The sequence below is a fragment of the Chloroflexus islandicus genome (genome assembly GCF_001650695.1).
In the GTDB taxonomy this organism is placed as follows: Bacteria; Chloroflexota; Chloroflexia; order Chloroflexales; family Chloroflexaceae; genus Chloroflexus; species Chloroflexus islandicus.
This window is the reverse complement of sequence record NZ_LWQS01000093.1, coordinates 57,672-164,975: the sequence shown is the minus strand read 5'-3', so window position 1 is coordinate 164,975 and position 107,304 is coordinate 57,672. Positions and strand designations below refer to the sequence as shown.

Annotated in this window: 66 protein-coding genes, 1 tRNA gene and 1 riboswitch; of the genes, 32 read left to right on the top strand and 35 right to left on the bottom strand. The window is 58.1% G+C overall.

Annotated features, from left to right (window positions below; translation table 11 throughout):
- Positions 1–386 precede the first annotated feature (386 nt).
- Positions 387–908 carry a hypothetical protein gene (locus tag A6A03_RS17720; RefSeq protein ID WP_245669050.1) on the bottom strand — a complete coding sequence of 174 codons (522 nt, stop codon included), beginning with the start codon at positions 906–908 and terminating at the stop codon, positions 387–389.
- A gap of 291 nt (positions 909–1,199) precedes the next feature.
- Between A6A03_RS17720 and A6A03_RS17715 the strand changes: the two genes are divergently transcribed.
- The 4 genes from A6A03_RS17715 (at position 1,200) to A6A03_RS17700 (ending at position 7,636) form a co-directional block, all read left to right on the top strand.
- The gene (locus A6A03_RS17715; protein ID WP_245669049.1) at positions 1,200–2,147 is read left to right on the top strand and encodes a hydroxymethylglutaryl-CoA lyase; all 948 of its coding nucleotides are present in this window, start codon (positions 1,200–1,202) and stop codon (positions 2,145–2,147) included.
- Between the two features lie 509 nt (positions 2,148–2,656).
- Positions 2,657–3,457, top strand: coding sequence for an SDR family NAD(P)-dependent oxidoreductase (locus A6A03_RS17710; RefSeq protein ID WP_066790928.1), 801 nt, complete (start codon positions 2,657–2,659; stop codon positions 3,455–3,457).
- A 99-nt stretch (positions 3,458–3,556) separates the two neighbouring features.
- Positions 3,557–6,724 carry a S41 family peptidase gene (locus A6A03_RS17705; RefSeq protein ID WP_245669048.1) on the top strand — a complete coding sequence of 1,056 codons (3,168 nt, stop codon included), beginning with the start codon at positions 3,557–3,559 and terminating at the stop codon, positions 6,722–6,724.
- Between the two features lie 138 nt (positions 6,725–6,862).
- Entirely contained in the window at positions 6,863–7,636 is a 774-nt protein-coding gene (locus A6A03_RS17700; RefSeq protein ID WP_066790926.1) for a hydroxypyruvate isomerase family protein, read from the top strand.
- 466 nt (positions 7,637–8,102) lie between these two features.
- Here A6A03_RS17700 and A6A03_RS17695 read toward each other — a convergent pair whose 3' ends face one another.
- On the bottom strand, positions 8,103–8,324 hold the full coding sequence (locus A6A03_RS17695; RefSeq protein WP_245669047.1) for a GTP cyclohydrolase II: 222 nt from the start codon (positions 8,322–8,324) through the stop codon (positions 8,103–8,105).
- Here A6A03_RS17695 and A6A03_RS20075 point away from each other — a divergent pair.
- Positions 8,297–8,563 carry a transposase gene (locus A6A03_RS20075; protein WP_342673062.1) on the top strand — a complete coding sequence of 89 codons (267 nt, stop codon included), beginning with the start codon at positions 8,297–8,299 and terminating at the stop codon, positions 8,561–8,563. The genes A6A03_RS17695 and A6A03_RS20075 overlap by 28 nt on opposite strands.
- A 159-nt stretch (positions 8,564–8,722) precedes the next feature.
- Here A6A03_RS20075 and ribA read toward each other — a convergent pair whose 3' ends face one another.
- The 3 genes from ribA to A6A03_RS17680 all read right to left on the bottom strand — a co-directional run bounded on the left by ribA (position 8,723) and on the right by A6A03_RS17680 (position 11,556).
- Complete coding sequence (ribA, locus tag A6A03_RS17690; RefSeq protein ID WP_066790924.1) at positions 8,723–9,340, bottom strand: GTP cyclohydrolase II; 618 nt, start codon at positions 9,338–9,340, stop codon at positions 8,723–8,725.
- Positions 9,337–10,557 carry an MFS transporter gene (locus A6A03_RS17685; protein ID WP_156525387.1) on the bottom strand — a complete coding sequence of 407 codons (1,221 nt, stop codon included), beginning with the start codon at positions 10,555–10,557 and terminating at the stop codon, positions 9,337–9,339. The genes ribA and A6A03_RS17685 overlap by 4 nt, the downstream gene beginning before the upstream one ends.
- 132 nt (positions 10,558–10,689) lie before the next feature.
- On the bottom strand, positions 10,690–11,556 hold the full coding sequence (locus A6A03_RS17680) for a 1-acyl-sn-glycerol-3-phosphate acyltransferase (protein ID WP_066790922.1): 867 nt from the start codon (positions 11,554–11,556) through the stop codon (positions 10,690–10,692).
- Between the two features lie 129 nt (positions 11,557–11,685).
- Between A6A03_RS17680 and A6A03_RS17675 the strand changes: the two genes are divergently transcribed.
- The 3 genes from A6A03_RS17675 to A6A03_RS17665 all read left to right on the top strand — a co-directional run bounded on the left by A6A03_RS17675 (position 11,686) and on the right by A6A03_RS17665 (position 14,578).
- Positions 11,686–12,297, top strand: coding sequence for a 2Fe-2S iron-sulfur cluster-binding protein (locus A6A03_RS17675; RefSeq protein ID WP_066790921.1), 612 nt, complete (start codon positions 11,686–11,688; stop codon positions 12,295–12,297).
- Between the two features lie 374 nt (positions 12,298–12,671).
- Positions 12,672–13,406 (top strand): PIG-L deacetylase family protein, encoded by a 735-nt coding sequence (locus A6A03_RS17670; protein ID WP_066790920.1) that lies wholly within the window; start codon positions 12,672–12,674, stop codon positions 13,404–13,406.
- Positions 13,407–14,503: 1,097 nt separating this feature from the next.
- Positions 14,504–14,578 (top strand) — tRNA-Lys (locus tag A6A03_RS17665).
- 460 nt (positions 14,579–15,038) lie between these two features.
- On the opposite strand, the gene A6A03_RS20690 is transcribed toward A6A03_RS17665, so the two are convergent.
- From A6A03_RS20690 to A6A03_RS20505, 6 genes are all read right to left on the bottom strand, one after another.
- The gene (locus A6A03_RS20690) at positions 15,039–15,203 is read right to left on the bottom strand and encodes a hypothetical protein (RefSeq protein ID WP_172812335.1); all 165 of its coding nucleotides are present in this window, start codon (positions 15,201–15,203) and stop codon (positions 15,039–15,041) included.
- 226 nt (positions 15,204–15,429) lie between these two features.
- Positions 15,430–15,594 (bottom strand): hypothetical protein, encoded by a 165-nt coding sequence (locus tag A6A03_RS20520; RefSeq protein WP_156525386.1) that lies wholly within the window; start codon positions 15,592–15,594, stop codon positions 15,430–15,432.
- Between the two features lie 227 nt (positions 15,595–15,821).
- Entirely contained in the window at positions 15,822–15,986 is a 165-nt protein-coding gene (locus A6A03_RS20515; protein WP_156525385.1) for a hypothetical protein, read from the bottom strand.
- 518 nt (positions 15,987–16,504) lie between these two features.
- A complete protein-coding gene (locus A6A03_RS20510; RefSeq protein WP_156525384.1) occupies positions 16,505–16,669 on the bottom strand; it encodes a hypothetical protein in 165 nt (54 codons plus the stop codon).
- A gap of 227 nt (positions 16,670–16,896) precedes the next feature.
- Positions 16,897–17,061: a hypothetical protein gene (locus A6A03_RS20685; protein WP_172812334.1), complete on the bottom strand. Its 165-nt coding sequence runs from the start codon at positions 17,059–17,061 to the stop codon at positions 16,897–16,899.
- Between the two features lie 228 nt (positions 17,062–17,289).
- Positions 17,290–17,454: a hypothetical protein gene (locus A6A03_RS20505; RefSeq protein ID WP_156525383.1), complete on the bottom strand. Its 165-nt coding sequence runs from the start codon at positions 17,452–17,454 to the stop codon at positions 17,290–17,292.
- Positions 17,455–17,913: 459 nt separating this feature from the next.
- Here A6A03_RS20505 and A6A03_RS17660 point away from each other — a divergent pair, with 459 nt between their 5' ends.
- Entirely contained in the window at positions 17,914–18,327 is a 414-nt protein-coding gene (locus A6A03_RS17660) for a hypothetical protein (protein WP_066790919.1), read from the top strand.
- A gap of 101 nt (positions 18,328–18,428) precedes the next feature.
- On the top strand, positions 18,429–18,761 hold the full coding sequence (locus A6A03_RS17655) for a hypothetical protein (RefSeq protein WP_066790917.1): 333 nt from the start codon (positions 18,429–18,431) through the stop codon (positions 18,759–18,761).
- A gap of 476 nt (positions 18,762–19,237) precedes the next feature.
- Here A6A03_RS17655 and A6A03_RS17650 read toward each other — a convergent pair whose 3' ends face one another.
- Entirely contained in the window at positions 19,238–22,684 is a 3,447-nt protein-coding gene (locus tag A6A03_RS17650) for a P-loop NTPase family protein (protein WP_066790915.1), read from the bottom strand.
- Positions 22,685–23,135: 451 nt separating this feature from the next.
- On the opposite strand from A6A03_RS17650, the gene A6A03_RS20500 reads away from it, so the two are divergent.
- The 6 genes from A6A03_RS20500 to A6A03_RS17620 all read left to right on the top strand — a co-directional run bounded on the left by A6A03_RS20500 (position 23,136) and on the right by A6A03_RS17620 (position 39,160).
- Entirely contained in the window at positions 23,136–23,882 is a 747-nt protein-coding gene (locus A6A03_RS20500) for a hypothetical protein (RefSeq protein WP_156525382.1), read from the top strand.
- 223 nt (positions 23,883–24,105) lie between these two features.
- The gene (locus A6A03_RS17640) at positions 24,106–27,750 is read left to right on the top strand and encodes a helicase-related protein (protein WP_066790913.1); all 3,645 of its coding nucleotides are present in this window, start codon (positions 24,106–24,108) and stop codon (positions 27,748–27,750) included.
- Between the two features lie 30 nt (positions 27,751–27,780).
- Positions 27,781–28,635, top strand: a complete 855-nt coding sequence (locus A6A03_RS21120; protein WP_216636359.1) for a PD-(D/E)XK nuclease domain-containing protein — start codon at positions 27,781–27,783, stop codon at positions 28,633–28,635.
- Positions 28,636–28,674: 39 nt separating this feature from the next.
- Positions 28,675–31,956: a DUF1156 domain-containing protein gene (locus A6A03_RS20965; RefSeq protein ID WP_066790912.1), complete on the top strand. Its 3,282-nt coding sequence runs from the start codon at positions 28,675–28,677 to the stop codon at positions 31,954–31,956.
- Between the two features lie 34 nt (positions 31,957–31,990).
- Positions 31,991–35,821, top strand: a complete 3,831-nt coding sequence (locus A6A03_RS20760; RefSeq protein WP_066790911.1) for an REP-associated tyrosine transposase — start codon at positions 31,991–31,993, stop codon at positions 35,819–35,821.
- A gap of 24 nt (positions 35,822–35,845) precedes the next feature.
- On the top strand, positions 35,846–39,160 hold the full coding sequence (locus tag A6A03_RS17620) for a Swt1 family HEPN domain-containing protein (RefSeq protein WP_066790944.1): 3,315 nt from the start codon (positions 35,846–35,848) through the stop codon (positions 39,158–39,160).
- A gap of 328 nt (positions 39,161–39,488) precedes the next feature.
- On the opposite strand, the gene A6A03_RS20200 is transcribed toward A6A03_RS17620, so the two are convergent.
- The gene (locus A6A03_RS20200) at positions 39,489–43,139 is read right to left on the bottom strand and encodes an AAA family ATPase (protein ID WP_172812333.1); all 3,651 of its coding nucleotides are present in this window, start codon (positions 43,137–43,139) and stop codon (positions 39,489–39,491) included.
- Positions 43,140–43,810: 671 nt separating this feature from the next.
- On the opposite strand from A6A03_RS20200, the gene A6A03_RS17610 reads away from it, so the two are divergent.
- Together A6A03_RS17610 and A6A03_RS17605 are read left to right on the top strand one after the other, a co-directional pair.
- Positions 43,811–44,590: a discoidin domain-containing protein gene (locus tag A6A03_RS17610; RefSeq protein WP_066790907.1), complete on the top strand. Its 780-nt coding sequence runs from the start codon at positions 43,811–43,813 to the stop codon at positions 44,588–44,590.
- Complete coding sequence (locus A6A03_RS17605) at positions 44,587–45,309, top strand: M23 family metallopeptidase (RefSeq protein WP_066790905.1); 723 nt, start codon at positions 44,587–44,589, stop codon at positions 45,307–45,309. The genes A6A03_RS17610 and A6A03_RS17605 overlap by 4 nt, the downstream gene beginning before the upstream one ends.
- Before the next feature lie 162 nt (positions 45,310–45,471).
- Here the strand turns inward: A6A03_RS17605 and A6A03_RS17600 are convergent, their stop codons facing one another.
- Together A6A03_RS17600 and A6A03_RS17595 are read right to left on the bottom strand one after the other, a co-directional pair.
- Complete coding sequence (locus tag A6A03_RS17600) at positions 45,472–49,941, bottom strand: RCC1 domain-containing protein (RefSeq protein WP_082909008.1); 4,470 nt, start codon at positions 49,939–49,941, stop codon at positions 45,472–45,474.
- Between the two features lie 23 nt (positions 49,942–49,964).
- The gene (locus A6A03_RS17595) at positions 49,965–51,311 is read right to left on the bottom strand and encodes a hypothetical protein (RefSeq protein WP_066790901.1); all 1,347 of its coding nucleotides are present in this window, start codon (positions 51,309–51,311) and stop codon (positions 49,965–49,967) included.
- Positions 51,312–52,098: 787 nt separating this feature from the next.
- On the opposite strand from A6A03_RS17595, the gene A6A03_RS17590 reads away from it, so the two are divergent.
- The 5 genes from A6A03_RS17590 to A6A03_RS17570 all read left to right on the top strand — a co-directional run bounded on the left by A6A03_RS17590 (position 52,099) and on the right by A6A03_RS17570 (position 62,206).
- Positions 52,099–53,493, top strand: coding sequence for a hypothetical protein (locus A6A03_RS17590; RefSeq protein ID WP_156525381.1), 1,395 nt, complete (start codon positions 52,099–52,101; stop codon positions 53,491–53,493).
- 88 nt (positions 53,494–53,581) lie between these two features.
- Entirely contained in the window at positions 53,582–55,945 is a 2,364-nt protein-coding gene (locus A6A03_RS17585; protein ID WP_066790897.1) for an ABC transporter substrate-binding protein, read from the top strand.
- Positions 55,946–56,092: 147 nt separating this feature from the next.
- Positions 56,093–56,905, top strand: a complete 813-nt coding sequence (locus A6A03_RS17580; protein WP_066790896.1) for a hypothetical protein — start codon at positions 56,093–56,095, stop codon at positions 56,903–56,905.
- A gap of 420 nt (positions 56,906–57,325) precedes the next feature.
- Positions 57,326–58,132 (top strand): hypothetical protein, encoded by an 807-nt coding sequence (locus tag A6A03_RS17575; RefSeq protein WP_066790895.1) that lies wholly within the window; start codon positions 57,326–57,328, stop codon positions 58,130–58,132.
- A 24-nt stretch (positions 58,133–58,156) separates the two neighbouring features.
- Positions 58,157–62,206 carry an AAA family ATPase gene (locus A6A03_RS17570; protein ID WP_066790893.1) on the top strand — a complete coding sequence of 1,350 codons (4,050 nt, stop codon included), beginning with the start codon at positions 58,157–58,159 and terminating at the stop codon, positions 62,204–62,206.
- Here the strand turns inward: A6A03_RS17570 and A6A03_RS17565 are convergent.
- From A6A03_RS17565 to A6A03_RS17550, 5 genes are read right to left on the bottom strand one after another with little or no spacing between them, the layout of a single operon-like run.
- Positions 62,197–62,553 (bottom strand): hypothetical protein, encoded by a 357-nt coding sequence (locus A6A03_RS17565; RefSeq protein ID WP_066790892.1) that lies wholly within the window; start codon positions 62,551–62,553, stop codon positions 62,197–62,199. The two genes, A6A03_RS17570 and A6A03_RS17565, sit on opposite strands and share 10 nt — an antisense overlap.
- Positions 62,546–66,247 carry a hypothetical protein gene (locus tag A6A03_RS17560; protein WP_066790891.1) on the bottom strand — a complete coding sequence of 1,234 codons (3,702 nt, stop codon included), beginning with the start codon at positions 66,245–66,247 and terminating at the stop codon, positions 62,546–62,548. The genes A6A03_RS17565 and A6A03_RS17560 overlap by 8 nt, the downstream gene beginning before the upstream one ends.
- Positions 66,244–67,065: a hypothetical protein gene (locus tag A6A03_RS20495; RefSeq protein ID WP_156525380.1), complete on the bottom strand. Its 822-nt coding sequence runs from the start codon at positions 67,063–67,065 to the stop codon at positions 66,244–66,246. Before A6A03_RS20495 ends, A6A03_RS17560 begins: the two co-directional genes overlap by 4 nt.
- A complete protein-coding gene (locus A6A03_RS17555; RefSeq protein ID WP_066790890.1) occupies positions 67,062–68,081 on the bottom strand; it encodes a tRNA guanosine transglycosylase family protein in 1,020 nt (339 codons plus the stop codon). Before A6A03_RS17555 ends, A6A03_RS20495 begins: the two co-directional genes overlap by 4 nt.
- On the bottom strand, positions 68,081–68,527 hold the full coding sequence (locus A6A03_RS17550; RefSeq protein WP_066790889.1) for a GNAT family N-acetyltransferase: 447 nt from the start codon (positions 68,525–68,527) through the stop codon (positions 68,081–68,083). The genes A6A03_RS17555 and A6A03_RS17550 overlap by 1 nt, the downstream gene beginning before the upstream one ends.
- Positions 68,528–68,724: 197 nt before the next feature.
- On the opposite strand from A6A03_RS17550, the gene A6A03_RS17545 reads away from it, so the two are divergent.
- The 4 genes from A6A03_RS17545 (at position 68,725) to A6A03_RS21020 (ending at position 78,667) form a co-directional block, all read left to right on the top strand.
- Positions 68,725–70,902, top strand: coding sequence for a hypothetical protein (locus tag A6A03_RS17545; protein WP_082909007.1), 2,178 nt, complete (start codon positions 68,725–68,727; stop codon positions 70,900–70,902).
- A gap of 38 nt (positions 70,903–70,940) precedes the next feature.
- Positions 70,941–72,245, top strand: coding sequence for a hypothetical protein (locus A6A03_RS20490; protein ID WP_172812332.1), 1,305 nt, complete (start codon positions 70,941–70,943; stop codon positions 72,243–72,245).
- Positions 72,238–77,904, top strand: a complete 5,667-nt coding sequence (locus A6A03_RS17535; RefSeq protein ID WP_066790887.1) for a DEAD/DEAH box helicase — start codon at positions 72,238–72,240, stop codon at positions 77,902–77,904. The genes A6A03_RS20490 and A6A03_RS17535 overlap by 8 nt, the downstream gene beginning before the upstream one ends.
- 249 nt (positions 77,905–78,153) lie before the next feature.
- Positions 78,154–78,298: riboswitch (cobalamin riboswitch) on the top strand.
- A 243-nt stretch (positions 78,299–78,541) separates the two neighbouring features.
- Positions 78,542–78,667, top strand: coding sequence for a hypothetical protein (locus tag A6A03_RS21020; RefSeq protein ID WP_281181301.1), 126 nt, complete (start codon positions 78,542–78,544; stop codon positions 78,665–78,667).
- 345 nt (positions 78,668–79,012) lie between these two features.
- Here the strand turns inward: A6A03_RS21020 and A6A03_RS17530 are convergent, their stop codons facing one another.
- The 4 genes from A6A03_RS17530 to dps form a co-directional block, all read right to left on the bottom strand.
- On the bottom strand, positions 79,013–81,916 hold the full coding sequence (locus tag A6A03_RS17530) for a diguanylate cyclase (RefSeq protein WP_066790884.1): 2,904 nt from the start codon (positions 81,914–81,916) through the stop codon (positions 79,013–79,015).
- A gap of 557 nt (positions 81,917–82,473) precedes the next feature.
- Positions 82,474–83,016: a zinc ribbon domain-containing protein gene (locus A6A03_RS17525; RefSeq protein WP_066790883.1), complete on the bottom strand. Its 543-nt coding sequence runs from the start codon at positions 83,014–83,016 to the stop codon at positions 82,474–82,476.
- Between the two features lie 183 nt (positions 83,017–83,199).
- Complete coding sequence (locus A6A03_RS17520) at positions 83,200–84,507, bottom strand: extracellular solute-binding protein (protein ID WP_172812331.1); 1,308 nt, start codon at positions 84,505–84,507, stop codon at positions 83,200–83,202.
- Between the two features lie 4 nt (positions 84,508–84,511).
- Positions 84,512–85,003: a DNA starvation/stationary phase protection protein Dps gene (gene dps, locus A6A03_RS17515; RefSeq protein ID WP_066790881.1), complete on the bottom strand. Its 492-nt coding sequence runs from the start codon at positions 85,001–85,003 to the stop codon at positions 84,512–84,514.
- Between the two features lie 184 nt (positions 85,004–85,187).
- Between dps and A6A03_RS20485 the strand changes: the two genes are divergently transcribed.
- The 3 genes from A6A03_RS20485 (at position 85,188) to A6A03_RS17500 (ending at position 89,423) form a co-directional block, all read left to right on the top strand.
- Positions 85,188–86,552 carry a CAP domain-containing protein gene (locus tag A6A03_RS20485; protein ID WP_066790879.1) on the top strand — a complete coding sequence of 455 codons (1,365 nt, stop codon included), beginning with the start codon at positions 85,188–85,190 and terminating at the stop codon, positions 86,550–86,552.
- A gap of 274 nt (positions 86,553–86,826) precedes the next feature.
- Complete coding sequence (locus tag A6A03_RS17505) at positions 86,827–88,218, top strand: hypothetical protein (protein ID WP_066790878.1); 1,392 nt, start codon at positions 86,827–86,829, stop codon at positions 88,216–88,218.
- A gap of 236 nt (positions 88,219–88,454) precedes the next feature.
- A complete protein-coding gene (locus A6A03_RS17500) occupies positions 88,455–89,423 on the top strand; it encodes an AAA family ATPase (protein ID WP_082909006.1) in 969 nt (322 codons plus the stop codon).
- Positions 89,424–89,797: 374 nt separating this feature from the next.
- Here the strand turns inward: A6A03_RS17500 and A6A03_RS17495 are convergent, their stop codons facing one another.
- The 8 genes from A6A03_RS17495 to A6A03_RS17460 form a co-directional block, all read right to left on the bottom strand.
- Positions 89,798–90,325 carry a general stress protein gene (locus A6A03_RS17495; RefSeq protein WP_066790876.1) on the bottom strand — a complete coding sequence of 176 codons (528 nt, stop codon included), beginning with the start codon at positions 90,323–90,325 and terminating at the stop codon, positions 89,798–89,800.
- Between the two features lie 178 nt (positions 90,326–90,503).
- Positions 90,504–92,303 (bottom strand): SLC13 family permease, encoded by a 1,800-nt coding sequence (locus tag A6A03_RS17490; RefSeq protein ID WP_066790874.1) that lies wholly within the window; start codon positions 92,301–92,303, stop codon positions 90,504–90,506.
- 521 nt (positions 92,304–92,824) lie between these two features.
- Complete coding sequence (locus tag A6A03_RS17485; RefSeq protein WP_066790871.1) at positions 92,825–93,256, bottom strand: EamA family transporter; 432 nt, start codon at positions 93,254–93,256, stop codon at positions 92,825–92,827.
- Between the two features lie 65 nt (positions 93,257–93,321).
- Positions 93,322–93,849, bottom strand: a complete 528-nt coding sequence (locus A6A03_RS17480; RefSeq protein ID WP_066790870.1) for a hypothetical protein — start codon at positions 93,847–93,849, stop codon at positions 93,322–93,324.
- Positions 93,849–94,937 (bottom strand): AI-2E family transporter, encoded by a 1,089-nt coding sequence (locus A6A03_RS17475; protein WP_066790869.1) that lies wholly within the window; start codon positions 94,935–94,937, stop codon positions 93,849–93,851. Before A6A03_RS17475 ends, A6A03_RS17480 begins: the two co-directional genes overlap by 1 nt.
- Before the next feature lie 3 nt (positions 94,938–94,940).
- Positions 94,941–97,361, bottom strand: a complete 2,421-nt coding sequence (locus tag A6A03_RS17470) for a glucan 1,4-alpha-glucosidase (protein WP_066790868.1) — start codon at positions 97,359–97,361, stop codon at positions 94,941–94,943.
- The gene (locus A6A03_RS17465; protein WP_066790866.1) at positions 97,358–98,473 is read right to left on the bottom strand and encodes a glucose 1-dehydrogenase; all 1,116 of its coding nucleotides are present in this window, start codon (positions 98,471–98,473) and stop codon (positions 97,358–97,360) included. The genes A6A03_RS17470 and A6A03_RS17465 overlap by 4 nt, the downstream gene beginning before the upstream one ends.
- An 8-nt stretch (positions 98,474–98,481) precedes the next feature.
- Complete coding sequence (locus A6A03_RS17460) at positions 98,482–99,783, bottom strand: MFS transporter (protein WP_066790938.1); 1,302 nt, start codon at positions 99,781–99,783, stop codon at positions 98,482–98,484.
- A 482-nt stretch (positions 99,784–100,265) separates the two neighbouring features.
- Between A6A03_RS17460 and A6A03_RS17455 the strand changes: the two genes are divergently transcribed.
- Positions 100,266–102,110, top strand: coding sequence for an APC family permease (locus tag A6A03_RS17455; protein ID WP_066790858.1), 1,845 nt, complete (start codon positions 100,266–100,268; stop codon positions 102,108–102,110).
- Positions 102,111–102,126: 16 nt separating this feature from the next.
- On the opposite strand, the gene cls is transcribed toward A6A03_RS17455, so the two are convergent.
- Positions 102,127–103,590: a cardiolipin synthase gene (gene cls / locus A6A03_RS17450; protein ID WP_216636358.1), complete on the bottom strand. Its 1,464-nt coding sequence runs from the start codon at positions 103,588–103,590 to the stop codon at positions 102,127–102,129.
- A gap of 258 nt (positions 103,591–103,848) precedes the next feature.
- On the opposite strand from cls, the gene A6A03_RS17445 reads away from it, so the two are divergent.
- A complete protein-coding gene (locus A6A03_RS17445; protein WP_066790853.1) occupies positions 103,849–104,418 on the top strand; it encodes a PepSY domain-containing protein in 570 nt (189 codons plus the stop codon).
- 675 nt (positions 104,419–105,093) lie between these two features.
- Here the strand turns inward: A6A03_RS17445 and A6A03_RS17440 are convergent.
- Together A6A03_RS17440 and A6A03_RS17435 are read right to left on the bottom strand one after the other, a co-directional pair.
- Positions 105,094–105,606 (bottom strand): DUF1003 domain-containing protein, encoded by a 513-nt coding sequence (locus A6A03_RS17440; protein WP_066790851.1) that lies wholly within the window; start codon positions 105,604–105,606, stop codon positions 105,094–105,096.
- A 17-nt stretch (positions 105,607–105,623) separates the two neighbouring features.
- The gene (locus A6A03_RS17435) at positions 105,624–106,670 is read right to left on the bottom strand and encodes a lysylphosphatidylglycerol synthase transmembrane domain-containing protein (protein WP_076798275.1); all 1,047 of its coding nucleotides are present in this window, start codon (positions 106,668–106,670) and stop codon (positions 105,624–105,626) included.
- Positions 106,671–107,304 lie beyond the last annotated feature (634 nt).

The window sequence follows — 107,304 nt, the reverse complement described above, 5'->3', positions numbered from 1 at the left end:
AGCGCAGCACGGGCCTTTACGGCATCGTACAGCGATCGACAGTTGTACTCGATCAAACGTTCTGTCCGCTCCTCAACTCGCTGGAGGTGGGGTACCGCAGAGAGCGCAGCGGACGCCGAGGGGGAGCCGCTCGGTAAGTGGCACAGATTGCTCTCGCGGAAGGTAGTAGCGCCCCTCGCCCGCGCCAGCGGGAGAGGGGACGGGGGTGAGGGGACACCAAAACCCCATTGCGTCCTCTGCGTCCTTCGCGCCTTTGCGTTTGAAGCCTCTGCGCCTTTGCTTGCTTTGCGGCTTGCGCATAGCGCCCTCCGCTTGCAGTATGGCGGGCAAAAAATTACCCCCTCTCCTACCTGATAGGAGAGGGGGCGAGAGGGTGAGGGCAACCCTTACTTCTTATCAATCGCCCCATTGACAACGCCCATCATCACCTTGCCCAGCTCGGCCTGCGCCTCAATCACGCGCTGCATTGCCTCTTGCCAGCTCTGCATGACCTTCTGTACCTGCGTGCTGTCCCAACCCCGCATCACATTGGTCGGATCCGACTTCTTCAGCATATCGAACCAACCCTCGATAAAGCGGGCTTGGCTCTCATTGAAGTTGCGGGTCATCTCCAGCACCTGCCGGCTCCACTCGACCACCGCGGTCGGCGAGACGGGATTAATGCCGGGCATTGCCGGCATCCCCGGCACCGTCGGCATCGTCGGCATATTAACGCTGTTGGCGGCAACCGTCTCGGCCCACAGCCGGGTCAACTCGACTTGGGCCTCAAGCGCCTGCTTGACCGTGCCGCGCCAGCTATCCACCGTCTGCTGCCATGCCTCGGGGTTTTGGGGGGCTGCCATGTATTGCATCGATGCCATCCAGCTATCCCACACCTTCTGCTGCGTGCCGGTCCACATCTTGATCATGTCGTTCGCCTGCTTCGCCCAGTCCATTGGAACCTCCATTCAGCGTTGTCCGCTGTCTTCCCGTTTCTTGTGCCTCGCGTTGTGCGGGTCTGTTGTCAGCGTAGAGGAATAGGTTACACTAGAGTTACTGATGTGTTTCAGTGCAACGATTTGACAGGCGACTGAGTTACAGGGAAGCAGGGTGAACCTAGATATACGCATGCGTGGATTTGACAGAACGCGAGCGTCTATCTACCATACTGTCACATCACTCAAACCTTTGCGTCTTCCCGCCAACCGTTTGGGAGGTCGATGATGACCGTTATGGAGATTGCCGCGCTGCCGGCTGTCGTTCACATTCGCGAAGTGGGGCCGCGTGACGGGTTGCAGAATGAGCCGGTCATCCTCAGTACAGCACAGAAAGTCAAGCTGATTGATCTGCTCTCGGCGACTGGCTTGCAGGCGATTGAAGTAGGGGCGTTCGTGCGCCCGCAACAGGTGCCGCAGATGGCCGATACCGAGGCGGTGTTTGCCGGCATTACGCGGCGTCCGGGAGTAGTCTACAGCGCAATTGCGCCCAATGTGATCGGGGCGCGGCGAGCCATTGCCGCCGGCGCTGATGTGGTACAGGTCTTTCTGAGCGCCAGCGAGAGCCATAACCGCAGTAATGTCAATATGAGCATCGAACAGTCGCTAGCGCAAGTGGCCGAGATGGCTGCGCTTGTGCATGGGGCCGGCAAGCCGTTCGATGCAGTGTTGTCGGTCGCGTTCGGCTGCCCGTTCGAGGGTGACGTGCCGGTCGAGCGGGTGCTCGATCTCTGCCAACGTTTGCTGGATTTAGGCGCCGAGCAGTTGACGCTCGGCGACACGACCGGGATGGCGCACCCGTTGTTGGTGCAAGAGGTGGTGCGTGCGTTTCGGGCCCGCTTCCCGCGCCAGCCGTTGCGGTTGCACCTGCACAGCGCGCGTGGGGCCGGTTTGGCCAATCTACTGGCCGGCTTGCAGTTGGGGGTTGATCTGTTTGACTCGAGCATCGGCGGGATCGGCGGCTGCCCCTTCGCCCCCGGTGCGCCGGGTAATCTGTGTACCGAAGATGTGGTGCATCTGTTGCATGAGATGGGCATTAACACCGGTCTAAACCTGCCGGCGTTGATGGCGACGGCCCGCGAGTTAGAGCGGATGTTGGGGCACGAGGTGCCCGGCCAAACGATCAAGGCCGGCATTTGCAAACACCTCCGTGATCGCGAACCCGCCCTGTAGTAGGGGCGCACGGCAGTGCGCCCCGGCCCGGCAGTGCGCCCCGGCCCGGCAGTGCGCCCCCGGTACAGTGTTTCAAGGGCGGACAGAACGTATGAGCGTAGGTGTGGTTCATGGCGTTGCGATGCGCCGGTGTGCCCTCACCCCTAGCCTCTCTCTCACTGACGTTCAAGGGCGGATAGAACATCTGTTCTGGAACCCGGCCCTGAAGGGCCGGGCTAGGGTTACGAAGCCCGCTGCGCGGGCTGCTGGCCCTCACCCCCAGCCTCTCTTCCACGGCGCGGGAGAGGGGAGGGGCGAACCGAGTGTTGCGGCGTCGCATAGCGATCAACAGTTGTGCTTAACCAAATGTTCTGGCCGTCACTCAACTCACTGGCGCGGGAGAGGGGAGAGGCGAACCGAGTGTTGTGGCGTCGCATAGCGATCAACAGTTGCACTCAACCAAGTGTTCTGGCCGTCCCTCAAGTCCCGGCGGTTCGTGTCTGGCAGTGCGCCTAAGGAAACCACGTCTTATGGATCCACGCAATCGCGTTGTCATCATCACCGGCGCGTCGAGCGGCATTGGCGCCGCCACTGCCCGTTGTTTCGCCGCCGCTGGCGCGCGGCTCGTGTTGGCCGCCCGTTCTGCCGAGGCGTTGGCGCAGATGGCCGCCGCACTACCACAGGCGATCGCCGTGCCCGCCGATGTGGCTGATCCGGCAGCCTGCCACCGGCTGGTCGAACAGGCGGTGGCGGCGTATGGTCAGGTTGATATCTTGATCAACAACGCCGGCATTGGTCTCACCGGGCCGGTGACCAGCCTTGCCCGCGCCGATCTCGAACGGGTGTTAGCTGTCGATCTGCTCGGCCCGATCTGGCTGACCCAAGCGGTTGTGCCGGTAATGCGCGCCGCTGGTCGCGGCCAGATTATCAACGTCTCGTCGGTGCTGGCGGTGCAGCCGTTGCCGTACTTGGGCGGCTATGCCGCGGCGAAAGCGGCGCTCGAGCAGATCAGCAACGCGCTGCGCATCGAATTGCATGGCAGCGGCATTGCGGTGACGGTGGTGCGCCCCGGTACGACCCGCACCGGCTTCAATCAGCGCCGGCTGGGCAGTGGCCGCGAGCGACGGCGGATTGCACCTCCCGGTGTGCCGCCCGAAGCGGTGGCGCGCGCGATCTTGCGCGCGGCCCGTACCGAGCCGCGCCTCGCGTATGTGAGCTGGGCCGACCGGTTAGCGTTGCTGGTCGGGCGCTTGGCGCCGGGGTTGGTCGAGGCGGTGTTAGCGCGCGCGTTTGGCTGGGAAGAGCAGCAGTCACCAGCGAATAAACAATAAGCGATAAACTTCGTGCGATGTGGCGAGGGGAGCATGTCTAAGAGGGTACGGCTGGCGCAGTATGTCTGAGCCGGAATGAACGATCGCGCTGTTTAGGATATGAATGGAGTCATCACGTTGAATGCACCGCAAGCCCTCTTACGCCAGCCGGCCCTCGATCCTGATGGCCGGCAATTGGCCTTCGTAACTGCCGGCGATGTCTGGCTGGTGTCGATCGATGGCGGCACCGCCGAACGGCTCACCGCCCATCCGGCTCGCCATTATTTGCCCCGCTTCAGTCCCGACGGCCAGCGCTTGCTCTTTGCCGCCGGGCGCGACGGCACCGGCGATTTGTACATGCTTGATCTTGCCGGCGGTGCGCCGCGCCAGCTTACCTTTCAGGATGAGCCGTGCTATCCCGAAGCGTGGGCGAGCGATGGCGAGGCGGTGTTCTTTTCATGCGACATCGAGCAGATGGGCTATGCGATCTACCGGGTGAGTGTGCAGGGCGGCACGCCAGCGCCGATCTATCTCGAACCGTATGAACAGCTCGAGCAAGTGGCGGTCTCGCCCGATGGCCAGACCTTGGCGTTTACCAACCGGCGCGAGCGGTGGTGGCGGCGCGGCCCGCATCCCTTTTCGCCCAACGAAATCTGGGTCGGGCCGGCCCAACCTGATTACGGCGCGCTGCGCCAATTGGCCGGCCCGTTTGGCGAACGGTTCAAGTATGCCGGCAAGCTCGGCTGGCCCCTCTGGGATCCGGACGGTCAAGGGTTGTACGTCGTTTGTGATTGCGATGGCTACGAGAACCTCTGGTACATCCCGCTCGCCGAAGGCGCGCCGCGCCAGATCACCAGCTTTCGCGATGGCCGGTTGCTCTTCCCGACCATCGCCCGGCGCAGCGGCGTGATCGTCTGCGAGCGGGGTGATGGCCAGTTGTGGCGGATCGATCCGGCCAGCGGCGAGGCGGCTCCCATCCCGATCCGGGTGCGGGTGGATACGAAACGCACGCCGGTGCGGATCGAACGCTGGACGAGCGGGTTTAGCGAGGTGCGGCTGAGCCCTGACGGCAAGAAGCTGGCGCTGGTGGCGCGCGGCGATGTCTTTGCCGACTTTGCCGATAAAGAGACCGAACGCGATCTGCGGCAGGGGCCGGCCTTCCGTATTACCAACACCCCGGCTCGCGAATGGTCGGTGGCGTGGACGCCCGACTCGCAAAGTCTCGCTTACCTCTCAGATCGGCACGGCGAGATTGAACTCTTTGGCTACGATTTTGAAACTGGCGCCGAAATGCAATTAACCAACGATGGCCGGCCCAAGCTGTTGCCGCGGATTGCGCCGAATGGCCAAGCGGTCGCTTATATCCGTGATCGGATGGCGATCGATCTGCTAGAAGAGCTGGGCGGCCAACCGCGCGAGCTGTGCCGGGCGCGGTTCACGGTCGCCGCCGATCTGTGCTGGTCGCCCGACTCGCGCTACCTCGCCTTTATCGCGCAAGACGATCGCCTGTTTAGCAATGTCTATGTTGTGCCGGTTGCCGGCGGCGAGCCGCGCCAGATCACCTTTCTGAGCAATATTGGCGGCGGCGATTTGCGCTGGTCGCCCGACGGCAGCTTCATCATCTTCACCACCGAACAATACCGGCTCGAATCGCAGATCGCGCGCGTCGATTTGCGCCCGCCGCAGCCGGTCTTCCGCGAGGCGGCGTTTGAACGGCTGTTTGAGCGCGATAAGGAAAAGAAGGAAGAAGCATCCACTGACGGCGGCGAACCGAGCACTGATGCGGCAAGAGCAGCGAAACCGCCGGCTGAGCCGATTGTCTACGAAGGCATTGAGCGGCGGCTGCGCTTGCTGACGCCGCCGCAGATGAATGCGGTCGCCGGCCCAATCAGTCCTGATGGGAAAGACTTGCTCTTCTTGGCATCGGTGGCCGGCAAAGTAGATATTTGGACGATGCCGCTCGACGAGCCGCGCGCCGGCCAGCCGCCGCGCCAGCTTACCGCCAGCGATACGCGAAAAAGCTTTTTGCAGTTTGCGCCCGACGGGCGGAGCTTCTCCTACCTCGAAGACGGGCAAGTGGTGGTGCGGCGCTTTCCCGGCGGCAACGAGCCAAACCGGTTATCGCTGCGAGCCGAAGTCGAAGTGGATTTTCACCGCGAAAAAGAGCAAATTTTTACCGAGGCGTGGCGCGAGTTGCGCGACAGCTTCTACGATCCGACCTTCCGCGGCCAAGATTGGCAACAGGTTCGCGCCCGCTTTGCGCCGTTGATTGGCGCCGTGCAAACTACCGAAGAGCTGCATACCCTGATCAACCTGATGGTGGGTGAACTGCGCGCCTCGCACCTCGGCAGCGGCTTCTACGGCTGGGAGAGTGACGACGGCTTTATCGGCATCCTCTTTGCGGCTGAACCACTGCTGCGCGAAGGCCGGTTGGTGGTGGAACGAGTCTTGCCCGATGGCCCGGCGGCGTTAGCAACCGAGCCGCCGCGTCCCGGTGAAGAGCTGGTTGCGGTGGATGGAACGCGCGTAACTGCCACTCTCTCGCTCCACAAACTCTTGCTCCGCAGCGCCGGCAGGCGGGTGCGGCTCACGTTGCGCGCTGCCGATGCGACCGAGCGTGAGATCGTGGTGCGTCCGATCAATGCCAACGCTTACCGGCGGCTGCGGTACCGCGATTGGGTGGTGACCAACGAGCAATATGTCCACACGATCAGCCGCGGACGGTTGGGCTATGTGCATATTGAAGAGATGAGCTATGATGCGTACCAGCAATTTCTGGTTGATCTTGACGCCGAAACCCACAGTAAAGCAGGCGTGATCATCGATGTGCGGTACAATAGCGGCGGGTATACCGCGACCTTCGTGCTCGATGTCTTGATGCGGCGATCGGCGTTGCGCAGCGGGTTCCGTGATCTGGGAGCAACCGATGCCAGCCATCTCGCCGGTAATCGGGTGCTCGACCGGCCTACTGTTTTGGTGACGAATGAGCGGTCGGCCAGCAACACCGAGATGCTGAGTGAAAGCTACCGGCGGTTGCGCTTGGGGAAAGTAGTCGGACGACCGACAGCCGGTGCGGTGATCTGGACATACAGCATTCAATTGCTCGATGGGGCATGGCTGAGTTTGCCGCGGTTGTATGTGGTCACGCCGGAAGGCGAAGATCTCGAAGGCAGCGGGCGACCGGTGGATCTGGAAATTGCCCGTCCGTTGGGCGAATGGGCCAGCGGGCGCGACCGGCAGCTCGATGCTGCGGTAGCAACGCTGCTGAAGGCTGTGCGGCGCAAGTAGCCGCCAAGATTGCCGATCAACGGTATAATGGGACGTACAGTAGAGCAAACTCGCAGATCGGCAAGGTGATACCCTTTGCCGAATGATCCGGCGGCGCCGGCGCCAGACCGGTGGTGGCGCAGAAAAGTGAGGTTGAAGATGTCGACCCTCGCACCCCTCCGCTTTTCAGTCTGTCTCGATATGATCTTCACCGATCGCCCGTTTGAACAGCGGCTCGAACATATTGCCGATCTCGGTTTTCGCGCCTATGAATTCTGGACGCGGCGGGGCAAGGATATGAATATCACCATCGCCTTGCAGACGGCGCTGCGGTTGCACTGTGTGGCGATTGCTGGCAACTCGGAAGCGTCGCCGAACGATCCCGACCAACGGGCGCAATTCCGTGACGAGATTAGCCGGAGCGCGGCGCTGGCGGTTGATCTGGCCTGCGACAATTTGATCGTGCATGGTGGGACGGCCCGCGCTGATCTTGATCGCGCGACCCAGCGCGCCCATTTGCTTGAAGCGTTGCGCGAAGCAGCCGAGACGGCGGCTGATGCCGGTCTCAATTTGCTGCTTGAGCCACGCAACCCGATCGATCACCCCGGCAGTTTTCTCTGGTCGTCTGATGAAGGGTTTGCCATTGTGCGCGAGTTGGGCTTGCCCCACGTGAAGTTGCTCTTTGATTGTTATCACCAACAAATTAGTGAAGGCAACCTGACGCAACGGATTCTCGCAAACCTCGACCAGATCGGGCACATTCACGTAGCTGATGTGCCCGGCCGCCACGAACCCGGCACCGGCGAAATTAACTACGAGCATATCTTCGGCATCTTGCGTGAACATAACTATCAGGGTTACGTCGGGCTTGAATACACGCCCCGAATCGACGCGGCGGCCAGTCTGCGCGCGGTACGGATGATGGGGCAGTAACGCATCTACTCTCGTGCTTGCCAAAACGATGCGCACCGCTCACAGCGGTGCGCATTCTCTTTGCTGAAAAGCTGGCTGGCCGGTATGGCTGGTGTGCCATTGTCAGATTCAAGTTGTTAGGTTAGGCTAAAGGAAACTTAACCCTAGGTTGGTTGCTGTGTTATCCCTCAACGCTTAGCTCTCCGCTCCCCTCTCCCGCGCTAGTGGGAGTTGAGGGGCGGACGGAAATTTGGTCGAGTACAACCGTTGATCGCTGTACGATGCCTCAACGCTTGGCGCTGCGCTCCCCTCTCCCGCGCCAGTGGGAGAGGGGCTGGGGGTGAGGGCAAGCAGCCCGCGCAGCGGGCTTTGTAACCCTAGCCCGGCCCTTTAGGGCCGGGTTCTGGACAAAGGTTCTGTTCACTCTTGAACGCCTTGGCCGAAGAGGGGGCACGCTTATGTATCACGTACTGGCGATACGTCACTCTTACAACATCCGCCCATCCAACAAATGACCCATCCGCAATTGCTTGGCCAGCAGATACGGTGCGCTGTACGCATTGGCCGGCGCTTGCAGGGGCACGCGCTCGCGCACGATAATGCCATACTGTTCGAGGCTCGCAATCTTGGCCGGGTTGTTGGTCAGCAATCGCACCGATTCGATGCCGAGATCGCGCAAGATTGCGGCAGCGATACCGTAATCGCGCATATCATCGGGCAAGCCCAAGGCATGCGGCTGGAGGTCGTCAAACTGTGGAAGCCAAACGCGGCTTCGTGCTGCTACCGTGCCACTGGGTCGTTGAGCGGGGCTTCGCTTGGATGGCACGCTTTCGCCGGCTGGCACGCGATGATGAGCGGTTGCCGGAGACTTTGGCGGGATTGCATATTCTGGCCTTTGCGATGCTCATGCTGAAGCGGTTCATTACCGTTATGCTCGAAAGCGCATAACAGGCTCTAGGGGTGAGGGCAAGCAGCCCGCGCAGCGGGCTTTGTAACCCTAGCCCGGCCCTTTAGGGCCGGGTTCTGGACAAAGGTTCTGTTCACTCTTGAACGCCTTGGCCGAAGAGGGGGCACGCTTGTATATCACATACTGGCTATACGTCACTCTTACAACATCCGCCCATCCAACAAATGACCCATCCGCAACTGCTTCGTTAGCAAATATGGTGCGCTGTACGCATTAGCCGGCGCTTGCAGAGGCACGCGCTCGCGCACGATAATGCCATACTGTTCGAGGCTTGCAATCTTGGCGGGGTTGTTGGTCAGCAATCGCACCGATTCGATGCCGAGATCGCGCAAGATTGCGGCAGCGATACCGTAATCGCGCATATCGTCGGGCAAGCCCAAGGCGCGGTTGGCGTCAACCGTATCAAGGCCCTGTTGCTGGAGCGCATAGGCGCGGATTTTGTTGACCAACCCAATGCCGCGTCCCTCTTGGCGCAGGTAGAGCAACACCCCGCGCCCGGCTTGTTGGATCGCACTGAGCGCTGCGGCGAGTTGCTCACCGCAATCGCACCGGTGCGAACCAAAGATATCGCCGGTCAAGCATTCGGAATGGAGCCGCGCCAGCACCGGCTCCGGCCCCGCCAGCGCGCCGCACGTGAGCGCCACCTGCTCTTTCTGCTCGGCGTCGAGGTAGACCACAATCTGAAACTGGCCAAACTTGGTCGGTAAATCAGCCATCGCTGCGCGGGTGATAGCCGCAGAAGAGGGAAGAATCGTCATACCTGAGCCTCAGGGTCTTCAGAAGGGCGAAAAGAACGGGAAGCGCCGGCCAAGATTGGCCGGGTTAAGGCCAGAGTCGTGATGGCCCAAGCGCCGGCAAGGAGCGCGCCACTCACGAGATACGGCGCATCAGGGCCAAACGAATCGAAGATGAGGCCAAAACTGATGGGGCCGATCAACAGTGCGAAACTAATCAGGGCCTGCATCCCGCCGAGCACTGCCCCTTGCCGGCCAGCGCCAGCGCGCAGCGAGACGAGGCTAGTGATCGCCGGCACTGCCAACCCCATCCCGATCGCGAGCATTGCCGCCGGTGCGAACAGCAGCCAACCAGACTGTGCCACTAATCCGACGAGCGCAAAGGCGGCAGCCATCAGCCCTAATCCGCCGCTGGCCAAGCGCGCTTCGCCGAGCTGTGGTTGGAGGCGGCCTAGCAACACCCCTTGGGTGAATGCCGCGCACAGACCGACGAAGACAAACAGCACGGCATTTTGTTCAGGCCCCCAGCCAAATCGGGTTAGCGTGAACAGGGCAATATTGCTTTGCAACCCGGCAAAGGCGACATTGAGCAACGCCACCGCGATCAGCAATGGGCGAACTGCCGGCATGTGCAATGCGCTCAGGGCCGGTGCGAGCAGATTGTGCGGTCGCAGCGGTTGCGGACGGCGGCGCTCAACCGGTAACGACTCAGGCAAGGCAATGGTGGCGTAGAGCGCATTGAGCAGCGCAATGGCAGCGGCCAGCAACGGCGGAATAGCCAGCCCATACTGGCTCAGGGCGCCACCGATTGCTGCCCCGCCGATCAAGCCAAGTCCAAACGCCGCCCCAAGCAAGCCCAACCCGCGCGCGCGCTCGGCTGGCGTTGTCACGTCAGCAATGTAGGCCTGCGCCACCGGCATACTCGACCCCGCCGCACCGCCGAGGGCGATGGCCGCGGCCAAGAACCACAAGGAATCAGCCAACGCCAAGCCCAGATAAGCCAACGCCGAACCGAACAGACAGAGTAGAAGCACGGGCCGGCGCCCGATCCGGTCAGAGACAGCGCCCAACATTGGCGCAAGCAGCAACTGCATCGCCGCGTAGAGTGAGCCGAGCATGCCAACAACCAGCGCATCATCAGACCAAGCGCGCGCCATAAAGGGCAACAACGGCATGATGAGGCCATAGCCCAGCATATCAACCAGCACTGAACCGGCGACGATGATACGATGGCGATTCACGAGAGAGTCTCCTTGGCTTGCGTACCCCGATGTTATTGCGTAGGAGCCTCGCGCCCGAAGCATTTTCCAGCGCAAACGGAAGCGGTAGCTGAAAGCGTATCGACCAAGCGGGTGATTGCCATTCTGGCCAGTTCACCCGGCGCGCTGCATCAATTGGCGTGCCATCGCCAACACTGCCGGGCGCAGATGGTTATCGGCTACCAGTGGCGGGCCAAACTGCACCCGCACCGGTTGGGTGGCAAGATGCGGCCACAACACTTGCACAATCGCGGCCAGCCACTGCCGTTCAGCCGGATCGCGGCGCAGGCGGGTCAGCGGATGGCGCAACGCCGCCTGTGCTTGCACATCGCTGACAATGGCCGTCACCACCGGCACACCGGCGGCCAGCCGGCCAAACAGATCGAGACTGGCCGACCACTCGGCCAAGCCAGTGATCGCTGCCGGGTCACGCGCCGGATCGGGTTCAATCCGTCCGGCGGGAAAGGTCAACACTGCGCCGCCCTGTTGCAGATGGCGCACCGCGCTGCGCAAGGCTGCCATCCGGCTGAGCGGCGTCGTACCAACCGGAATGATTGCTGCGGCGGTATGTGGCAGGGCCCGGATCAAGGGGCGCGCGATCGCGATAATCTTCAGATCGGTGCGACCAATTGCCGCAATCAGCGCTGCCGCGTCGAGCAAGCCGGGATGGTTGGCCACAACCAATAATGGCCCGCGGCGCGGCGGCGAAGGGCCATCGATCCGCATACCGGGCGCAAAGCGTGTGCAGATCCACTGCGCGCCTGCCGGCAACCCAACTCTGCCAACCAACTCATCGAACGTCCGCAACTGGCGGGCAAAGCGTTGGGCCGGCGGACGGGCCAGCACCGTCGCGATCCCGCGCAGCCATGGCGGGCGGGTAATGCCAAACCCGCGCAGCATATCGGCAGTATTGAGCCAGATTAGGTCAGCGAGCGGATCGGTAGATACGGGTACAAGTGTCTGATAATAAACCGGTAACACAGCCTACATACTCGAGATCTTCAAGGTTTGGTTGTCATGTATCAACGTTGTATTGGTATCATACCACTATTTACCCCAGAATCGCGGTACAATGAACACACAGACCCTTGCCAGCGAAGGAGTATGGCTATGACCACGGTCACGATTAATGATGTCGAGATGGAAGCTCGGCCCGGTGAACGGATTCTCGATATTGCCCGCCGCAATGGCGCTCATATTGGTTTTGTCTGTGACGGGACTGGCTTCTGCCAGACGTGCAAAGTCAGAGTGCTGGCCGGCAGTGAGTCGCTCAGCCCGCCGACTGAGCTCGAAAAGAACTGGATTCCTGAGCAGCGGTTGGCAGAGGGATGGCGGTTAGGTTGTCAAACGGCAATCCGCGGGAGAGGGCCGGTTGAAGTATTAACCGCTGCCGAAGAGTTGCGCCGGCAAACCTTTGCCGTGATCAACCCGCCACCCGGCACGAATGTGGTGTCAAATGCCGGTGTGCTCCTTGCCAACGTCAACCAGCAAAACATTGATCAAGTCATTGGCTACCCATTTAACATGCTGAACGCAGTAGCCAAGATCGGGCTCGGCCGGCTCTTGAACCCATGGCAATCGATGGAGCGGTTCAACCAGTGGCTGACCGATTTTGGCAAGGTGGTTGAGAAGACGCTCAATTCACCGGCGCCGGCCCCGAAGAGCGCCTCGCTTGAGAGTGTGCGTGCCGCGGCAGCCGAGGTGCGGCGGGCAAGTGAATAATCGCGCGGCGCAAAGCGCGCCAAGGCGCAGAGATGCTTAACGCAAAGGCGCAAAGCGCGCCAAGGCGCAGAGATTCTAAACGCAAAGGCGCAAAGGACGCAGAGGACGCAACGGGTTGGGAATGGGCAGGAGAGCGAGCGTCCTTCCTTATCCCACCTCCCCTCTCCCGATCTCCCGCCCTAGCGAAGAGGGGCGTGGCTGCAAGCCACTCTTGCACTGCCTTGGCCGGTATCCAGCGGCTCCCCCTCGCTCGCCGTCAGGCGGGAGAGGGGGTGTCACTTGCGAAAGCCATGCGAGGGGTGACTTCGCAAGCAACCTCAATCGAAAGTCATGGTATGCTACCTACCAGCACACCAACTGTTCAAGGAGCAACCATGCACAACGCACCATCTGAACCTCGTACCGTCTTAGTCGTGGTCGCCCACCCCGACGACGCTGAATTTGGCTGTGGCGGCACCCTTGCAGCGTGGGCCGCCGAAGGCTGGGAAATCACTCTGGTCATCTGCACCGACGGCAGCGCCGGTGGCCCTGATGACGCCACCGATGTCGGCCCCGAAGCGCGCCGCCGGATCAGCGAGATCCGCAAAGCCGAGCAGCGCGCCGCCGCGGAGATCCTCGGCCTGAAGGAGGTAGTCTTTCTCGATTACCCCGACGGTATGCTGCAACCAAGCATCGAACTGCGGCGCGATATTGTGCGCCAGATCCGCCGCATCCGCGCCCAGCGCGTCGTCTGCCAATCGCCCGATCGGGTATGGACACCGCAGTACTCGATTCCTCGCTTCCACCCCGACCATCTCGCGGCGGCGAACGCGACTGTTGCCGCGGTCTACCCGGCAGCGCAAAATGGCTGGGACTTCCCCGAACTGCTAGCCGAGGGCTATCCGCCGAGCAAAGTGCGTGAACTCTACATCACTGGCGCGCCGGTGTTGAACTATGCGGTAGACATCAGCGCCACGATCGAGCAAAAGCTGGCGGCGCTGCGTTGCCACGTCTCGCAACTCGGAACTGACCAGACCGAATTAGCGCAGCGGGTGCGGCAATGGGCCGCCGAGCGCGGGCAAGAGTTCGGCTTGGCGCTGGCCGAGGCATTCCACCGGGTGGAGAATTAGGGTTGCGGGCCGGCGGCCCGCGTTCCTAGAATCGTTTGGAGTGCGGCAGGGCAACTGCCGCATGCTCCGCTGTTCGTCCGTGTCCTTGCGAGCCGCCGAAGGCGGCGAAGCAATCTCCCGCTCCCCTCTTGTCATTGCGAGTCGCGTGGTGAGGGCGCCCCCACCCCAACCCCTCCCCCGCTGGGGGAGGGGCGTCTGACTCCTCCCCCCAGCGGGGGGAGGCTGGGAGGGGCGACGTCAGTTCCCGTATCCCTCTTGTCATTGCGAGCCGCCGAAGGCGGCGAAGCAATCTCCCACGAGCACGGAGCGAGTCCACTCAGGCAGGTATTCCGCTGAAGCGGGGGATTGCTTCGGGCGCTGCGCGCCCTCGCCATGACAAGAGGGCACGGCTTGCCGTGGGGCTACAAGCTCCCGCTCCCCGATTGTCCTTGTGCGCCGCGTGGTGAGGGCGCCCCCACCCCAACCCCTCCCCCGCTGGGGGAGGGGCGTCCGACTCCTCCCCCCAGCGGGGGGAGGCTGGAAGGGGCGACGTCAGTTCCCGCATCCCGCTTGTCATTGCGAGCCGCCGCAGGCGGCGAAGCAATCTCCCCCAAGAGCGGGAGGCATCCACTCAGGCATGGGTTCCGCTGAAGCGGGGGATTGCTTCGGGCGCTGCGCGCCCTCGCAATGACAAGAGGGCACGGCTTGCCGTGGCGCTACAAGCTCCCGCCCCCGGTTGCCCTTGTGCGCCGCGTGGTGAGGGCGCCCCCACCCCAACCCCTCCCCCGCTGGGGGAGGGGCGTCCGACTCCTCCCCCCAGCGGGGGGAGGCTGGAAGGGGGGCTGCGAGGAGCTTGCTTCGGGCGCTGTGCGCCCTCGCAATGACAAGAGGAGGGCGCCCCTCGCAATCACGACCGGGCACGGTGAACCCTCGCGATGACAACAACGACGCTGCTTCTTCGTGGAGTGCAGCAGTTTCATTGCCGCACTGTATAACCGGCCAACTCCATAAGCACTCTGCCGATATCACAAGTGCCTCTTCATGGCCTTTGTGCGGCATACGTAGACTGAGGCTACTCAGTTGACGGCGGCGTCAGACTCGGCTATACTAGCAACGGCGGGCCGGTAGCTCAGCGGTAGAGCACCTGACTTTTAATCAGAGGGTCGTGGGTTCGATCCCCACCCGGCTCACCACGCACGTAGCTTCGTGTCACAATGACACGAGGCTTTTTTGATTCACTTCGCGCGCTGGATCGCGTCTGCAGAGCGGGCGGTGCAGAGGTGACCCTCATCCCTACCCCTTCTCCCGCTCGGCGGGAGAAGGGCACTACTGCATTGGCGGATGGAGACGGTTCGTGCCTTAAGGGCGCGCCTTCGCGCCGCATCGAGCCTGTGAAGCGGTCGTTGCCATATATCACGCGCTCTTGACCTTAATCGGGCGCCGGATCGCCTTGGGATACCAAAAGGGCGCGGGCGGTGGATTGGACTGTTCGCGCTCTGGCTTTAATTGGCAAAATGATTCGCGGTGTTTGCGGGGATTTTTGGCAATCCTCATCCCAAGCCCTTCTCCCGCTACGCGGGAGAAGGGCACTGCTGCGTTAGCGGATGGAGACGGTTTGTACGCTCAGGGCGCACGCTCGTGCCGCATCATGGATCACGCACTCTTGACCTTAATCGGGCGCCGGACGGCCTTGGGATGCCAAAAGGGCGCGGGCGGTGGATTAGCCTGTTCGCGCTCTGGCTTTGGGTCTGGTGGGTTGGGCGGTGCCGGCGGAACGGCAGGCGGGGCAACGCGCACGAGGCGAGGTAGCAGCGGCATCACGTGGCTCCTTGCTAGGCAAGATGAAAGAGTCTTCATATAGGAAACCGCACGAGATTGGAAAAAGATTCGCGGTTGTTGCGGGGATTTTGGGAGACCCTCATCCCTCTCCCTTCTCCCGCACAGCGAGAGAAGGGCACTGCTGGATTGGCGGATGGAGACGGTTCGTGCGTTCAGGGCGCGCACGCGCGCCGCATCGAGCCTGTGAAGCGGTCGTTGCCATATATCACGCACTCTTAACCTTAATCGGGCGCCGGATCGCCTTAGGATGCCAAAACGGCGCGGGTGGCGGGTCGGATTGCTCACGCTCCGGCTTTTGGTCAGGCGGGTGGGGTGGCGCCGGCGGGACGGCGGGTGGGGCGACGCGCACGAGGCGAGGTAGCAGCGGCATCACGTGGCTCCTTGCTCGTCAAGATGAAAGAGTCTTCATATAGGAAACCGCGCGAAATCGGAAAAAGATTCGCGGTTGTTGCGGGGATTTTTGGATACCCTCATCCCTTGCCCTTCTCCCGAACAGAGTGAGAAGGGCACTGCTGCGTTAGCGGATGGGAAAGACCCGTGCAATGAGGGCGTAATTTCTGGCCGGATCGCGCCTGCGGCGCAGGCGTTGCCCTTGTCTCACGCGCTCTTGACCTTAATCGGACGCCGGATCGCCTTGGGATGCCAGAAGGGCGCGGGCGGCGGGTCGGATTGCTCACGCTCCGGCTTTTGGTCAGGCGGGTGGGGTGGCGCCGGCGGGACGGCGGGCGGGGCGACGTGAAAGAGGCGAGGTAGCAGCGGCATCACAGGGCTCCTTGCTCGTCAAGATGAAAGAGTCTTCATATAGGAAACCGCACGAGATTGGAAAAAGATTCGCGGTTGTTGCGGAGATTTTTGGATACCCTCATCCCTCTCCCTTCTGCCGCCAAGCGGGAGCAGGGCACTGCTGGATTGGCGGATGGAGACGGTTCGTGCGTTAAGGGCGCGCCTTCGTGCCGGATCGCGCTTGTGGAGCAGACATTGCAAAGGTATCCCTCTCTCTTCTCCCACCCGTTGAAGGACGAACAGAACATCTGAACAAGCACAACTGTTGATCGCTGTGTGATGCCTTAACGCTCGGCGATACGCTCCCCTCTCCCGCGCTAGTGGGAGAGGGGCAGGGGGTGAGGGTATACCAGTGCATTGCAAAGCCATCAATCACATCTGCGCTCATGGGTTCTGCCCACCCTTGAAATCCCGTGCAGCAGGAGAAGGGCACTGCTGCACGCTAAGGGTGCGCGATCTAGCACGAGTGTGCCTGCGGCGCAGACGTTGCCCTTGTCTCACGCGCTCTTGACCTTAATCGGACGCCGGATCGCCTTGGGATGCCAAAACGGCGCGGGCGGCGGGTCGGATTGTTTGCGCTCCGGCTTTTGGTCAGGTGGGTTGGGTAGCGCAGGTGGGACGGCGGGCGGGGCGACGCGCACGAGGCGAGGTAGCAGCGGCATCACAGGGATCCTTGCTCGTCAAGATGAAAGAGTCTTCATATAGGAAACCGCGCGAAATCGGAAAAAGATTCGCGGTTGTTGCGGGGATTTTGGGAGACCCTCATCCCTCTCCCTTCTCCCGCTGTGCGGGAGAAGGGCACTACTGCGTTAGCGGATAGGAAAGACCCGTGCAATGAGGGCGTAATCTCTGGCCGGATCGCGCCTGCGGCGCAGGCGTTGCCCTTGTCTCACGCACTCTTGACCTTAATCGGGCGCCGGATCGCCTTGGGATACCAGAAGGGCGCGGGCGGCGGGTCGAATTGCTCACGCTCCGGCTTTTGGTCAGGTGGGTTGGGTGGCGCCGGCGGAACGGCGGGCGGGGCGACGTTGAGCAAGCGGGTTAGCAGTGACATAGCGTCTATCCTATCGGCTGTGAGATGAAAAAGTATTCATGTAAGAAATCGCGCAAAATAGGCAAAAGGATGCGCGGTTGTTGCGGGGATTTTGGGATACTCTCATCCCTCTCCCTTCTCCCGCTACGCGGGAGAAGGGAGATGCTGGATTGGCGGATGGAGACGGTTTGTGCGCTCAGGGCGCGCACGCGCGCCGCATCGATCCTGTGAAGCGGTCGTTGCCATATATCACGCGCTCTTGACCTTAATCGGGCGCCGGATCGCCTTGGGATACCAGAAGGGCGCAGGCGGTGGGGTGGATTGCTCGCGCTCCGGCTTTTGGTCGGGTGGGTTGGTCGGTGCCGGCGGAACGGCAGGCGGGGCAACGCGCACGAGGCGAGGTAGCAGCGACATCACGTGGCTCCTTGCTAGGCAAGATGAAAGAGTCTTCATATAGGAAACCGCACGAGATTGGAAAAAGATGCGCGGTTTTTGCGGGGATTTTGGGCAACTCCTATCTTCTCCAGATCAAGCTGGCTGAGCGGGTTTCACAAAGGCGCGTCTACCTCTCAGAGGGCAGATAGGCCGTTTTTGCGGGAATGGTGAGATAGAGGGTTGTTCAGATAAGTTATGGGACAACCGCGCAGCCTGATTGGCAGACGTTGATGGAATGGTGCGACAGAGGGTTGGTCAGATACGTTGTGGGGGAGCCGTCTTGTGTGATGAGGGAGGAGTCCACCCAACCAACCCCTTGACACGAACTCGCTCACCTGCTACACTACTGCATAATTGAACATTTGTTCGCTGTTTTGCTGTCCACGTGATCATTATCACGCTCTATCTCCCTTCAATGCAGAAAAGACACTTGCACCGATGGCTTCCCCCGAAATCTTGCGCACCATCGAAGAACTGGCCGATGCACGCGATGCGCGTGCGGCATTAGCTGCGGCGTACGATGCGAAGAAGGCGGACATCATGCGCCAAGTCGCGGACGAATTGGCGGCGCTTGATGCCGAGTACACGCCGTTGCTGGCAGCCTCAGACGCGCAGATCAAGACCTTGGAACAGGACATCCGTGCCGCAGTCCTTCAGCATGGTGCATCGGTACGCGGCAGTCGCATGCAAGCGGTCTATATCAGAGGGCGCACCACGTGGGATACGAAGGGCCTGCTGCGCTATGCGGCACACCACCCCGATGTCTTGGTCTACCGCAAGGAGCCGGCGCCAACGGTGCAATTGCGGATGATAAAAGAGGAGCCGGCGCCAGCGGAGTTGGTGGTATCGTAGGCCGCTAGTGCGCCTGCTGGCCGGCTGCGGCGAGGGTTGTGTGAGACCTCCGCCTGCGCAATGTTACACCAAGCCGTGATCTGCACCGAAGTCTCGCCGGCATGTACCGGATTGCCTGCCAATGGCGTGACCCTGCCCTCCTCCGGGCGGTTTTGTTGGTGCAGGAAACATGGCACGGGCAGCGCGGCCAATGGCAAGATCCGCTGCAACCACCACCGGCCCGGCCCGTCCGGCAATGGTTGCAGTGGATCGGCAGGGCCGTGCTGGCGGCGCTGGCACTGATCGTCGCTGCTCTCACCGGCAGCGTACAGGAGGCGATAGGTCAGTGGCTGGCGGGGTGGCTAGATCAGCCGGCGCTGCTGGTGCTGCTGGCGGCGCTGGCGCTGCTCGGTGGCGGCATTGCTTGGCTCCAACAGCGACGGCGTGAACGATGAAGCATTCGTGTCTTTTTTTGATTTGTCTTGAGCGTGACGTCGATCAAATACGACGTGAATGCTGCCAGCTCTTTTGCCGGCAACTAGAATCGCCTTCAGTGTTCACTGCTAGAACAAGGAACATCCATGTTGGCAAGCAGCTTATGCCGGTCATCTGACGATGATCACGAGTGAGCAGGCGTGGCTTGAGACGCTAACCAAACCGTTGCGCGATTATGCCCCAAAGTTAGCGGGGTTATTTCGCGCCTTTCTCATGATCGAGAACATTATTGCCTGTTACCCTTTCCGTATCGGAACAAGCAGACCGGCTTCGCGCCCTAGGTTTGAAAACGCCTGATGCACTGCACGCAGCGACAGCGCTGGCGTATCAATGCACATTGTTACCAATGATCCCATCTTCCGCCGTGTTCCCCACCTCCCGGTTGTCGGGCTGGCCGATGTGTTACAGAGCATGGATGAATACCTCCCCCTTCCCGCTACCCCCAACATTGCCCCGTCGCAATGATCGCCTGTGCCAGCGCCGCCACTGCCGGTTGGCGGTGGTGTTCGCCGAGCGCCGCGATCCACGGCGCCAGCGCCGCCAGATCGTTGAGCAGGGGCGGACGGCCATGGCGGGCAAGGCGGCGCAGCGTTTGGGCGAAGAGAGCGGTGTTGTGGCGGTGCGTTGCGGCGAGCTGCGGGGCAAGGGCGGTGAGCGTTTCAGTGCGAGCGCGGTGCTCGGTATGGGTAGTGGCGGCATCGAGAGCGCCGGCCAACGCCTCCGCGCGATTAGCAGGTGGAAGGTGGGCAACGAGGTTTGTGAGGACGTTAGCGCGTTGTTCGGCTTCAATGATAGCGTGAGCAGCGACGAGCGCTTCTGCTAGCGCTTCTTCCCGTTCAGTGGGTGGGAGATGGGGCGCGAGTTCGATGAGCAGGTCGGCACGCATCTTAGCATCGGGCATAGCAAGGACGGTGGCAAGAATCTCGGCCAGTAGTGTCATTTGGTCATTGGGTCGCAGGTAGCGGGCGCAGGTGATGAGCACACTGGAACGGATATACTCATTGGTAATGGTGTTGGTAATCGCAAGAGCTTCGTCTAGCCGATCGGGTAACAAATAGAGAGCAATGTTGGAAAGGGCCCTGTCACGGTTCGGAACGATGTGGATAGCCTTGGCAGCAGCAAGCGCTTCAGCCAGTAACTTCATTGGTTCCGCCGGCGGGAGGGGTGGCATAGGAGTGGCGATCATCTCCCGGCGGGACTGCTCAGCGGTGATGGCGTGGGCGATCTCAAGGGCTTCGATCAGCCGATCGGGTGCGATGCTCGGGCAGAAAGTAGTGAGAACCCAAGTACGAGACTGTTCGTCGTTAAAATCGAGAGCAGCGATGATGGCTTCGGCTAGCAGGTTAGGGGAGAGGCGGGGGGCAAGGGCTGTGAGCGTCATAAAGCGGTATTGCTTTGAATCAATAGAGGTGGCAACAGCGAGGGCCTTAGCCAATAGCCGGTCTGGCAGGTGGGGGGCAAGGCGGGTGAGCACCTGAGCGCGCCACAATTCGTTATCGATGAAGCGGGTAGCAGTGAGTGCCTCGGTAAGCACCGCATCTTGCTCAGTGATTGGGAGGAAGGGGGCGAGGACGGCAAGCGTTGCAGCGCGATTTCCGGTAGAAGAGCGGACGGTGAGGAGGGCTTTGGCGATCAAGTCGGGTGAGAGGCGGTGGACGATTTGGGCGAGCGCATAAGATCGTAAGCCGTCATCATCAATGGCAAGAGCGGTAGTAAGAGCCGTGTCTAGCGCTTGTGCTTGAGCGTCAGCTAGGAGGTGAGGGGCGAGGCTAACGAGCGCACGGATACGGAACGAATGACGGGTGATAGCGCGGGTGATGGCGAGGGACTCAGCTCGGATTGCTTCTTGTTCAGCGGGCGGCAGGTATGGAATGAGGGCGGTAAGCGCGTGAGTACGCGCGTCCTGATCACTGATCGCAGTGGCGGCAGCGAGCGCCTCAGCCAGCAGATGCGGGGGAAGCGGATCGAGGTTGGTGAGCGACTGAGCATGGTCATCTGTCGTAGCAGCGGTGCGATTGGCGGCGGGGTTTGCGCGGTAGGCTTGGTTATATTTGCGAACCGCATCATTTGCTTTCTTGGCGGCGCGAATGGCGGCGAGCGCCTCAGCCAGTGCCTCTTCTCGATCCGTGGGCGATAGGTGGGGGGCGAGGGCGGTGAGCGCTGCGGCGCGCCACCCATCCTTACCAATAGCCCGCGCCACTTCTAAAGCCTGTTCCCACGGCAGATTGACGCCGTGGTCGAGCAATGCCTTCAGACACGCCGCTTGTAGCGCTGCATCCGGCATCTGCGCAATCACCTCTAGCGCTGCCGCTGCGCTCCACGCACCCTCAGGCGTGCCCACCTTCACGAGTTGTACCAGTAGCTCTGGCTGCAAATGATGCTTCCGGCTACGCAAGCTAGCCTCGATCAACGCGCAGCGCAGCATGATTCCGAGATCACCCTGCTCTTCAGCGTAGCGCCAAAGCACATCAAGGTCACTCAGGTAGCCGGCAGCACTGCCTTCAACCGCGAAGCGCGCCGTTTGCCAAGGCTGGATAAAGCGGTCTCCACCCGTTGAGGGCATCATCTCGGTCAAAACGTGCCGTAGTTGTGACCATTGTCCGGCGGCAGCGAGGTGCTTCACCCAGTATTGGCGGAGGTAATCGGGCAGCGGTTGGTTGCGAGTAGCGTACCACGACTCACCGTCCTTGATCACCTGTTGCTGGAGCTGTTTGTGATCGTTGGGCGAGGAGATCTGTTCAAGCAAGACTTCACGCAGGCGCTGGTGACAGAAGGCGTAGGTATGGTCACCGGCAGTGATCACGAAGCGGGCGACGGGATCATTATTCACCGCATCAGCAATAGCGTTCTGCGTGCTGAAAAACGCTGGCGCCAGCGCTTGCACATCGCTAGCGCTTAATGGCCCGTAGGCCGCCGCACACAGCCTCAATAGCGCTTCAATGGCCTCTCCTTTACGCGCACGCAGCGTTTCAAGCCAGTCCTTGAGGAACGCTTCAAGACCGCGTGGTCGCTGACTCAATGACTCTGGCTCTATCTGGCCGCTGATAAGTGCCTTGATCAGCAGGTTAGCGGTCAACGGATCCCCGGCACTCACCCGGTAAAACTGTTCGACAAACGCTGGGTTGTTTGCATACGCGACGATCGGTGAGCCACTCTGGCGCAACAGCGCAGCGATCGCGGGCTGTTTCAGCGGATGCAGATCGAAAAACTTCACGTTCACGGCATCCCAACCTACATGGCGCCGCCAGTCATTACGGTCAGCGTTTGCTTGCTGCCGGGCCGACAGAACGATCTTGAGGCCGGACTGCGGTATGACTGCGCAGAGCGGGCCAACCGCCCAGCCGGTTGCTTCGTCAATGCCATCGAGCACGACGAGCGCTTTGGTTCTAGCAGGCAGCGGGTAGCTCAGGTAAACGGTAATGATATCCCGTAGAATATCTGGGGACTGATCATACGTGAGCAAGCAATCCAGATCGTCGTGCAGGCTAGCGAGACCATACGCCAACAGGCTTAATGCTGTCTGCTCGCCGGCGGTTTGGTGACGAATGCTGATCGGCACGAAGACAATGCGCCACCGCGGCTGTTTCCGTTGCACGCGGGCAAGCCAGTGAACGAGCAACGTCGTTTTACCGATGCCGGCCGGAGCGACAAGGAGGCCGAACGGGTGATTCGGGCTGGCGAGAAAAGCGTCAAGCGCGGCCAGTTCCGCATCGCGCCCGCCGAACATAGCGCTATGGTGCGCGATCAGCGGTCGTACCAGCGCGCTAAGCGAGGGCGGTAGCGGACGTAAAATCTGCCGGTATGTCGTGACAATCGCTTGAGCGGCGGCGCCAAGGGCGCTGCCACCGCCACTTAGATTTTGGGTATGATCGGGTTGCATCATACGGTGTTACCTTTCATTGTGTATTTGGTGTTCACCACCTATACCCATACCCGCTGCGCCGTTGTGAATGTCTCATAGACTCGAGGCTGCCTAGCCAGCGCTCTCAGATAAGTTCGTTGGCTGGGATGCCCTACTGCACCTCGTAGGATATTCTTTGCCGTAGCGATGATCGTTGCTTGTTCCGCATTCGGATCAGCCGGGTGAGCGTGGATAACGGCAACCTCATGCGCGCCAGCAACAGTGCGGTGTAGGTGCAACCGGGGTGCGTGCTGGGAAGTCGCCGATGCCGATGATGAAAGCGTGGCTGCGAGGGAAGATGCTTTGCCGTGCGATGATGCAGCTATTATACCTGTTGGCGAGCGAGGTTGGAAGGGGCTAGAAACACACCCGAAAGCTTCGTCGAGAATGCAATCACTATTCATTGACGAAGTGCTTAGGATGTTACCGTTCGATGAAACCAGTTCGCCAGTGCTGCGTACATGATCACGATGTTCTATCTTCACTTGCACTCTTGCCGGAGAACAACATGCGTTTCTACACCACTTCGCACGGCGCTCGCTGCAATTCACGCATATGGCCAACCCTTTGCCGATACTGTGGTCAACGAGTATTTTATTTCACCTGTGATTGCGGTTGCAAAGTCTTCTTTGATGAGCTAGGGGCGCCGTGGCCGAAACATCAATGCCGTGGTTATCTTAATTCCTTAATCGAAACCTATGGGCGTGAGGTCATTGAGCGCGGGATGGCAGTGATGATGATGACGCCGGGCATTGAGTCATCTTATGCGAGCAAGGTGCAAAAAGCCTATGAGCAGGAAGTGCGGCAACCGGCTCCCAAAAAGAATATTATCCGGCGCGATCCTGTACACGGCGCTCGTGAGGACGTGGTTGGGATTGTGCGCGAGTTGATTGATGATGTCAATGTTTTTAAGCGCATAGGTGCGAGTGATAATCTGTTTAGTCGCGCAATGCTCAGATCGCTTGCCAAAGCGCAATGTGTCCAGATAACGATTCATACTGGCGCTTTAGCCAGCGCTGATAATTACAGGTTCACTTTTCTGGTGGACAAGCAGTTGCTGATGCAGCAATCCATCGTGAAGGGCGCGCTGATTCGTTGCCAACTGCACAGTTTGGTTGTACCGGGATGGAATCCGATCTGGATTTGTGATCGAGTGCGTAGTCCGTTTGAGGAGGATTAAAGGCTGGTTGATAGAATACGAAAGTGATTCATCCAGTCTAGTGATGAATACACATGCACGTAAGGCATGGATTGGATCACTTTCCAATGCCAGCATTTATCTGCCAATATTCTTCACGCTCTTGACTTCAGATTAGGTGACGATATCATTATCACATATCACAACCCGCAGAATCGCAGCGTTAGCCCATCATGCTGGCGCCTGAGCAGAAATGTCACTAGTTATGGCTCGGCTCGAAGAGTTAATTCGTGGTGTTGCCGTGAAAGGCATCCTCCCTGATGAGGAGGTGACGGTGGTTGATGTGGTCTGGTACGGCACCGAGGCAATTGAATTGACCTACAAAGATGCTGCTGGTCGTCTGGGCCACGAACTGCTCTATCGCGATCGCGAACCGGCGCTGGAGATTGCGGCAGCGGGCCGTCATTGGAGCTTTGATGGCGATGGCGCGCGGTTTCGTCTTGTGGCTGAGGCCTACCGAATTAGGTTGGCCTATCTGTTTGATCCAGTGCTGGCCGTGCATAGTTCGCTTGTTGATCCGCTGCCGCATCAGATCACGGCGGTATATGGCGAGATGCTCACTCGACAGCCGTTGCGTTTCTTGTTGGCCGATGATCCCGGCGCCGGCAAAACGATTATGGCCGGTTTGCTGATTAAAGAACTGATTGTGCGTGGCGATGTGCAACGTTGCCTCATCGTGGCCCCCGGCAGTTTGGTCGAGCAGTGGCAAGATGAGTTAGATCGGCGGTTTCATCTTCCGTTTGATATTCTGACCCATGATCAGCTCGAAGCAGCGCGCACCGGCAATTGGTTTCACGAACATCCGTTAGCAATCGCGCGTCTTGATAAGCTTTCGCGCAGCGATGATGTGCAGGCTAAGCTTAGGCAAACTGATTGGGATTTGGTCATTATCGACGAGGCGCATAAACTGTCAGCAACGTTTTCAGGTGGTGAAATTAGCTACACCAGACGTTACCATCTTGGCCAGTTGCTCGGCAACATTACCCGGCATCTGCTCTTACTTACCGCGACACCCCATAATGGGAAGGAAGAGGATTTTCAGCTCTTTATGGCATTACTTGATCCCGATCGGTTTGAAGGACGTTTCCGCAGCGGCGTTCACCGGACTGATGTGTCTGACTTGATGCGGCGTCTTACCAAAGAGCAATTGGTGACGTTTGATGGACGTCCGTTGTTTCCCGAACGGCGCGCTTATACCGTAACTTACACGCTCTCAGAACTGGAAGCGGATTTGTATGATGCAGTCACGGCCTATGTGCGCGAAGAGTTTGATCGAGCCGAGGCGCTTGGCAATAATGGCCGGAAGGGAACAGTTGGCTTTGCGTTGACAACGTTGCAGCGCCGGCTTGCTTCGTCGCCTGAAGCCATTTACCAATCGTTGCGCCGGCGCCGTGAACGGTTGCAGGCGCGGTTACAGGAAGTGCGGCAGCAGGCCGTATTGGTCGGAGGAAGTGCGCTGTTGCCGGAAATCGAACTGGATCTTGATGATTTGGCTGATCTTGATGATGCTCCTGATCTAGAGATTGAGGAGACTGAAGATCGGGTGGTCGATCAGGCAACTGCCGCACGCACTATTGCTGAGTTAGAAGCTGAAATCTCGATTCTTGTTCAGCTTGAGGAGTTAGCGTCGCGTGTGCGCCGGAGCGGAAAAGATCGCAAGTGGGAAGAGTTATCGCAATTGCTCCAGCACGAAGAGGCGATGTTTGATGCGCATGGTCACCGGCGTAAATTGGTCATCTTTACCGAGCATCGCGATACGCTTCGGTATCTGGTTGATCGCATCAGTTCGCTGCTGGGCCGCACCGAAGCGGTCGTGATGATTCACGGCGGTATGGGTCGTGATGAGCGTCGCAAGATGCAAGAACGCTTTACGCAGGATCCGGAAGTGCAGGTGTTGGTAGCGACTGATGCTGCCGGTGAGGGAATCAACTTACAACGCGCTCACCTGATGGTCAACTATGATTTACCGTGGAACCCAAACCGGCTTGAGCAGCGATTTGGCCGGATTCATCGCATTGGTCAAACGGAGGTATGCCATCTATGGAATCTGGTTGCGGATGAGACGCGCGAGGGTGAAGTTTACTATCGCTTGTTGCGCAAACTTGACGAGGAACGCCGCGCGTTGAGCGGGCGGGTGTTTGATGTGCTTGGGAAGTTGAAGTTTGCTGATCGTTCGCTCCGCGATTTGCTGATCGAAGCGATCCGGTATGGTGATCGGCCAGATACACGCGCACGGTTGTCACAAGTGATCGATACGGCGCTCGATCGCCAGCGTCTTATCGAGTTGCTGGAAGAGCGCGCACTTGCTCGTGATACGATGGATGCCAGTCAGGTGCGGCGCATTCGCGAAGACATGGAACGAGCTGAAGCGCGTCGCGTGCAGCCGCATTTTATTGCCGCTTTCTTTCGCGAAGCGTTCAAGCATCTCGGCGGCAGTATCTACGAGCGTGAAATGCAGCGCTACGAAATCACCTATGTCCCACCAATCATACGTAACCGGGATCGGATCCTTGGTGCGCGTGCAGGCATCCTCTCGCGTTATGAGCGTATTACCTTCGCGAAAGACCGCATTAACGCAACCGGCAAACCGCCGGCAACCTTTATCTGTCCGGGTCATCCGCTCCTTGACGCGACGATCGATGTGATCTTAGAACGTGAGCGCCATCTGTTGAAGCGTGGCGCTGTACTGGTTGCGCCTGACGATCCTAGTGAAACGCCACGTGTCCTGTTCTTTATCGAGCATGCCATCCAAGATGCGCACACCGATCGCAATGGTAATCGCCGGATTGTATCGCGCCAATTACAGTTTGTCGAAATCGACGCGACCGGGCAGGCGCGCATCGCTGGCTATGCACCATATTTGGATTACCGTCCGTTGCGAGCGGAGGATTGGGGTTCTGCGCAACCTGAGGAGATTAACAAAGGTGAGCGCGATGAGGGTGTGTCGTCAACTCCTGCCCTCTCGCCGCTTATCTCAGCAGTGCTCTCCTCGATCTCTGCATTTCCTCTTGCCGCTGAAGAACATGCCATTCGCTATGCTATCAAAGAGTTGGTGCCGCGCCATTTGGACGAAGTTTCCCAGCGTAAAGCAGAATTAGTCGACAAGACGATGCAAGCGGTTCAAGAGCGATTGACCAAAGAGATTATCTATTGGGATCAGCGCGCAGTTGAGCTTCAACTACAGGAAGAGGCAGGAAAAAAACCACGGCTCAATTCAGCCCGTGCTCGCCAGCGTCGAGATGAGCTTGAGGCTCGGTTGCGCCGGCGTATGGAAGAACTAGCCCAAGAGCGCCGTGTTGCGCCGTTACCGCCGGTGATTATCGGTGGGGCGCTGATCATTCCCGGTGGCTTGCTTGCCCGTCTCAACGGTGTGCGAAGCGCCGATCCAACCCTGTTTGCCCGCGAAACCCGGCGGGTTGAATTGGCAGCGATGGCAGCGGTGATGGCGGTTGAGCAACGGCTCGGTTTTATACCCCACGATGTCAGCGCCGAGAAGCGTGGCTATGACATCGAATCGCGCATTCCCGGCGCCGGCCAGTTGCGGTTCATTGAAGTCAAAGGCCGGGTGCAGGGCGCTACCACTGTCACAGTGACGAAGAACGAAATCTTGACGGCATTGAATAAGCCTGATGACTATATCCTCGCCTTAGTCGAAGTGCCATCGGCGGGTTTTGCTGAAGGCGACGCTTTTGCCACCGGTGTGGCTGAGGCGCGCAACGACTATGTGACTGGCGCAGGATGTATGGTACGCTATGTATACCGGCCGTTTACCCGTGAGCCTGATTTTGGCGTAACCAGCGTCAATTACGATTGGAGCGACTTGTGGGCGCGGGGAGAGGTGATGATCTAAATAATACTCTATACCAACAAGAAGTGTTATATGCCGTTCAAGCCAACCAAACCCGATCAGGAACAGCGTCCCGCTTTACGTTTGCCGCGCGAGGAGGCGGTTAAGAAATTAACAGCGCATATTGCCAAAGGGCGTGAACTTTTGAAGGAACCTATTCAGACCAAAGATCAATTACAAGATGTTCGCGCAGCGTTTACAAACTGGCGAGATTATGGTAAAGAATTGCTTCGAGATCTATTTAGCACGAGTGAACTGGCTGATGAGTTTTCGCGTGTTGGCCTTGTCATGTTCAGCGTTCCGAGTCCGCTCTATGAAGATATTGAGGCATTTAGGGATACGGTGAAAGAACATATAAATCGCCTCACGTCGATCGTGGAACGGATTGAACTCTACCCGTTAGAAACGCCTCATTCTGCTACCCTCACGGCTATTGCAACGATTGAGCGGGTCATACGCCGCTTTCCGGCAGTAGCGCGCCAGCTTCGCCAGCGACATGGCCATCGACCGGCATTCGATGTACATGATGAATATGATGTTCAGGATCTGCTTCATGCCCTCTTACGATTGTTTTTCGATGATATCCGACCGGAAGAATGGACGCCAAGCTATGCTGGCGGCAGCGCGCGTATGGATTTTTTACTCAAGGCTGAGCATATTGTGATTGAGGTGAAGAAGACGCACCCAGGTTTGCGTGATCGCGAGATCGGCAATCAGCTTTTTGAGGATATTGCACGTTACCACAAGCATCCTGATTGCAAGACTCTGATCTGTTTCGTCTATGATCCGGATGGTTGGATTGCTAATCCCGATGGTTTAGAACGAGATCTGAGCCAAGAGATGCATGGTGTTGCGGTCAACGTTATCATTGCTCCTAAAGGCCATTAATTGCAGACGCCGTCTTGAAATCTTAGGTGAAACCATACCATGCCCACGCGCAAACTCATCGAAGTTGCCCTGCCGCTCGATGCTATCAACAAAGAAGCGGCTCGCGAGAAGTCGATCCGGCACGGTCATCCTAGTACGCTGCATCTTTGGTGGGCGCGACGACCGCTTGCTGCTTGCCGCGCAGTCCTCTTCGCCTCATTGATCGATGATCCGAGCAGCCATCCCGATCAGTTTCCAACCGAAGAGGATCAGCAGCGTGAGCGTGAGCGGTTATTTGGCATTATCGAACGGTTGGTCAAGTGGGAGAATGCCCATAATGAGGAAATCCTACGCGAAGCACACAACGAGATCCTTAAGCATACCAACGGCTATCCACCACCGGTTTATGACCCATTTGCCGGAGGTGGTTCGATCCCGCTTGAGGCGCAGCGGTTAGGTTTGGAAGCGCATGCCTCTGATCTTAACCCGGTAGCGGTACTGATTAATAAGGCGCTGATCGAATTGCCGCCAAAGTTTGCCAATCTACCGCCGGTAAGCAGTGAACATCAGACATCCCTCGCAGAGTCACTCTCCTCCTTGTTTTCTTTGCCATCTTACCGCGGTGCTGCTGGCTTAGCGGCTGATGTGCGCTACTACGGCAAATGGATGCGTGATGAAGCTGAACGACGGATCGGCTATCTCTACCCCAAAGTCAAGCTGCCTAAAGACTATGGTGGCGGTGAGGCAACAGTGATTGCGTGGTTGTGGGCGCGTACCGTGAAGTGCCCCAATCCGGCCTGTGGGGCGCAGATGCCGCTAGTGCGCTCGTTTGAGTTATCGAAGAAAAAGGGAAAAGAGCATTGGGTTGAACCGGTAATTGAATTTGTGAACACTAGCGGGCCAGCGGCCCGCGCCCCGGAGGGGGAATGGAGCGCGGGCGGCTCGCCCGCGGGGGATGAACGGAGCGCGGGGATGGGCGGGCCAGCGGCCCGCGCCCCGGAGGGGGAATGGAGCGCGGGCGGCTCGCCCGCGGGGGACGAATGGAGCGCGGGGATGGGCGGGCCAGCGGCCCGTGCCCCGGAGGGGGAATGGAGCGCGGGCGGCTCGCCCGCAGGGGACGAATGGAGCGCGGGCGGCTCGCCCGCAGGGGACAAATGGAGCGCGGGGATGGGCGGGCCAGCGGCCCGCGCCCCGGAGGGGGAATGGAGCGCGGGCGGCTCGCCCGCAGGGGACGAATGGAGCGCGGGCGGCTCGCCCGCAGGGGACAAATGGAGCGCGGGGATGGGCGGGCCAGCGGCCCGCGCCCCGGAGGGGGAATGGAGCGCGGGCGGCTCGCCCGCGGGATCAACAACCCGCGCCTCAGTGCGAGTTCGTTTCACCGTGCGCAGCGGCTCAGGCAAGCCGCCGGCCGGAACCGTTGGCCGGCGTGGCGCGCGATGTTTGTGCTGCGATACTGCGGTGCCGCTAGAGTATATTCGCGCCGAAGGCCGGGCCGGACGCATGGGCGCTCAGATGATGGCGATTGTGGCCGAAGGGCGGGGCGGACGGATCTATCTGCCGCCGGTTGCCGAGCATGAACAGGCTGCCTTGCGCGCGCACCCGGCATGGGCGCCGGAAACCGATTTGCCTGAGCAGGCACTTGGCTTCCGAGTACAAAATTATGGCTTTACCAAACATCGCGATCTCTTCACCCCCCGCCAACTCGTGGCATTGACCACCTTCAGCGATCTGATCGGCGAGGCGCGGGTAATGGTGCAGCGCGACGCTGCCCGCGCTGGGTTTATCCCTGATCCGGCAGCGTATGCCGATGCGGTGGCGACGTATTTGGCGTTTTCTGTTAGCAAAGCGGCTGATCTCGCCTCCAGTCAGTGCCATTGGCAACCCAATCCACAGCACTTAAAAATCGCCCCTACTTTTGCTCGTCACGCGCTATCTATGAATTGGGATTATGCTGAAGGTAATCCTTTTAGTGATTCTTCTGGCAATTTTTGGCGGCAAATTGAGTTAATATGTGAAGTGTTAGATGAGCTTTATATGGGACCATTGGGTCTTGTCAAACAGCAAGATGCCACTCAATTTGAGATGGTTTCTACGGCAAAAATGGTTATCTCCACCGACCCGCCCTATTACGACAATGTCCCCTACGCCGATTTGAGTGACTTCTTCTACGTTTGGCTACGCCATTCGTTGAAAGACGTGTATCCCGAACTATTTGGCACGTTGCTGGCGCCCAAAGCCGAGGAGCTGGTGGCCGAACCGTTCCGCCACGGCGGGCGCGAAGCGGCGCAACGCTTTTTCGAGGAGGGGCTGCGCAAAGTGTTTGACCGGATTCGGTCTCTTCACCATCCCGATTACCCCCTTACTGTCTACTATGCCTTCAAGCAGGCTGAGGTTGAAACGGTTGGGGAAGGCAACGGCGCGCTGGCCGATGATGACGACGAGGCGCCGTCTGCGTCTGTAATCGCCTCGACCGGGTGGGAAACGATGTTGCAAGGGTTGATTCAAGTTGGTTTTACGATTGTAGGAACATGGCCGATTCGCACGGAGCGACCCGGACGGTTACGCGAGACCGGTTCTAATGCGCTCGCATCCTCGATTGTCCTCGTTTGTCGTCCGCGGCCGGCGGCGGCGCGGGTCGCTACCCGGCGCGAGTTTCTTAGCGCGTTGCGAGCGGAGCTACCGGAGGCGCTGCGTCGCTTGCAGCAGGGCAATATTGCCCCGGTCGATCTGGCGCAGGCGGCGATTGGTCCCGGAATGGCAGTCTTCTCGCGGTACAGCAAGGTGATTGAGGCAGATGGTTCGCCGATGCGCGTGCGCACGGCGTTGCAGATTATTAACCAAGAACTTGATGCAGTGCTGGCTGCTCAAGAGGGCGAGTTCGATAGCGCTACCCGGTGGGCAATAGCATGGTTTGAGCAGTACGGTCTCAATGAGGGGCCGTATGGTCTTGCCGAGACGCTCTCGAAGGCGAAGAATACTTCGGTTGAGGGTATGGGTGAAGCTGGGATCATTGTTGCGCGTAGCGGTAAAGTGCGGTTGCTGCGCCGTGACGAATTGCCTGCCGATTGGGAATCGCGTCGTGGGCAACGCATGACCATTTGGGAGATTACCCAGTATTTGGTCTACGCGTTAGAGCAGCGGGGCGAGAATGGGGCAGCCGCGTTGCTGGCGCAGCTTGGCGGTGAAGGAGAGATTGCCCGTGATCTGGCGTACCGGCTGTATATGACGTGCGAGCGGAAAGGGTGGGCGCAAGAGGCGCAGGCGTATAACAGTCTGGTGGTTGCGTGGCCAGAGATCCGGCGTTTAGCGGCCGGCTCGATGCAGAATGCGATGAAGCTGTAAGTAGTAATGAAGTGGCCAGCGAGGATTGGTAGGAATGGCGAAGAAGCTGATCGAAGTATCAATACCGTTAGAGGCGATTAACCGGGCGGCAGCGCGTGAGCGATCGGTGCGGCAAGGCCATCCGAGCAAATTGCATCTCTGGTGGTCACGTAAGCCATTAGCTGTATGCCGTGCGGTGCTTTTTGCGTCGTTGATCGATGACCCTGATCAGCCGGGTGTGGCGCCGGATTTGCTGGCCGAAATTGACCAATTGCCCAATCCGCCGACTGTCCAAGATGATTGGCATCGTCTGACTATTGGCGAACAGCGCCGTCAAAAGTTATTTGCCTTCATTGAACGTCTCATCGCTTGGGAAAGCAGTAATGACGAGGCTGTTCTCAACATTGCCCGACGCTTCATTCACGTTGCCACTGGCGGTAACCCGCCACCAGTGTATGATCCGTTTACTGGCGGCGGCTCGATCCCGCTCGAAGCCCAGCGATTGGGGTTGGATTCCGTCGCTTCCGATCTTAACCCGGTGGCGGTGTTGATGAGCAAGGCGTTGATTGAACTGCCGGCGCCGTTTCTTGGGATGCCGCCGGTTAATCCCGCTAGCCGTTCAGCATTGTCTGCGCCGCGCGCGCCGGAAGAGGCAGGAGCGCCATCCCCGAGTATACACAAAGGCTGGTATTCACGCGGCTACTTGCCTCACTTTGATCATCCCGGACTTGTCCAAATGATTACGTACCGTCTTGCCGACTCTGTCCCTGTGGCCCAGTGGGCGGAATGGCAGTCTATGCATCCGCATATCAGTGATGAAGACCGCCGCAATATGGTAGAAGCGTATCTCGATGCCGGGTATGGTTCGTGCAGCTTACGGGATGAACGTGTTGCGCGGCTGGTCGAAGAGAACCTCATGCATTTTGATGGCCAGCGTTATCGCTTATTGGCTTGGGTTATTATGCCGAACCACGTTCATGTCCTGATCGAAACATTTCCCGGTTATCCACTTGATAGAATTGTTCATTCTTGGAAATCATATACCGCGAAGGAAGCTAATAAGATTTTAGGTCGAACTGGGGAGTTTTGGCAGGCTGATTATCTTGATCGTTATATTCGTGATGAGCAACATTTACATAGTGCAATCCACTATATTCATGAGAATCCGGTAAAGGCGGGTTTGGTTGTGCGTTCTGAGGAATGGAAGTTTAGTAGTGCGAATTGTATAGTTCACTACGCGGGCGAGCCGCCCGCGCTCCATCCCCCGGCTGGGGCGCGGGCCGCTGGCCCGCCCATCGCCGCGCTCCATTCGGCTCCGGCGGGCGAGCCGCCCGCGCTCCATCCCCCCGTTGGGGCGCGGGCCGCTGGTCCGCCCATCCCCGCGCTCCATTCGGCTCCGACGGGCGAGCCGCCCGCGCTCCGTTCGGCTCCGGCGGGCGAGCCGCCCGCGCTCCATCCCCCCGCTGGGGCGCGGGCCGCCGGCCCGCCCATCCCCGCGCTCCATTCGGCTCCGACGGGCGAGTCGCCCGCGCTCCGTTCGGCTCCGGCGGGCGAGCCGCCCTCGCTCCATTCGGCTTCGGCGGGCGAGCCGCCCGCGCTCTATGCTCCCACTGGGGTGCGGGCCGCTGATCCGCAACGTGAAAGGGTTGCGGGTCTCGTGGCTGATATACAGTACTATGGCCAATGGATACAGGATGAAGCCAAACGTCGTATTGGTTATGCATATCCCAATGCGGTAGTCTTTCTCGATCATACTGACGGCGCCATACTATCGGCAAGGGAGGCTGCTGCTCGCTACCCTCATCTCAATCTGACCGAGCATGGTGCAATTTCTCCCATTCTATCCTCGCTTTCTTTGCCTATTGCCGTGTGGCTTTGGACGCGAACGGTTCGTTGCCCGAACCCCTCGTGTGGCGCGCAGATGCCATTAGTCAATTCGTTTGTATTGTCAACAAGAAAAGGGCGTGCCGCTTGGGCGGAACCGGTTATTGACCGAAATGCGAAGACGGTGCAATTCATGGTTCGCCATACACCGCCACCGCCATTAGAAGGGACTGTTGGCCGGAATGGTGCGCGTTGTTTGGTTTGCAATCATGCAGCCTCGCTTCAGTATGTGCGTGATGAAGGACAGGCTGGTCGTCTCGGCGAGCAGTTAATGGCCATAGTGGCTCTTTACAATGAGGAGCGGGTCTTTTTATCACCTGATCCGCAAACTGTTGTTACTAATCTTCAGCCGAGTTGGCGACCTGATATTGAGATGGTTCGTAATCCTCGGCACATGACGCCGCCATTGTACGGGATGAGGACGTTTGATCGACTCTTCTCGCCACGCCAATTGCTGGCAATGACAACGTTCAGCGATCTGATCCGTGAAGTGCGTGGTCAAATTCTAGCTGATGCGACACTCAGTGGCGATCGCGATAGCGAAGCTTACATGCGAACTGTAACAACCTACTTGGCATTCGCACTTGATAAAGTCGTAAATCTCTGGTCGGCGCTTACTAGTTGGAAGAGTGATGATGGCGTTGTGCGCGGTACATTTGCTCGTCAAGCGTTGGCGATGGCGTGGGTTTATGCGGAAGTGAATCCGTTTGCGCATATCAGCGAACGTTTTACGCAAGCTGTTACAAGCATTTGTGAGGTGCTTGAACATCTGGCGTTATATAAGATGGGTACAGTGGTTCAGCGTGATGCGACGGAATTATCTGAGACATCAGCATACTTGTTCGCTACCGATCCACCCTACTACGATAATATTCCTTATGCCGATTTATCTGATTACTTCTACGTCTGGCTGAGATCGACCATAGGCGATCTCTACCCTGACATGATGGGTACGTTGTTGGCCCCGAAAGCGGCTGAATTAGTTGCCGATCCAATCCGGTATGGCAGTGTTGAGCGAGCTCGTGCAAATTTTGAAGCGGGTATGCGCAAAGCCTTCACTGCTATGCGGCATATTCAGCACAAAGCCTATCCTCTGACCATCTTCTATGCGTATAAGCAGGCCGAACAGCGATCAGAGGCAATAGCCGTCACTGGTTGGGAGACAATGCTTGCTAGCTTAATCGGTGCTAACCTCATGATTACTGGTACGTGGCCGGTGCGTACAGAACGCGCTGGCCGGCTCCGCGAAACGGGGAGTAATGCGCTGGCTTCTTCAATTGTGCTTACCTGTCGTCCGCGTCCCGACGACTCGCCTGTTGCGACTCGTCGGGAGTTTTTGCATGCGCTCAAACGCGAATTGCCGCATGCGCTTCGCCAGTTGCAGCAAGGCAACATTGCGCCGGTGGATCTTGCCCAAGCTGCAATCGGGCCGGGTATGGCAGTGTTTTCGCGCTACCGTTTTGTTATTGAGTCCGGCGGCGATCCGATGACAGTACGCACTGCGTTGCAGATCATTAATCAGGAAATTGATGCAGTATTGGTTGAGCAGGAAGATGAGTTTGACGCGACGACTCGTTGGGCGATTGCTTGGTTTGAACAATATGGAGTGAGTGAAGGTCCTTACGGTGTGGCCGAGACGCTCTCCAAAGCTAAGAATACGTCAGTGGATCGCATGGTTGAGGCCGGTATTATTGTTGCGCGTAGTGGCAAGGTGCGTCTTTTGGTAGGAAAAGAACTTCCTGACCTCATCAATGCAACTCGTGTCGCTTACCTGTCAGTTTGGGAGGCGACGCAGTATGTAGTGCGGGCCTTAGTAGATGGTGGTGAACAGGCGGCTGCTACCTTGCTGCCGGTTATCGGTGAGCAGAGCGGCGCTACTCGTGATCTTGCTTATCGACTGTATACCATCTGTGAGCGCCATGGGTGGGCGCAGGAAGCAATCGGGTATAACAGTTTGGTAGTGGCTTGGCCAGACATTCAACGATTGGGAAGCGGGAAATAAGCATGCAGATAGAAGGGTATGTATATGGCGTTGAGTAACCGTGATCGTGTCAATAAAGGTTTAGAACTCTTGCAACAAGGATTACGTCCTTTTGTTGAGCGTGAATTAATGGCTGTATATGGAAAATATTGGGTGACGAAAGTCACTGAACATTGGCCTAACGATATTCGCTGGGATGGTGATGAACCGCAGCTCGATGCATCGCCGTTGCTGCGTATTATGTGGGAGCAATGGAATAGTGTTTTTGGCAAGACGCTGGGCTATGCCGAGCGCTCGTTAGTGAGCGAATTGCGCGACACACGGCATAAATGGGCGCATCAAGCCCCATTCTCAACCGATGACACCTACCGCGCACTTGACAGTATTCAGCGCTTGCTGACCGCTATTTCGGCGCCGGAGGCCGCTGAAGTCGAACGGCAGAAACAAGAGGTGTTGCGCCTCCGCTTTGAAGAGCAAGTCCGTCGTGAAACGCGCAAAGTGTCTACAGCGCCGATCGTTGGCCAACCGGCGGGTGGGCTGCGTCCATGGCGTGATATTATGACGCCGCACCCGGATGTGGCTTCTGGTCGCTACCAACAAGCTGAGTTTGCCGCTGATCTTGCGCAAGTCTATCGGGGCGAAGGATCCGACGAATACCGTAATCCGCGCAGCTTTTTCCAGCGCACCTTTATCACCGAAGGTTTACGCTTGCTGCTTACTGGGGCGCTTCGTCGTCTTGCCAATACTGGCGGCGATCCGGTGGTGGAACTCCAGACCAACTTCGGTGGTGGCAAGACCCACTCAATGCTGGCGCTGTATCATGTGTGTTCTGGTGAGACGCCCGCTAGTTTGCCGGGAATTGAGCCAGTGTTAGAATTGGCGGGTGTTTCGAGCCTGCCGCGTGTTCGGCGTGCAGTACTGGTTGGCACCGCCTTATCACCGGCCAAAGTGCATCGTAAAGCCGATGGCATAGAGGTGCATACACTCTGGGGCGAATTAGCATACCAGTTACTAGGAGCACACGGATATTCAATCGTCGCTGACTCAGATCGAGCAGGCGTGAGTCCGGGGTCAAATGAGTTGGCGACATTATTCCGGGAAGCTAGCCCGTGCCTGATATTGATCGATGAGTGGGTGGCCTATGTGCGCCAGCTTTATACGCGAAGTGATCTTCCCGCTGGTTCATTTGATGCCAATTTGACCTTTGCGCAGGTGCTGACTGAGGCGGCGCGCGCTGTGCCGGGGACGCTAGTGGTTGCTTCGTTACCGGCATCAGATATTGAGATTGGCGGGGAGGCTGGCCGTGAAGCGCTTAGCCGCCTGAAAAACACATTCGGCCGACTTGAGTCGGCGTGGCGACCGGCGAGTGCAGAAGAGGGGTTTGAAATCGTTCGCCGCCGGCTCTTCCAGCCTATTACCGATCCTGAACACTTTCCGCAACGAGATGCCGTAGTACGTACTTTTTGCGACATGTACCGCACCCAAAGCGCCGAGTTTCCTGCGTACACTCGCGAGGCTGACTACGAGCGCCGGATGCAGGCTGCGTATCCAATCCATCCAGAGCTATTCGACCGGCTTTACAACGACTGGAGCACGCTGGAAAAGTTCCAGCGAACTCGTGGCGTATTGCGATTAATGGCTGCGGTTATTCACGCGCTTTGGCAGCGGGATGATCGCTCCTTGCTTATTTTACCGGCTAGTGTACCGGTAGACGAACCGGCGGTACAGTATGAACTTACGCGCTACCTCGATGATCCATGGGTGCCGGTGATTGAGAAAGATATTGATGGACCGAATTCACTCCCGCTCCGGCTCGACAAAGAAAATCCAAATCTAGGCCGCTATTCGGCGGCACGGCGAGTCGCGCGCACGCTCTATCTGGGATCAGCGCCAACCTTTCGCATGCCGAACAAAGGAATTGAAGATCGACAGATCAAGTTGGGATGCGTACAGCCGGGTGAAAGTGTCGCCATTTTTGGTGACGCGCTGCGCCGGTTAGCTGATCAGGCGACGTACCTTTATCAGAATGCGCAGCGGTACTGGTATGCAACTCAGCCGAGTGTAAACCGGCTTGCTCAAGATCGCGCGGCGCGGCTCAACGATGATACCGTTCACGATGAAGTGTTACGGCGGTTGCGGGCTGCTGCGCGCCAGCGGGGTGACTTTGCTGCCGTTCATATTGCGCCGGCCAGCGGAAGTGATGTGCCAGATGAGCGCGAGACCCGATTGGTTCTGCTCGACCCAAGCTACCCGCACAGCGGCAAAGTTGCCGAGAGCGCAGCGCGCCGATTTGCAGTCCAACTTCTGGAATCGCGGGGCGCCGGTTCGCGTGTATACCGCAACACGCTGGTGTTTCTGGCCGCTGATACTACGCGCTTGAAAGAGTTGGAACAAGCGGTGCGCGAGTATTTGGCGTGGAAATCAATCGAAGATGAACGTGATTTACTTGGGCTCGATGCGTTTCAAGCCAGCCAAGCCAAAACGCGAAGGGAACAGTTTGATGATACGGTAAATCAACGTGTTCCTGAAACATATATCTGGCTTCTGATCCCTGAACAGCCCGATCCACAGGGTGGGGTCACGTGGGAAGAGATCCGGTTGCAGAGTCAGGGGACGGTGCAAGAAGCGCTCGCGGTACGGGTAGCGAAAAAGCTACGAAATGAAGAGCTTCTCATTACACAGATGGCAGGCACTCGATTGCGTTCAGAACTTGATCGCATCCCGCTTTGGCGCGGGGATCATGTGAGCGTCAAACAACTCGCCGATGATTTTGCTCGTTACCTCTATCTGCCGCGTCTGGCTAACACCGAGGTATTGGTTGAAGCCATTGCGCAAGGTGTTGCCCAATTGACGTGGACTCAAGACACATTTGCGTATGCTGAGGGGTGGGATGCTGCTCGGCAGATGTATCGCGGTCTACAAGCCGGACAACATGTTCGGGTCACGCTTGACTCGGATAGTCTGCTGGTCCAACCGGCAGCAGCTCAGCGTCAATTCAACATGGTTGTTCCCACACCATCTTTGCCGCAAGCTCAGCATCAGCCAGTCGAAAGTATTGGTACGCAACCCGTTTTAACTGGCGAGTCTGCCCAGTCACCTGTTGCACCTGCCCAACCAAAGCGCCCGCGTCGTTTTTACGGTAGTATCACGCTCAACGATCCCAACCGGTTGGCCAGCCAGTCCAAAGATATTGCTGACGCAATTGTGCAACACTTGACTAGTTTAGTTGGCGCAAAGGTGCAGATCACGATCGAGATCCATGCCGAGATCTCCAATGGAGTCCCCGATCATATTGTTCGGAATGTTACCGAAAATAGCCGGGTGCTCAAATTTAACCAAGCGGGATTTGAGGAGGAATAGGCCAACTGTAGTTAAGAGCCTGTTGCAGCGCCGGAATGCGTGTGCTCTTATCATAGTATCGTTGGAAAGAAGTTGCCTGATAAGCTAACCCATAGAGTGTAGCTCGGCGATATTTCGTAGTTTTCCCATAAATGTGCCGTTCGCCACAACATTGCCTCGGCATTGGCCGTGCTCGTTGTGGGTGCTCCGATCACTGGAATGGTAGGCGCTCCTGAGAGTAGATTTTAAAGAGCTTACATCTGACGCCCCAGATAACGACTACGCCCCAACAACGTTGGCAGCAATAAAACGTACAGAGCGGGGGTGAGAGAGCATCACCCCCGTTTGACTATGGCCACCACTGAGCCACATCGCGCAGCGCGTGAAACATTTCTCCCGCTGCTTTGGCGCCTCCGGTTGCCGTGATCAGCGGCAGCAGCGCGTGCAGGCAAGCGAGCAACTCAGGGCGAGGCCGGCGCGCAAGCAGCGGCAACGTCTCTGTTAAACAACGATAGCGCAGCGGCGCAGGGAGTGCGGCGAGGTGCGGCGCTAGCGTGGCGAGCATTTTGGAGGACAAATCATTGTAAATCGCGGGGTCAGTGGCGAGAGCCTCGGTCAGGACGTCGTGCCGTTCCGTTTCGGGCAGGTACGGTACCAGCGCGGCGATCGCCTCGACGCGGTAAGGCTTCCAGTTAATCGCACGAGCGGCGGCGAGGGCTTCGGCCCGCAGTTCCGGAGTTAGGTGTGGTGCAAGCATAGCGAGCGCCCAAGTACGGAAATCCTTCCAATCAATCGCACGAGCGGCGGCGAGGGCTTCGGCCCGCAGTTTCGGCGGCAGGTGTGGTGCCAGTGCAACGAGCGCTAGGGCGCGGGACTGATCATCTTTAATCTTGCGGGCAGCGTCGAGAGCCTCGGTTAGGACGGCGTGCCGTTCCGTTTCGGGCAGGTGTGATGCCAGCGCGGCGAGAGCTTCGGCGCGGGCCTTCTTGTCCGCAATCTTGCGAGCAGTGTCGAGAGCCTCCGTTAGAACGGCGTACCGTTCCGTTTCGGGTAAGTGCGGTGCCAGCGCGGCGATCCCTTTGACACGGAGCCAATCCTCGGCAATCTCGCGCGCAGCGGCGAGGGCCTCGGTTAGGACGGCGTACCGATCCTTCCCTGATAGATGTGGTGCTAGCGCAGCGAGCATCTCGGCGCGGTCCTTTCCCTCAGCAATCTTGCAGGCGGCGGCAAGGGCGTCGGTTAGGACGGCGTACCGCTCCTTTTCGGATAGGTGCGGCGCCAGCGCGGTGAGTATCTCGGCGCGGTCCTTTCCCTCAGCAATCTTGCGGGTGGCGGCGAGGGCCTCGGTTAGGACGGCGTACCGCTCCTTTTCGGATAGGTGCGGCGCCAGCGCGGTGAGTATCTCGGCGCGGTCCTTTCCCTCAGCAATCTTGCGGGTGGCGGCGAGGGCCTCGGTTAGGACGGCGTGCCGTTCCGTTTCGGGCAGGTACGGTACCAGCGCGGCGAGAGCTTCGGCGCGGAACCAATACTTCTGCTCGTCAATCTTGCGGGCGGCGGCGAGGGCCTCGGTTAGGACGGCGTACCGTTCCGTTTCGGGTAAGTGCGGTGCCAGCGCGGCGATCCCTTTGACACGGAGCCAATCCTCGGCAATCTCGCGCGCAGCGGCGAGGGCCTCGGTTAGGACGGCGTACCGATCCTTCCCTGATAGATGTGGTGCTAGCGCAGCGAGCATCTCGGCGCGGGTCTTCTTGTCCGCAATCTTGCGGGTGACAGCAAGGGCTTTGAGTAGGACGGCGTGCCGTTCCGTTTCGGGTAAGTGCGGCGCCAGCTCGGCGAGTACCTTGGTACGGAACGACTTCTCGGGAATCTTGCAGGCGGCGGCAAGGGCGTCGGTTAGGACGGCGTGCCGTTCCGTTTCGGGTAAGTGCGGCGCCAGCGCGATGATCGCCTCAGCGCGGTACTTCTCGTCCGCAATCTTGCAGGCGGCGGCAAGGGCGTCGGTTAGAACGGCGTGCCGTTCCGTTTCGGGCAGGTACGGTACCAGCGCGGTGAGCGCCTCAGTGCGGAATGGCTCTTTTTTAATCTCACAGGCGGCAGTGAGAGCGTCCGGCAGCAGCCCCTTCGGCAGGTGCGGCGCCAGCGCGGCGAGCGCATCGGCGCGGAACAACTCCTCCTTAATCTTGCGGGCGGCGACGAGAGCGTCGTGCAGTAGTTCCAGCGACAGGTGTGGAGCTAGTGTCCGTAGTGTGGTTGCTTGTTGGTGCCCGTCCAGCATCTGGCGCACATAGGACATAGCTTGGGTGACGCTCCATATGCCGTGCTGCACTAGTAGTTTCGGCAAGTTAGGCGGCAAGTTATACACAAGCGCACGGATGGTTGATTCGATTAGGGCGCAGCGGATCTCCAGCCCTAGGTGCGGTGTGGGCTTGGGCTGGTGCGCCTCTGCGGCCAGCCGGTTCTCAGCAGCGGCGCGCTGCCATACAGCGGCGATGTCGCTCAAGTAGCCATTATAACCTCCTTCATACGCTTCCCATGTGGCTGCCCATGCTTGGCTTTCGGCTAGGTGGCGTAGGTTGGAAAGCGGGGTATTGGCGCGTTGCAGGTGGGCGCGGTAGAACCGCACTACGTAGGGTGGCGCTTGCTGTGGCGCAAGACTTTCCTTGTGCAGGTTGTCGAACACGCACTTGCACCACTGAAGAAACCGCTGCTCTAGCGCCTGCCGTTCGCTGTTAGTCAGATTCTCGAAGAAGTAATCACCCAGTTTCGGGTGGCTGAACACATAACCATCGTTTGTGGCAATCACGAAGCGTTCTAGTGGGTACAGAGCTTGATCAAGCATCCAAGAGTCTTCGATGGCGCTGCGGTCTGCAAGGGAAAGCAGATCGTCTGCCTGCAACGGTCCCAACGCTGTAGCCAGTAGGTTGAGCGTTTCGCGCACACTCCGTTCTTTCAGTGGGGTGTCATCCCCCCACAGTTTGCGCTGATCCTCGAACCAACGATCCATGTATCCTTTGTAGCCGGGCTTGATCGTGCTCAGGTCTTCTGCCGTAAGCCGTGACGCATGTGTGCTGCATTGCCACAAATCTTCGACATATAACCTGACAAGCAACGGCTCGCCGCCAGTCAGCCGGTACAGTTCATCGATAAAGGGCTGGTGCGCCAGTTGATCGAGCGACCTATTCATCTTCTTTAGCACGTCGCTCAACCCGGTTTTGTCGAGTGGATCAAGCATGAGGCAATCCACGTTCAGCCGATCCCATACCAGCGCCCTGAGCCAGTCTTTCGCTTCTGAACGATGAGCGGTCAGTCGGGCACTGACAATGACCTTTAACCCCGGCGGCGGGTTGAGCGGGAAGAGCGCACCGTCGGCATCCCAGTCTGCTGCCTCGTCTACCCCGTCGAGCACGACGAGCAAGCGGCCTTGAGGCGGCTGACGTTGCAGGTACCTGCTGCAGATGCCGCGCCATACCTCATAAGGCGTATTGGCGTCGGTGAGAATCTCTTCGTTAAAGGAGCGAGCCAGTTGTTCAGCTAAGCTGGCAAAAGCCACACTGGCAGAGTTCGTGCTGAAGCGGATGCTGATCGGCACAAAGACGATTGGCAAGCTAGAACATAGCTGGGCTAACCATTGCGCCAGCAGCGCCGACTTACCGCGTCCGGCGGGCGCGGTAAGCAAGAGGTAGGGGGTGGTCGGATCTGCCAGCCAATTATCCAATTGGCGCAACACCTCTTCGCGACCGCCGAAGGTGACAGGATGCTGTGGCGTACCGAGGTAGTTGTCGCGAAAGCTTTTGATGCGGGTAGTGTAGTCGATCGGTAGGCGACGTATCGGCGCAATAACATGTTGAATGAAAACAGTGTTGCGATCGCCAGTGATGACAACGCTATCGCGCACCTCCCCGCCAATCGTCACTTGGCGCGATGCGTCTAGTGCGGTGCGAAACTGCTCGTCGAGCAGACGGCGTATCTCAGCAACATCGTTGCTGATCTGATCGAGCACGCGTGAGTCCCAAACAGCCTGCAAAATTAGTTGGTTTGCTAACTCTGACTCAAGCGCCGCTAAAAAATTGGCTGCAACACGAGTAGCTTCAGCTAACCGATGCGGGGTTGCTACAAGCCCCAGATGGTCACACCAGCGCCGGGCTAGATCTTCCGGAGCAGGGTGGCCGCGTCGAGTGAGAAGGGTTGCAAGTAGCGGCGCAGCAGGGCCGGTGAGGAAAGCCTGATCAAAGAGCGCTGCCACCCAATCGGGATGCTGCTTAGCAAAGGAGGAGTAAGCCTTTGCGAACGCCGTCTGGAATGCACGCTGTTGTAGGTCAATGCCCAACACGGTGTGTGTGCTAGGCCCACTGTCCTGAATCAGATGGTTAAAGATCGTTTCGGTGATGGCAGAGAGAACAGCTTCAGAGAGCATAGTGCTAATTTGTCATTGAGTGAGCTATATAAATTATCTCACATCAGGTATTTGGATGCAAATATTGTTCCGCCCTTAATCCCCCTCCACCGCTTGCCCGGAACCGGGTTGATCGTCCGAATCTACGCTCCTCTGTTGCCATATTCATCATTGACCTTACCCAACCAGTTGCTACAATCAAAATAGTTCGGTTGCGACGGAAGCGTTTTTCCGCCGCTGCATAGTGGGGTAGGCGGATTGGGGCGGGGGAGGCGTGTATGGGTCGCCAGACAACCCTCATTATCGGCGTCGTGGCGGTCGTGACGTTGCTTGCGATCATAGGGGGCGTTGCGTTTGTCGTGACCCAGAACCGGAGTGTGCAACCGGGCGGGGCTAGTTCGCCGGCGGTGCTGACGGCGACGCGGGTGGCGCTGCCGACGCGCACGCCGCGGCCTGCTATGGCGAGCGCTACACCGGCGTTGCCAACCCGCACGCCCCGTCCGGCGGCGGCAGGGCTGACGGCGACAGCAGTGCCGGCGAGTTCATCTGGCGGGTTGCCAACCCGCACGCCCCGTCCGGCGGCGGTGGCCCAAATAACGCCGCTGCGGGTCAGCGCCAGCGATTATGCGCCGAATTCGCGCGATGCACAAGGCAATACGACGACGTTTACGCCCGATAATGCGGTTGATGGCCGGTTCGATACGGCGTGGCGGGTTGCGGGTGATGGCGTGAATCAGTGGCTGCTGCTCGAGTTTGCCGGCCCGGTTGAGGTGCGTGAGGTGTTGATTCTGCCGGGTTATGCCAAGATTGATCCCGTCGATGGTACGAACCGGTTTTGGCAGAACCGGCGGGTGCGCCGGGTGCGGCTGGAGTTTCGCTCCGGTGTGCGGATCGAGGCGTTGCTCGATGATCAAGCGGTGTTGCAGCCGATCCGGGTGAATAACGTTGTGACTGATGCGATCCGGATTGTGATTCTGGAGAGTGTGCCGCCGGCAGTGGACAATGGGCGCGATTTTACGCCGATGAGCGAGGTGGAAGTGATAGGGGTGGTGCGATGAGCACGCATGCTGTCAGGTTTTTAGTGGTGGCGGCATTCGTGCTCGCGCTGGCCGGTTGTGGCGAGAACGCTGGGCCGGTAAGCCAGCAGGCTGCACCGGTGGCGACGGCAACGATGGTAGCAGCGACGGTGACGGCGATCCCGACGCCGCTCCCACCGACACGCACCCCGCGGCCTAGCCCGCTGCCTTCTCCTACTGTGACACCCACGCCTGAGCCAACGCCGGTACCGCCATCGCCAACGCCAGTCGTCCTCACCTACGTCTTCCCGGTGCGCGGCGCACGGATTGAGTATGGCCCCTACCATCACGACTATCCGGCTGCCGATATCTTTTGCCCGGTTGGGAGCGAATTTGTGGCCCCCACGAGCGGCGTGGTCGATTTTGTCAGCCGGGTCGATCGTTGGGATCCGGCCACCAACCGGCCAGAGCATCGCGGCGGTTTGGCAGTCGCAATCATCGGTGATGACGGTTGGCGCTACTATGGCTCGCATTTATCGGCGGTCGCCGACGGGATCGAGCCGGGGGTGCGGGTCGAGGCGGGGCAGGTGTTGGGGTACACCGGCAACAGCGGCAATGCGCGCGGCACGCCGCCGCACCTGCATTTTGGCATCTCGCGCCCGACGACGCCGGACGATTGGGCCGTGCGGCGCGGCGAGATCCCGCCGTTTGCGTACCTGCAAGCGTGGGAGCGGGGTGAACCGCTGCGTCCGCAACCGTAGGCGACGGGCAGGGTGTGTGGCAGGGGACAAGGGTTTGGGTGGATGTACCCGGATTGGGTGACAATCCATAATACCTGTGTCAATCCGTAGGCTATTGCGCGAATGGGAAACGGATTGACACAGATCAATGGGTGTCCGCATCATGCTTACGGCCACGCCGCGCTACCGCATCGTCAGCGGCAGGTACGTGGGCCACAACAGCCGCTCCGTAAGCAACGACGACCGGTTGGCGACGTTGTCATCGGCGAAGGCGTAGATCACTGGTGTCTGCATCGCATCGACGACGAACGGTGCGGTGTAGGGCTGGAAGGTCGTCCCGTCGAGCGAATAGAGCACCTGCTTCACTCCGGCGCCGCTATCAGTGGCGATGATTGTCACCGTTTTGGCATTGAGTGGTCCTGTGACAGTGATCGTCACTGCCGGCGCATCGAGGTCATTAGCGGCGGCGCCAGTGACGCTAGCTGTCGGTGAAATCTCGGTCTCAAACGTGCCATCGCCGTCAGTATCGGCATGCAGTTGTTCAATGCCCTGCGGGGTGATGCGGAGAGTTGCGCTGATATTTGCGGGCAGGCTCAGATCAAGATACCGTACTGAAAGGTCGGCGCTGTCACCCGTGCCGCGGGTGATCTCAAGGCGGAAGGGACCATCGCCCGTGCGCAGCGTCACGGTATACGTCTCACTTGCCGGTAACACGAGCGCGTGTGCGTCCGTACCAAGCGGGTAGTAGTCGGCGACGACTGTATCGGTGACGGCGAGCGTGCCATCCGAACCAACGTAGTTGCCAAGGCTGTCAGTGACGGAGAGCGCCGGGAAGCCGATGCCGGTGATATACACGGCTGGCGCGGGTGCGGATAGCATCCCGGCTGACTGTGCTTGAGCGCTAAGCTGACCGCTCAAGGCGCTCCTGATCTTATCCCAAACGATAGGATTTCTCGTCAGTTGGGTATGCTCAGTTTCCCCCGCAGTAACAAGATATGATGTCCAGCCTTGTGGGGATGCGCTGTTTATTGGCACTGTCGCATCGCCTGCAGCGAATTTCAACGCATAGTATTCAGGCGAAAAGAAGCATGTCGAGGGCACTACAATTATGAAATGGTTAGCCGTGGTTGGTTGCGGATTTGACGTCACCGTGCAATTGACAGTCTTACGCACTTCAACCTTGCTGATTGTGGTATTGGTTCCCATATTACCGGAGATTATATAATACTCGACTTGTGACCCTTCTGGACGCCAGTTGGTCACATAGGTACGGCTGAAATGCTCGGCGTTCGTTCCCACTTGTCCATAGTTTCTGTTCAACATCGCGATGAGCTGGCTGTAGGTATGATATGCTTCTCGATCCTTGCCATTTTTATCTGCATCCCAGCCTTTTTCCTCGAACACGACATTGCGATGGACATCGACATAGATGTGGCTGGGAAGCAGTTGATGGGCGCCGGGGAAGGCGCGCGCCCACCTCATAATGTCGTAGGTTGAGACGCCGATAACCTTTCGTGATACCCAGTCTATCGGTTCCTTGCCGGTGAAGAGTGCCATCAACATTTTCGGCGCACCGTGCCATGGGGTCGCAATCGTGATCAGCTTATCCACGTAGACCGAGTCGCCGAGATTTTGCGCATAGACGCCAGCGACTAGCCCGCCCATACTGTGCGCCAGCAGATTAACCTGAGGTGTGTCGTGCAATGCACGGACGCAGGTGATCAACCTGCCGAGCTCTTCGGCGTTTCGCTCGATCGGTTGGCGCCAGTCGTAAGCGAAGACAAAGAGCGTGATCTGGCTTCCTGTCGCTTGGGGGATCGACTGGCATCGATTCAGAGGCGTCTCCCAATAAGGTTCGAGTTCCTGATAACCCAATCCTCCCGCGTCAACTGATTTTGAAAGGTAATCGAGTAAAGGTTCGTATATTTCGTAGTCTGGCAATGGTGGCACCGGCATGTATCGAATTGCATCCGTTGCGGTCACTACGCCAGTGTCGAGTCTCGTCATATATCTGTCGCGTAAGATTGCCCGGTTATTATACGAGGGTACACCCGGCCATATTGTGTACAGGGTGTCGTTCTCCTTTACCAACAGCTTACTTCCCATGATGCCGGGGATGAAGATCAGTGGCGTGCGTGTGACTGATTTAGGTGTTCCGGTGAAATTTGCTGTTGCCCCGGCGCCCGAACCGACAGTGACGGTGAGAGGACCGTTGAAGGTATAGCCCGGTGTACTAGCCGTGATTGAATACGTGCCAGCGCGCAGATCAGCAATGCGATATTGACCATTGCTATCGGTTGTCGTCGCGATGCCGGTATTGGTCTTGATTTCGACACCGCGCATTGGTAGATCGTTCACTGTGACAACGCTTCCGGTGATGGCGTATGTGGCGTCACCCGATCCCGCCACCGTCACCGGCACTGGACTGTAACTGGCTGTGCCATCGCCGAGCTGGCCATCGTAGTTCCAACCCCAGCAGCGAGCGGTACTGTCGTGCAGGAGTACGCAGGTATACCATGTACCAGCCGTGATGGCGAAGGCGTCGCTCAGCCCATTGACCGCCACCGGTGTCAGGCGGTCGGTTGTCGTGCCGTCGCCGAGCTGACCAGCCCAATTACTCCCCCAGCAGCGGGCAGTGCCATCGCGCAGGAGGGCGCAGGTGTGGTTGTAACTTGCTTGGATGTCAACCGCATCGCTCAAGCCGCTGACCGCCACCGGTGTCAGGCGGTCGGTTGTCGTGCCGTCGCCGATCTGGCCATCCCAGTTACTCCCCCAGCAACGGGCGGTGCTGTCACTCAGGAGGGCGCAGGTGTGAGCGTTACCCGCCGTGATAGCGATGGCGCCGCTTAGCCCGTTGACCGCTACCGGTGTCAGGCGGTCGGTCGTTGTGCCATCGCCGAGCTGACCAGCCCAATTACTCCCCCAGCAGCGGGCCGAGCCGTTGCTCAGGAGCGCGCAGGTGTGAGCGGCACCCGCCGTGATAGCGATGGCGCCGCTTAGCCCGCTGACCCTTACCGGTGTCAGGCGGTCGGTCGTTGTGCCGTCGCCGAGCTCGCCATCCCAGTTGTAGCCCCAACAGCGGGCGGTGCTGTCATTCAGGAGGGCGCAGGTGTGAGCGGCACCCGCTGTGATGGCGATGGCGCCGCTTAGCCCGCTGACCCTTACCGGTGTTAGGCGGTCGGTCGTTGTGCCGTCGCCGAGCTGACCAGCCCCATTACTCCCCCAGCAGCGGGCCGAGCCGTTGCTCAGGAGCGCGCAGGTGTGGGAAGCGCCCGCCGTAATGGTGAAGGCGTTGCTCAAGCCGCTGACCGTCTCCAGTGCTAGCCGGTTAGTCGTCGTACCGTTACCGAGCTCGCCATCCCAGTTGTTGCCCCAACAGCGGGCGGTGCTGTCATTCAGGAGGGCGCAGGTGTGAGCGGCACCCGCTGTGATGGCGACCGCATCGCTCAAGCCGCTGACCGCCACTGGTGTCAGGCGCTTAGTTGGCGTGCCGTCGCCGAGCTCGCCATCCCAGTTACTCCCCCAACAGCGGATAGCGCCATTGCGCAAGAGTGCGCAGGTATGGAAGCTACCCACCACAATGTCAATTGCGTCACTCAAGTTGCTGACCACCACCGGCGTCAGGCGGTTGGTCGTCGTGCCGTCGCCGAGCTGGCCATAGTAGTTCCAACCCCAGCAGCGGGCGGCGCCGTCGCGCAGGAGTGCGCAGGTATGAGAGCCGCCTGCCGCGAGGGCGATGGCGTCGCTGAGGCCGATGACCTCCACCGGAGTCAAACGATCGGTCGTCGTGCCGTCGCCAAGTTGGCCGTATTCGTTCTCGCCCCAGCAGCGAACGGAACCGCTAGCCAGTAAAGCGCAGGTATTAAGGCCATTTGCCGTAATGTCAACCGCGCCGGTCAGGTTGCGCACCGTCACCGGAGTCAAGCGGTCGATCGTCGTGCCGTCGCCAAGCTGGCCCGTGTCGTTCCAACCCCAACAACGCGCGGTGCCATCGCGCAGGATCGCGCAGGAGTGGTTACTGCCTGCTGCGATGGCGACGGCACCGCTTAAACCGCTGACCGCCACCGGTGTTAGGCGGTCGGTTGTTGTGCCGTTGCCGATCTGACCATATTCGTTGTTGCCCCAGCAGCGGGCGGTGCCGTCGCGGAGGAGGGCGCAGGTGTGAGAGCCGCCCGCCGCGAGAGCGATGGCGCCGCTTAAGCCGCTGACCGCCACCGGAGTCAAGCGGTCGGTCGTCGTGCCATCACCGAGCGCGCCAGCACCGTTCTCGCCCCAGCAGCGGGCGGTGCCGTCGCTAAGCACCGCGCAGGTGTGGGCATAGCCCGCTGTGATGGCGACTGCGCTGCTTAAACCACTCACCGCCACCGGCGTCCGGCGAGTAGTTGTCGTGCCATCACCGAGCTGGCCAAACTCGTTCTGGCCCCAGCAATAGACAGCGCCGTTATCCGCCACTCCACAGGTATGTGAGGCACCGGCTGTGATGTATATGAAGTTGATTGCCTGTAGCGTTGCACCATCTTGTGGTGGCGGCGGCTCATTGAAGGTTGCCGCTGCCGCCAGCGGCGTGTTGACGGGTAATGCGGAGGGTGTGGCGAACGAGGCGCTAATCAGAACGATCAGCAGCATGGCAGCGCACACGGTGGAAGGGCGCATAACGAACCTCCTCTCGAAACGCACTACCGGACGATGAATGGCACGGAGATGCGGAATGGAAGGTTTCGGTCCCACGGACGATACCGGACGAAATTGCTGACATGATCACCGGCGCCGTTGTTGTAGTCGCCATCGGTTCCGGGTGGGTTGGGGTCGTTCGGACCGGATGCGCTTCCCCACCAGTTGTTCACGGCAGAGATCCAGTGATTGGGTTCACCGTTGAACACGCCGTATTGGGTATTACCGTAGATGCGGCATCGCTCAATGGTGGGATTTGCAGATGCACCGTAACTAGCTAGGCCACGGATATTATTGCGTAGGGTGCAGAGACGAATTGATGGAGATGCGTTTTCAATATGGATGGCGCCCCAGCCCCACCAATCGGCGCCGCCGCCGTAGCGGAGTTCGAGGTGGGTGAGCGTGCCGCTGCTGCCACTGCGGAAGAGGATGCGGCCCCACTGCCCCGGACCCGGCAATTCGGTGGAGTTGTCGGTCGCACCGCCGATGGCATCGTCGCGGGGTGAGGTGACATAGATGGGTTGGCTGGCGGTGCCGGTGGCGTTGAGCGACCCATTGACGAGGAACTCGGCCTCTCGCCACGACGGTTTGATGACGATGCCCGGCCCCCACGTGAGCGTGCTGCCGAGGGCGATGGTGATGTCGTTTAAGGGTACATAGGCGGCCTCGGTCTCGTCCCACGTCGTGTTGGCGTTCACCGTTCCCTCATAGACGCAGATGCCGTTGTAGATGCTGCCGGTGAAACTGGCCGGGCTCATATTGTTCAAGGTGAAGTCGTTCTGAGGGGTGGTGCTGAGGGCGCACGAGGATGCGCTGGTGAGGGTGGCGGCGGTGAGGCTGACGGTGGCGCCGGTGTCGAGTTGCAGCATGCCCCACCACCACCAATCGGCGCCGCCGCCGTAGCGGAGTTCGAGGTGGGTGAGCGTGCCGCTGCTGCCACTGCGGAAGAGGATGCGGCCCCAGTTGCCTGCGGCGGGCAATGCTGGATCGTTGTCAGTATTTCCGCCAATCGTGTCATCACGGATTGAGGTGAAATAGACCGGACTCGCCTGTGTTCCTGACACAACTAGCTCACCATCAACGATCATGCTTCGTCCAAGGTTAAACTTCACAATAGCGCCAGCCTGAATGGTCAGCATTACACCGGCAGGTACAGTTACATCGGAGCCAGAGATGACATAGACATTACCGGCTGTCCACGTCTCATTGTCCGCGAGGGTACCGCTTCTACAGATCACGCCCGGATCGCTGCAGTTTAGTGCTGCATGCACCTCGTTTGGCAATACAATGAGAACAACGACAAGAGTGATAAAGCAGATCAACGGAATGATTCGCCAGAGATGCCAATTCATAACAACGGCTCCTTACATCAGCGCATATTTGCAGTATTAGCCTGCCAATGCGTGCGTGACCGGGTACCCAAGGATCTTTCGTGGTACGCGATTGAGCCGTTCAATTGCCGGCATCTATTGAGCGATGAGGCAAGGATGTTCTCCTTATTGAAGCGCCTTCGCACGGCGTTGTCACCCCGTAAACCCTGTATTACAGATGACAATTCTGTTATGTGCTCCTAGGGGTGTTATGCGCAGAGAATGAGGATTTGGCACTGCAAGTATCACAATGGGCGGGAAGAGCGTGCCGCTGAAGGGCATGGCATTGGCACTAGGGTTGTTATGACCATCAACCCTACCCCACACCGCGCGTTTCGCCTTCCCATTCTTTGCAGCGGTTCAAGGGCAAACAGAACGTATGAGTGCATATAGAGTTGATGGCTTTGCGATGCGCTGGTGTACCCTTTTTGTCCGCCCCTCAACCCCCTAGCGGCCGGTTCCCCTCGGTTGTGAGAATGTCGCTGAAGATGAAAAGGGTGTAACGCTCTCTTTGGGTGAATAATGTATATTTTTGTATAGATATTCAATGCAAAAAACAAATCTTTATTTTTAGTTTATTTGTTGCTATATGGATTAATTGTTCAGATGTAAAGATAGTATTTTCATGCTTATCAAAACGCTCTTGCGTTGATTGCGCGCCGGTGCTCTACCGTATGCCGCTGCTTCGCCGCCTGCATTGCCCCTCGTTGCCGCCGTATCCGGCGCGCCGGTTGGGTGATGGGTTTTGCGGTGACGCTGGGGGTGGCGTATGCGGGCAATGCGGGGGGGGGTCGCGCTGGTGTTGGTTGCGCTGGCGCTGAGCGGCGGGGTATGGGGCGGCGTTCCGAACGGGCCGGCGGTGCGCGCGCAGGCGGATGTCATTGACCAGTGGGCGCAGGATACGTGGGCGTATTTGCGCGCTGCGCAAACGACTTCCCATCATCTCCCGTATAGTTGGTGGTCGCCGGTGATCCCCGGCGGCGATTATGCGAACCCGGCTGAGATCGGGTTGTACGCGCTGGCGTGGCTGGCAGCGTATGACGCTGGCCGTCCGTGGAGTCCAACGTGGGCCGAGACTGAAGCCACGGTCAGCGCCATCCTCAACCAACTGCGCGCGTGGCAGACCGGCGCGCAGGCATTTCAGCCGCACGGCCCCAATGCCTACCAGCGCCGCGTCTTTTACCAGTGGTATTGGATCTCGTGGAACCCGCCGGTGGTGGGGGCGAACGTGGGCGATAACCATTTGGTGCCGTCGATTGATAATGCGTGGCTGGCGGCAGCGTTGATGACCATCCGCGCGTATGGCGCGGCGCACGGCCATACCACGTTGGCGCAACCGGCGGATGCTATCCTCAGCGAGATGGATTTCACTCTCTGGTACCACCCTGCGACGCACCGGTTTACGTGGGGTGCGGTCGAGAATCCGCAGGGTGGCACGGAAGCCGATTATCTTTCCAACGAGAACCGGATCATAAACTTCGTTGCCCGCGCGTTGGGCCATCTGAGCGCCGCTGAGTTTCGGCTGAGCCTTGCGGCGTTGGCTGGGCCAGCCGGAAGCTATGGCGGTATCACGGTGGCGCAGATGGCGTGGGACGGTTCGTATTTTACGTATGCGGCGCCGGCGTTGTTTGTGCGCGAGCTGGCGACTGAGTATGGCCGGCAGACGCTCGTGCCGGCGACGCAGGCCCAGATCGCGTATGCCCGTGATCGGGGGTATGTGGCGTGGGGGTTCTCGGATTGTTTTGATGTGGGGACGGGCGGGTATGTGCAACAAGGCGCGCCGCCGGCAGCGAGTCCCGGCGCGCCGGAGACGCGACCGGGGTTGGTGACGCCGCACGCGGCGGGGTTGGCGCTGATTACCCCGCTGGCGGATGAGGCGATCGCGACGTTGCAAACGCTGGCGAACACGTTTCCGTGCGTGTATGAACCCGGCTTCGGGTTCCGCGATTCGGTGATGGTACACCCTGCGGCGGCTGACTATGGCCAGTGCAGCGCCCGTTACAGCGCCTTGGCGCAATTGTGGTTGTTTTTGGGGTTGGCGAATGATCGCAATGGGTTTGTGTGGCGGTACTTCTACCGCGATCCCGGCGTGATGCAGGCCCATCTTGAGATGTACGGCGGCGCACAGGTGTATGTGCCGGTGGTGATGGCAGCGAGGGAATAAGGTGGCGTCAATGCCCCGCGCCTTGCTGCAATCGCTCTCGTTGCGGCACGGTTTCTCGGTTGCAGTTCCACCCGAAAGGAGGTTGCTGATGAATCCGCGCATTCGTTCGCTGGTCGTTGGCGCATCCATGTTGTTGGCGGTATTGCTCATCGTGCAAGCGGCGACGGTTGCGGCGCCACCAGCGACCGTTGCGGCGTCACCGGCGGCGCCGCCGACACTGGCTACGGTCACGCCGCATCCGCTGCTGAGCGACATCCGCATCCGGCGGGCGCTGGCCTACTGCACCGACCGGCTCGCTCTGATCGAGTCGGTCTATCCATTCTTGAATGCGACTCAGCGGCAGGCGTTGGTCATGGATACGTTCCTGCCCAAAGATCACTGGGCCTACCACGCGCCGCCGCCAGAGTTTACTTATCCGTTTGATCCGGCGATGGGCCGGCAATTACTGGCAGAAGCCGGTTGGACGCTCGCCCCCGGTGCGACCTATCGCACCAACGCAGCCGGCGACGAATTGGCGCTGTCGTTGACGACCACCAATGCCTCATTCCGCCAGACGTGGGCGGCGGCGCTCGAAGCGCAATGGCGCGACCACTGCGGCATCCGGCTGGTGCGCGAGCATATCCCGGTCTCAATCTGGTTTGGCGCTGAGAGCGGGTTACGTCGCCGCGATTTTGAACTAGGTGCGTTTGCATGGGTGGGGCAAGCTGATCCCGGTGGCTGGACGCTCTACGCTTGCGATCAGATTCCGACCGCAGCGAATGGCTGGAGCGGTCAGAACTATATGGGTTGGTGCAATCCTACGGCCAGTAGGGCCATTATTGCCGCCAATACCACGTTGCTACGCCAAGACCGGATCAATCACTACGCCATTGTCCAAACCGAATTTGCCCGGGATATGGTCTCGCTGCCGTTGTTTAATCGCATCCACAGTGAAGCGTGGAGCCGGCATCTGTCTGGAGTTCCGGCCAGCCCAACCGGTTACAGTCTCGCTAGCGCAGCCAACTGGGAACGCGATGATGGCGGGACAACGATAGTGGTTGGTTTTACCCAGCAGCCGGACAACCTGTTAGAAAGAGCTTCATGGCAAGCAGTGGCATTTGATGCTAGACACTTGGCGAAAGGCGTGTACTACACCGAGTACCACTATGACTATCAACCTGTCTTGCAAGACGGGTTGAGCACAATCGAGGCGGGTTTAGCGCAAAATGCGACCGTCAATGTCACTGCCGGGGATCGCGTCTACAGCATTGAAGGCGAACCGGTCACGCTCGCAGCCGGGGTGACCGTGATTGACGCTGACGGCAACGAGGTGACATATAGCGGTACGGGCACGATTGCCATGAAACAACTGACCGTCCGCTACCGCCTGAAGAGCTACCGGTGGAGCGATGGCGTTGCCGGGTCGTTAGCCGACATCCGGCTTGGGCTGCAGGCCGAGTGTGATCCGGATACAGAGCGGCGGCAATCGGTTTGCGACGCCATCCAGCAAACCACGTTCGGCCCCGGCCTCGAATACACCCTAACCTACTTGCCCGGCTACCAGTCATCCAACTACTCCCTGCTGCCGTCCTACCCGGTATACTTCCTGCTGCCGTTCGGCATCTACCCGGCGCATCAAGTGCTCAGCGATGGCCGGGTGCTGGCCGATGTGCCGCCGCGCGAGTGGGCAACGCTGCCCGAACTGGCCGAGCGCCCGCTCAGCTTTGGCCCCTATATGCTGGCCGAGTGGGTGCGCGACGATCACATGACGTTTGTCGCGAATCCGTACCACACTCCCGCACCCAAGGTGGGCCGGATTGTGATCCGGTTCTTCTCTTCTCAAGACGCAGCGATTGATGCGCTCGTGAATGGAGAGATTGATTTCCTGCCGGCATACGCCTTATTTCCCGATCAACGTCTGGCTGATGCCGCGGCGACGGGCCAGATCAATGTTGCGTATATCCCATCACCGACGTGGGAACATATTGACATGAATCTCGACCGCTATACGGCAGTGGCAGCACGCCCGCTCCCGCCCGCTGGCGGCGTTATTCAGACGGGTATGAATGCGACCATTACCGTGCCGAACGGTGCTGTAACCGAAACGACAACCTTTGTCTACAACCACAATGCGACGCCAGCCCAGTCCTTCAGCGGGGCAGAAACAGCGGTGAGCGGGTTCTCGTTGCAGGCGGTTACCGCCAGCGGCCAATCGGTAACGCGGTTTGACGTACCGATCACGATTCAGATTGACTATACGGATGATGACCTTGCCGCGCGGTCGATCCTAGAAGAGACCTTGAATGTGGCCTATTGGGATGGCAGCGGGTGGCGCAATCTGTTGCCGTGCGCAGGATGCAGCCACGATCTGGCCGCCAACCGGATCATCGTCGTGCTCGACCACCTGACTGAGTTTGCACTGAAGGGAGTGGTTGAGCGCGCGCGGCTCTATCTGCCGATCATCAACCGGTAGCTGTGGGGGCAGCGCGGTGTAGGGTGGGCGCTGCCTCCATCCAGTTCCGATCGGGTGCGTTGGCGGTTGCACCCTGTGGGTCGTGAGCATAGGGTAGCGGCTTCGCTATCGATTATGAACGGGATAGCAGCAATAAAGGAGATTGCCATGGCCACCAACGTGCAGACATCCAAGGAAGACTTCATAGACACCCTCATCAAACTGGGTGGCGTTGTGAGTTTCTTGACAACGGTCGTTTCATTTGTGCTCCAAGTTGGCGGCTGGCTAGATGATCCTGAAACGCTCCGGGTTGTTTCAGGAGTCGCTTTTGCGCTGTATGCCGGCAGCACGTTTTGGTTTGCCTTCAAAGCGCGGCATGTCACTGCCACGTGGCGATGGAGTAGTTTAGCAGTCCTCTATGTGGCGACAATGTTCTATTTTACGTGGGTTGGGACATGGCTAATAGCACCAGTGACGAAGCCAATCATCATTGATGATATGACCGGTATCTCGGTGTGGAACTACGCGCAACTTCCCGGATCGTCAGTAGCGATCCGCGGGGTGACTGACAAAGAGACCTATGCCATGCAGATCGATTACATGGTGGCAAAAGATGGCTGGGTCGGTATTTATCGTGAGATTAGTTCAGGGGCTTTGGCAGGCACCAAAGCCATTGGATTTTCGTTCAAGGGGAACGGCGCCCCAAACACGCTTGAACTCAAATTATTCCGCAAACCCGACGCAAGCGGGCGCAGCGCCATCTTTGGCACGCTCTGGAATCAGGCAACGAATACTGCGGATTGGAAGTATGTCGAAGTTCCCTATAGCCAGTTTGTATGCTGGCGCGACACCGGCTGTCTACCGGGTGAACTGATCGAACCGGGCGATATTTGGAAGATTGATATTGCAATCTCTAACAAAGTGAATGACACGCCGGGTCGTGGTACGGTGTTCATTGGTCCTATTCTGACGATTCCATGACGTACCAAATATGAAACCGTGCCAACCCGTCGCACCTGTGTGAATCCGTTTCCTCATGGATTGAAGAGGACACGGATTCACACGGATCGGGATGGATGCCCATGGTTTGGCAGCAGTGTTGTGGATACGGGTACGGGTGAGAGCGAGGCAGGGCGCTGCGACGGTGGTGTGAAGGGGCTACGGATTAGGATGGACTGACGCAGATCAGCAAGATCGACGAAGGAGCGTATCTCACTCTGCGAAGTTCACGAAGCTAGATGTTGCAAGATATAATGTTACAATAGGCGTATGTTTTAATTGTCATAATTCTGTATTGCTCTATCTCCTAGGCGTCGTTTGTCAACCATGTTGGTTGTGTGACAAAATATGAGGTAGGATGTGCGATTTTGCTCAGTATCTCACTGATGATCAAGGCTTAGCATGGCTCCACTCAGTTTTCATATCCGGCATGAGGTAACTCCTGAACGCTGTTACGACGTGTTTACAGCGATTGCAGACGGTTTTCCCTATCAGCACATAACCCAGAGTGACCGGCAAGAGGCGCGATTACGGCAGCTCGGTTTGATCGAGCGCCAAACGTTGAGCGCAAATGGTAGTGCATTGCTGCGGATACTCCAGCAAAAGCCGAGCTTATGGGGTGATCTACTGCATTTTTTGCACTATACCCGTTGGTCTCCGATAGCGCCAACTGAACATGCGTTTTCGTGGGTCTATCGCCAGTTTACTGATCATTTGTGGGAAGCAAGCAATGTGTTTGTGGATGAAAACTACTTGCAACCCTTAGTAAGTGCTTTGATCAGCAAGATTGAGGCTGAACCAGCGTTTGCCCACGTGATTGGGCACAAAACACGTACTGGAACAGTATCGCTTAGTCATTTAAGTCTTGTAGGTGCGCTCAATTGGATAGCTGCCTTACAGCCGCCAGTCATCAATGGTCAGCAATTTGCACGTCGCTTCTTTTGCCCGCCGGAATTAATGTTTCTCGCACTCGGTTGGGTTGCGCAAACGAGTGGTGGTGAAGTAGACATTGACTTTCTCCTCTCAGCCGAACGCCGTCAAGCGCTGTGTAAGATCTGTCTACTTGATCCTGCGGGATTAGATCGGTCACTTGATTGGATGCTACCGCAATATACTGCGTATGTGCGCCCCGGAACTCGGGCCGGCGCTTATGGCCGTTTCGTGCGATTCGTGCGTTGGCCCGATTTGGCAGCGCTGGCGTCTTGTTAATGTGGATTAGTGTGGAGGTAAGTTATGAGTGTTGAAGGTTTGCAAGCCGTACTTGATAAAGAAGAAATAGTTTCGACGCCGCTTGCCAATGATCTGCTTGATCAACCGGCGTGGGTTGCCGAGATCTTTCGTCGCCATGTTCGTACATATATCCCGTTTGCCCGTCAAGCAACGAAGGGAGAGCACGGCATAAGTGTTGCTGAGTTTGAACGGCACATTATTCGCGAAGTTCGTGCAGGGGGGGCAGTTCGTGGCTATCTGACCGGCGAATATGGTTACGGTAAAACGAGTACGGCACTTTATTTGTGGGATCGCGCCCAATCTGCCAACCTCCTATGTGTACCTACCTTTAAGCTACAAAATTTAAAAGATTTGGTCATTGCTAGCTATGGCTGGATGCGTTATGAATTGAGCCGAATTCGGCCTGATCTGATGAGCAAAGCTGAGCGTATATATAACGCTGTCATTGACAGAAGCGCCGAGACCCTAGCAACACGTTATCATATCAGCCTGAGCGCAGCCCAACAAATGCTGCAAGAACAGCCTGAATTGCTGCGTTTGAAGACAATCGACTATATTCGTTTTATCGAGGACGCTACCCAGCTCGCGCTGGAAGCTGGATACAATGGCTTGCTCATCTTAGCTGATGAGCTGCAGCAGTATATTGAGCCGGCTATCCATAATCATCAGCGCGATCCTATCAGCGCCTTGTTTGATCTTGTGGAGGCTATTCGGAGTCGACGGGGCCATCTTCAATTTGGTCTGTTGTTAATCATCCCGCCAAAGGATCTGAGTTTGCTACGTGATCAACGCGGCGATCTGGTTCATCGGATTCTACAGGCCAGTCTCGATTTGAATACAGTGTACGATCGTTGGTTTCCGCAGCGTCTCTGGTATCGCTTGGCTGAAACCTTTTCGTTCACGGAGCATCGCGATCGCGTTATCAGTACCGATTGTCTCGATGCGTTAGGTCAAATCGCATCGCGTGGCGATCTGTCAGATGGGCCGCGCACAGTCATTAATGTGTTGCGACGCGCCACACAACGTTACATTGCCGCAGGTTATCCTGAAGACGATCCATATTCGCCGGAAGATTTAATCGATGATTTTCTCAGTGGCGCTATTACCTTTGATAGTGCTCGTCGTATCCCCCACATTACAGCGCAAGCGCTGAATCACAGCATGGTGAAGGGGCATCCGATACGTGAGCGTGCAATCAAATGGGCGGCTGCGTTTCCGCAAGAAGGATTACCGCGTACTCTCCAAGAACGGCTCGGTTTAGCGGAAACGATTGATGAATTGGCCCATAGTGTCCTCAATGATCTTTTGATAGAGGTTGGTGACAGGCATAGTGGCGGGGTAACCCTGCGCGGTCTCGATCATGTCGGCGGTCAAACTGACTGGTTAACCTCGGCAATCCGCGATTTCTGGCGCACTTTTGATCAAGACACAGCTCAAATCCGTCGTTGGGTTACTTCGGCTTTTACGAGTCTGCTGACAACGAAGGTTTTTCCGCCCAATCAATGGAAAGTTACGAATGTATCTGATGGTGGATTATTTGAAAATGCTGGTCTGGTACTTGAAGGATGCTTTGCATCTGTTCAACAGCGCTTTCCGAACCGACGCATCGCTGTGCAAGTACTGTGGCAGGATGAGCCGGAACTTGGCGTTAATGATAGTGCGGAAATCCTGATCTTGTTCCGCTTGTTTAGCGACAAGCAAGGATTATCGTCTCCACAGTGGCGCTCATTACGCCTAGATGCGCAAGCTCGCCGGATTGAAGTTGACCTTAACATTATACGCCGTAGCGATGATCTGGTGTCCGTGCAAATCGATCAGTTCGTGCGTCCTGTGATCTTGTCTACCCATCTCACTCCATATTTGTTGCTTGCGCTATATCAATTTCTCGATGATAAACGCACTAACAATCTGATTCCTAAAGAAGATCTCCAATTTGTGCAGTATGGTTTTCAGACTGCGCTATTAGATGCAACGTTTCAGCTTCTGTTTGAGGCTAGTTTAGACGGTTCACAAGCGGTCGGTCAAGAGCGTTTCATAGAGAAAACGCTCAACTCACTGTTGGAGCAGCTCTATCCGGTATATAGTACGTTTATGCGTACGCAACAATGGAATAATACTTTGCAAAAATACATAAATGTCTTGCAACGCCACGATCTGACCTATGAGCGGCAAGGACAACTTCCGTTAGAGGGTACGAAGCACGAGATTGCTACGATGTTCGGTATGTCTGATACGGGTTTTGATGCTTTTGTGGAAAACTTTAGTGCGCTGATTCAAATCGAGCGACCTTTTCCTACGCGAGCTACTGCCCGTGCAGGCAATAAAGGCGCCGTACGGCTGACCCTGCATCCGCTCGAACAAGCAATCCTTGGTTGGATGCAAGAGCGTCCAACCTTTGATGGTGAGGGTCAGATATCTCGTTGGGAATTACCGCTAGCTGATGTACGTCGCTGCGCTAGCCAGCTTGGCTACTTGCCGCAAGAGATCGATATGGCTGTTAGGTTGCTCGTTGCGCGCCAGATGGCTCGGCTTGATGCGCAACGCGATGTTTTGTACGAACAAGCTGGTCTTGTTTTGTCGCTTGAGGAGGTTGAGCAAGCGTTGAACGCTTGGGAACACGACCTGCAAATACTTGCGCAAGCTTTTCCAGATTCCGTGCAAATTGTCCATTGGCAAACAGAAGCGCATACTCTGCGCCGCGAACTTGAGAATCAGCGTCAAGATCGGCCTGATGGACAACGTAGATTAGCAATCAAAAATCAGGTGGCTAGTTTCAGTAAGCTTCTGCAAGCGTTTGTTACTGAGCAGTATCGGCAACTGCGCGATCGTTTCAGCCAACAATACTTCATCCTTTCCCAATTTGATCGTCATTTGATAACACAACTTGACCAAACTGTGAGCGGATCGTTAGCTTTTGGGCCGACGCTCGATCGGTTGCGCATCAAAACGCTTCATCGATACGGAGAATTTGATGATGCATTGCAGCAAGTTCGCACAAGACTAGAGAAAGTACAACACATGTTTCAACGCGATGAGATCGCGTTCGATCGGTTAGTACACCATGCGACGACATACTCGCAGCTTGAGCGTGAGATACATCGTCTACGCCAGCATTATGATCAGCTTGTCCAACAAGTCAAAATCATTGCAGATTGGATTGAGTTAGCCAAACAGGCTGCTCACCTCGAGGAGCAATTGCAAGCTTTGGGTGGTGAAGCTAGCACGTACCGCGCTGACTTTTATCGTTGGTCGCAACAAGTGCAAGATATGCTTGTCAGTCAGCAGGTTGTCGATCTGGTACCGCTTGGCCGAGCGCGGGACGAACTAGCACTGATCCAAAACGCAGTTCAGCAATGTTTAACTGTTGCCGAACAGCGTTTTGCTGCCAAGCAAGCCCTCTACCGACAAATGATGAGTGAATTGCTTGGATTGGATCAGGCGGCATTGTGGCCGTTGCGCCAGTATCATCCGTATTCCGCCGCAGCAAGTGAAGCGCAGCTATTAGTGGATGTTAAAGCGACGCTGCAAAATTGGTGCGTTGCGATGGGTTCTATGATCCGCCAGCTCTCCACTGACTTACGCTCAACGCTTTCTTCACCAGAAGTTGCCATGTTGCCAGATGAAAAGCTACAGCGGTGGCAAGAACTTGGCATACGCCTCCGAGATGAGCTGCGCCGGTTAAGCCATAACATAATGGAGTACGAAGGTAGGACTGAAGATGTGGCGATTTTGCAGGATCTCCAACCGTCAGGAAGCGGCGGTTTTCACACTTTGCTCACTGTTCTCAGCGACCTGAAAACGGCTGTGAGCGTCGTGCAAGCTGAAGTCGCTTTCATGCAACAGGAATTGCAAGCGCTTCAGCTTGCACCAGCCGAAGAGCAGGTTGTGGCTGCACTTGACCATCACGCAACGCTCGTGGAATTGGCTGATGTACGTATGCTCACTTCTGATCTGACCGATACCGATTTTTGGCAAGCGTTACAGGGGTTACATGCAAAACGACGAATTCGGATTTACTGTGAATCGCTACGTATTGAACCATCTCAAACGTAATGCCCACCTCCAGTGGCAGGTGTTGCAGTGACTGCAACGTCTACTGCGCTGCTAAGCAATTGATAGTGCGCGCGCACAGTAACTCGTACGGCGAGCGTATTGGCGCAGGCTTGGGCTATGACTTGCACTGCTTCCTCAAGATCACGGACATCGTTCATCTGTGTGAACGTCGCAAGATATTGGCGCAAGGCTTTTGTTTCGAGCAATCGCGAGCCAGCCTGATAAGCAATCGTGATGGTACTATCTGGTTGCGGTTCACCACTGATTGGGCAGAGGTGCGCAAACGGGTACGTCAGACTTATCTCAGTGATAAGGTGTGGATAACGATTGGGAATTGTCTCAAGCATGCCCGGATCCTGGCAAATCAATAATGAGGCGTACAATACCGCGTTCGTGGAGTTGGAGCAATTTGTGCAGCAACTCACTGCGTGAGACAGCACCATTCAGTTTAGCCAAGAGAGATGAAAGATCGCTCGGCCCTACTGGTAAATCCGATAGAGCAGCAGCCAATGCCGCGTGATGTTTCATTGTTGTAGTATCTAATTGCTGTTGTAATGTTATCCGTTCGCGTAGTTTCTGGATTCGTTGAATCAATTCGGGTTGGATTGTTAGGGTTTCAGGCGCGAACAGCTTATCTGGATCACGGGTAAGCGTAGCTAGGTTTCGGATCTGTTTACGCAAACTTCCTAGTTGTCGTCGTTGTACTGACGGTTGGTTGTGATCATCGGATAAACTTAGCTCTAGTAATAGCACAGCACGATGCAGCGTCAGCGCAACCGTTCGTTTCAGGATTCGGTAGCTCTCTTCATCATTGGCAGCTTGATACGGTGGTAGCGTAAACGAAGCAGGCAAATCGAACAGCGCCATTAGGGTCTCTCGCAGTTGCGCGGCAGCCTGTTCGTATGCAGCGCGTCGTTCGTCTGTTAATTCATCGAATTGACGCCGAAGCATTGTCAGCCGAGCTCGCAGGTGGTCGATCTCGGCAAGGCCTTGCATACCGATCTCAGCTTGGATTGCGCGTGCCTGACGAATTAGTCGGGCTAACTCTTGCCGCAATGTACTTAATTTGCTATTCGTCGATGGAATTCGGTCTAGGGCTATTTGTAATCTAGCCAGTTCACTGGCAAAGATAACCCAGTGTTCATAATAATTCGCCTGCTGGAGCCAATTTTCCAATCGCCTAGCAAAGTCATCAATCGTCTCAAGTGGCGTTTCGGTGGTAGGATTGGTAACAAACGCTGTGACCGGCCCTTGCAGATGGTGCTGCACCTTTACCAACTCGCGACGTACTGCGGCCAGATGGTTGAATAATGGCCCCTCAGGTGGTTCAGGCAGCGCTTTCGATAGTTGTGGTAAATGCCGCATCATCGTGTTCCGGAGCCGATCACGGTGCGCTTGCAGGGCCGCACGGCGCTCCTGTTCTAGTTGGACAATGTGTTGTTCCGCTTGATCAAGACGCCAAGCAACTAATGCTCCATGCTCCGTATCCGGATCAAAGTCAGCCAGCAGGGCCTGCAACCGATCAACAACCTCAGATCCTAGCGCTTGAGCGCGTTTTTTCAGCATCTGTAATTGGTTGGCAAGTTCTATTGGGGTTGGTGCAAGCGGAACAGTGAGCTGCACCCCATCCTTCTGAATGAGACCGCGCAGCAGTGCGAGCGTCAAAAGCTGAGTAGCCTCGGCTGCGGCGAAACCTGCTTGACGTAAGAAACTATAGATATCCTGCTCGGAACAACTGCCGTGCTGGCGTACCTGATCAGCAATCTGGAGCTCCATCGGATGTGGGTGCAAGCGAATGACCGCCTGATCGCCTTGCCATTTCTCTACCCGTAACAAGTCTCCATGTTGGCGTGCATAACTATCAAACCCAGCATGGCGTTTTTGGCCGAAAAGGGCGGCAATATGTGACTTACTGCCAGTCACTGGCTGCTGGCCGAGGCGTGCCGCCGGCGCGAGCGATTGCAAGGCTTGCTGATAATCACGCATAAGCGCCATCCAGTTAGCAGTTCGCGCGAGCGGTTGATAGTCAGGCCATCGCTTGCGAAACAGTTGGAAGAGAAACTCTTTGACAGCGCCAGCGCCAGCCGATACTACTGGCATTGTTACCGCCGTGAAGAGACTGGTTGAGAACAGTTCAGCCAATAACCATTCGTGTAGGCGTGATACAGCATCTTCTATGCGCATCCGATCGCGTTCGGGAAGATTTGCGATCGGTTCACGACGGAGATAGCGGAGCAGGCTTAGAATAATCGCTGGTGAGATGGGATGTGGGCTAAGATAGTGTGCAATCCAACGGATACTATTGTGAAAATGGTGTTGAGCTACTTTGCTAATAGCCATTGTGAAAATGGCCAATTTCAAATCATCTGTTATTCTTAGTGAAGAAATTGATTCCGGTTTTAAATCTATTGCAAAAACGAGCGTAAGATCAACGTCATCGGCAGGTTCACTTGGTGCTGATGTAAGGTTGGCATCGCGTACCGAAAGCGCAATGCGGCGCAATGGAAAAGACGTAGAGGAAGTTCCCTCGATGATACCAGCATACGTATTATCAGCAGTCAATTCAATGTCTACAATACTACTCCAACCATTCAGATCATGCACTTTGCTAGGAAACAATAGCGGGATAACAATATCACGAAAGGTGCGCGCCGCATCTTCGGCCAACAGTTGTTGATCAGTAATTTGCATCCAATAACGACGCAAAAGAATGTTGAGACGATTGGCTGGCCGACCCACTCGCTGTAATTCAATCAATGCTAATCCTTCATCGGTTTCAGTAATGATTTCGCCGCGCAAATCGTCATTCAATTCATTCCATGCTTGGGAAAGACCGTATCGTGCGGCTACTTGCTCTGGGCATCCGCGTGGGAAAGCAGCAATTAGTTTTAAGGCAGCAGATCGCTCCTGTGATCGTTGAAAGTAAGGAAAGTTCAATAATTCAGCTACAAGCGCAGGAATGATGCCCCGATCACCATCAAAGCGAATCTGACCACTGAGCAAATCATCGATCAGATTGATGGGCGTGTAGGTCGCTTTGAACGTTTGATCCCAACTCGCGGCAGTGCGTTGCAAAACATTAATCACTGTTCGGGGACCATTACTCAGATCTTCACGCTCACATAACTGACCAAGCGCTTCGAGCGTTGGCCAGTCAATGACCTGCCGTTCAGCGTCACTGAGCGATAGAGTGTCAGCGTATTGCTGCCAAAGCCGGGCAGGAAACGTATGGTCATAAATATGCCGGATATCGAGGTATAATCCGTCATCTTTAATGCGATGAAGGATATCTCCTGCCCGATCAGCGAGTGTCCGCTCAGTATCGGGATCCATTGTGAAAACAAGTCCGAACGGCAACTTTCGCACCCGCAGTCCCCAAATTAACTGCCGCAATGCAGTCAATACACCTTTGTTTGCATTTCCTAATAACTGCTGGAATTCATCAATAATGACTACCAAACCATTGTAGCAAGCCGATTGGGCTACTCTTGTCGCTTGTTCGAGGAAGGCGAGCAGATTAATGCTCACGTCGGCAAAATCTAGGTAGCCGCGCTCAAGCTTGTCACGAATGGCAACGACCGCCTGCGCAAAGGGAATGCCAAACTCACGTTCATCGTGTCGAGCTAAGCTTTCCGCACTACTCACAAGAAATGCATCGTAAGCTTGCGCGAGCGTTTGGGCCGATTCTGGCAAGGTAAATGCCAGCCAACCATAGATCGCATCTGCTAATTCAGTAAATGAACCGCACGAAACGGGCGGGATTGCGAGGACACCGGCTTGGCGGCAAGCGTGCCATAGCCCGATAGCTGAAGCTGTCTTGCCATAACCAAAGGGGGCGATGAGACATGCTTTCGGCGTTTTAGCTTCCTGCACCGCTTGGAGAAACGAACCGCGCAGTTCAGCAAGAGCCGGTTGCTCGACATACGTCTTCGCATGCCATTCATACACATCCCGTACTTCAGCGGATGTATCACGCAATGAACGCGCGCTAAATGTTGGTACGATAGGCGCTTTAGCTGCAATGTCGCTCAAATGATTCATAACGCCATCCTCTGTGGTGCAAGACCGACGACAGGTACGGTACGCAGAAGGACGGTGTCTCCACCGTCACCGGTTCGTCGGATAAGATATCCTAGCTCGTGAAGGATCATGACCATGTCGTCGAAAGTGTCACCGTCAATGAGCAAAGCGCGACAGGCCCTTTGGCGGGTTGGTTCATCAAGCCGCAACGGAGCGCCAGTAGCTATGTTGCGAAGTGTAGCTATCGCTTCTAAGGTCAGTAACAACGCTTCAGGCGAACATGAGGAACGGTGATGGAATTCGCTCCCATGGCAGCAAGTAGGACTTAGAGCGCGCAGCCAATGCATAATGCCTAAGACACTGGAGGCGCTGAATGAAGCTCCTTTGACGCCAAACTGTTTTTCAGCGCCAGCGATAACCATCGCGACTAACCGATCAACATCAATCGTAGTTGGTGCTTCTTCCCATAAAAGACTAGTTACCGCTTGGTATGCCCAAGCAAAACCCTCACCTCCCGTTTCTGGCGTCCAAAGCCACCAGTAGCGGAGATGGATTAACTCAACCCATAACAATTCGTCGCGTAACGCTATTTCTGCAAGCTGTTGCCCTAGTGATGTGAGTCGCAACGGAGCATGCCTGCTCGGTCGATCTAGTAAGCCCAAATCACGCAACGAAGCAAACACTTTGGCTGATGATTGGCGGCGACCGATGTCAAAATCGTGGCTGCGCGCCAAGGCCAAGAAATCTTGCTCGCTAGTTAACGGCGCTGTGCGCAACAAGAGCAATGCCTCACGCGCCACAGATGGATGAAAGTCATGGCGGACATGGAATGTTGTCATAACTTTTTGGTTTGTATGCGGCGGTAGCGTGATCGCTCAATGAGAGATTGGATTTCGGGATTCGAGGTATGAATATCACGTTCTAATGCTGTGATCGTGTCATGGATTACTAATAAATTGTGGAGAGCTTGATCAAGGCGATCCTTTTGCAACTGCTCAAATGATTCACAAAAAGGACATTGGTGCTTGGTCAATGCTTTCAACTCGGCAAAACTTTCTTCATTGTACGCCACACCACCTATTTCTCGCAGCATCCCATGAGAGATATTACGCCGTCCAAGGAAAGGTAATAACACATTGCCAAATCCGGCGGTGCGAATCCAGCAGGAGCTATCAAAGCTACTAACACCTAATTCGTGCAGAATCGGAATAAGCGCTGGCGTGCCAATACCGAAGGCATGCGTTTGAAAGCCAAAGCGCGCCGCTAGGTCTTGTAAAAATTCGAGATTGCTTAAGGCACGCCGAGTCAAAATGTTAATGTCTTTGCCGGCGCCAGTTGTGTCAAAACTCCCAAACCCGATATAGCGGAATCCCATCTCAAGGTAAGCATCAACGCAAGCGCGGATCTGTTCGCGCGTATAACCTTGCACAACCGGCAAAGCTTTCGCGCGAATTTCTGGTGGAAGTTCTCGTGAAAAGAGGCGAGCAATGCTAATGGTAGCCTGAATACGTTCTTCAACTTCCGCTGGGCTCAGATCGGAAGAAGGCACATAATCCGGCAACACGTACACATCAGCCCAACGATTGTTGAGAATCCAATGCATCAATTTATCGTACAGCTCTTCATACGCTATCTCACCTTGCTGAACAAAATAACCGCCCGAATCGAACCAGATCCGGCTGCGCCCAACGAAATGCTCATACACGAATTGCACCGTGCTTGGTTCGGCCAGACCGGGCAAAGGTGTCAAAATGATCTCGCGAAACGGATCAAGGCCACTGCCAGTTCGCTCCCAACGTTGCAGCAGACCGCGCAAATCGTGGCGCCGGAGTGTAGCTGAGGCAACGAACCGCATTACGCCTCCGCAAGCGTTAATTGCCAGAGCACAAGTGGTCGCCGCCGTCCGGCTTCGATCGTGACTTGCTGAAAACCTAGCCGGGCATAGAACGCATTTGCCGGCAAGTCTACCGGACAACGGGCAATGATCGCATACCGTCGATGTACGTAGCAGGATTCACGCAATACGGTAATAAGCATCCGCCCAATCCCCTGTCGTTGCCAGTTTTTTGCGACACAGATATCGTATAACGCCGTCTCGTCACCACGAACCCGATGATTATAGCGTAAAAAGCCGATGACTTCACCGTCTGTCTCGGCCACAAACAATCGATGGCGCTGGATCGAATCAACAAATGTCGCAGCGACGATGAAGCCCAATGCTGATCGGTGCGCATCAGCAATGGTCTTGCAGGCGGTGACATCAGTTAACTCGGCTGGACGTACAATCGGTTGTGATGGCATACGTGCTTGTTAGGCAGCTCTCTGGCTCAGATGTTCGCCATTATAGCAGATACTGCCCACTTCAGTGCAGTCTTCACGTATTCGCGCCTCACTGCGATCGTCCTGTATCGTGGATCAGAAAACAGAAGACAGTTTGGTTCACTTTTGGTTCATGTCATTGGTATAATAAGATGAAAACTCTCCGTATCAAGCAGGGTATGGTTACGATGATCACGACACACACCCTCACAGGTTACCCCATCACACTGCTTGGCCTTTCCACGACTACTGAATTGAAGCTACAGCAGCTAGGCATTAGCACGCTCGAGCAACTTGCGCGTCTTGCCGTTCCCGATGCTCATCAGGCAGCTCGTGAAGCGATAGCCGCTATTCAGCAAGAATTAGCCGAACGGTTTGCTCCGCGCCGCGTGCAGTGCTTCAGTAAAACAAGCTTTGCGACTCATTTCATTATTCAGGTTGAAAATCTCTTCTTCTTCAAAGCTTCCTGCATTCCTGATGACGAAGATAGTTACACTTGCACCTACCATTGGCATACGTCAGATGCGCAACATTCTGAATTCTTTCGCGAACCAACCCAAGTCCGATCTGATCAAACCATCTCTGCTACACCGGCGATCTTGGTCGATAGCAAACCCAATAGTTCAGAACAAACTCCTGCTGCAATGAAACCTGTACTGCATCGATCGTCATCATCATCGTGGGATAGCTACGATGAATGGAACCACGCGTTGGCGACGTATTTCACGGCTGGTATTCCGCAAGGCCATGTTGTTTACTTAAGCGTCGATGACGCAATCATCCAGCAGATTGAGCATCAACTGACTGTACGACTTGGCCGCTCGCCAGAGCCTTTCATTGCCGCTGTGCGGCGACGTGTCGTGTATGGCCAGCGAGTGGTTTTTAGACGGATATGGGGACGAAACCGCTATGGTGAACCGAATTGTATCGCCTTTCTTGCGGCAATGGTTTTAGCAGCCTCGCGGATGGCTGAAGATGAAGAAGAGTCGATCGCGGCATCGAATTACTTTACCCGTTTTTGTGAAGTGCTTCAACTCAACCAAGAAATTGGTCGCCCGAGTGGGATGCGACCGGGCGATGAAGAACCATTGTGGCATGAATGGGCAAAGTGGCTAGGCGAGAATGGTCTCATATCATCAGCCCGACCCGGTGAAGGCCCAAACCGCTATATCAATTACCCTATTTCCCAAGCGTTGTTGCGGGGCGTGGATCGCAATCGTCTATACCGGCTGTTCCGTGAGTCGAACTGGCCCGACGATTGGGATATCGAGATGGTGACTGCGAAAGTACGCCGGGCAGCTCCTTACCTTACTAAACACCTGCAGCGTTTATTAAGCGATCGATCACAACGGGCTGAAGCGATCGCAGAAGCAATTTATGAAGTGTATGAGGCGTGGGTTCGGGGTGAGAGCAATGATCATACCAGTTATCGTTCGCGCCGCAACTACCTTATGGCGGGTATTTGGCGGAGCGAAGATGTGTTAAGTGGCGCGATCGAATATTTCTTATATCCCCAAACCCCACGCCGGCAGCAGATTGATGAGCTGATCGTTGATATTGATAACAAACCTCACACACTGACCATCGAGCGTCCCGGCTGGTATATGCCCCTTTGTCCAGTTAATGAACAACACCTGAATCAAGGTGTACGCTATACCGTCATTCAGCCACCCGAATTCAACGCTCTACTCTTGCCAAGTCGCACATTTTGGATCCTGCGTCCAGATCCCAATAATCCTGAAAGTGGAGTCTATGCGTCGTGGGGACGAGTGCCGCTGGGAACGAAATGTATCATCCTCTGCCGGAAAGAGTTGCTTGCCGATCTCGAGCAGCTACGGGCAGAACGTTTGATTGAGTGGCATGGTCATCCGCAATCTATTCCGTCATTTGCTGAATGGGTGGAGGTGCGGGATTGTATGGTGATCTCGCCGGTGTGGGATGGGGTTGAAATCAAGCACTCAGATCTGCATAGTGCCTTGCAGCCACGAGAGCGCCTCAACATTGGTCTTTCGGGCGGTTTGCGCGCGCCGCGTGGCGGTTGGTTAGCGGGGTTTGGGCCACAGGTCACGATCTTCGGTTTTGCGCCAGCGGCTGATGTCAGAGTATTTCGGCTGAGTGATGATAAGCAGATCTACGAAGAGACGGAACCAACCAATCAACCCTTTAGCATCCCGTGGCAAACGCCGGGTGATTATCGGATCGAAGCCACTGCTGAGGGGTTGCTTAGTCAATCGTTAGTCAAGCTAGTCGATTGGGATCAACTTGAGATGGCTTCGGACGACGATTTTGAGTGGCTGCAGATCGGAACGATACGTCTGTGTGGCGTGGTGTCTCATCTGTTGGATACGGAGGCGTAACAATGCCGCGTTGGTATAAGGGCTTTCGCTGTGGTGGCATGACATCAACAATTCTGTTGAGCAGGATTACCAAATATATCAAGCTTCATGATCTCGGTCATTTTATTCCGCTAGTCCGAGTTGAAAAGCATGCAAGACACGGTGATTTTTATGTCTTTTTAGCAATTGAAAGTGCAGAGATTGGTCAAATGCCAGAAAGGGTTCAATCAATTATCTCTACACTAAAATGGCTCGGTCAGCCGCTGGATCACCCTTTTTCTCTTGCCGAGATTCGGAAAATGGTGGGCGCCGAGCATTTGGTGAATGAGAATGGTCCTATCATCCCTTATGATCAATCTCCTAAATTTCCAAGTGCCGATCCATTTGATGATGTCGAAGAAGCAACGCAAACCCCTCACCTTCCATCTCATGACATTCGCACCCAACAATATGATCGGCTAATCCTATGGATGTCAGCGATTGGCCGTGGTAGTTGGCTCACACTGCAACAAACGTGGCAGCGTCTTGGCGCTCCTGTTCATGCAGCGCAGATGCTGCGTCATCTTCGCTTACTCGGTCATATCGAAACATCGCTCGATCGTAAGCGTTGGGCGATAACGCCGTCGGTTGTGTTTCCGATTACGCACGGTGTGCATGCTGGCGATTGGGTGCTAAGCGGCCGGCGCGATACCGCTTTGCTGCGACAGCTTCAGGCAAGCGTGAATCTCGTATTCGTGCCGCAAGAATATGGAAATGGTCCGGCAACTATCTATCTTCGTGCATTTGATAACAAACAAGTGTTTGATAAACTGAAATCCATCGACCGGATCACTATTCAAACCGAGCAGGTCGGGGTACGGTTAGCGCGACTATTACCACCGTTGGAACGATGGAAAGCGTCATTAGAAGCATTACAAGGAATAAGACCACATGCGTATCGGACAAAGATCTTTAATGGCAAGACATTTGTTGAGGTAAGTTTTGATGGTAAGCGCGGGTTGTATGAATTCTGGCCATTACCAGATCACACTTCCAAACAAGTGGATCTTCGACCTCAATATATGCTTTACTTTGATGAAGACACGCAACGTTGGGTACGCGCAGATTGGTATGGTTTACGGTTTTTAGCCCGGTACGAAACCGGTCAGTCTTGTCCAATTCAATATCATGCTACTACACATCAACTTGCCGTGCCCAATGGATGGCGATGGCCAGATCTGTACGAACGAGCGTTGATCTTAGCCTCAGGACGCATGCCGTTGTACCGTAACGGGTGGCTCATCTACGATGGCATTAGTCGTGAGCTCATCGATGCATTGCGCGATAAGCTGCGGTTGGAGATTGAGGAGTTGACCAATGCATGACGTGATTGGCGCTTATCAGCGCATCGAGCAGATGTACCGCTTGTATCTTAAAAGCGCGTTCCCCCTCCGTTCGCCGGTGCTCAGTGAAGAACGGGACCGGGTCTTAATGCAACCGGGAGTGCTCAGCCAACCACCGCTTATTGAACCCGTTCCTGTCTACGAATCATCAGGCCTCAATCTCGCTTCCGCAGCGCGTCAATTGCCGCCCGAATACCACGATTTGGCGGCGTTAGGGCAAAAGCTGTTTCCTCCGACGATGACGCTCTACCGTCATCAGATGGAGAGTCTGGAGCACGCCATCATCCATCAACGCGATCTGGTGGTAACCACCGGCACGGGATCGGGCAAGACTGAATGTTTCTTACTCCCGTTATTGGCGCAGCTTGCGCGTGAGTCACGCACATGGGAGCAGGCTGCTGCCGCACCCGCAGAGCGGTATTGGTGGCGGTATGAACATAGCGATCGGGTGTTTCAATGGTCGCATATTCGCCGTCCAACTGCTCTGCGGGCAGTGATTCTCTATCCACTTAATGCTTTGGTTGAAGACCAGCTTCGACGGTTGCGCATTTCGCTTGACGATGATGTCATCCATCATTGGCTTGATACAAACCGTGCCGGCAATCGTATCACATTTGGCCGTTACACTGGTCAGACGCCCGTTCCCGGAATGCCAAACAAACCGCAACGTATTCGCATGGTGCGGGAGTATTTGCAGGAGATTGATCAGCAGTATCAAGCCATTGTACAAGGTGTGCAATCCCAGCAATTGGACGCAGAGATTCTGCCGTATTTCCCTCGACCGGATGGCGGTGAAATGTGGTCGCGCTGGGATATGCAGGAGACGTCACCTGATATTCTCATCACCAACTATTCAATGTTGAATATTATGCTCATGCGCAGGATTGAGCAGGACATTTTTGAGCAGACGCGCCAGTGGTTGGCTGAACCCGGCCATCCTGAGCGCATGTTCTTCCTTATCGTTGATGAGCTGCATGCCTACCGTGGTACACCCGGCACAGAAGTAGCGTATATCCTGCGTCTCTTATTTGCTCGGTTAGGTCTCACGCCTGACTCACCAAAATTGCGGATTCTAACGACAACAGCCAGTCTTGAGGATAATCAAAAAGGCCGCGATTTCCTGCGCCAATTTTTTGGTCGTGATCAATTCGCTTTTATCTCCGGCCAACAACAACCGCCCAAAATGGGGACGCGTGTTCGTTTACGCAGCTACCAGTCCGTTTTCGCAGCGTTTGCTCACGCTGTCCAACCCGATCCGCTTAAGGGGCCGCCAGACCCTGATCAGAATGATGTGCGAGCAGCGATGGATGCATTAGCGAATCAGTTGGGTGGCGGTAAGGGGGCTAGTCCGGCGGAGCGGCTTGGTAATGCATTGACAGCGATCGGCGCTGATGAGGCGCTTCGTGACGCTGCCCAAGCTGAATTGGGATCGGTGCGACCCATACTCGCACCTCGTCTCGATCGGCAGGTGTTCGGTTCAGGCTCTGACGCGCAGATATCGCCGGCAATGCGAGGACTGCTGCTAGCATTAGGTATGTCACGGAACAGCAAAACTGGTCGTTCACCCCAACCGGTGCGCGGCCACTTCTTTTTCCACCATCTGCAAAACTTATGGGCTTGCTGCAATCCAGATTGTACTGACCCAGCAGTTGATCAACAACGGCGTCACGATCCGCAATTCCAACCTCGACCTACCGTTGGTACGATTTACCATACCCACCGGTTATCTTGTTCATGTGGTTCCCGGGTGCTTGATCTCATCGTCTGTGAGGTGTGTGGTGATGTTTTTTTAGGCGGGTATCGATCGAAAAAAGGCAGTGCTGTCATCATGACGGCGGATCAGCCTGATTTAGAGAATATGCCCGATCGGATAGCCTTAGAACAACGCTACGGGACTTATGCCGTCTTTTGGCCCCAACCTTATGACCAGCCTTGGGCGGAAACACCACAAGATGAGGTATGGGAACGGGATAAGGTGACATATCGCTGGGTGCCGGCCAAAATGGAACGTAGCACCGGCCTCGTCATACAAGATAAAACGCCGCCTAAGCCTCATGAAATTCCCGGCTGGCTCTTTGTTATTCCAACTAGTCGGTATGTTTCGGAAGCCCGGCGCGATCACGAACTGGCATTGCCAAGCAAATGCCCGCGTTGTGACGCAGATTACAGTTCGCGCAAAACGTTTAAGTCGCCGTTGCGTAATCATCGAACAGGATTTCAAAAGGCCTGTCAGGTGATTGCTAGCGCGCTGTTCCGTGAAATGTCGCCGTTCCGGCCAGTGAATGCAACTGGATCGCGGAAGCTGGTGATCTTCTCGGATAGCCGGCAGGACGCAGCAAAGTTAGCTGCCGGCATCGAGCGGGATCATTTCCGCGACATGGTGCGGCTTGCACTGATCCGCACACTTAACACCTTTTGGAGCGATTTGGCGGCATTTTTGCGAGTTGAACTCTCCGAGCAATCACCTCAATCACCGGCTCATCAAGAACTGCAAACGCTTAATCCAACTCTATACAACGCCATTAAGGCGGGCAGACAGCCAACTGATCAACCGGCTCATGATCGGTTTGAAGCCTCGCTCGATCCGCACGTCAGCAACGAAGCCTTGCGTTGGGTGATGGGCCGTACTCCCGGCAATCAGCAAGCCCGAGATACTTGGATGCGCTTGATCATCGATTATCCCGGTCCAGTGCCGATGAGGTATCTCCGTGATTCAATCTTTGATCAACTCATCGCCAACGGCATTTGTCCCGGCGGCGCCAATTTTACGATCAAGCGCTACAAAGACAAGAGACAATGGGAATGGTGGTACCGCTGTTTTGATTGGAGTGCCCAGACACCGAAACGACAAATTAACCTGTCGCCAGCTCAAAGTGAGCATATAAAGCGTATGTATGATCAGCTCACTTCCGAGATCATGTATGCGCTTTTCCCCCATATTGCTCGCACGATTGAAGGTCTGGGTCAAGGTTGGGTGAGTTATCTGCCGCCCCACAATCCGGCACCGGCGATCCGCAGTGCAACTGAAGCCGTCATTCGACAATTGGGCGTACGTCGCCGGCACCGGTATGCTGAATCTTTTCATGCCGGTATGGATAAGTCGTTGCGGCGTTTTAGTCAAATCTATCTTAAACATCGTGAGATTAATAGTTTAGACGTGCAACAACAGTTAATTGCATCAAAGGCGGGTATTCCTTCCAGCAATGGTCTGGTCTTAGATCCCGATCATCTGGCGGTAATTCCAGTCGATCCCATCCCAAACCAAGTCTACTACTGCCCTCAATGTAATGCGCGTTTTCTGCATAATTTCGAGGTTTGTCCAGAGTGTGCGGGAAAGCGGAAGTTGGTTAGCGGCGCTCTGCGTAATTATTTCGACTACTATACCTTGCTGACCGATGCGCCATTCGTATTTCGGATGAACAGCGAAGAACTGACCGGTCAAACTGATCGCGAGGAGCGGCCAAAACGCCAACGCTGGTTTCAAGAGGTTTTTCTGGGTGAAGAGATACCGAAGGTGCATGGGGTCGATTTGCTCAGTGTCACAACAACGATGGAGGCAGGCGTTGATATTGGTTCATTACATGCGGTTATGTTAGCGAATATGCCGCCGCGCCGCTTTAATTATCAACAGCGCGTCGGGCGGGCAGGCCGCAGGGCGGCTGGTGTCTCGCTAGCCATTACCTTCTGTCGCGGTCGCAGTCATGATGACTTTTACTACATGCGGCCTGAAAAGATGACCGGCGATCCTCCACCACCGCCGTATGTCGATTTAACCAGTGAACCCATTTTCAAGCGAGTATTGATTAAGGAGGTGTTACGGCTGGCATTTTCAAGTGACGCACAGCTTCCTATTTCGAGTGAAGGCGATAACGTTCATGGCGAATTTGGTACGATCGCTGATTGGTCAGCTTGTGAACCGGTTGTTCGCGGCTGGATTCAAGATCCGGCCAACCGCCCTGTGATCGAGGGCGTGATAAAGATGCTGAGCATTGAAACGCCTTGGGCAGGTCATGATCCCGATGCTGTTGACTTCCGCGATCGCATGTATACGTACATCTCTCACGATCTGGTGCCGGAAATCGATCGTATTGTCAATGATGAGTACTATACGCAAGAAGCGTTAAGTGAGCGATTGGCAAACGCGGGTTTACTACCGATGTTTGGTTTTCCTACTCGCGTAAGGTTGTTGTACACCCATTGGCCCAAAACAGCGAATGTATGGCCGCCAGCAAGCGGCGTCATTGATCGCACGCTCGATCTTGCTATCAGCCAATTCGCTCCCGGATCAGAGACGGTCAAAGACAAGGCGGTGCATACTGCGGTCGGTGTGGTTCATCTATTCCGCAAAGGCAACCAAGTTAGCTCAGATGACGGATTTGTTCCGCCGTTGAACAAAGGCAACCCCAATATGGTTGGCATTTGTAATCGATGCCAAGCAATGGTGTCATTAACGCCGTCTCTAGAGCCGCCCCAAGGTGGGATTGAGCCGACGCTGCAGCAATGTCCCGTCTGTCATGAACACGCTCTTCGCCCAGTTGATGCCCGAGAACCGAAAGCATTTTTCACGGATTTAACGCCACGTGACTTCGACGGCCAATTTGAATGGCAACCACGTGCTACACGACCGTTACTAGGCATCAATCCGCCAAATACGCTAACAGTCGTTGACAACTGCACTATCGCTGCAATGTATGACCACATTGTATCTATTAACGATAATGGCGGTCGGGGAGGATTCGACTTTCATCCGGCAAAGCTTTATCGAGTGCCGCAAACTGGCGCTTATGCTGTGCTTTTAGATAATGATGGAGAGAGACAGGAATCGCCGGTCAGTGTATATGGTGAGGCAATGCGTGTAGCGCTCTGCTCTCGGCGCAAGACCGATATTCTTGTGGTTGGGATTAACGATTGGCCAGACGGTGTATTTGCTGATCCAACAACAGTCGAAGGTCGCGCGGCATGGTATTCCTTTGCTTTTTGGTTACGCATTGCGGCCGGTGCCCATCTCGATGTTGATCCACTTGAGTTGCAAGCCGGTTTTCGCTCCTTGCCTAGCAAAGGTACGTTTCCTGTTGTCGGACAAGCATTTCTCTGTGACCAACTTGAGAATGGCGCCGGATATTGCCGCTTTCTCGCCCAACCCTCCGAGTATGCTCAATTGCTAGCTCAAGCTGATCCGGCTATTGACGGTTCGATTGCTAACAAGTGGCTTCAATCAAGTGAACACGCCGGTTGTGATACATCGTGTAATCTGTGCTTGCGCGATTTCTACAACCAGCCCTACCACGGTCTGCTTGATTGGCGTCTTGCGCTCGATATGGCTCGGATTGCGATCACGAAAAATGCAGTTATTGATCTAGCTACACCTTGGAGATCCCTGCCCAATCCTTGGATGGGGACTGATACAATACCAGCAATCATGGCGCGGCTTGGTTATGCTAACGTTGAAACGTTTGGCGTGCTACAAGGCTTTATTAAAGCGAATAAACAACTCATCGCTCTGCTGCGCCACCCGTTATGGAGTGATCATCATCCAGCATGGCGACAGGCTGTTCAGATAGCCCAGCAGAAGTATCCGCATTTTCAGATTAAGCCGGTCAATCCTTTCCGAGCTTTACGCCGACCGGCAGACTATGTGTAGGTGATAGATTGAGGGATGTCTGGGCTGAAGAAATCAGTGCTTCATTTCGTCGTATGCCGAATCATTGGCTTACACTGCTTTATTTCTGGCGACGCTGCGTCATCGTGGATGCGGAATTTGGCAGTGCTGATGAGCACTATTGTCCCCCCAGTTATCCCTTTGCTACCTAGTGTGGTCGGGTGTTCACGCTCGTAATGGGCTGGCTGACGGCGAGCGCGCTATACTATATACCTATAACTGTGTACATCGCCAACCGAATCCCGTCGCAGTGTCCCGTTAGCCCGGATGCTAGGGCGTAAAGGTGGAAGCTGGTGCGAGTCCAGCGCTGTGCCGCAACTGTAACCGGCTCTGATGGGCCGGACGTTAGGACGCCTGCCGCGATGTGTCTGTTCAGCCCTTCTCGAGCCAAGGAGGACGGACATGCCCCGTGCGCCGTGAACGCGCTCGCGCGTTGAACCGGATCATGTTGCCCCGATCTCTGGAAGGAGATCGGGGTTTTTGCTTAGAGCGCGAGGTTGCGCTGATTCCTGCTTCCCTTCATCGATCGTGCTTGTTCGTTGCCGGCAGCTACTGCCGCTTGGTCGCACTTCTTGGCCCATGCCTACATCTTGGGTGCCGGACGCAGCCAACTGCGCCGTTGGCTCGACCGTCTGTGGGGCGCGGCGATCTCTATTCGATCCAGAAGCTGGTCGCGACTATTCAGGCGCCGGATGGTGAGAATCTGCTGCCGCGGGTCTGGATGCCGCTGGTGTTACAGAGATAGGACGGCATAGGACACGGATGAACCCGGATCTGCGCCAATGGTGCAGCCGTGTTCATCGGTGCCAGCTTCTGTTCCCCGCTCGGTGGCGTCGTTGTTCAACGTGATGCTGATTGTCTTGCGGTGGGGCTTGGCCGGCGTCAGGCCTATTCGCTTGCGGTGGCACTGCTCGGCGGTTTGGCTAGAGCGTTGATGGTTAATGAGGTGGGTATTGTTGATCGCGCTGTACCGGCTCTTCGTGCCGCTGTTGCGCTCAGGATCGGGCAGATACTGGCATAGGCCGACGCGCCTCTCCTTGCCGGAAGGCGTTATTCTGCCTTTTCACCACAACGACGGCGCAGATGGCCGTCATGTTGCATGGACTTCAGACTGGTTGCGCAATGGTTGGTGGTGATCGGATTTGGCCGCGCCATCAGGTGCAGGTTCCGGCGCTGAACGCGCTGGGTCGAGATAGCGCTGAATTGCGGTATTCACCAGCAGGTCGTGCCCGTACTGCTCGACCAAGCTGATAAACAACTCGGCGATCTGCGGGTCAAATTGAGTGCCGGCGCAGGCGCGCACTTCCGCAATGATCTCTTCGGGGGTGCGCCCCTTACTATAGGGCCGGTCGGAAGCCATCGCCTCGACCGAATCGCACAAATTCAAGATTCGCGCCTCAAGCGAAATCTCCTCGCCAGCCAGTCCGTCCGGGTAGCCTTTCCCATCCCATCGTTCGTGATGTTGGCGCACGAATTTGGCGATATGCTGGGTCACTTTTGAACTGGCCAGCAACTCGGCTCCGATAATCGCATGAGCTTTAATGTGATTGTATTCTTCCTGCGTTAATTTGCTAGGCTTAAACAAGATCGCGTCAGGGATCGCAATTTTGCCGATGTCGTGCAGAAAGGCTGCCCAGCGTAATTGTTGCAACTGTTCGCCTTCCAACCCCAAGGCGCGGCCCAGTAGCGTAGCGTAGAGGGCGACTTGCGCGGCATGGTTGCCCGAATTCGGGTCGTGAGCATCAAACAGCCGGGCCAACGCTTCGACCACCTCGTCGTTCAATTCGACCAGACTCTGATTCAACCGGCTAATGGTGGCATTGGCTTTCAGCAGATCTTGATTCGTTTGGCGCAGCTCTTGGTTGACGCGCCGCAGTTCGCGGATACTCTCTTGGGTATGGGTGATGTATTGGTGTTGGGTATAGCGGGCCAGCAAGAGCGGTACAACCGCCAACGCGATCCCGGCGAAGCCGATCATCTGATAGGCGAGAGTAATAAACCCGCCAATGAAGCCAAGCACAATGTAGTGCGGGAAGGTCCAGCTATATTCGCTCTGCCAGATCGAGCGCAGGCGATGGCCGCTCGAAAGGCTAACCGCCGTTGCGATCAGCCCGACATCGACTAAGAAGTAAATCGGCATTCCAATGGCCAGCACCGGCAACAGGTAGGCGATGTAGGGCAGACTTTCCAGTTTAGGCAGACTATGCACGATGATCACAAAGGTTGTGCCGGCCAACAGATGCGTCGACCAGTTGAAGAGAAAACGGTAGATGGGCGCTTGCTGGCGGATCGTGTGGGCAAGCGCGATCATGCTGCTGACCATAACGACGCCGCTAAACCCGCACAGAATGGCTGCGGCTACCGCAATTGCGACTGAGACCGAAATCGTGCTGCGATCGTTGAGCGCCACTTGCAACAGCTCGAACAGGAGGGCAATCAGCGCCAGCGCCACCAGCAGCCAGAAGTTGGTCAGCGAACTGAGCAGCATCCCCGCGAGAGCTACGATTGCGCCGATCATGATCACAACGGTGACATAGGTTTGCAGCCAGCGCGATTTCTGGTCATTCGTCACCATCTTGAGCGCGGGCAAGGTGGGGATTGTCATGGGCCGGCGCTTGCGCTGTGGCGCTTCAGATGGTGTTGGTGTCGTCTGGGAAGCTGGTGCAACTGTTTTCGCGCGCTGAACCGGAGGTGCAGCGCGCGGCGGTTCTGGCGCGGCTGAGAGTGCGGTCGTGATATCTGGCGATACAACTGCCGGTGTTTGGCTGGCCATCGTCGGTAAGCCGGCGGCAATGGCATCAGGAATGTCAGCCGCAGCAACAACCCGGTTCCGGCCTTGCTCTTTGGCCTGATAGACTGCGATGTCGGCCGCCAGATGGAGGGTGGTCATAGTAGTCGCATCATCGGGAAAGACCGCCACGCCGAGGCTCATCGTGGCCCTGATAGGGCTGTCGAAACCGGGCACCGGAAAGGTTGCTTGTTCGATCATTTGGCGTAGACGTTCTGCCACGGTGATCGCCGCTTCGAGATCGGTGTTGGGCAATACGATAGCAAACTCTTCGCCGCCAAAGCGGCCTGCGCTATCCCCTTCGCGCAGGTTTTCGCGGATGAGTTTGCCGATCCCGCTGATCACCGCATCGCCGGCCAGATGGCCATACGTATTGTTGATATTGCGCAGGTAATCGAGATCGGCCATAATCAGCGCCAATGGCTCACCGCTTTGCTGCGCTCGCTCAAACTCGCGGGTAAAAGCTTTCTGGAAATAGCGCGCATTTAACAAGCCGGTTTTCGTATCGGTGCGCGCCTCTTCGACCAGTTGGGGCACCATCAGGGCCTGATACATCATGACCACCGGCGAGAGGGCGAGTAGTAGCCACGCCGGATTCAGTTCCCAGAGCACCGCAACTACGCAACCCAAGCCAGCCATAATGATATCGGGCAACAAGCTGCGTACTGACAACACGCCGGAGTCTTGCAGATTGATCCCGCGCGCTAATTGCAAAGCATATCCAACCAGCAGGTGATTAATCAGGACATACGTTACCGCTGCACCGATGTAGAGCAAGATGGTGGTCGTGCTCGATGCCATCGTGCTGGCCGTGCCAAACTTGAGCAGACCCAGCGCGCCGAAACCGGCAATGATATGATTCGCAATGTTAAAGGGTTGAATGTACCAGTTTCGTAAGTGGGGACTTTCAGGTGTGAGGAAACGCACCTTCAGCCATTCGACAAGGTGCGGCACTACGACGATCATGACGAAGAGCGGTACGGGCAAGAGTAATAAGGCTGCGAAAAAAAAGATAAAGTGCAAGTACAGGAGTTGCCGATTCGGTGCTTCTGCCTCGAAGAGTTGGGTCAGCGTTGCGAGTAAGAGAATGGTGATAAAGGTAAACCAGTCAATGCTAATCGCTGCTAGACCCAACAATGATAATCCTGCCAGACCGCCACCGGTAATGAAAACAGACCAGATGTAGATCCAAGCGCGTGTTGACATGCCGTGCTCCGGGGCAACCTATTGACAAGCAGTCGGTGGCTTGCAGAGATTCATCATCATTTTATGAGGTGGGTATTACCAATGTGTATACAGATAGATGTTGGCAGGCTATGAAGGATTCTGCGCAACCAAACAGCCCGGCTCCCACCTGAGCCGGGCTATACTAAAACACAACGCGGTGTCTCTCTCCTTGGCAATTGTGCGAACTTGGTCTTCCGGCTATTCAGTTGGGTCATACTGGATTTGTCGTTGGGCGTCCCCATCTTGTGATGGGTTTGCCCGTTCATCTCACGCCCAGATGGTACACTTCCATGTCTATCTTAATCTAGGATCGCAACATATTTCCATATAAATCGAGTTAATGCGCGATAAGACTTTGTTTATTCACCCATGGACCAGCGATGAGTATGAAAACAGATAATCTTGACGAAATGAGAAGGGGCCCACTGGGCCCCTTGCGTCTTGAACCGTCGTTTGGTATTTCTGTTGCCGCTACGGTTATGCGATCAGCAAATGGCGCTGTTGGCAGTTCCGGCCATATACTGAATAGATACTCATCACGGCGCTTTTCCCTTCCACCGCCAACTTTCCATCAGGAAAGTCAATCCCACCAGCAAGAGCAAGCCGGGAAAGAAGAGACGCGGCATTAGGAACAGAATTCCCAATCCAAATAACCAGATCGCATTGCGCATCCCAGCAGCGATGGCGCCGCGCTGGAAGTGAAAGATGAGTTGGGCGATGCCAAGCACCATCAGAATGTTTGGCCAGATCATCGGCGGCAGCCGGAAGATGGCTGGGATCAATAACGCGGCCCCGATCAGCAATAAGGTAATGCCCAATTCGTGCTCGCCGCGGGCCGGCTTGGGTTGGGGGGCCGCCACCGTGCGCGCTTGCCCGCTACCATGCACCGGCTCGCCGCAATAGACGCAAAAACGGGCGTGAGCCGGATTGACGAAGCGGCAGTGCGGGCAGGTGATGGTTGAGGCGTCGCTTCCCGGTAGTTGAACCGTGTCACCGGTGGCGACGCGCACCGCTGCGCCGCATTCGATGCAGAAGCGGGCGTCGTCGGGGAGGGTGGTATTGCAGTGTGGGCAGTACATAGCGCCCCCTTTCTGAGCCAACCCGCAACGATGCCGGGTAGCGTGGATGGTTGCGCTGCAGCGCACCATCGCCGGGTTTTCGTTGGCAGGCAATCAAACTGTATCGACCGTCTCGGTTATGGCGTGCGGCAGTGCAACTGCCGCATCCATAGCAACCTTGCCAATATGACGTTGCTTGGCCGGTTAGGGTTGCGCAAACTGGCGCAGGCAGGCCAGTGCCTCGCGTTGCATACGCGCTGGTGCATCTTTAAGGGGCGGATCGCTGGTGGTGGCGCTGTAGAGGTACGATTCGATACCAAAGATGGCGCAGCGCGCTGCTGGCGCCGGCGGCAGACCGGGGGCGGTAGCGGCTTGCGTCGCGGCGGCGGCGCGGGCGGGGTCAGCTTGAATGCTGGGATCGGCCAGCAGTTCGCGGCGGGCCGGCAACCGGCCCAGCGCCGCGCTTAGCCGTAGTTGGACATCGGGCTGGTAGAGTATGTCCACGAGCGCCGCTACGTCCGCTTGGGTGGCTTGCCCGTCGCGGTGGCGCATGAGGAGGCTGCCGCCGATCAACGGTTGGGCCGGGTTGCCGTTGAACGTTGGCAACGGCGCGATCCCGATCTGGAAGGTGTCACTGATTGCGCGGTAGGTAGGCCATGCCCAGTCGCCATCGATCGCATACGCGGCAAACCCTTGGGCCAGCAGTCGTTGGCCGCGGGCATAGCTGTCGCCGTTGCGCGGCGCCGCTTGGTACAGATCGCGCAACAGGGTGAGCGTGGCCGTCATTGCCGGCGTATCAAGCGTTGGCTCAGCGCCGTCAGGGGTGGTAAAGGCGCCGCCGGCAGCGTAGAACCACGGCGCTAGCCAGCGTGCCGCCCCCCAGCCTTGCACAAATCCGGCCCGTTCGGATGTGCGGGCCGCTTGCGCCGCCGCCACCAAATCGGCAGCCGTCGCCGGCGGCGAGCGATCGAGCTGGTAAAGCAGCAGCAACATATCTTGGGCGGTGATCGGCGCACCCCACAACGTGTCAGCACTGCTGGCCAGCGTGCGCAGGCCGGGCAAGAGGTCAGCCGGCAGCTCGATGCCAACCGGCGCGAGCGCGTTATCAGCCAACAAGCCCACTAACGCCTCTTGATCGGCCCAGATCAGGTCAGGCGGTGGTAGACCGAGCAGGCGATCAGTAGCAAGACTGAGCAGCAATCCGTCGGGGTCGCGGGGAACAATGGTTAGTTGTGCGTCAACTGCTTGCGCAGCCTGTTGCAACTCGGCGGCAATCGCAGGTTGGGCGTCAGCCGGCTCGGCGACCCAGATCGTCAATTGGCGCGCCACCGGGGTTGCTGTAGGGGCTGGCGTTGCGGTGGGCATTGCGGTCGCCGTGGGTGCTGGGGTTACGGTCGGCGCTGCGGTCGCCGTGGGCGCTGGGGTTGGCGCGGGCGCCGGCGCAGCGCAGGCGGCGCAGATCAACGCCGCGACGCAGATCAGCGCCGCGGCGCGGGCAATGCGAAGGGTCACAGTGCTATCCCTGCAAATGGGCTTCGAGGAACCAGAGATCCTTGTCAATGGTGCGGGCGACCTCGGTCATCAGATCGGCGGTTGCCTGATCGCCCATTTCGGCGGCGAAATCAATCGCTTGGCGCGTGGTCTTGCCGTAGGCGGCAAAGCGGTCGGCCAACGCCGCCACGTGGGCCATGCCGTCGGTGATGTCGGTGGGATATTCCGGCAGGCGCGATGCTGCCGCGGCGAGGCGCACGGTGCCCATGGCTGTGCCGCCAAGTGCCGTCACCCGCTCGGCGATCGCATCGACAAACCCGTTCAGGTGTCCGGCCAACTCGTCAAACAGTTCGTGCAACTCCATGAAATGCGGCCCCTTGACATTCCAGTGGGCCTGCTTGGTCTGGCTCATGAGATCGAACGTATCAGCCAGTTGCTGGTTGAGCATCGTAATCAGCGACCGTCGCCGCTCAAGCGGCAAATCGATCCGGGTGGTAAATTCCGTGGTCTGAGTCATTGGTTCCCTCCTTGTCGTGCCATCCTTGCCAGACCGCTCCGATGCGGCTGGGAACAGCGATGATCGCAGGCGAGGGCGTCATCACGGTACTTACATCATACCAAAGTCAGGCTGGTTCTGCCAATATTGGGTTGGTACAATAGCCAGTATCTTTGCCGGTTGCGTGTGTTGTGAGGAGGCTGCAATGTGGCGTTGGCCCAGCCTGATCAACCTGATCGCCAGTGTTGTGATGCTCTTGGCGTTGTTGCCGGCGCAACCCGCGCAGGCCCAATCCCGTATCTGTTTTGCCGAAGTGCCCGATTGCATTGAAGGCCGATTTGCCGAATATTGGCGGCAAAACGGCGGGTTGCCAGTGTTCGGCTTTCCGATCTCGCCCGCCTTTACCCAAGTGGTCGAAGGGCGGGCGCGGCTTGTCCAACTCTTCGAGCGCAATCGTTTCGAGCTCCATCCCGAACAAGCGCGGCCATACGATGTCTTGCTGGGCCGGTTAGGCGATGATCTGCTGCAACGGCGGGGAACGCCGTGGCAAAACGAACCGAAAGCGCCGGTGACGCAACAGGCCGGGTGCCGCTATTTCGCTGAAACCCAGCATCTCGTCTGCGATGCGTTTTTGCGCTATTGGCAGTCGCATGGGCTTGATTTTGACAGCAAGCCCGTCTTTAGCGAGGCGGAAAGTCTGGCGCTCTTCGGTTTGCCGTTGACCGAACCGCGCATGGAGACCAATTCGTCGGGCGATACGGTGCTGACGCAATGGTTCGAGCGGGCGCGGTTTGAGTTGCATTCGCAGCTTGGGCCAGATGTGGTGTTGCTGGGCTTGCTTGGCCGTGAAGCATTTGCGCCGCCGCCGGTATTGCCGAGCCATTGGCTAGATCGGCTCAATGCCTATCGGGTCTTCGCCGGCTTGGCGCCGGTGCAAGAAGAGGCGGCGCTGAGCGATAATTGTTGGCAACACGCCCGCTATATGGCAGAACATAATCACCTCACCCACGACCAGAACCCGGCGCTGCCGTATGCCTCACCAGCGGGGCAAATCTGTGCGCAGAAAGGAAATGCGTGGATAGGAGGAGGCGCTTCGTGGCAACCAGCCGCTGCGATTGATGGCTGGATGGGATCGGTTGGTCACCGGCTCTGGATGCTCTATCCAACGCTCCAGCGCACCGGGTTTGGGTTCTACACGGCGGCCAGCGGCAGGCAGAGTGCGGCGGCGCTCGATGTACTGTCGTATTTCAACGAAGGGATCGATTATCCCGGCTGGCCGGTGCGTTATCCGGGGGCCAACCAACAAGGGGTGCCGGCGACCGTCTACCCGATCACGCTGCACTGGCGCTACTTCGGCAATGCGCCGGTAGTTACGGCAACCGAGCTGAGGGTGGTAGGCGGCGCGGCATTGCCGCATACGGTTTCGACCGATTTACCCGTTGGCCATAAGGGGATCGTGATCATGCCCGCGCAACCCCTGCCGGCATGGGCGACGATTGAGGTGATGGTGGCTGGTAGCTACGATGGACGACCGTTTACCTATCGGTGGCAGTTTCAGACGGGGTGGTGAGCGTTATCGCTTGATATGACGTGACTCCTGTGTGGAGTGCGGCAGTCCAACTGCCGCACTCCATAATTGGGCGGTATGGACGCATTGAGAGGGGTGGCAGTTGCACTGCCGCATTCTAACATGGGACGATGCTGGGCATTCGTGAACGTATCGTTGGGTCAAGAGGTTGCTAACCGGTGTGGGTTGAACTGCGCGTTTGGAGCAGATTGCTTAGGGCGGGATACGGCAGCGTGATCGCCTGCCGCGCTCTCGCAATGATATGAAGGTGTTTGGGATGCATCGATTTCTGCTCATTATCTCCTTGCTGTTCGTCGTGACACTCGCTTACGTCCAAGCCCAAGCCAACCCGGTGACGGTGTGGGTGCCATTGGTGCAGGCTCCGTCGCCTACGGTGGCCGGTTATCTGGGGAGTGCGCAAGATGATACGCTGGTTGCGGCTGGGTTTGCCACTACTGGCGCATTGGTGCTGGCCGGGAATGTGCCGGCGCTGGCCGGTGCGCCAGAGACGATCGTGCCGGGAGGCGGGGCTGGCGCGTTGATCCACATTGCCGCCGATGGGCGGACGATCAGCAGGGTGGTGCGGGTCGCTGCGACACTCAACCATGCGGCGTTAGCCGATGATGGCAGCGCCGTCGCGTGCGGGCCGGACGGGGTGATCGTGTTGGAACCTGATCTGGCGACAGTGCGGTGGCGGGTGACGCCGGGTGCGATTGCGCGTTGTGCGATTGGCGCTGATGGCCGGGTGGCGGCGTTGCGAGCCGCCGATCGAACGGTGCTGGTCTATCCGCCAGCCGGCGGTGCGCCGTTGGCGATTGCCGTGGCGTGTACTGCGGTCGCCGATATTGCGCTCGATGCGGCGAACGGGCTGCTGGTTGCCACGGGCTATACCCAAGCGGCTTCTGATCTGAAAGTGGCCTTTCTGCGCGCCTACCGTCTCACTGATGGCAGTGTAGCGTGGCAGCGCTACGGCTTTAGCGCTGCGGCTGTCAAGGGCGCGAATCTAACTGCCGATAGCGAAGGACGGCGTCTGGCGCTGGGGGCGGATAGCATGCTCTATTTCGCCGGCTTCACCGATGGCGGCAATTCCATCTTTGGCCGTGATCCTGCCGATCTGAGCCGTGTGCTGAGCGCGAGCGAGTTGATCACATTTGACCAATTCAACAACCCGTTCAATCTCAGCGGCGCAAAATCGTTGGCGTGGTATGGCCGGTTCGATCCGGCGACCGGCGCGCTGCTGCGCGGGCAGTGGCTGCTCACGCGCCTGAGTGATGGCAAAGGCAATTCGATCACGATCCGGGCGTTGGCGGCGGCGGCTGACGGGACGCTGCTGGTTGTGGGCGATACCGCTTGCTGTCTGCAAGGGCGCAGCGCGATGCAACTCTTTGGCCAGACCCTCGGCAATTACGAATTGGGCGAGCCGTTTGCGTTAGTGGTTAGTCCTGACTTCGGCCAACGCCGGCTGTGGACGGCGCTGGCTGCGCCGGGGGCGACGGCGGGGAGTTCGCCGGCAATCGCGGCGGCGCTTACCAATGACCGGCTGGTGCTGGCGGTGAATGTGACGCCGAACACCGCTAACACGCGCGCCTTGGTGACGGTGGGCAATCCGGTGTTTGCAACCAGCAATGGCGGGAGTGAGGGGTACTATCTGCTGATGGCGCGGCCTTGATATGGGGGTAACGTCGCTGGTGGGCGGTTTGCTGCACCTTGTGTTCCAGCAATCACTGGCGGCAGTGAACATGTGGAGTGCGGCAGTCCAACTGCCGCACTCCATAATTGGGCGGTATGGACGCATTGAGAGGGGTGGCAGTTGCACTGCCGCATTCCATATCAACCGATGCACCGGCGATGCTGGTATCGTGGTACGATACCATTGAGAGCCTTTGACCGGCAAGGAGTTGCATCGTGTCCACCGTTTCGGAAACCGCCATTGCCGAGATTCACCGGGTTGCAACCGCCATTCGCGCGCGGATTGGCCAGATCATCGTCGGCAAGGAAGCGATTATTGACCTGTTGCTGGCAGCGCTGCTCTGTGAAGGGCATGTTTTGCTTGAAGACGTGCCCGGCACCGGCAAGACGACGCTGGCGCGGGCGTTGGCCGGCGCGCTCGGCTGCACCTTTCAGCGCATCCAGTTCACCCCCGACCTGTTACCCTCTGATGTGACCGGTCTCTCGTTCTATAACCAAAAGTTGGGCGAGTTTCAGTTTCGGCCCGGCCCGATCTTTGCCCAGATCGTATTGACCGATGAAATCAACCGGGCGACGCCGCGCACCCAAAGCGCGCTGCTCGAAGCCATGCAAGAGCGGACAGTTTCGATCGACGGCGAGACGCGCCCGCTGCCGCGTCCGTTTCTGGTCATCGCCACGCAGAATCCGATTGAGCTGGAAGGCACCTTCCCGCTGCCGGAGGCGCAACTCGACCGGTTCTTGATCAAGGTGGCGATGGGGTATCCGAGCGCGGCTGAGGAAGAGGAGATTGTGCAGCGCTCGTTGGCGCCGAGTGCGGTTGCCGCACAGCCGCCAGTGGTAGCCGCCGAGACGGTGCGCAGCTTGCAAGAAGCGGTGCGCAGCGTCGCAATCAGCCCGCCGGTGCGCCAGTATCTGGTGGCGATTGCCCGCGCCACTCGCGATCATCCCGACATTGAATTAGGCGCTAGCCCGCGCGGTTCGCTGGCTTTGGCCCATCTGGCGCAGGCGCGGGCGGCGATGGCCGGGAGGAGCTTTGTGCTGCCTGATGATGTGAAGGCGATGGTGGCGCCGGCTCTCAACCATCGTCTGATCCTGACCGCCGAAGCGCGGCTGCGCGGGCAAACTGCGACCGCGATCCTCGAACGCATTCTCGCCCAAATCCCAGCGCCGGTAGAGGGGGTGTGAGTACATCGATCTGGCCCTTCTACAATCTTACATGACGCCCCCACCCCCGGCCCCTCCCCCGCTGCGATTCAAGGGCGGACAGAACATCTGTCCAGCACCCGGCCCTAAAGGGCCGGGCTAGGGTTACGAAGCCCGCTGCGCGGGCTGCTGGCCCTCACCCCCCGGCCCCCTCTCCCACCTGACGGCGGGAGAGGGGGAGCCGCTGCATCACCAGCACAGGCATGCGCTCAGCCGGAAGGAATGATCGCCCCTCTCCTGCACTAGCGGGAGAGGGGAAGGGGGTGAGGGTATAGCGCTCATCTCATTCCCCTGCGCCCCTTTGCGATCGCTGCGTCTTTGCGTTTAAAGCCTCTGCGTCTCTGCTCGCTTTGCGTCTACGCCGCCGCTTCACTATGTTGGGTCACTGTGCCGGCACCGTGTGCTTCCAGCAGCTCGCGCGCCCGCGCCACCTCTTCGGCGCTGCCATGCACGACCAGCACATACTGGCCGGCCTTAATCGCCTCTTCGTATTTCAGAATGTGTTCCTTCGCGATGCCCCAACCCGTCAATGCTCCCAACAATCCGCCACCGGCGGCGCCAGCCAGCGCCCCTTCAAGGCCGCCAAGCAAGGCTGCCGACAACGGGCCGGCGACGATCAGCGGGCCAAACCCCGGCACCCACAGAAAAGCCGCCCCGAACAACAACCCAAAGATACCGCCCGTCCAAGCGCCGACGCCTGCGCCGGTCTTGGCCACGTCACCAGTCGTCACAAAGCCATGCACCTGCTTCTCGCTTTGCAGGTTCTGCGCAAGCACTGATACGCGATCAATCGGAAACTTCGCGTCACTCAACAGGTGGATCGCACCTTCCGCCGCTTCCATCGTCGGGTAGACGCCCACAATGCTGCGAACTTCCGCTGTCATAAGAGCTCTCCTTGCGAATGAGTGTAGCCAATGCGCCTCGTTGCATGCCTCGCGATCCGCGCAATCGCCATTGATTGCCCGGCGCAACCTACTGCCGCGAGGCAAGATCACCCTATCACCGTGCGAATCGCGGTGTCAACAATTGTTCGCTAGGAAACTTCTCATCTTTCCGGCAACGCTACAATTGCCAGACTAGTGGCATCACCACCAGCAGGGTGAGCAGGCAGACGATGGTTTGGCCGATACCGGCGCGGAAGAAGTCGCTGAAGCGGTAGTTGCCCGGCCCCATCATGAGGACGTTGACTGGATGAGCAATTGGGGTGAGGAAAGCGACCGAGCAGGCCATGGAAACCGCCACCGCGACTGCTTGCGGGTTGACATGGGCGCTGATCGCGGCGCTGACCGCGATTGGCCCAATGATGAGCGAGGCGACTTGGCCGCCGACGAGTTGGGTAAGCAGGACGGTTGCTAAGAAGAGGCCGGTGATGAGGGCGAGCGGCCCGTAGGCGACGAGACTGCCGGTGAGCAGAGCGCCGGCTTTTGTGCCCAGCCCGGTTGTGACGAGGGCAGTGCCAATCGGCAGCAACCCGGCGATGAGGGTAACAACCCGCCATTCAATCGCGCGGTAGGCGTCGTCCATGGTGATGCAGCCGGTCAAGACCAACGCCGCTGCGCCGGCCAGCATGGCCTCGGCAGTGGCGACCCAGCCGGTGGCGGCGACGAAGAGCGCGATGGCCGTAATCGCCACCGCTATCACCGCTTGCCGTCCGGTTTCGACCTCGCTGGCCGGGGTGTGGAGCACGATAAAGCCGGGTTCGTCGGCCAGTTGGCGCACGCGCGCTGCCGGCCCGGTCATAAGTAACGCATCGCCAGCGGCGAGCGGCATTGTGCCGACATTGGTGCGGTAGCTGCGCCCTTCGCGCCAGAGCGCAACGACGGTGAGGCCAAATTTGGTGCGGAAACGGAGTTGTTGCAGGGTTTGGCCGATGAAAGGAGCGCGGGGTGCAACCACCACTTCGGCCAGCTCAATCGGCAAGTCCAATCCTTCGCCGGAAGTTCCGTTGCGCCCAATGGCAAACCCGGCCCCGGCCAATTGGCGCACCCGGTCTTCACGTCCTAAAATTAGCAGCACGTCACTGGCTCGCAGCGGCGTATCTGGCGCCGGATTCAGGATTGCTTCCGGATCGCGCCAGATGGCCAAGACCGTCGTGCCGGTCGTGGCGCTAATCGCCGCTTCGGCAATCGTTTTGCCGGCGGCGGCAGGGGTGACCCGCACCTCCCAAAGCCGTTCGTCGAGCCGGTAGATGCTGCGCAGATCGACGGCGGGCACGGCGGTGCTGGCGACCGTCTCGCGGGCCGGCAGTAGTTTGCGCCCAATCAGGAGCATGTATAACAGACCAGTCAGTACCATCGGCCCGCCAGACAAGAGAAAATTGGCCATGGTGAGGCCGGCTTGACCTTGAGCGACAAGGTTGCCGCTGAGAATGATATTGGCGGTGGTGAAGAGCGTGGCCATGCCCCCCAACAATGTGCCATACGAGAGCGGCATCAGAATCTTCGAGGCCGGCACGCCGATCTGGCGGGCCACCCGCACGGCGGCAGGCAGCAAGACGGCGCCGGCGGCGATGTTGTTCATCACGAGCGATAATAACGCCCCCGCAAGCATAAACACCGCGATCACCCGCGTTTCGTTGCCGCCGCTGAGCGCGGCGAGGCGGTTGGCGGCCCATTTCACCACGCCGGTTTGTTCGAGCGCGGCGGTGATTACCGACAACCCAATGATGGTAATCACCGCCGAGTTGCTAAACCCGCTTAGCGCCTCTTGCGGGGTGAGTACACGAGTTACACCTAGCGCGATCAAGACCAGCAATGCGGCGAGATCAGCGCGGATCCAGCCGCTGATGATGAGGCTAAGGCCGGTAAACGCAATCGCTAACAAGAGCACTTCACTGGTGCTGAGCGGCAAGATAAGTTGCATTGGCGCCTCAGGTCAAGAACAGAATTATGATGCCCCCACCCCTAGCCCCTCCCCCGCTGGGGGAGGGGGTGTTTTTTACCGCAGAGGACGCAGAGGACGCCGAGGATGATCCTAATCCAAACCCCCTTTGCGTCCTTTGCGTCCTTTGCGCCTTTGCGTTTTACCCCCTCTGCGTCTTTGCGTGCTTTGTGCCTGTGTGTGCGGCCCCCATCCCCGGCCCCTCCCCCGCTGGGGGAGGGGGTCTTTTACCGCAGAGGACGCGGAGGACGCCGAGGATGATCCTAATCCAAAACCCCTCTGCGTCCTTTGCGTCCTTTGCGTTTTACCCCCTCTGCGTCTTTGCGTGCTTTGTGCCTGTGTGTGCGGCCCCCATCCCCGGCCCCTCCCCCAGCGGGGGAGGGGAGGGTTAAGACAGCGCAGCAGATCATCCAACATATCTCTGCGTCTCTTTGCGGAGCCGGACAGCCGTCCGGCTCTACAGCGTCGTTGCGGAGCCGGACAGCCGTCCGGCGCTACGTCCGTCATACTTTGAGCGCGATCACCACCACCCCGGCGCCGACCATCGCAATCCCGATCCATTCCTGCAACGAAGGGCGTTCGGCGAGGAACAGAAAGGCGAAGAGCGCCACCAATACCACGCTCAGCTTGTCGATCGGCGCAACTTTAGCCGCGTCACCCAGTTGGAGGGCGCGAAAGTAACAGACCCACGACGCGCCGGTGGCTAGCGCCGAGAGTACCAAGAAGCCCCACGTTTTCGGACTCAGCGCGAAGGGGTTGCTCCATTTGCCGGTCAGCCAGACGAAAACCGCCAACACCGCCACAATCACGACGGTGCGGATCAGCGTCGCCAGATCGGAATCAATCCCCTGAATGCCGATTTTAGCAAAAATGGTCGTTAACGCAGCGAAGGCTGCCGAGAGCAGCGCCCACAAGAGCCATGAATTCGCGTTCATTGTCTGGTTCCTTTGTCAACTGCACAGCGATGCCACCGGTTGGCAGCGCACGATGCCCAACAGCGTTACTGCTCGCCGCCAACGCCGGCCAGCGCCTCAACTGCGCGCCGGTCAAGGCTGAGCGTCACGGTAAATTCGCTGATGCTGGCGACATGCCCGATCGGGATCGCAATCGTGCGCGCTCCCCACAAATGGCCGTGACGCAACACAATCTGCTCAATCGTCCAATCCGGCGCCAGCAGCAGCGCGCCGGCGCGGCCAACCGGGCCGTCGGCGGCGATCACCCGCGCGTTGTGGCGGAGGATGTGCTCTTCAAACGGCGTGGGTGTTTCGTCTGCAAGGCGGTACAATTCGACCGGTTCGCTCATGGCGCTGTATTCGGCGAAATCATCTTCATCAACGTTCAAGCTGATCTGATGCTCGTCAACGGCGCTAATCGCCGTGACCGGCGCCATCCGTTCGGGCGCGAGCAGGCCGAATTGCTGCACGAGCACGTAGGCCACTCTTCGCTCTGGCGGGTCGAGCATGACGCCACTGACGACACCGCAGACGGTGGTGAGACACTGAACCGGAGCATGCAACGGGAACAGCATTATCCCTCCTGTGCAGTGGTAGCCGGGCCGGCATGGTTGCGTGGTTGCGCTGGTTCGCTGGCCGCTTCAGCCGGATCGCGGCGCAGTTCTTGCACGACCGCTAATACCACGACGGTCACCGGAATAGCGAAAAAGACGCCAAGGACGCCGCCGGCTTTGGCGCCAACCAGTAGGGCGATCAGCATCAGCGCGGGGTGGACGCCTATCACCTTGCCGTACAGCGCTGGCGCTATCACGTGCGATTCGAGTTCGACCACGATCACGTGAAAGATGATCACCCACAGCGCCAACCATGGGCTGACCTGTAACGCGCTCACCACGGCTAAGACGACGGCGAGCGCGCCGCCGAGGTACGGTACGATTTCCAGCAAGCCGCCGACAATCCCGATCGTGATTGCGAAAGGCACGCCGAGCACGCTTAACCCAACGCTGTAGACAGCGGCGAAATAACCTGCAATTAAAACCTGCGCCCAAATCCAGCGGGTCAAGCGGCGGCGCAGCCGTTCGAGCACGCTCGCCAAGCGTGGCCGGTGGGCCGCCGGCGCCCAATTGGCCAGCAGGCGCGCAACCAGCCCATGATCGGTGACGAACAGGTAGGTCAACACCGCAACAATGAGCAGATCAAGCAAGATGCCGCCAGTTCCGGTCACAATGCGCACGGCTGACCCGGCGATGCTGCCCAGTTGCTGGCCAAGATTAGCCGCGGTGTTTTGGTGGATAGAGGCGGCAATGCCGCCCAAACCGGGCAGACTGCTCAACCAATCAGAACCTTGCTGCACGAGTTGCGGCCCGCGTTCGCGGAGCAAGCGGATCTCGGTGCGAATGACTGGCGCGAGCAGTTCAGCTAAACTGAAGAGGAGCGCTCCGCCGATCAAGTAGATGGCTACCACCGTAATCCCGCGCGGGATGCGCCAGTGCGCCAGTCGATCCGCCAGCGGCGCAATCGCGAGGCTGAGCAGGGTTGCGCCAAACAAGACCCCAGCCACTTCGAGCAGGAGCGTGGCGTAGCTGACGATCAGCCAGAAGGCCAGTGCGACGCCGAGCAGGCTGATCCAGAGCGAGAGGCGATTCAACCCCCATGACACCATCGCTCAATGCTCCTTTTCTGGATCGGCGGCGACCACCTGCACTTCGTAATCGCGCCCTTCCCAGCGTTGTTCGTCACGCCAGAACAGCGTCAACACGATCACCGTACTGGGGGCCAGCGCCGCCGTGGGCAGATCGGCCACGAAGGTGCCCAATCCGCTCGGTCGCGCCGGCAGATCGAAGGTGGTGCGCCACCCATCGCTACTCCAGTGGATCGTCGCCGGTGCGGTGACATCGATGCGGAGGGTTGTGCCTGCCGGTATCGTGCGCCGCTTCTGATTGAGCCGCCAAATCGCCAGCGTGCTGTGCGTGCGCTGGGTCAGATAGCGCGCCGCCGGTTGCGGCGGCAGATCGAAGATCTGGCCGTCGCGCAACGACCGGCATAGTTTGAGATGTTCGGCATGCGCCCATACCAACGGCATCGCCGAGCCTGAGGGTCGCCCAAAGAAGAGTTCACGTTCGGGCAGATCAGAGCTATCCCATACCTGTTCGGGAATGAGGCCGCCTTGATTAGCAAACCCTTCCAACGTTGTCAGCAGGCGCTGCGCTGCGCCGATGCGCCCGGCGGCCAGCTCATAATGGCCGCGTTCGCCGGTCAGCAATGGCCAGCCGCGTCCGATGCCAGCGCCGTCAAACGGTGCGCCATCGCTCTGTTCGCCGTAGCCGTCGCCGGTATAGCGCCGCCATACCGGGCCAAACGGGGTGTCAACTTTCAAGAGCGCATCGATCACGCGGACGGTGTTAGTGATGCGGGGGTCATTGGGGTCGCGCAAACCAAAGCGGGCGAGGGCCAGCGCATCGGGACTGACGATATGGATGGCCGGCGCGTTGGCTTGGTCGGGCGGACGGTTTTTGATCGGTACATAGCCGTTGAGTGGCGACGCTGCTTCGGCGACGTCGGGTGGTGCGATGCGCACGTAATACCCGCTCACCCCCATCTGGCGCGCCAGATCGGTATCGGTGACATAGCACCAGCGGTCAATATCGGCATTCCAGCTATCGGCGGTTTCGCGCAGATAGGCGGCAATATCTGGTTCATGCTGTTGTTCGGCCAGATCGGCGGCAACCAGCAGGGCCGCAATCTCAACCGCCAAGGTAAACGGCGAATAGCCGGCATCCTCCTCCCAGCGATCTTGGGCGGTCACCGGGCCGTTCCGCACCAGAAAGCCGGCGGCGCGGCGCACCATCGGCCAGTAGCGTTGGATGGCGGCGTGGTCGAGCGCGCCGCTGCGGGCTGCCAGATCGACCAACAAGATCGGGAACGCTGTCTCATCCATCTGAACGCCGTTCCAATACGGTGTGCCATCGAGCCACATATTCTGTGGCCAATGCCCATCGGCCTCTTGGGTTGCGGCGAGGTAATCGAGCACCCGGCGGGCATCGTCGTGCGCGCCGATCGCCAGCAAGCCACCAGCAGTCTCCACCAGATCGCGCGGCCACACCAGATGGTAGCCACCCAGATCGTCATCACCCTTTGCCATCCCCCACGGGATCGAGAGACTGGCGATCATGCCGCCGGGAAAGTGCTTGGCTTCGTGCGTGCGCAGCACCATCGCGCTGATGCGCTGCTGGGCCGCGCTGGCGTCAGGAAGGGCCAGATCGCGCTGCCACGCTTGCCACGCTTGGCAATACGCCGCGCATACCGTCTCGAACGGTTCGGCCAAACTTGAGCGGGCATGCAAGGCCGCTTCCGCCGGGTTTTGGCCAAATCCAATCGCCACGGTAAACCGGCCTTGGCAGGCAACCAGATCGACGCCGCCGGTCAACGCCACATTGCCATTCTCGGCGCGCTGGTACGTTTGGCTCAGCCGGTAGTGGTGGGAAAGTTCCTGCCAACCATCGGAAAACCCCACAAACCCCGCCGAGCAGGCCGTCCACGGCGCCGAGCAAGCCACAGCCAGCGCGAAGCCATCGCGTTCGGCAAAGAGCATCGGCACGCCTTTATACTCGCCGATCCACGCGGTATTGCCGGCGCCGCGATTGCCAAGATGCGGCGCAAGCAAGAGATATACCTGATACTGGTCGAGCGCGCCTTGCAGGGCGGTGAACTGAATCTGTTGCAGCACCACATCACGGGACGGATCGGCGATGATCCATTTTTCGATCCGGTAGCGGCCATCGTGACAGGTATTGGTCAGGTGATAGGCCGGCACCCCCTCGGCCAGCAACGATACCGTGCTCGTCGTGTGGCGTTTTTCTTCGGAAAAGAACGCCACCCCATCAGTGACAATGCAGCCGAAGTCACGGATGCAGGCGGTATCGATGCGCGGATAGTACATCTCATTCAAGATACCATGGCTCAACGTAAACCAAACGCGGCTCGCGCCGCTCAGCGCCGTGCCAACGCCAGTCTTGGCGCTCGATGTCCAGCGGGCGGGAATGCCGGGCCAACCGGGTGCGTCGCTGTTCTCGCTCACTGCGGTCATTGTGCATGCTCCCATTCCAGCACGACCTTGATTTCGCCGTCATCGTGCTGGCCTAGTGCGTCAGAAAAAGCGGTATATGGATACCGATGCGTGATCAAACGCGCAAGCAGATCGTGGCCCCAGCGCGCTTGGGCTTGCAAGAGATCATCAACCGCCAGTTGGAAGTGATCGCGCGCGGCGTTAACGCTCCCTACCATCGCTTGGTTATTCAGCACCAGCCGTCGCATCAGCTCGGCGCCGGCAATTTGCAGCGGGCGATCACCGCCGGGAATGCCGGTCAACACATAGATACCGTTGGGCGCCAGCGCGTCGAGCAGATTGTACTCGATCGCCGGCACGCCAGTCGCTTCAAAGATCAGTTCCATCGCGCCGGCGACCGCAGCAATCTGGGCCGGTTCGGTTGCACGGCCATCGAGATAATGGCCGCCGATCGCTTGCAGCCATTGCGGGCGCACAGTGTTGGCATCCACCACATCTAAACCGTACACGTCGGCCCCACGCAGGCGCAAAGCGAGTGCCGCCAGCAACCCGATCGGGCCAAGGCCGGCTACTAGACAACGGCGGCCAAACAGCCAATCCGGGGTCGCCGCCGCGTCAGGCAGGCGCGCCTGCTGGATTCGCTGCGCCTCATCGATGGCCTTTTCCGCCACCGACAGCGGCTCGGCTAGCACCCCGACCGCTTCCAGTTCGGCGGGCACTCGCACCACGTAGGTTTCTTTGTCGAGCACCAACTCGGTCTGATAGCCGTCCAACCCCCAAATCCCCCGTTCACGGTACGCGCCGGTGCGGCACATATCGGGCCGGTTCATCGTGCAGGGCAGGCATTGGCCGCAACCGCGCCGCACGGTAAAGACGGCAAAATCGCCTGCCTGCACCCGGCGCACATGTGCTCCTACCGCCTCGACCCGGCCAAACATCTCGTGACCGATCACCAATTCGGCGGCGCCATCAGGCGCTTTCGCCCGGCCACCGCTGACAATTTCGCGGTCGGTGCCGCAAATGCCCACCCGGATGATCCGCACCAGCACATCGTCAGGCGCGGTGATGGCCGGTTCCGGACGCTGCACGATATGCACGGCGGTTGAACCGGGCCGAAGAGCGAGCGCATCCATACTGCCTCCTATGACTGTTGGGTGGCAATAGCCGCGCGGGGAATGGCAAAGGTGCCGGTCAATCCCAGCGCGACACCGATGGTTGCGAACAAGATCACCGCCGGATAGCCAAACTGTACCGCAATCCAGCCGCCTACCCCGGCGCCGATGATATTGGCCAGCGCCGAAGCGGCGTTAAACAGGCCAAGCCCTTCGCCTTCGCCGGATGGCGCCAATTGGGCGGTGAAGGCGGTGGCACTCACGCTGATGAACGACCATGACAGCACCACAAACGTAAAAAAGACCAACGCCGTCCAGTGCAACGCAGCCGCTCCTCCCACGATCCAGAGCAGCGTAAACGCAGCCGCGCGGGCTGCCAGCGATTGCCGCACTAGCGCCAACGCTCCTTGGCGATGGGTCTGGTTGCCAGCCGGCGCATACAGCACCAAGCCTAACGCCGCCGCGACGGCAAAACCGCTCGACGAGAGACTGGGCGCAATGCCGAACACCTCTTGCATCACCATCGGGTAGAGCGCGAAAAAGGCCCCCGCGCCGCTGGCGGCGACCAGCCATGCTCCCATCCAGAGGCTGAACGGCGTTGCGAGGATCGCGCGTACCTTGCGCAGTGTCGCCGGATTGAGATGGTGAAAGAGCTGCTGCGGCGAGCTAAACATACCATCGGTATGCTTCACCGGGTGGCGCAACACAACCGCGGCGGGAAGCGGCGCCGGCGGCGTTTGGACAAACTTTGCCGCAATCGCAAGGGCCAGCACACAACTGAGACTGGCCAAACCAAAACCGAGGCGTAGATCCGCTTGGCTGACCAATGCCGCTAACAACAACCCAAGCACCTGCCCGCCACCGTAAGCGGTTTGCAGCCATCCCAGCCGCTCATCCCACTCGGCGCGCGGGTGCCGTTCGACCACAAACAGATTCGCGACCGTCGCCGCGGCGATCACGCCGAGATTGAGTGTGAGTGCCAATCCTGCCCACAGCAGCGAGTTGGCAACGAACGCAAACAGGGCAATGCCGAGCGCAGCCAACCCCAAGCCGGCGATCAAGATCCAGCGGTGCAGCCGGTAGCGATCGGCTAGCCAACCCCACAACGGCGCGAGCAGGCCGCTCACGTTCAGCGCGGCCATCACCAACCCGACTTCGGTGGCTGAACCTTGGCGGCTGACCAGCAGCGGCATCACGATCGGGAGCAACCCGGCGCTCACCGTGCCCAACAATGCGTATGAGAGATACCAAGGCTCAACCCATGCGTACCACGGCTGTGTTGGGGTAGATGGCAGGTTTTGGCGGCGTTTCACCGGTTGCGGTTCCGGCATCATCTCCTCGTCGCAGTTGCGCTGGCAGCGCCGGGAAAGACGGGCGTTGCGCTATAGACTGATACGAGCAGGTTGCTGTATGATCATGTCGTAGTTATGTAGTTGAGAGCATCTTGATATGATTGTTCGGATAGGCAATGGGACTCCGGCTGGCTCTGTGGGCAAGCTTTAGGGCAATGTGCAGAGAGCATCTGCCGCCTTGCCCATGCTGCCCGCGGACACCATGTGCTCGTCTGTGAACAACGCTGATCAACGACGCTTGCCCCAAAAGAATATGAAATGTTCTGCTGGTGTGGCGGCATTATAGCACGAAATCCTGATTGTTGACAGGTCAGGTTTTGCCCGCCAGATACCCAAAGATGCTGTGGCATCCATGCCTGCTTTCTTGCTAAACATCATGCTGTGCTGCATACTGGCACATGGAAATGACGCTGGCTGTCTATCCCGCTGTCGCTCGCCGTCATTGTTGGGATTGTCACTGTATGTTCACTGAACTCAAGCGTTTTCTGGTCGGTAAACCGATTGCCACCGAACAACAGAGCCGGCAACGGCTCAACAAGGTCACGGCCCTCGCGGTGTTTTCGTCCGATGCTCTCTCGTCAGTAGCGTATGCGACCGAAGCGATTTTAGCGGTGTTGTTGCTGGCCGGCGCGGCGGCGGTCAATCTGGCGCTGCCGATCGCTGGCGTGATCGTTGGCTTGCTCTTGGTCGTTGGTTTCTCATATCGCCAAACTATTCACGCCTATCCCAACGGCGGTGGGGCTTACATCGTGGCCCGCGACAATCTAGGCGAATGGCCAAGCCTAGTCGCAGCCGCGGCGTTGTTGATCGATTACGTGCTCACAGTTGCGGTGAGCGTGTCGGCTGGCGTGGCAGCGATTGTGTCATTGGCCGGGGTGTGGGGATGGCCGGCGTTGAGCCATTACGCGGTGCCGTTGGCGTTGGCGAGCGTGCTGGCGATTGCGCTCGCCAATCTGCGTGGCGTGCGCGAGAGCGGGACGCTGTTTGCGGTGCCGACGTATGTGTTTGTGGGCAGTATCTTGCTCATGATTGCGGTGGGTGCGGGGCAGGCGGCGGCGGGTGATCTGCGCACCGTGACGCATACCGTGCCGCCGCTTGCCGGTAGCGAGGCGTTGAGCCTTTGGTTGGTGCTGCGCGCCTTTGCCGCCGGTTGCACGGCGCTGACCGGAGTGGAGGCCATCTCTAACGGGGTGCCGGCCTTTAAGCCGCCAGAGTCGCGCAATGCGGCGACGACGCTGCTCTGGATGGTGGCGCTGCTGGCGACCATGTTTCTCGGTATTAGCTGGCTGGCTGACCGGGTGGGGGCGTTGCCGAACGATACCACTCACGAGACGGTGCTGTCGCAGGTGGCGCGCACCGTGTTTGGGGTGGGGCCGGTGTATACGCTTATTCAAGTTGCGACTGCCTTGATCCTTGTGCTGGCCGCTAATACTGCGTTCGCCGATTTCCCGCGCTTGGCGTCGTTGTTAGGGCGTGATGGCTATCTGCCGCGCCAGTTGACCCATCGCGGCGATCGATTGGTCTTTTCCAATGGGATTTTGCTGTTGGCCGGCTTCGCGGCGCTGTTAATCATCCTCTTTCAGGCGAATGAAATTGCCTTGTTGCCGCTGTACGCGGTCGGCGTGTTTCTATCGTTCACCCTGTCGCAGAGCGGCATGGTGCGCCATCACTTGCGCTTGCGCGAAGCCGGTTGGCGGCGCGGCTTGATCATCAATAGCTTGGGCGCGCTGCTCACTGCCATCGTGTTGCTGGTGCTCTCGATTACCAAGTTTGTTTATGGCGCATGGGTGGTTTTGGTATTGTTGCCGGTGCTGGTTGTGATGTTCCGGGCCATTCACCGCCACTATCAGGCGGTTGCGGCCCAATTGGCGCTGGGTGATCAGGTCGCTGAGCCGCCGCCCCAACCGCATACCGCCATTCTGCTGGTCGGCGATCTCCACCGGGGTGTGTTGCCGGCGCTCGCAGTCGCCCGCTCGTTTGCGCCTGATCGGGTGACGGCGGTGACAGTGGCCATCGAGCCAGAGCAGGCAGTGCAGGTACAGCAGCGCTGGCGGCAATTCATTCCCGACGTGCCGCTGGTCGTGCTCGAGTCGCCGTACCGGTCGCTGGTTGGGCCGCTCTTGCGTTATATCGACATGGTTGATGCCCAAACTGATAACGATCTGTTGGTGGTCGTCATCCCCGAATTTGTGCCAGCGCGCTGGTGGGAGTATCTGCTGCACAACCAGACCGCGTTTTTGTTGCGCGCTGCGTTGCTGTTGCGCAAGCGCAAGATTGTGGTCAGCGTGCCGTACCTCTTGCCGTGAGCGGTGCGCAATGGCGCTACTGGAGGGCGGCGGTGAGGCGGGCGATGTTTTCAAGCAGGCGTTGGGTGAGTGGGCGTTGGCGCCACGCCGCTAGCTCGACCCGGTTTGACCGGCTGATGTAACCGGCGAAGATGCGGTGGAGTTCGGCAACGACCGCTGGATCGTACATCACTAGCGAGACTTCCATGTTTAAGGTGAAGGAACGCAGATCGAGATTGCTTGACCCGATCAGCGCGATCTGGTCATCGACCGCGATCGCTTTGGTGTGGAGCAAGATCGGTTGCCGGTACTGGAGCACTTCCACCCCGGCTTGCAGCAGTTGTTCGTAGTACGATCGTTGGGCGTATGCCACCAGCATCTGATCCATCGCCGCTGAATTGATCAGCGTCACCTGCACGCCGCGCAGCGCGGCGCTGGTCATCGCCAGCACGAGCGCGTCGTCGGGCACGAAGTAGGGCGTGACAAGCACCAGCCGGCGTTGGGCAGCGTGGATCAAGGCGGTGAACAGCCGCAGGTTGTTTTCATCCTCAAATCCCGACCCGCTCGGCAAGACTTGGCAGAGTGACGAACCGGTCGCCTGCCATTCCTGCTGGTACAGTTCCGGGTGGTGCGTCGCATCAAGCCACTCGCCGGTCTCGGCGTGCCAATCGGTGGCAAAGACCGCCGCCAATTGTGCGACAACCGGCCCGCTCACCCGCGCGCACAGTTCGTCGTAAAACAGGCCATCCTTGCGGTGGTACGAGCGGTCGATCACGTTGAGCGAGCCGGTATAGGCAACCGCACCGTCTACCACCAACAGCTTGCGATGGTTGCGCAAATCGAAGCGCAGCCATTCGCCGGGTTTGCCCACCGGCAGCATCGGGCGCCAATCAACGCCGATCGCAGTGAGGTGGTGTTCCATTGCTTTGCGACCGGGAAACTTCCGCGAGCCGATCTGATCAAACAACAGTCGCACCTTCACCCCGCGCTGGACGGCGCGTTCAAGCGCGGCGAAGACGTGCGCTGTGGCGCTATCACGGGCAACGATGTAGTACTCGACGTGGACGAAGTAGCGCGCTTGGTCAATATCTTGCGCCATCCGCTCAAGAATCGCAGTGTAGTCGTCCAGCAACTCAACCCGGTTGCCGGCAAAAGCGGGCATCCCGCCGAGCCGGTGCGCTAAGGCGGCGTGTGGCTGCGCGAATGGCGGCAGCGCGGGTTGCAGCAAGCTGAGCGCTGCCGGGTCGGATGCGGCGCGCGCAATCGCTTGCTCGATCAACCGGCCCATCTGGCGCTGGTCGCGCCGGCGGCGCGGCGGGAGTTCCGGACTGCCGATGAGCAAGAAGATGATAATGCCGATGTACGGCGCAATCGCAATCAGTAACAGCCACGCAGTGGCAGATGACGGTTTCCGGTTCGTTGGGATCACGAGGAGCGCGATCATCACGATCAGCGCGTGGACGATGACCCCGGTCACTGACCAGAAGGTTGGGCTTAGCACCGCGTTGTTCCTCCGATCATTCGCTCGCCCCATTGGGCTGGTTCCCATACTGTAACACGCTTGCACTTACCGCTGAACAGGCGAGCCATCCGGCGCAGGCGGCGACCTCGTTGGTGATGTCGCGCTTTTCCTACCTCCCCGTGCTCCGTGTGCATCTTTCAGCTTCGCTTCACGGCGGCTTCATGTTGGCCCGTTATGGTGTAGGCACATCACTGATGGAGTGATGGACACAAACCACCTAGATACAGGAGAACAACCATGAAACGCTGGACACGCATCTTCGCTCCGATGGTCGCTTTTGGTCTCGTGATGACTGCCGGGATCGCCGCGCTGGGCAATGCCGGCGCCAACGCTCAGAGCGCCGCGTATGCCCCGGTCGCGGTGGTAGCCCAAGCGCAGCCGCCAGCGCCGTCGCCGGCGGTCGGGCCGGATGAGGGGTACGAAACGCCGGATGCACAGGAAGGCCCCGAAATGCCCGATGCGCAGGAAGCGCCGGAGGCATCTGACGCTGGCGAAGCTGCTGAAGCTGCCGCGTTGGCCAGCAAGGCGGTGATCAGCGAACAGCAGGCAATCGACGTGGCGCTGGCGGCGAATCCCGGCACGACGCTAGTCAAGGCTTCGCTCGATAACGAGAACGGTATGGTGGTCTACAGCGTCGAGCTAAGCAATGGCGCCGATGTGAAGGTTGATGCGACGACCGGCCAGATCGCTAGCACCGATCGGGCGGGCGAGCAAGACGAGACGAATGAGGTTGACCATCACGACGGCGCGCAAGATGAGGTTGGCGGCGAGCACAGCGAGCAACCCGCTGCTCCTGCCCAACCGTAACGGTAACGGTCAATAAGCCTCGCTGCTGCTGCGGCCCGCTCATCCCGGTGGGTGAGAGGGCCGCAGAGATTTTTTGACTGGCGATGATTCCCTGTACTCTCGGCGCAAGCGCCCATCCCCCTCCCCCAGCGGGAGAGGGCTGGGGGAGGGGCACATCCCCCAGCGGGGGAGGGGCAGGGGGTGGGGGCCAGCAGTCCGCGCAGCGGGCTTCGTAACCATAGCCCGGCCCTTTAGGGCCGGGTGTCCTGTCCTGCCATCGCTGAGCCGGCTCGTGCCGCTAGAGCAGGAGATTGCTTCGGTCGGGCGGCGCCCAGCACGGCTGGCCGCCGCCGCTCCCTCGCAATGACAGCCGGAAAGCGCCCATCCCCCTCCCCCAGCGGGGGAGGGGCAAGGGGTGGGGGCCAGCAGTCCGCGCAGCGGGCTTCGTAACCATAGCCCGGCCCTTGAGGGCCGGGTGTCCTGTCCTGCCATCGCTGAGCCGGCTCGTGCCGCTAGAGCAGGAGATTGCTTCGGTCGGGCGGCGCCCAGCACGGCTGGCCGCCGCCGCTCCCTCGCAATGACAGCCGGAAAGCGCCCATCCCCCTCCCCCAGCGGGGGAGGGGCAAGGGGTGGGGGCCAACCCGAAGGTGCCGTAGAGCCGGACGGCTGTCCGGCTCCGCGAGGGCCGCAGTGCAATTAACTGCTCGTCTGAGCGGGGTTGCTTTGTTCGGCGGGATCTGGTTCCTCAACCGGAATGCCAGCGTGAGCCAGCAACTTGTGGAGGAGCGCGTTTTGATACTCAAGATGCTGCAAAATCGCATCAATCTCACGCTCGGCGCGCAGATTGATCTCATAATCGCTTTGCGCACGCAATTCAGCATGCATTCCCTGAAGATTTTGCCCCACCATTAACAGCGGCATCAAAAGGATTTGGATCATATTTGAAATAAATAACCAAAACACAAACGCCATCGGCGGGTCAAACTGAAGCGGCTTCGGGGCGAGAAAATTCCATCCCAACCAAAGCACTGTCCAGATGAAAATAACAAAGAAAAAACCCATTGTTCCGACCCGTTCGGTGATCGCCAACGCTAACCGGTCGAGCGGTTTTATCCGTTCAGCATGTTCGTTATTGACATCACGCACCGGTGGCCGTTGCCGGCGCAGTTCGCTGAGCGAGCGGGGCCGATGAGGCAGTTCGGCAGACATAGTCTCTTCTCCACAACTTACAACGACTCGTGATGGGTTGGCGCTTCGTTGAGCGCCAGCCGGTAGGCAGCCGCCGTTACGATGCCGGGCAGCCAGAAGACCAACACGCGGTAGATCAGGGTCGCGCCGAGCGAGACGGCGGCGGGGATGCCGAGTTGCGATGCGACCAGCACCAGTGTGGCCTCGAATGAGCCGCCGCCTCCCGGCAGGGGGGCTAGCGCGGCAAAGAAGCTGGCAAGGCTATAGCTGAGGATGACCACCGAGAGGTGCGGATCGTTGCCAATCGCGCGGAAGATGCAGTATAGCGTCAACATATCGAGCGCGAGCACGCCAATCTGAATGGCCAGCAAGCGGGCGAACGCGGCGGGCCGTTGGGTGACGAGGGCTTTGCCGCGGTAAAGTTCATCAAGAAAGTGTTCGACGCTGGCTGGTTGCCAGTGTTGGCGCAAGTGGCGGGCCAGCCATTGTTGGACGGCGATGGCTTTGCGGGTGAGGTCGGCGCGATCGCGTTGCAAGCCCCACAGATACATACCGGCCAACACGATGGCAAAGGCGATTAATCCCACTTCAGTGATTTGGCCGACACTCAGGCTGCGATGGGTGAAGAGGTAGGCTAACCCAAACCCAACCAACCCGAAAAAGGCGGTTTCGTAGGTGAGCGAATCGAGGGCGACGGCGACGGTGGTTACACCTTCCGGCACGCGCCGGCGGCGGAAGACGTGGAGCAGAAAGGCGCTCATCGCGACTGGCCCGGCAGGGAAGGCCATGTTAATCACGATCGCCATTTGCGCGATGAGCCAGAGGCTGGTGGCGCGGATGCGATGGCCCAGCAAGCGGAGAACGTTGGCATAGAGTGCGGCAGTGCCGAGCGGGGTCAACAACTTAAAGATTACAGCCGCGAGCAGCCACCACGGGTTGGCAGTCGTTATCACCTGCCACAATTCTTGAGTGTCGATCGCGCGCAGTGCAAACCACAGCACGATCCCTAAACCGAGCACGGCGATCAGATACTGGAGCCAGACCCGGTGGGTGGGTTGGCGGGGTTTCGCGATGTTCTCAGCCATGAGTACGCTCGTGTTATCCCTGCGGTGGTGGTTTTATCATAGCACAATGGAACATATCAAGACGCAGAGTGAGCAAAGACGCAGAGGTTTCAAACGCCAAGCCGCAAAGGTCGCAGGGGGCGCAACGAATGGTTTGAGGATGGTCATCATCCCCCTCCCCCAGCGGGGGAGGGGCAAGGGGTGGGGGCAACGCCAAATCGCGCAGGGGCAAATGGTTGGGGCGAAGCGCTGCTCCCCACGTGTTATTGCGCGCCGTGCGGTCGGGGCATCACGATGTGATGCCCGCCGCGAGGCGAAGCAATCTCCCGCGAGAGCGGAACGCCATCACTCACCGATCAACCCGCGCAGCGAGCTTCGTAAGGGTCGCCCGCCCCTTCAGCGCCTTCCATCCCAAAGCTGGCTCGTACCGCTGCAGCGGGAGATTGCTTCGATCGGGCGGCACCCAGCGCGGCTGGGTGCCGCCGCTCCCTCGCAATGACAGCCGGAAAGTGGGCTAGGGGCCGGGAGATAAGAGCTATGTGCAAACTGTGCAGCACACAACAGGTTTGGCGAGGGATACGAGCGCGCTTGTGTCCCTGTCCTTCCCCGCGTCCTCCGCGCCCTCTGCGGTAGACCATCCCCCTCAGCTCCAGCG

Coding starts and splice junctions, on each gene's coding strand:
- A6A03_RS17525 (WP_066790883.1), bottom strand. CDS start 83,016: ATGTACTGCCCACACTGCAATACCACCCTCCCCGACGACGCCCGCTTC.
- A6A03_RS20685 (WP_172812334.1), bottom strand. CDS start 17,061: ATGTCACTGCTAACCCGCTTGCTCAACGTCGCCCCGCCCGCCGTTCCG.
- A6A03_RS17435 (WP_076798275.1), bottom strand. CDS start 106,670: ATGGCTGAGAACATCGCGAAACCCCGCCAACCCACCCACCGGGTCTGG.
- A6A03_RS17675 (WP_066790921.1), top strand. CDS start 11,686: ATGACCACGGTCACGATTAATGATGTCGAGATGGAAGCTCGGCCCGGT.
- A6A03_RS17470 (WP_066790868.1), bottom strand. CDS start 97,361: ATGACCGCAGTGAGCGAGAACAGCGACGCACCCGGTTGGCCCGGCATT.
- A6A03_RS20500 (WP_156525382.1), top strand. CDS start 23,136: ATGAAACCAGTTCGCCAGTGCTGCGTACATGATCACGATGTTCTATCT.
- A6A03_RS17660 (WP_066790919.1), top strand. CDS start 17,914: ATGGCTTCCCCCGAAATCTTGCGCACCATCGAAGAACTGGCCGATGCA.
- A6A03_RS17575 (WP_066790895.1), top strand. CDS start 57,326: ATGGCTCCACTCAGTTTTCATATCCGGCATGAGGTAACTCCTGAACGC.
- A6A03_RS17620 (WP_066790944.1), top strand. CDS start 35,846: ATGGCGTTGAGTAACCGTGATCGTGTCAATAAAGGTTTAGAACTCTTG.
- A6A03_RS17490 (WP_066790874.1), bottom strand. CDS start 92,303: ATGCAACTTATCTTGCCGCTCAGCACCAGTGAAGTGCTCTTGTTAGCG.
- A6A03_RS17700 (WP_066790926.1), top strand. CDS start 6,863: ATGTCGACCCTCGCACCCCTCCGCTTTTCAGTCTGTCTCGATATGATC.
- A6A03_RS17495 (WP_066790876.1), bottom strand. CDS start 90,325: ATGACAGCGGAAGTTCGCAGCATTGTGGGCGTCTACCCGACGATGGAA.
- A6A03_RS17505 (WP_066790878.1), top strand. CDS start 86,827: ATGCATCGATTTCTGCTCATTATCTCCTTGCTGTTCGTCGTGACACTC.
- A6A03_RS20760 (WP_066790911.1), top strand. CDS start 31,991: ATGGCGAAGAAGCTGATCGAAGTATCAATACCGTTAGAGGCGATTAAC.
- A6A03_RS20505 (WP_156525383.1), bottom strand. CDS start 17,454: ATGTCGCTGCTACCTCGCCTCGTGCGCGTTGCCCCGCCTGCCGTTCCG.
- A6A03_RS17440 (WP_066790851.1), bottom strand. CDS start 105,606: ATGTCTGCCGAACTGCCTCATCGGCCCCGCTCGCTCAGCGAACTGCGC.
- A6A03_RS17455 (WP_066790858.1), top strand. CDS start 100,266: ATGTTCACTGAACTCAAGCGTTTTCTGGTCGGTAAACCGATTGCCACC.
- A6A03_RS17485 (WP_066790871.1), bottom strand. CDS start 93,256: ATGAACGCGAATTCATGGCTCTTGTGGGCGCTGCTCTCGGCAGCCTTC.
- A6A03_RS17480 (WP_066790870.1), bottom strand. CDS start 93,849: ATGCTGTTCCCGTTGCATGCTCCGGTTCAGTGTCTCACCACCGTCTGC.
- A6A03_RS21120 (WP_216636359.1), top strand. CDS start 27,781: ATGCCGTTCAAGCCAACCAAACCCGATCAGGAACAGCGTCCCGCTTTA.
- A6A03_RS20965 (WP_066790912.1), top strand. CDS start 28,675: ATGCCCACGCGCAAACTCATCGAAGTTGCCCTGCCGCTCGATGCTATC.
- A6A03_RS17465 (WP_066790866.1), bottom strand. CDS start 98,473: ATGGATGCGCTCGCTCTTCGGCCCGGTTCAACCGCCGTGCATATCGTG.
- A6A03_RS20520 (WP_156525386.1), bottom strand. CDS start 15,594: ATGCCGCTGCTACCTCGCCTCGTGCGCGTCGCCCCACCCGCCGTCCCG.
- A6A03_RS17460 (WP_066790938.1), bottom strand. CDS start 99,783: ATGCCGGAACCGCAACCGGTGAAACGCCGCCAAAACCTGCCATCTACC.
- A6A03_RS17655 (WP_066790917.1), top strand. CDS start 18,429: ATGTACCGGATTGCCTGCCAATGGCGTGACCCTGCCCTCCTCCGGGCG.
- A6A03_RS17670 (WP_066790920.1), top strand. CDS start 12,672: ATGCACAACGCACCATCTGAACCTCGTACCGTCTTAGTCGTGGTCGCC.
- A6A03_RS17570 (WP_066790893.1), top strand. CDS start 58,157: ATGAGTGTTGAAGGTTTGCAAGCCGTACTTGATAAAGAAGAAATAGTT.
- A6A03_RS17705 (WP_245669048.1), top strand. CDS start 3,557: ATGAATGGAGTCATCACGTTGAATGCACCGCAAGCCCTCTTACGCCAG.
- A6A03_RS17580 (WP_066790896.1), top strand. CDS start 56,093: ATGGCCACCAACGTGCAGACATCCAAGGAAGACTTCATAGACACCCTC.
- A6A03_RS20490 (WP_172812332.1), top strand. CDS start 70,941: ATGACATCAACAATTCTGTTGAGCAGGATTACCAAATATATCAAGCTT.
- A6A03_RS17565 (WP_066790892.1), bottom strand. CDS start 62,553: ATGCTTGAGACAATTCCCAATCGTTATCCACACCTTATCACTGAGATA.
- A6A03_RS17445 (WP_066790853.1), top strand. CDS start 103,849: ATGAAACGCTGGACACGCATCTTCGCTCCGATGGTCGCTTTTGGTCTC.
- A6A03_RS17715 (WP_245669049.1), top strand. CDS start 1,200: ATGATGACCGTTATGGAGATTGCCGCGCTGCCGGCTGTCGTTCACATT.
- A6A03_RS20510 (WP_156525384.1), bottom strand. CDS start 16,669: ATGCCGCTGCTACCTCGCCTCGTGCGCGTCGCCCCGCCCGCCGTCCCA.
- A6A03_RS17600 (WP_082909008.1), bottom strand. CDS start 49,941: ATGCGCCCTTCCACCGTGTGCGCTGCCATGCTGCTGATCGTTCTGATT.
- A6A03_RS17475 (WP_066790869.1), bottom strand. CDS start 94,937: ATGGTGTCATGGGGGTTGAATCGCCTCTCGCTCTGGATCAGCCTGCTC.
- A6A03_RS17555 (WP_066790890.1), bottom strand. CDS start 68,081: ATGCGGTTCGTTGCCTCAGCTACACTCCGGCGCCACGATTTGCGCGGT.
- A6A03_RS17605 (WP_066790905.1), top strand. CDS start 44,587: ATGAGCACGCATGCTGTCAGGTTTTTAGTGGTGGCGGCATTCGTGCTC.
- A6A03_RS20495 (WP_156525380.1), bottom strand. CDS start 67,065: ATGACAACATTCCATGTCCGCCATGACTTTCATCCATCTGTGGCGCGT.
- A6A03_RS20485 (WP_066790879.1), top strand. CDS start 85,188: ATGTGGCGTTGGCCCAGCCTGATCAACCTGATCGCCAGTGTTGTGATG.
- ribA (WP_066790924.1), bottom strand. CDS start 9,340: ATGACGATTCTTCCCTCTTCTGCGGCTATCACCCGCGCAGCGATGGCT.
- A6A03_RS17545 (WP_082909007.1), top strand. CDS start 68,725: ATGGTTACGATGATCACGACACACACCCTCACAGGTTACCCCATCACA.
- A6A03_RS17530 (WP_066790884.1), bottom strand. CDS start 81,916: ATGTCAACACGCGCTTGGATCTACATCTGGTCTGTTTTCATTACCGGT.
- dps (WP_066790881.1), bottom strand. CDS start 85,003: ATGACTCAGACCACGGAATTTACCACCCGGATCGATTTGCCGCTTGAG.
- A6A03_RS17610 (WP_066790907.1), top strand. CDS start 43,811: ATGGGTCGCCAGACAACCCTCATTATCGGCGTCGTGGCGGTCGTGACG.
- A6A03_RS17560 (WP_066790891.1), bottom strand. CDS start 66,247: ATGAATCATTTGAGCGACATTGCAGCTAAAGCGCCTATCGTACCAACA.
- A6A03_RS17595 (WP_066790901.1), bottom strand. CDS start 51,311: ATGAATTGGCATCTCTGGCGAATCATTCCGTTGATCTGCTTTATCACT.
- A6A03_RS17710 (WP_066790928.1), top strand. CDS start 2,657: ATGGATCCACGCAATCGCGTTGTCATCATCACCGGCGCGTCGAGCGGC.
- A6A03_RS17585 (WP_066790897.1), top strand. CDS start 53,582: ATGAATCCGCGCATTCGTTCGCTGGTCGTTGGCGCATCCATGTTGTTG.
- A6A03_RS17650 (WP_066790915.1), bottom strand. CDS start 22,684: ATGATGCAACCCGATCATACCCAAAATCTAAGTGGCGGTGGCAGCGCC.
- A6A03_RS20690 (WP_172812335.1), bottom strand. CDS start 15,203: ATGCCGCTGCTACCTCGCCTCGTGCGCGTTGCCCCGCCTGCCGTTCCG.
- A6A03_RS17720 (WP_245669050.1), bottom strand. CDS start 908: ATGATCAAGATGTGGACCGGCACGCAGCAGAAGGTGTGGGATAGCTGG.
- A6A03_RS17590 (WP_156525381.1), top strand. CDS start 52,099: ATGCGGGCAATGCGGGGGGGGGTCGCGCTGGTGTTGGTTGCGCTGGCG.
- A6A03_RS17550 (WP_066790889.1), bottom strand. CDS start 68,527: ATGCCATCACAACCGATTGTACGTCCAGCCGAGTTAACTGATGTCACC.
- A6A03_RS20515 (WP_156525385.1), bottom strand. CDS start 15,986: ATGCCGCTGCTACCTCGCCTCTTTCACGTCGCCCCGCCCGCCGTCCCG.
- A6A03_RS17640 (WP_066790913.1), top strand. CDS start 24,106: ATGGCTCGGCTCGAAGAGTTAATTCGTGGTGTTGCCGTGAAAGGCATC.
- A6A03_RS17535 (WP_066790887.1), top strand. CDS start 72,238: ATGCATGACGTGATTGGCGCTTATCAGCGCATCGAGCAGATGTACCGC.
- A6A03_RS17695 (WP_245669047.1), bottom strand. CDS start 8,324: ATGCGCGATTACGGTATCGCTGCCGCAATCTTGCGCGATCTCGGCATC.